Raw genomic sequence first — 115,343 nt, forward strand, 5'->3', positions numbered from 1 at the left:
TCCATTGTTTCATTTGCCTCACGCTGTTCTAGGGTTTCACCAACACAAACAATTGGAACTAAATGATGATTAAATGCAGCATGAACTTTTTTATTCACCGTTTCGTCCGTTTCATTATAATATTCTCGTCGCTCCGAATGTCCAAGTACAACATGCGTTATACCTAAATCCTCTAGCATAACTGGACTTACTTCACCGGTAAAAGCTCCACTTTCTTCATAGTGCATCGTTTGTGCAGCAACTTTAAGATTTGTATCTTTTGTTTTATCAACAAGAGATGCTAAAAATGGGAATGGCGCACAAACAATTGCCTCTACATTCTTATCTTCAGGTATTTCTGCTCCGACTTCATCAACAAATTGATTCGCTTCTGTTGAAACTTTGTTCATCTTCCAGTTTCCAGCAATTACTTTCTTGCGCATCTTCTCACCTCATTATGTTTTATTATTTATCACTTAATGCTTCGACACCAGGTAGCACTTTTCCTTCCATAAATTCAAGGGATGCACCACCACCAGTTGAAACATGATCCATTTTTTCACTAAGATCAAATTTTTCAACAGCAGCAGCAGAATCGCCACCGCCAATTACAGTATATCCTTCTGTCGTTGCTAATGCATTTGCAACTGCCTTTGTGCCATTGGCAAATGCTTCCATTTCAAACACACCCATTGGTCCATTCCAGATGATTAGTTTCGAATCAGCAACGATTTGTGCATATTTCTTACTTGTTGCCGGTCCAATATCTAACGCTTCCCAATCAGCAGGAATCTGATCAATTGCTATTTCTTTCGTATTAGCCGTTTCCGCAAAGTCATCTGCTACAATCACATCAACGGGAAGGACAAAATTAACACCTTTATCCTCTGCTTTTTTCATAAAATCCTTAGCGAGTTCGATCTTATCTTCCTCTAACAAAGAGTTACCAATTTCGTACCCTTGTGCTTTAATAAAGGTATAAGCTAAACCGCCGCCGATAATTAAATTATCTACTTTATCAAGTAAATTATCAATGACATTTATTTTATCTTTTACTTTAGCTCCACCAATTATTGCCGTAAATGGTCGTTCCGGATTATCCAATGCTTTCCCTAATACTTCAATTTCTTTTTCCATTAAGAAACCTGCAGCAGCAGGAAGCTTCTCAGCAATACCTGTTGTTGAAGCATGAGCGCGATGTGCAGCTCCAAATGCGTCATTAACATAGTAGTCAGCCATACTTGCAAATGCTTGTACAAGATTCTCATCATTCTTTTCTTCGCCAGCTTCAAAACGAACATTTTCAATTAAAACAATGTCTCCATCGCTAACTTGTGAAACAGCTTCGTTTACTTCATCTCCGTAAACAGCATCCGTCTTCACAATTTCTTTACCGATTAAATCACTTAATCGGTCTGCAACAGGATCTAAGCGTAGTTCCTCTACAACTTCACCTTTAGGACGTCCTAGATGACTGGCAAGTATTGTTATTGCTCCCTGATTAGAAAGATATTCAATAGTTGGCAATGCTGCTCTGATTCTAGTATCATCAGTTACTTTACCATCTTTCATTGGAACGTTGAAATCAACTCGGCAAAATACTCTTTTTCCTTTTAGCTCAAGATCTGTTATTGATTTTTTGTTCATGTTCTTCTGCCTCCCTATTTTAGGAATATGTAGTTCTCATTACAATTTAGGGATTCCCTTATATGGGATCATTAGTCATGCAAATAAAAACATGGAAAACGGAGGAGGATTTGGTCCCTCCCCCGCTTATTTATCTTATAGTCCTTGTTTTTTCAAGAATGCAGCTAAGTCCACACAACGAGAAGAATAACCCATTTCATTATCATACCATGAAATTACTTTAACCATGTTATCTTCTAGTACCATTGTTGATAAACCATCTACAATAGAAGAATGAGTGTTACCAACAATATCCGATGATACAAGCGGTTCTTCGCTATATTCTAGAATTCCTTTTAACTCGCCTTCAGCAGCTTCTTTTAGTGCAGCATTTATGTCTTCTGCTGTAACATTTTGGTCAAGTTCAGCAACTAGATCAACCAATGAACCATCTGGAGTTGGTACTCGTACTGCACCACCATTTAGTTTACCATTCAGTTCAGGAAGTACTTTTCCAACTGCCTTAGCTGCACCAGTAGTAGTAGGAATAATGTTTTGAGCAGCCGCTCTTGCACGACGATAATCTTTATGCGGTAAATCAAGAATTTGTTGATCATTTGTGTAAGAATGGATTGTTGTCATTAGTCCACGCTTAATTCCAAATTTGTCGTGTAATACTTTTGCATATGGTGCTAAGCAGTTTGTTGTACAAGACGCATTAGAAATAATATTATGTTTAGCTGGGTCATACTGATCGTCATTTACACCCATTACCATTGTTAAATCTTCATTTTTACCAGGTGCAGAAATAATTACTTTTTTCGCTCCTGCATCGATATGTTTCTGAGCATCCTCACCATTTGTGAAGCGACCAGTAGATTCAATAACAACTTCTACACCAAGATCTCCCCAGCCTAAATCAGCAGGGTCGCGTTCTGATAATACTTTAATTTCTTTTCCACCTACTACAATGTTAGAACCATTAACAGAAACTTCTTCATCAAGATGTCCATGAATGGAATCATACTTTAAAAGATGTGCAAGCATGTTTGCATCTGTTAAGTCATTTACTGCAACCACTTCAACCTCATCATTCTTAAGAGATTGACGAAATACGTTACGTCCAATTCTACCAAAACCGTTAATTCCTACTTTTACTGTCATGTATATTCCTCCTAAAAAATTATTTACAATATTATATTTAAAGGGAAGTAGTTCCCCTTAAAATCTCTTCTGCCGCCGCTTCATCGGTTATTAGCAAGTCACTTTTTCCTTGTTTAAAAAAGGATGCTATTGCCTGGGCCTTTGACTCTCCACCAGCGATGGTTATGACATAAGGGATTTTTTTTAGATCTTCTAATTGAATCCCCACTGTCCGCACTTTATGAACCACATCGCCCTCGCTATCAAAATAATAGCCAAAAGCTTCACTCATCGCTTGATTTTCCTTCAGTTTTTTCACAACAGTTTCAGAAGTTTTTCTGCGGTGCGCCATCGTCAGTGCGTCTCCTACACCGTGTAATGCAATCGTAGCACTCTTTATTTGTTCCAATGTCTCATTTATCGATGGCTCCTGGATAATAGACTGGTAAGCTGATTCACTCAGTGGATCTGGGACATATAGTAGTCGGTAATCACCGTTGGCTTTTCGGGCCATCTCAGCAGCAATTGTGTTTGCTTGATTTTCAACTTTTTCACCAATTCCTCCACGAGCAGGGACAAATAAGGTACCTTCTTTATTTAGTGGTGTCATCATACTCGCTACTGCTGCCATCGTTGTTCCACCTGTTACAGCTATGGTACTATCCTCACCAACGATCGTTTTCAAAAAGGCAATACAGGCTTTTCCTAATTCTTGTTTTACCCATCCATAAGCATCACTATTACCCGGGACAACAATAACATTACTTATAGATAATGTATCCTGTAATTGCTCTTCTAAAACGCGTAACCCCATGATTTCACCCATAAATGAAGCTAAGCTCTCCAGTACTACTTTTCCCTCTTCCGAGATATACATTCCTTTTGCAGTAACTTGAATTAAATCTTGATGCTGCAGTAAGTCAATTTCTCCTCGAACACTTCTCTCTGTCATGTTGGTGTTGTCAGCAAGCCCCCTTCTACCAATTGGCTGTAATAAGTCAATACTTCGCAGAATTGCATAGCGTTGCTGCATAATTTCTAGAACATCTGGTAATAATTTTTTCTGTAAGTCAATCAGCTCTCTCATCAAAGGACTCCTTTATATATGGACATAAAAAGTCCCGGATGGTTATATCGCGTCCCGGAAGCACCAAAAAAATAAATCCTTCCTACAATTTTTATTATAGCAAAGATGTAAAATTACACAACTAAAAAGTATATTTATCTAAAAAAGCTTTTACTACTTTCTGTATGACCGTTTTTTTGCTACTTCGTAAACCGCTTACCTATCTTATAATAGTTACTAGGTTTAACGATTCGATAGTGGCATGATAAACGATGTCATACCTTAGCTTCTAGAGCCTCACTTAATACTGCAAAATTAAGCTGAGCAGCATCAATAGAAATGTCATCTATAACCACACACGGAATAAGCAGTTGATATGTCTCCAACCACTTATCATTCGTGTAAATATCTCGCTCTTCCAGTTTAAATGGATAGTCCCTCTGTAAAACTTCCAGCATGAACTTAGCATCATCACATAGTGGACAAGAATCTTTCGTATACAAAATGATGTTCAGCATGCTATCTCTCCTTCCGTTTGAGTGATGCCGGAATATTTAATTGTTCTCGATATTTCATCACTGTTCTTCTTGCGATTTGCAAATTATAATCAAGTGCTAACTTATTTTTTATCTTCTCATCCGATAAAGGATTTGTCTTATCTTCATTGCTAATTAGTTCAGCTATCATCTGCTTTACTGCTAAGGCAGATGCTTTTGAACCGTTTGCTTGTTTAATACCTGATTGCAAAAAGAAGTTTAGTGGCAGTACCCCATTCGTTGTTTGAACATATTTATTAGCTACCGTTCGACTTATTGTGGAAACATGCAGATCTAAATCACTTGCAATCTCTCTCAGAGTCAGAGGCCTAAGCATAGATGCTCCTTTTTCAAAATACATATGTTGCTTTTCAACAATCACCTGGATTACCCGCTCCAGCGTATCACTTCTATAGACAATAGCCTTTTTTAACGATTCTAGCTGATTTAATTTTTCTTTCACATAGTTAGCAGTTTGTTTTTCCTTAAAGGTACTATTTTGGTAATCCGTATTTATCGTAATTTTTGGAACGCTCCACGAATAAAATGATATCTTCCAGTTACCAGCCTCTTTAAAAATAGTAGCTTCTGGAATAATATAGTCAGCTTTTTTCGTTGTAAGAAGCTGACCTGGCTTAGGGTGGCAATTTTTAATATGATCAATGACTTCTTCAACGTACGAATGAGACACTCCATAGTGTTCTGATATTCGCTGAATATTATCATCTGCCAGCCATTCTATGTGTTCTTGTATGAGATCCTGCAAAAAGGCTGGTACGAACGACTGTGCTGCTAGTTGTAACTCAATACATTCAGATAATGATCTAGCACCTATACCAGCTGGTTCTAAGGATTGTATATGCTTTAAAGCTTCTTCTACTATTTCAATGGTAGTATTACACTTAGCTGCCCATATGTCCAATGATACATCTAAGTAACCGCTTTCATTTAATGAATCAATTCCAAACAAGACAACAGGTCTTATTTCCTCGGAAATAGAAAGCGTAAACAATTGCTGTTTTAATTGATCATATAAGGTCAACTCCGATGAATTGATTTCTCCAATAGAAACAGAGGTATCAGAAGAACGATACTGAACATGCTCATCATTATACCTAATTTCTTCAATGACTGGATTTTCTTTTTCTATTTCCCTTATATATTCCATCAGTTCCATACTAGACATTTGTAATACCTGAATGGATTGCATTAGGGACTGATTCATTTTCCATTGCAACACTTGCTCATTTACAAGTTGTAATTTCATGTCTATCCCCCCAATACTTCCCCTATCATTTATTTTGCCATAAATTTTTTATTACAGCTAGTTTATTAGCTAAAAAATAACGATAGGTTTTCTCCCTACTATCTACGCATGCTATAATAATGCTGAAGCTTCAATAATGCGATTCGTTTATCCATCGCTGTTAGTTAGTCCTACTACTGTCACTAAGATCTCGGCATATGCTCCGATTAGTTGACAGTAAAAACACAGTTGAAATGTATTTCACAAGTAAGGGAGTAATCAAGAATGATCGAAGTGTACACAGATGGTGCTGCAAATGGAGATCCTGGTCCAAGTGGTGCGGGGATATTTATAAAAAAAGGGAAAAATAATTATCATTATGCGTATCCATTAGGTATACTATCAAATCACGAAGCAGAGTTCTGTGCTGTAATTCAGGCACTTGAATTATGCAGAAAAGAATTCCCAGAGGAGATTCTTTCCTTTCGATCTGATTCTAAGCTAGTCGTCGATGTAATTGAGAAAGGATTCACTAAAAACCAAAAATTTTTGCCATTACTACAGAAAATACAAGAGGAAGCAGCACACTTTTCTTTCTTTTTTATCAAATGGATTCCCGAGAAACAAAACTTCCATGCTGATAAACTATCTAAAAAAGCCATTCATTTAAATAAAAGCTGACTCCGATGGAGAGCCAGCCATATTTACATTTCTATTCCCTATACCCGGTATTTGCTTTTACTTGAACTTCTGCATAATGGTTTAAATCTACTTCTTTAGAAAGCATAGTTCCAATATACCCGCCTAAAAAGCCTAATGGTACTGAAATCAATGCAGGATTGGTTAATGGGAAAATAGGTTCACCAACAAATATTGCTGCTCCTTCAATAGGTGAAAATACATTTGGACTAATCGAAACTAGAACAAGCGCTGATACGAGACCGAATAACATTGCCGTAATTGCTCCTGCTGTATTAAATCGTTTCCAATAAATTGTATAAAGGATCACAGGTAAATTGGCACTTGCCGCAACACAAAATGCTAACGATACAAGGAATGCAACATTCATTGTTTGTGCAAATAGGGCAAATATGATGGAGAATACGGAAACGCCTAAGGAAGCATAACGTGCTGCAAGCATCTGCTGCTTATCCGTTGCTTTTCCTTTTTTTATAATTTGTCCATAAATATCATGAGCAAAAGCGGAAGCTCCAGACAAAACAAGGCCAGCGACAACAGCAAGTATGGTTGCAAACGCTACCGCTGAAACGAATGACATTAGAAAATTTCCACCAAGTGCTTCTGCTAATAATGGAGCAGCCATATTACCAGCAGGATTTGCCGCAGTAATTAGCTCTTCCCCAACAAATGCTGCTGCTCCAAATCCTAGAAAGATAGTTAATACATAAAATATACCAACGACCCATGTTGCTGTTACGACAGAACTTCTTGCTGTTTTGGCATTTCTTACTGTAAAGAACCGCATTAAAATATGTGGCAGCCCTGCAGTACCGAGAACTAAAGCTAACATTAATGATATTGTATCTAGTGGTACGTTATACTTCAATCCTGGGTTTAAGTAATCTGCTCCATGACTAGTTACCGTTTTCATCTCGCTAAACATGCCTAGAATATTAAAATTAAACTTCGCCAATACCATAAATGCAATAATCACTGTACCAATCATTAATAATACTGCCTTAATAATTTGCACCCAGCTCGTTGCCGTCATGCCTCCAAATAAGACATATATTGTCATCATTACTCCAACTATTAGCACTGCAATCCAATAATCTATATCAAATAATAGCTGAATTAAAGCTCCTGCACCAACAAGCTGGGCAATCATATAAAATATGACAATAGTAATCGTGCTAAGCGCGGCAATTCCTCTTACTTTTTTAGCATCAAATCTTGCATTAATCATGTCTGCCAATGTATATTTCCCTAAGTTCCTAAGAGGCTCTGCTACTAAGAACATTACAACTAAATATGCTATTAAAAATCCAATACTATAAAAGAAGCCATCAAATCCGTAAAGCGCGATTGCTCCCGCTATGCCTAAAAAAGAAGCGGCTGATAGGTAATCACCTGCGATAGCAAGACCATTTTGCCACCCCTTTAATCCACCACCGGCAGTATAAAAATCTCCGGTTGTTTGCGTTTTTTTAGCTGCATAATAGGTAATTACCAAGGTAGCTATGACAATAATTAAGAAGAGTGTTACTACGGTAGCATTCATTCATGTCTACCCCCTAGCTGATTTTCAACGATTTCATCTGATTGGCGGTCAAAGCTTGCTGATTTTTTAACATAAACGGTACAAAAAACCCAAGTCATAATAAATTGGCAAAACGCAAAAATCCATGCCCAAGAGATATCGCCAATTACCGGCGTGTTTAAAATTGTAGAATACGAAGTTAAAATGGGTAACATAAAATAGAAAACTAAAAAGAAAACAGTAAGCGGTAGGATAAACTTTTTCCGTTTAGCAATTAAATTTTTAAATGCTTTACTTTCAGATACTGCAATGAAATCTGGCTTACCTTTCGAAAATTCTTCTTTTTTGAAATCGCTTTCAACACTCATGCTCATTCCTCCCTCAATTTTTCATTATTTATAAAGTGAAACTTCCATCCGTGGGGGAGTTTGTTTATCTCCCGCGGATGGTTAGGTGAACCAATCGGACATTTACTGGCAGTCGACCACACACTTATCCATATTCATTTCACTTTATCGCTTGAAGTGGGGGGCTTACTGCCAGTTATATGCGGGATAAAGTGAAACTTCCATCCGTGGGGAGTTTTGTTTATCCCCACGGATGGTTAGGTGAACCAATCGGACATTTACTGGCAGTTGATCCCCTCTTACCTATATTGGGTTCACTTTATCGCTTGAAGTGGGGGCTTACTGCCAGTTATATGCGGGATAAAGTGAAACTTCCATCCGTGGGGGAGTGTGTTTATCTCCCACGGATGGTTAGGTGAACCAATCGGACATTTACTGGCAGTCGACCACACACTTATCCATATTCATTTCACTTTATCGCTTGAAGTGGGGGGCTTACTGCCAGTTATATGCGGGATAAAGCGAAACTTCCATCCGTGGGGGAGTGTGTTTATCTCCCGCGGATGGTTAGGTGAACCAATCGGACATTTACTGGCAGTCGACCACACACTTATCCATATTCATTTCACTTTATCGCTTGAAGTGGGGGCTTACTGCCAGTTATATGCGGGATAAAACATAACCCTATTTTTCAATACTCAAATAGTATACTAACTTTAATAAATATTCAATCTATTTTAAAAATTTATTATAAATTAGGCTAAAAGTAATAGGTTAATTTTGATTAAATATCTGGATATTTAGGTAATTTCACACCACTTTCCTTCACACGGATTATAAAAAGAGAATATAAACAACGAATTTGATGCAAAAATAATAATAAGTTAATTTAGAATATTCGATATTTTTATAGAAATGAGCGCTTTTGAAATAGAAACATTTACATTGTTTTATTCTATTTGTATTCGAGTCAGTAGTAGTAAAAACAAAAAAGCCCCAATCGTCTGAAGTAGATAGATACAGACGAACTTGGACTTTCTCCAATAATTGCTATAACTTATTCCCTTATCTTATTTTCCATCTGGCCAATAGCTTCAATTTCTACTTTTACTACATCACCATCATGTAAAAATTGTGCTGGTTCCCTAGCAAACCCAACGCCATCCGGTGTACCTGTCATAATAATATCTCCTGGGTATAAGGTTATTAATCTCGAAATAAATTGTATTAAAAATGGAACATCAAAAATTAGCTGATTAGTGTTTGCAGATTGGCGTTCTTCCCCATTTACAAATGAACGAATTGATAGATTAGATGGATCTTTTAATTCTTCCGTTGTTACGATCCATGGTCCGATTGGTGTGCTACGATCTAATGTCTTACCTTGTAACCATTGGGGTGTTCGCTTCTGAAGATCTCGAGCTGTTGTATCATTAGCTATCGCATAACCCGCAACATAATTCAGTGCGTCATCCTTGAGAACTTTAGAAGCCTTTTTCCCAATTACAACTGCAAGTTCAACCTCATAATCAAGCTCGCTTGTAAAGGCAGGTTTTTCGATTACATCCTCTGGTCCAATTAAAGCATTATTATACTTTGCAAATATTACTGGATACTCGGGCATTTCACCTTTCATTTCCTCTACATGATTCGCGTAGTTTTTGCCTACACAGATGATCTTACTGGGTTTTTCAATAGGTGTTTTTAATCTGACATCATCTAGAGGGATTCTGTTTTCTCCTTCTTCTTTTTCAAGATTGTATTGAACTGCTTCATATGCTCGCTCAATTGCTGATGAACCGATTGCGAAAAAATGAGATGCATCACTAGGAAGATATTTTTCTAAATTCGCTATTATACCTTTCTTTTCATGTGAACTTAGCAATTGCCGATATGCATTCTGTACATCCAATACGTAGTTATCTAATACACAGCCAATTCGCGATTCTTCTTTTCCCTTTATGCAGTAATTGACTAATTTCATACCTACACCTCTTTCATTTAGTCAGTAGCAATAATTTTATCAATATTTATAATAAAAGCACAAGTACTCCTCCCATATCAACTCGCGCTTAGAGAACAGACAGAAAACTGAATGAGTCTTAAAAGCAGAAATAATCGTTCTTTTTCTTTATAATTATAATAAGAATAGATATAGGGAGGAGCGGTACATGTGCAATCTGTTATTGAGTTAGTCGATAGTGTAGAAATTATATCTGCCAAACCACAGTTTATAATTGCTAAGAAAGATCCTTCATTAGAAATCATCGGAATTGGAAGAAGTGCTGTGGTTTTTAAGATTAAATCCACCTCAATGGCCCTCAAAATATTTCCTCCTGTGTTTGAACATATTGCGTTAGAAGAGGCCAAAATATATGCTTTATTGGAAGGGAACAATTTTTTCCCTTCTTTATATGAAGCTGGTAATAACTATCTATTAATCGATTATATTAGCGGATACACATTATATGACTGTTTACTGAAAGGAATTCCACTTACGGAATTGAATATTAAAAAGGTGGACGAAGCCTTACATTCCGTTAAACGATTAGGTTTAAATCCTTCTGATATTCACTTACGGAATATTATGCTAACGTCAGAGGGAACGATTAAATTAATTGACGTAGCCCGTTTTCGACAAACTACATATGACTCTCAATGGGATGACATTAAATTAGCCCTCTCCACCATGTATTTTAAAAAGTACACTCCTAAGAAGATACCTGCATGTATTTTAAATGGCATTGCTTTTTTATATAAAAAGAGAGTAGTACAAGCACCTCTAATTAAATTAAAGAAAGTAGAAAATAAGTAGAGCAAGTACAGTATTTCGAATAACCGTACTCGCTCCATTTCTAGATTAATCCAATTGAAGCTAGGATAATAGCTATGATAACAGATATAACTGGTATAAGAACTGCCACTACGAAAATATCTTTATAGCTATCTTTATGAGACATTCCAGTTATAGTTAACAATGTTAATACTGCACCATTATGCGGTAATGCATCGAGGCCACCTGATGAAAGTGACGCAATACGATGAAATGCCTCTGGTGATATTCCTGTATTCATGGCTATATCATAGTATTTTGAGCCTAATGCCTCTAAGGCAATTCCCATTCCACCTGAAGCGGAACCTGTGGCTCCTGCTAATATATTTACTGCAACTGCTTCAGATATTAGTGGATTTCCTTTAATACCCATTAGTATTTCAGTAAGCTTTTCAAAACCAGGAACCACCTTAACCACCGTTCCAAAGCCTACTGCTGCGCTTGTATTAATAATAGCTGTAACCGATCCGACCGCTCCACTATTGATGGCTTTTATGAAATACTTCGTTTTATGAACATTAAGCAATAGTATTAAGATAATGCCGGATATCAACGCGATGACGATATCCCATTTCAATAAATTCAAGGTAAGCAATACCGTTAATAATGGAAGTAACGATAACAGGAAATTTGGTGTCGATTCCTCTCTATCTTCAACATTTTGTTCTGTCGGTTCTGAAAACGTTTCACCGTTAGCAGTTAATTTCTTTTCTCGCCAGCTCAGATAAAAATAACCACCACCGCCCATAACAATAGCTGCAATAATTCCCATTATTGGTGCAGCGACTGCACTTGTATGAAAGTATTCCATCGGAATTAAATTCTGTATCTGAGGCGTACCCGGCAGTGCAGTCATGGTAAAAGTAAAAGCTCCTAAAGCAACCGTCGCTGGGATTAACCTTCTACTAATATTCGCTTCCCGAAATAGCGTTAATGCTAATGGATATACAGCAAATACAACAACAAATAAGCTTACTCCACCATATGTTAGAACTGCCGACGATACTAATACCCCCAATATTGCTCGCTTCGTACCAATAATCTTTGTTAAAGCTACTGCAACAGATTTAGCCATTCCTGTATCTTCCATTAACTTCCCAAAGATAGCTCCTAACATAAATACCGGAAACCACTGCTTAGCAAAAGATACGAATCCCCCCATATATGTATCTTTATAGGCATCTAGCAAGTCGAGTCCTCCAGTTAGTGCCACAACCCCAGCAGCTATTGGAGCTACCCAAATAATAGACCAGCCTAAATAGGCAAGCACCATTAATACAATCAGCCCCAGTATGATTCCAATCATGAAAAATCCCCCCATATCATTTTGATATTAGATTACTTCAACGATCATGGCTATCCCTTGGCCACCACCAATACATAATGAAGCCATGCCATATGTTTGCCCTCTACGCTTCAACTCTTTAATAAGTGTATATAAAACCCTCGTACCACTCGCGCCAATTGGATGTCCTAAAGCAATTGCACCGCCGTTAACATTTACTTTAGCACGATCCAATCCCATTTCCTTCTCTACAGCAAGATACTGTGATGCAAAAGCTTCATTCACTTCAATTAAATCGATATCTTGTAGACTCATGTTTGCATTATCTAAAGCCTTTTTCATCGCAGGTACTGGACCAATTCCCATGATAGATGGATCAACTCCAGCCACCCCCCATGACATAATCCTAGCAATTGGTTTAAGTTGCTGTTCGTTAATGAACTGCTCTCCAGCTAAAATGACTGCAGCAGCACCATCATTTATACCACTTGCATTCCCACCGGTAACAGTACCCTCATTTTTAAATGAAGTCTTTAACGTTGACAAACGTTCGATTGTTGTATCTTCTCGGATATGTTCATCTGATTCGATCCATAGGGAACCCTTCTTAGACTTCACTTCTACCCCTACAATTTCTTCACTAAATTTACCATCACGTCTAGCTTTACTCGCCCGTTGATGACTTTGATAGGCGTACTCATCTTGTTCACTTCGAGAAATGTGATATTTCTCCGCCAAATTTTCAGCCGTCACGCCCATACCAGCTCCAATGTACTCATCGGTCAATGCGGACCACAACATGTCATCCATCTTCGGCGTTCCTAATTTTGTACCAAACCTACTTCCTCTTAGTGCATGAGGGGCTAAGCTCATATTTTCCACGCCACCAGCTAATGCCACCTGTCCTTCTTTTAATTGAATAGACTGCGCCGCATTAATGACAGCCTGGAGACCAGATCCACATAGTCGATTCACCGTTAATGAAGGACTTTCAATAGGTACTCCCGTATCTAATGCAATATGCCTTGATAAGTAAGGGGCATTCTTTGCAGAATGAATCACATTTCCCATAACTGTAAAATCAATCTGTTTCGCATCAATCTGACTTCGCTGAATAGCTTCTTTACTTACAATTACGCCAAGTTCTGTAGGATCTACATCCTTCAACCCTCCCCCAAATGTACCAAATGGGGTCCGTGCTCCTTCTAAAATATATACATTCTCCATCTATTTTTCACTCCTTACCCATTATTGAGCTGTATAGCCGCCATCTATAATGATTGCCTGACCTGTTACACCTTTTGCTTTATCGCTAGCAAGAAAAACGGTATAGTCAGCAATTTCCTGGACAGATAATAATCGTTTCTGAGGAACCAATGGATAAATAACCTCCTCTAGTACTTTTTCTAGAGAAACATTACGATTTTTTGCTAAACCTTCCATTTGATTACGAACTAATGGTGTATCCACATAACCAGGACAAACTGCATTTACGGTGATTCCATCCGCTGCACCCTCTAAGGCAGCTACCTTTGTTAAACCAATCAACCCATGTTTAGAGCTATTATACGCAGCCTTTCCAGCAAAACCGATTACTCCGTTTATCGAAGACATGTTAATAATACGTCCACTACCCTGCTTTTTCATGATTGGGAAAGCATACTTTGTTGCAGTAAACGGAGCGACTAACATGACCTTTGTCATAAACTCGAATTTCTCCGTTGGGAATTCCTCAATGGAAGCCACATGCTGTAATCCAGCATTATTAATAAGTACATCTAGTTTTCCATAGTGATCTACTGTTTGATCGATAGCCTCTTTTAGTTGCTCCTCATTTGTAACATCACATTGAATTCCTAAACAGTTATAGCCTTTTTCTTGCCAATGATTTACTGATTGTTGAACTTTTTCTTCATTTATATCCGTAAAAACTACGAAAGCTTTATTTTTCAAAAATTCAACACCAATTTCATAGCCAATGCCACTTGCTGCACCAGTTATAAAAACAACCTTATTTTCGACCATCAATAGTTCCTCCTGTTCATTTTTGTTAAAATGCTGCTTCTACTAATTGGTTACTTACGCTAAGTTCAGCTCCAGTAGACGCAATTACTTTTTCAACTGTCCATCCCCTAGCAATTTCTTGAAGAATCAGACCACTGCTCGTTACATCAATTACTGCTCGATCCGTAATGATTCGATCAACGACCTGTTTTCCAGTTAACGGTAATTGACACGCTTTTACTATTTTGGGGTGTCCGTCCTTCGTTACATGGTCCATAATGATAACTATTTTTTTGGCACCATGTACAATATCCATTGCTCCCCCCATTCCTTTAATCATTTTTCCTGGGATCATCCAATTTGCTAAATCGCCCGATTCAGAAACCTCCATCCCACCTAAAATTGCTAGATCCAGATGTTCACCACGTATCATAGCGAACGACTCCGCACTACTGAAATATGAAGCTCCTGTTATGGCGGTCACAGTCTCTTTTCCGGCATTAATTAAATCTGGATCAACCTCATTTGCATAAGGAGATCTGCCAATGCCAAGCAGACCATTTTCCGATTGGAGAACAACCTTTTTGTCGGCTTGAATATAATTGGCAACCATTGTTGGCATACCAATTCCTAGATTAACATAGGAACCGCTTACAATTTCACGCTCAGCTCTTATTGCCATATTTTCTCTTACGTTTACTTTACTTACTTGCTTTAACACCATTATTTCCTCCCTTTTACTACGCTTCTTGTTTTATTGTTAACCGCTCTATTCGCTTTTCCTGTTTCCCTTGAATTAATCGATTCACATAAATACCAGGTGTATGAACAGAAGCCGGGCTTATCATTCCTGTTTCCACTATCTGTTCTACTTCCGCAATGGTAATACTTCCAGCAGCAGCCATCATTGGATTGAAATTTTGTGCCGTTTTCGCATATTGCAAATTACCATCTTTATCCCCTATTGCTGCTCGAATGAGACTATAATCAGCTTTTAGTGAGGTCTCAAGTAAATAATCCTTGCCAGCAAATTGACGTACTTCCTTCCCCTTAGCTATTGCTGTACCCACACCAGCTGGCGTATAGAAAGCTGGTATCCCGGCTCCACCTGCTCGAATTCTTTCAGCTAACGTCCCTTGAGGAACTAGTTCTACTTCTAATTCTCCTGTTAATACCTGACGTTCGAATTCCTTATTTTCACCTACATAGGATCCAATCATCTTATCAATTTGCTTATTTTTTAGTAATAAGCCTAAGCCCCAATCATCAATACCACAATTATTAGAAATTACGGTTAAATGTTTTACATTTGTTTCAACTAAAGCCAAAATAAGATTTTCTGGTATTCCTACTAAACCGAACCCCCCTACCATAATAGTTGCTCCATCTTCCATACTATTTATCGCTTCTAAAAATGATTGATATATTTTTTTCATTCTCTGCACTCCTTTCACAATTATTATGCAAATAACATGCCAACCCTTACGAATTTTTCGATAAGTTTCTCCTTAACCCGCCAATCCTTTGTATAAATAGCATTCCATATTATCTTTTATTAGTAGAAACGGCATAAATAAATACCCCGATTCCATGTTTATGGAAAACGGGGTATTTATTATTAGTATTCATTTGCAAACCCTTACTTCTATTTACCATCTACACATGATTCCAAGTTTATGGAACACATTCCGAAATGCCGGAAGCTAGGAAAGCCCATACTTTCTAAGTTTTTCATAAAAACTTGATTTTTTAATTCCTAGGATCTGCATTGCCCTTTCTTTGTCTCCTTTGCTTTCTTTCATTGCATGTTGAATTGTTTTCTTTTCGGTTAGTTCTAGAATTTCTTTTAAATTCCCTGTCCGCTTCTCTATATTTGCGGGTGGATGCATACGATCTGGTAAATCAGCAACAGTTATTTTTTCATCGTTGGTTAGATGCACTGCAGATTCAATGACATTTTCTAATTCACGAATATTTCCGGGCCAACTATAATAGGTCAGCTGCGTCATTGCTGCTGGATCAATATCCATTACTCGTTTTCCTGTCCTTGCTCTTACTTTATGCAAAATAAACTTTGTAATTATTCGAATATCATCAGGCCTTTCACGTAGGGGTGGTATAAAAACTTGTACAACATTAATTCGGTAGAACAAATCCTCTCGAAACAATTGCTTTTTTATTAGCTGTTCCAATGGTTGATTTGTCGCAGCAATGATTCTTACGTCAACCTTTTTAGGAGCTTCTGATCCTATTGATTCTATTTCGCCTTCTTGAAGCACTCTTAAAATTTTTACTTGTGCGGATAATGGCATATCCCCTATTTCATCTAAAAATAACGTCCCCCCATCTGCTAATTGGAACTTTCCTAGTTTCCCCCCTCTTTTTGCTCCAGTAAAAGCTCCTTCTTTATAACCAAATAACTCTGATTCAATTAAATGTTCTGGAATCGCTGCACAATTTACTTTAACAAATGGTTTTGTATTCCTCTCACTTAGATGATGAATACTATGAGCAAATAGTTCCTTCCCTGTACCACTTTCGCCTCGAAGTAAAACAGATACATCACCAGGTGAAACCTTTTTTATTTTTTCCTTTAACTCACTCATCTGCTTGGAACTACCAGCTATATCATGAAGTGAATAGGTAATGCCATGCTGCTCCTTTAATTGATTCCGATAATGTTCAATTTCAAGTAATAAATCTTTAATATGACTGTTCATCAGCATCCATTCTTTCGTATCACGATACAGAACGGTTCCAACTGCACCGACTATCCTGCCTTCAGAACGAACCGGAATTCGATTAGCAATCATGTGATTACCACGAATATACTGTAAATCTGCTATTTCTTCCTTACCAGTTTGTACAACAATATGCATCCTTGTATTTTCTATAACATCCGCTACATGTTTACCGATAACTTCCTGCTTATCCAGCTCTAGAAAACGACAATAGCTATTATTCATATAAGTAACCAAGCCTTGATCATCCACTACTACAAAGCAATGATAGGCATTTTCGAAAACGGTTTCAAAAATTTCATCTTTATACTCAGACGTTAATGTTGCCATAACACATTCCTCATTTCCCTTTGACTATTGGTTTACGATTATTAGAAAGAAAAACGTAATTATTACCTCTTTATTGCAGTGATAGGCTTTATTCCGTATATAACTGACAGTAAATGTCCGGGTTAAGAGCCTTTAGGTCATACCGTGGTACGAACTATCATTGGAGATAAACTAACCCCCTATGATTGAATTTTCACTTTATTTAATCATTAGAACATGCAACGTAGAATTTTTGTAAAACTTTATATCTCGTGCGGGTGTTTTTTCGTTGTGGGTATTTCTTTCAGCCTAAAATTCCAACTGCTAAAAAATGTGTTCAGCAGTTGGAATGATAGTGTAATCTCTCCATTAAATATTTCAACTCTTCAGCAGCGATTTGTCCTGGTGCAGAGGCATGCTTTCCTGAGCCAAAGGTTGCTGCAGAACCTACGAATTCGCCTGCTATTCTACTCAATATTCCTTTTTTTCCCATCGCAATAGTTATATATGGCTGCTTTGCAGTAGTTTTTATAGTTTCCGCAACAGTTAACAACCGGAGAACATCCGATATGCTATTAGGCATAACAGCAATCTTAACGATGTCTGCTCCAGCGTTTTCCATCGAAATCAAGCGATTAGTCATCTCTTCATTCGTCGGCGTACCTTCAAAATCATGATTAGACATAATTACTATAACTTGGTTCCTCTTTGCCTTTTCCACCAAACGTTTAATCTCAATGGTGCCTGTAAACAATTCAAGATCAATTAAATCAAGATATCCCGATTCGATTGCTGTGCTTAACAAATTTATATATACGGATGTATTCAAATTTTTCATTCCACCCTCTTTATAGGAACGAAATGTAAAGAGTAGTGGTATGCCATCCATTTCTTTATGTAATTCTGAGAGTACGTAAATGACCGCTTCGATACTTTCCGCCTCTTTTAAAGCATCAACACGCCATTCAATAATATCCGGGTTTTCTTTCTTTACCTCATTGAGTTCAGACTTTAACTCATGTAAATTAACACCCATTAAAGGGATAATCACCTTCGGAATACCTTTACCAATAAGGATATCCTTTACGGATACGATATTCATCATTTATCCTCTCCCTAGCAACTTATCTACTCATTATAATCGTTACAGCAATCATTGCCAATATGAGATTATTTCAATTAACGTGCATGTGTATACTATTTCGCTTATAATTAGGGAAACATTCCTGTGAAGAAAGAGGTTACTTATGAGCACGAACGAAACACCATTACGACAAAAAAGTATAGCATTAATTGGATTCATGGGTGTTGGAAAAACATCTATTGGTAAAGAAGTGGCAAAAATGCTTTACCGAGATTTTATTGATGCAGATAAAGAAATTGAATCAGCGTTTCATATGCCTGCTTCTGAGATATTCCAGACTTATGGTGAAAAAGTCTTTAGACATAAAGAGAAAGAAATCTTACAAAAACTTTGCAAGCAAAAACTAAAAATTATTTCTCTAGGCGGTGGTGCCTTTCTTCAGGAGGAAATAAGAAATGTCTGTCTGGAAGAATGTATCGTATTTTATTTAGATTTATCGTGGGAGTCGTGGCAAGAAAGAATTAGCTTACTCATAGACAGTAGACCTGTTTTGCAAGACAAAAGCTTAAAGGAAATTAAAGCACTATTTGAAGAACGGAAATCAATTTATCAAGATCACCATTCGGCTGTTGCAACTGATCAATTAATGATTGAGGATGCAGCGGCTTACATTGTTAAATCACTTAAAACAGCTTGGGACATTTATGAACCACAAAATAACTAACTGAAGGTTTGCATATTTGTGCTAATCGGGTATAATAAAAATAGATAATATGAATAAAATAAAAAAGCATTTGATCTAGACTTAGAAAAAACTTTAATAAAGACCGCTGGTGCTGGTACACCAACGGCCATGTACAATAGCCCTTCAAGGGGGCGGCTCACACAGTTTATAGAAAATAACTACCCACTATGCTTGCCAGGCTTATGGGTGGTTATTTTTTTTGTGACAGTAAAGCAACAACCAATGAACCAAACGAGATCATTAGCACAAGTGCTTCGAACACTGTCATAGGCATCACCCCCTCTCCTGTTCATCAGTCAGGGAGTGAAACCGCCACCCATGAAAGCCTTATTGTACAATACCATTGTAACAAAAAATAATATCTAATCCTATTTTTGCTTGAAAATAGGGCAATATATTTATGTATAGAAAAAAACTTACTCTATGGCTTCATTTCATTCACTCCAGTTCGTTAAAACTTACGTGGTGCGAAAGGTTCATTCTACCTGTTAATCTTCGTCGTCTTTTTTAGCATTCTCTTCTGCTTTAGCATCAGCTTCTAAATCTAGCCAGGACAGCATTTCACGAACAACTGCATTTATTTTTTCATCTATTGCCTCGTTACCATATTTCTGTTTTGCTAATTCTATATTTTTAATGACGTCTTGACCAAATTGTATGATCGGTGTGTCCGCTTCCAGATTATTAAACAAATCAATAAATTCATCAAGTGCTTTATCAAAGCGTTTGCTTTCCATATCATTTGCTTTCATGTTTATCACCCTTTTATAGGATACCCAAAACCTGCTTCTCCTATTTTAACTAAAACAAAAATGGGGTTAATAAAAAAACGAACGATTATTAGTTTAAATTAATGATCGTTCGTTTTTTAATGGTATAGGGAATGACAAAGATAAATATGGGTCGTGTTAAGAGCGACCAGAAACGAAACTACTTCGCGTATCGCCCTAAGCTAAGTAATCATCGGCTCACAAGCTCACCTTTGTTTCCTTTATCTCTGACTCGTTCCAGACGCTACGTTTCTAATCGGACGCTTGTGCTTTTGTTCTTAGAATAATTAATTTAGCACCTGAAATATGCGAGACTCCTTGAAAAAGAAGAATGCATTTTCTACGTGCGATGTATTGCTTCCGAAGCCTTGCTTATCCAGCGGGAACAGCACGAGTTCGAAGATCCACTTGGTAACATGTTTTCCTTTACCAAGTGAGCTGAGTGGCCATGCCCGCGGAAAGCACGTATAGTTTCATGGTGCAGCGATGGTACTCCTATTGATAACATGATTATTCATATTTTGAGTAAAGAAGTTGTGTTTTTTCCCTGCCACTTATAACTTAATTAATTAAGTTATTCGCCTGCAATACTTCTTTTTGCTTCTTTCCTTTTACTGTTACATAATTATTTTTAAACCATGCCCACACACTGGCACACACCGTAAAAATCATCGAAATAATTTCACCCCAAAGTTCGTGCGTACCAGGTATTGGGTTCAAATCTGCTGCAATGAGAAATTGGTTAATTAAAGCTAATACTAAGACAATCGTGCGAATAAGCGTACCTCTATCCATGTCTCTCACCCCCTGTACAATAAGATTAAAGAATCCACAAAACAAAAATAATGGAGCTCGTACTTATATATATGCGAAGAAGGTGTAAACATTAGCTAAAACCATTACTATTTTCATTCGTAAATTAAATTTACAGAAGTAAATCACTTATTCTATATATTACGACACTGATTAACAAATTCCTGCTCTTATTCGTAATTTAACAAGTAATGTAGATGTTTAAGCATTAATTTCCGACAAAGCGAATTTTTTCAATCAGTTGGGGGGTGGTTTATCACCTACGGATTGTTAGTACCAGAGGGATATGATCTAAAGTTCTTTGAACCAATCGGACAATTTACCGGCAGTCGCCCCCCTTATCCATATTGGGTTCACTTTATTACTGGTATTGGAGACTAACTGCCAATTATATGCGGGATAAACAAGAAGAGTATTAGAGAGATATATGTATGGAAAATAATTTGATGTGAAGGATGAATTGACAGATAATGTAACAACTATATTTTTAAATAAGAATTATAAATCCGAACGAAAGTTTTATGGTGAGTTACTCAAATTATCGTTTAACTATTACTACGTTGAGTAGCAAGTATAATTTTTATTGACGTACACTTTAGCAGTATTTATAATATAAATGAATTCTAGTGTAAACTAAACGAAGGAGGGTTGTTAAAAAATTATGGGTGGAATTATTATTATCCGTACTTTGAACTGGTAATTTAATACGTTCGAAGGCTCTGTTTTGCTACAGAGTAAGCGGGATAAATCTGCTCATTTTTAACAATCTTCATTACTATATTTTATTAATAAAATGAGAGGAAGGACTGATTATACAATCTTTCCTTTTTATTTATATGAGAAATTGCTTTAGCTCTTTAAATAAGAAGGCTCATTTTGTGCTGATTAGTTTTTTTACAATATCTCATTCTGCATAATGATGCATTCCGTTTACTGGAAGCTACAGACGCCTATGTCTGTGGCTTTTTTGCATTCAGAGCCGAATGCAAATATTTTAAGAAAGGACTGTTAAATCATGGCAAGAAGCAGGAAGAGATATCAGCATAAAAAATCGTCTACTGGAACTCCATCAAATTTCAGTGGGAAGCATTTCATTCACAATAAGCGTTTAATAAATGATATTGTAAATATTGCTCGTATTTCAAAAAGCGACCTTGTATTAGATTTAGGAGCTGGAAAAGGAGCAATTACTAGTATTTTAAGCTCCCGAGCAAGAAAGGTTCTCGCTATAGAATACGATTCAAACTTCATAAAGAAATTAAAACAACTTGAAATGAAAAACACTATAATCATAAAGCAAGACATATTACGTATTTCATTACCTCAAGAGCCATTTGTAGTTGTTTCGAATATTCCATATGCTATTACAACGCCGATTATGAAAATGTTTCTTAATAAACCTTCAAGCGGTTTTCAAAGTGGGGTTATTGTAATGGAAAATGGTGTAGCTAAAAGATTTACATCAAATTTTGTGAAGGAATCATATGTGATCGCTTGGAAAATGTGGTTTGATATTCAGTATGTTAAAGGAATTTCTAGGAGAAATTTTTCCCCGCCACCAAAAGTTGATTCCGCTGTGATTAAAATAAATAGAAAGGCGAAACCGATTGTACCTATTAGCGATTATTTAATCTTCTGGGGACTAGCTGATTATGCACTTAAACATCCACAATATCCTATCGAGATTGCATTAAAAGGTATATTTACACCACCGCAAATGAAGCATTTAAAAAGAAATCTTCAAATAAATAATGAAACTCCAGTTGCATCTTTAACGGAACTGCAATGGGGTTCCCTATTTGAAACAATGATAAAGTATGTTCCAAAATCCAGATGGCCAAAGATAAAAAAAGCGAAATTAAACCATTTTTAAAATCTACTTACAAAAGGTTGTGGAATGAGGATTCCTTTTTACTTCTCATTCCACCCATTAATCCGCATATTTCATATCTCAATAGGAGACAATTAACCATTAATTGACTGTTCGCCCTCTATACATAGCCTCTCACTATAACCGCAATTAGAATAGAAAATGGATTTATTCTCTCTTGCTAATGTTTTTTATCACCATTTTACTACGGGGAATACTTGGCATGCTAACCATACTAAAACTTAAATCTTGATCAGGAACATCATAGTTTATTCGATTTACTAGATAATCAAGGCTTACTTTCATTATCTCTATGGTCACCCACTCACCAGCACACCGATGCCCCATAAAATAATCTCCCCCACCTTGTGGAATAAAGTCAAATAAGCCACCATCCCATGTAGTAAACCGATCAGGGTTGAACACATCAGGGTTCTCCCAAATGTTTGGATCGTGATTGGTACCATAAAGATCTAGTAAGGTTAACGTACCTTCTTCAAATTTATACCCTTTCCAAATGAAATCGTTTTTTACCAGTCCGGCGACAAAAGGAAAAAATGGATAGAATCGCCGAACTTCTTGTATGAACTTCAGAGAATATTTCTCATCACTCCTTTCAAGCTTCTTCGTTTCGTTTGGATAATGATAAACTGTTAAAGCAATAAAATTGATGAATATAGCAATCGCTACAAGTGGCCGTAAGATATTAATCACTTCTACAGCAACTGTATCTGTATCAAGAGAATTCCCATATGGATCGTGATACCTAATAAATTTGTACAAAATACTATTTTCAGATACATTCACTTTTCCATCACGAATCTCTTCAACGAGTTTCCCTACCCACTTTTCTATACGATTTCTAGCATTCCTTCCTAGCCAATGGGTGGGGCCAATAGCTGCTACTGACTCGAACATTGCCCCTAAATCTTTCGTTACCCCTTTTACTTTATTTGCTGACACGGGTATACTTATCCATTCGCAGGCTGTTCTGCACATAATTTCCTTAACTTCTTCATAAAAAATAACCTTATCCATTTGCACCCATTTATCTACCGCTAACTTCCATTGTTTTCTTATAATTCCAGTCAATCTGTCCAGTTCATTGGAAGACATGATCGACATAAACATTTCCTTACGTTGTCTATGGGCTTGTCCATCTAAAGCCTGAACTCCATTCTTACCGAATAATGTTTGTACTGCCCGATTAGGAGCTGCATCTTTTCTTTTAAATTTCTCGTTGTCATAAAATATTTCTGCTGCTTCTTTACCTCCCATGCAAATCGCTTTTTTTCCAACTAGCCTTGTCTCGAAAATATCACAACTAAAAATTTGACGTCTATTTAAGATATACCTATATCCTTCTCTTATAAGACTTAAAGTATGATCTATTCCTTCTTCTCGAGGTATTTGACTTCTATACGACATATGATCCAACTCCATTTTCGAGTAATGATCTTAATTTTTGTAGATTATCCCCGGTTTATTCGCAAAAATACAAGGACAATCGTTCGTGAAGGTATGACACAGCTTCTACTTATTAAGATTAAAGGTAACTACGCTTGCTTGAATACATGTGCAACTAAGACACACGCAGGAATTAAAAAGACAAGGCTTCCGCGGACTGCACTCGTCCGGCTGTAGTGAAAATCAACTGTATTCCACTATTAACATATAAATTATTCTATATTTAATAGGCTGGATGGTTAATGAAATTGACTTCATTTAAATCTTAATCTGTTTCTAACTGAAAAAATTGCAAAAAATATTGCAAACAAAAAACACGTATAAATCTTGATACTTCAAGATTTATACGTGTTTTATTACTTATTTTATTATCTTCTTCTACGATCATAATTACGCGCCCGGAGGGATTCGAACCCCCGACTCACGGTACCGGAAACCGTTGCTCTATCCCCTGAGCTACGGGCGCATGTACTATTCACTAATTAAGACACATAGAATATTATAACGTCATATTAGTAGGTACACAAGTATTTTTAGTTATCATAGGTTTATTTTTGACAATTATGGGAATGATGGAAGTGTATTTTCATTGGTTACGAGTTAAACTTTTTGTTTGACCTTTTTTGACCTATTAGTTATGATAAATATATCCGATCTAATGGATATTCGAATAGATAAGGGAGGATTTTACATGAATTTAATACCTACAGTTATTGAACAAACAAATCGTGGAGAGCGTGCCTACGATATTTACTCACGCTTACTAAAAGATCGTATCATTATGCTAGGGAGTGCCATCGATGATAATGTGGCAAATTCCATTGTAGCACAATTACTATTCCTTGAAGCAGAGGATCCAGGAAAAGATATCTCGTTATACATTAATTCACCAGGTGGATCTATCACTGCTGGTATGGCTATATATGATACCATGCAATTTATTAAATCTGACGTCTCCACAATCTGCACAGGGATGGCAGCATCTATGGGTGCATTCTTACTTGCAGCAGGTGAAAAAGGGAAACGCTTTGCATTACCAAACAGTGAAGTTATGATTCACCAACCGCTTGGAGGGACACAAGGCCAAGCTACAGACATTGAAATTCACGCACGTAGAATCATCCAAATGCGTGAAAAAATTAATGAAATTCTTTCAGAGCGTACTGGTCAACCAATAGATGTTATCGAGCGAGATACAGATCGCGATAATTTTATGTCAGCTCATAAATCTGTTGAGTATGGTCTGATTGATAAAATAATGGAACGTAAACCAGAATAGTTTTATTCAAAAAATCCCTTTCACAAAAAGAAAGGGATTTTTTATTACTTTTTGGCAACAAAGGAAGTAAGTTGTGACAATGCTGCTTCTTCATCTGCTCCTTCTGCGATCAACGTAATCTGTTCTCCAGTAGTTATCGCTAAGCTCATCAAGCCCATGATACTCTTTGCATTCACTTTTTTACCATTTTTCTCAAGAAATATATGAGATGTATATCGGTTAGCCTCCTGTACAAATTCTGCTGCAGGTCTCGCTTGTAAGCCAGTTGTCAGTTCCACCTTAATTGACCTCTCAACCAAATACCTCATCCTCCCCTTAAATGAAAACGCTATCAAATATTACATAAATAGAACGAAATATGGTGATTCAGTGGAATTTCCCACTGAATCACGAAGGGCTACATTAAACTACAAGATTTTAAATTATCCGTATTATATCATGAATGGTAATCAAATTAAACAATTACTGTAAAACTTCACCTTTTTTAATTTTTTCAGCAAAAGCATCGATTTTTTTCAAGCGATGGTTTACACCTGATTTTGATATTTTACCACTTGTAACTAATTCACCAAGCTCCTTTAGGGAGACATCCTGATGTTTTACACGTAAAACTGCGATTTCCCTGAGTTTTTCCGGTAACTGATCTAAACCAACTGTACGTTCAATTAGGTTAATGTTTTCTATTTGACGAAATGCTGCACCAATCGTTTTATTTAAATTAGCCGTTTCACAATTAACAAGTCGATTAACAGAGTTTCTCATATCACGCACAATTCGTACATCCTCAAACTTAAATAAAGCATTATGTGCACCGATAATGCTAAGAAATTCCGTAATCTTTTCTGCTTCTTTCATATATACGATATATCCATTTTTCCTTTCCAGCTTACGAGCATGTAAATCAAACGCATTAAGTAAATCACAAAGTGCATCATTATGCTCCTGATAAAAGTTAAATACTTCCAAATGATAGGAAGATGTCTCCGGATTATTAATGGAGCCACCTGCAAGAAACGCTCCACGTAAATAGGCACGCTTGCAACAAGATTTTTTTACGTATCTCTCGGATATATTCCTTGTAAAGGTATAGGGCTCTTGCAATATAGTTAAATCCTTTAATAAAGAACGCACATCTTCCTTTAGCCGAACAATATAAACATTATTTTTCTTTAATTTCATTTTTTTGCGTACTAATAACTCTACAGGTAGAGCATATGTTGACTTAATTAATGTATAAATTCTTCTCGCAATAGCTGCGTTCTCCGTCTGTACGTCTAAGGTGTATTCTTGCTTGGATAGGGATATCGCTCCATTCATACGGATGAGTGCAGCCAATTCTGCATGCATACAGCAATCATCTATATCGATGGCTGTTAATTCCTTTTTTATCTCAGAAGCAAAAGACAATCATATCCCCCCTTTACTTGTATTCTTAGCTATCCATTATTTTTTAAAATAGAATATAATAATGATGCAACTTTATGATTATCATGTCGTAATGTAGATTGAGTTGGATCAATTATATCCCCTTCAATAATTCTTAAGCCCATTTCTAATAAACGATCTGTATCATAAATAACCGGGGCTGCATTTTCCTCCGCATACATATCACGAACCGTCTGCTCTATCGGTTCATTATGCACCACAATTGCATCAACACTCTTTTCACCAATATGATCTCGTATTGCCTGAACATGGTCTGCTGCTGTATAACCTGTTGTTTCTCCAGCCTGTGTCATAACGTTACAAACATAAACTACCTGACCTGTTGTATGACGGATAGCTTCATCAATTTGTGGCATAATGATTGTCGGCATTATACTTGTGTATAAGCTACCAGGAGCAATAACAATTAGATCTGCCTTTTTTAAGGCACGGACTGCATTTGGTAGTGGTTGAACAGGTTGTGGGCTTAAAAACACACGCTCAATTCTTTTCTTTGATAATGGAATATTTGATTCACCTGAAATAATAGTGCCATCCTCCATCTCCGCATGTAATGACATGTTATCATTGGAAATAGGGTAAATCTTCCCTTTGACATTTAAAACACGTGAGATCTCACGAATTCCCATATTAAAATTACCTGTAATTGATGTCATTGCAGCAAGTAGCAAATTTCCCATGGAATGGCCGGATAATCCATTACCAACACTAAAGCGATGCTGGAATAACTCGATGAGCATTGGTTCTGCATCTGATAGTGCAGCAATTACATTACGAATATCACCAGGAGCTGGAATTGCCATTTCATTTCGTAATCTACCTGTACTGCCGCCATCATCAGCTACCGTCACAAGTGCCGTTAATTGAATAGGCAGATCTTTTAAGCCACGTAGTAAAACTGGCATTCCTGTTCCGCCCCCAACAACTACAACACGCGGCAGGGTTTCTTCACTCATAATTAATATCCCTTTCTTTTATCGATGTCACGATGGCTGACATGAGTAATATATTGAGAAGATAGCTCTTTGGCAAAGTACTCTGAAAGTGCAACAGAGCGATGCTGTCCCCCCGTACATCCAATTGCAACTACTAATTGTGATTTACCTTCTTTTTTATATTGAGGGAGCATAAATTGTAAAAGATCTAATACTTTAGCATTAAATTTCTGTGTATCTGTCCATTTAAATACATAGGAAGCAACATCTGCATTAAGCCCCGTTAAGGGCTGTAAATTTGCGACATAGTGAGGATTAGGTAAAAAGCGGACGTCAAACACCAGATCTGCATCAATTGGCAGACCATATTTGAAGCCGAACGAGACCATATGAACAGAAAATACTTCTTGCCTTTCCTCTGAATATTTTTGAACAATCTTTTCTCGTAGATCCTTAGGCTTTAAGTTTGTCGTATCGATTATTCGCTGAGCTCTTCCTCTTAATTCATCAAGAATTTCTCTTTCCTGCCTAATACCATTTAGCGGAAGACCACCAACATCTAAGGGATGAGAACGCCTCGTTTCTTTATACCTACTTACTAATTTTTCGTCCTTTGCATCCAAAAATAAGATATGTTCTTCAAGCCAATCTTCTTTAGCCAATACGTCTAGTGCCTCAAATAACGTATCAAAAAACTCCCTAGCTCGTAAGTCCATAACAAGAGCTACTTTTTGTATGTTGTTCGTAGAATCCTTCATTAGCTCAATAAATTTCGGTAGTAATGTAGGAGGTAAGTTATCTACGCAATAGTATCCTAAGTCTTCAAAGCTTTGAACAGCTACTGTTTTCCCAGCTCCAGACATCCCTGTAATGATAACCAACTTTGTTTCTTGTTCTCCATTTCTCATTTTGTATCTCCCCTTTACCTAAATCCTACTGCTCTATAGGATCAATCCGAAAATTAATTAGTTCGTCTTTAGCTGTATATGAAAAGGCACCCGACACGACTTGCTCATTAGCAAGCAGATATTTATAAATCATTTGATCCCCTTCTGCCATCGGTAAATCTAAAACTTGATTTACGGGGACCCATTCTAATTCACCTTCTCGACAATATGCCGTAAGTTCACCACTGTACTTGCGGCATATAAACGTATACATCATCCATTCCTTTATAAGTGTTTGTCCTTCCATAATAGAAAATGTGAAAACACCTGCTAATTTTGGATTTTTGAGCACTAATGCTGTTTCTTCTCTATATTCTCGAATAACAGATTCCTGGATCGTTTCTCCTTGTTCCTTTTTTCCTCCAGGAATAGCATACCAGCCATGCCTTGGCTTTTTTAGTACTAATATATGGTTATTATCTATTACTATGCAATTCGTTACCTGTTGCATTACAAATCACCCCGTATGAAGAGGAACAACTAAATTCCATTTCTTTTATTATACTAGTTTACGAATTAAACTTCCATACGACTGATTTATGAGACTATATGTATACAATATAATGGGGATTTCGACAAAAAAAGAGCACAGGTTTTCACACCTGTGCCAAAAACTAATCTATCTATTAAAAGGGGGTCAATTAGTTACTTCTAATTATAACCCATGATTATTTCGAACATATTACAACAGGATTAAGAACCAATTACTATTGGTAAATTTTTCTTTATAAAGTAAAGCTTTATCCATGGTGAAATTTCGTCGTCCCCACCGATGTTTCGTCTCATACAATTGTTACTATGATCTATGCATACACTCCATCCATCGATATGATGAACACGATCAGTTCAAATTTTCCATTGAAAGAGAGCACAAAGGTGGTTCTATTGTAATTCTCCAGTTAGACTTTTACCGGTGTGATCTCTCATTTATTCTCTATAGTACCCTCTTAATAGCTAGGAATTTGTGGTTTTTAGTTCTTCTTGTAGATCTTCCACATACTTAATCGCTGCTTCTGCTGCAATACTTCCATCTCCAGTAGCAGTCACAATTTGACGTAATGTCTTATCACGAATATCTCCTGCAGCAAAGATACCAGGAATCGTCGTTTCCATATTTTCGTTTGTTGGTATATAGCCTTCATCATTTGTAATTCCTAACGATTTAAATGGTTCACTTAAAGGGACCATTCCAATATATACAAACACTCCATCAATAGAATACTCGTATGTTTCTCCCGTTTTATTGTTTTTCAAAGTTGCACTTCCAACTTTTCCGCCATCTTCATTAATTTTTTCCACAACAGTGTCCCAAATGAAGTCAATCTTTTCATTATCAAAAGCGCGATCTTGTAGAATACGTTGGGCACGTAAAGCGTCACGACGATGCACAACTGTCACCTTATCAGCGAATCGTGTTAAATATATTCCTTCTTCTACAGCCGAATCGCCTCCTCCAATAACAATTAAATTTTTCTCTTTAAAGAATGCACCATCACAAACCGCGCAATAGGAAACACCACGACCACTCAATTCTTCTTCACCTGGAATTCCCAGCTTTTTGTATTGTGCTCCAGTAGTAATGATTAGTGCTCTCGTGTTGTATTCTTTATTTCCTGCTACGATTGTTTTATAGTCTCCATGATCGATAACTTCTTTAATATCACCATACGCATACTCTGCACCGAATTTTTTTGCATGCTCAAACATCTTATTAGAAAGATCCGGTCCTAAAATATGATCATAACCTGGATAATTTTCAACATCCTCGGTATTTGCCATTTGACCACCGGGAATTCCTCTCTCGATCATTAATGTCTCCAAATTAGCTCGAGAAGCATAGACCGCCGCAGTCATCCCAGCTGGACCAGCCCCTGCAATAATAACATCATACATATGATTTTCGGACATCGATATCGCCCCTTTTTCACTATAATAATTCAGACATACTAAGCTTAATAAAATCAACGTGTTTCGTCTATTATTATGCTCAATTCCTACTACTTTGTTCCCAAGGCGCCTCCTCCTTGGTTAATTTGGGGTGTTTTTTTATGCCTTCTTGCCAAATAACAGTTGCTTTCTCTTGTTCACCAATATAATATGCAGACTTGGTATACCAACGGAAGTAAGAGGGATGTCCTTTTACTTTCGCTTTGACAAGTGACGAAAAACGAGGATACGCTGCTTCGTGCTCACCTGTTCTTGATAAAGTAACAGCGATTCGCAGTTTTTGTTGTTCATGAATTGGATATACATTTAGTAATGTCTGAATATGCAAATCATATTCTTCTTGTGCTCCAATTTGATAATAAAATAAAGCTAAATTTGTATGGCTATACAATGAATTAGGATCTTCCTTCAACATAGTTAATTCCATCTCAATAGCTTCTTCTGGATGTCCAGAGAAAAATAATGCCTGAGTATAATCATGTTTTGTCATTTTATGTTCCGGAAACAAAGTCATCATTTCTTCTAATACCGGAATAGCTTTATCCCATTCCATATTTTCCATATGATAGAATACGGTTTCTTGGTAAATAAGTAGTTCATCCTCATCTTCCAATTCCCAGTCATCGATATCTTCATCATCTTCAATATTGATCAGCTCTAATAACCTAAAGGCTTCTTCACTAAAATCACCCTCAGGTTCTTTTTCTAAATACAAATCAGCATATTTTTTGGCGTCGTTTAATAACCCTAAATGTGCATAATTATTTGCTAGTAAATAGTAGCAATCAACATATTCAGATGATTGTAATACGTTGGTTAACAATTGGTTTGCAGCATGATAAGAACCTATTTCAGTATATATAATTGATAGCTGACATTGGTACAATGCATCAGATGGTTTTTTCTCAACAGCCTTTTTTAACCATTTAACAGCTATATCAAATTTTCTTTTTTGAAATGCTTCTACACCTTTTGTGAAATAAAAATCACCTTCAGGAATAAAAGGGAGAACGTTGTTTTGTTTTCCATTTATATTATTTGTAACGTGTTGCATGTATATCCCCCTAGTTTGTTAACATACGAACAAAGTATACCATAATTACTAGGTGATTTATATAGCGTGATAAGAAAATAGCCCCACGACGTAAAAAAACAGAGCATAGCTTTTTTGCAATGCTCCGCTTTATATTTATTACCTTATTCTGCTACAGGGTGAACAGCATCATATAGCAGCTGCTGTAGTTCCTCTGTAAACATTTCTTTTTGATCATCTGTCCAATTTAACGTTCGTGCCATGTAGTCAATCACTTTTTCCTGATGTGATTTTACCCACTCTATTTCAAAGAAGAGCGCACCTGTACGTCTAATAAAGAAGTCAACTGGTTTATAAGCAGCTTCATATTCCATCGCATAAAGTAATTGAGCGAAAACGACTGGATCAATTTCTGCTTGTTTCGCTTCCTCCTGCTTCGTTTGATATAACTCAAAAATAACATCAAAGTTAGCACCATACTTCTTAATTAAATAAATAGCAGTTGCTTCATCTAAACCTTCTGCTACAGCTTCTACGGTTTTTCTCTCTAAATACTTTTTGAAGCCTTTAGAACCGCCAACTTCTCCTCCTGCGATTGGTAAATGTACTGTATCTGATTTCGAATACATGATACCTTCTTCTTCTTGAAGCTGTTTTGTTACTGTATTAACAGCTTGTTCTGCCATTTTTCGATATCCAGTTAATTTACCTCCAGCCATGGATATTAAACCAGAATCAGAAACAAAAATTTCATCTTTCCGTGAAATCTCACTTGGATTTTCTGTCCCCTCTTCTGCAATCAACGGACGTAAACCAGCCCAACTTGATTCGACATGATCCGCTGTAATGTTTAAGGAAGGGAACATATAATGAATCGCATCAATTAGATAGTCACGATCCTCGACTGTCATTTTGGGATTAGCGATGTCTCCTTTATAACTAGTATCCGTTGTCCCTACATAGGTGATGTTTTCTCTAGGAATAGCGAAAATCATCCGTCCATCAGGTGTATCAAAATAAATCGCTTGCTGTAAAGGAAAGACTTCTTTCGGGAACACCAAATGAATCCCTTTTGTTAAGTGTAATGCTTTGCCTTTTTTCGATCCATCTTTTTCTCTTAAATTATCGACCCACGGTCCACCTGCATTAATAATTTTTTTAGCAAAAATGCGATACTGTTCTCCACTGATCTGATCTTCTACGACAACACCTTTTACGCGGTTTTTATCATTGTAAATAAATTCAACCACTTTAGTATAGTTTGCCGCAAGTACTCCTTTTTGCACGGCTTTTTTTAATACTTCAATGGTAAGTCGCGCATCATCTGTTTTGTATTCAACATAATAACCCGCGCCTCTTAAATTTTCCTTCTTAACAAGAGGCTCCTTCTCTAGCGCTACTTCTGGGTTAAACATCTTCCGGCGTTCCCCTTTTTTAACTCCTGCTAGAAAGTCATAGACGCGTAATCCAATATTAGTAGTAAATGGACCAAATGTGCCACCTTTATGGAATGGTAGCATCATCCATTCAGGTGTGGTTACGTGTGGACCATTTTCATAAACGATGGCCCTTTCCTTTCCAACTTCTGCAACCATCTTTACTTCAAATTGTTTTAAGTAACGTAGTCCACCATGTACTAATTTCGTTGATCTACTGGAGGTTCCAGCTGCAAAGTCCTGCATTTCTACTAGCCCTGTTGTTAATCCTCTAGTTACAGCATCTAAAGCAATACCTGATCCTGTAATTCCACCACCAATAACTAGTAAATCTAACTCTGTATTTTCCATCTTTGTTAATCGCTGATTGCGTTCGTGACTAGAAAAATTACTCACTATTATTCACTCCCCGTTTCTAGTAATGTCTATACATATCAATACCCATATTTCTGGATAGTCATGTATACGCAGACGGAAAAAATTCCTAATACATAAAAAATAAAGCCGCAAAACAAACTAATGCAATTCTTACATTAGTTGCTTGCGGCTTCTCCAATTCTCCGTCCACACTATTAACTTACTTATAGTATAGCATAATTCATTTATTTCGTATAGTACTTTACTTAAAAGCTTGTGCTGCTTTTATTGCTTGTTTCCATCCCGTATATAATTTGGTTCTTTCTTCTTTTATGATTGTAGGATTAAAGGTTCGATTTACTTTCCATTGCTGAGCAATCTCTTCCTTGTTTTCCCAAAAGCCAACAGCAAGACCCGCTAAATAAGCAGCTCCCAATGCCGTCGTCTCATTAACCACTGGACGTTCTACAGCAACATCAAGCATATCGCTTTGAAATTGCATTAAAAAATTGTTTTGGACAACTCCACCATCAACTCGGAATTTTTTCACTTTCATACCAGCTTCCTGTTCCATAACATCGACAACATCTTTTGTTTGATACGCTAATGCTTCTAAAGTAGCTCGTACAAAGTGTTCTTTTGTAGCTCCTCTCGTTAAGCCAAATATAGAACCTTTGACATCACTATCCCAATATGGCGTTCCCAATCCAACAAATGCAGGGACTACGTATACACCTTCTGTAGAAGAAACAGCGTGAGCAAGTGATTCAGTATCTGACAAGTTTTCGATTAATTCTAAGCCATCTCGCAGCCATTGGATTGCTGATCCCGCAACAAAGATACTTCCTTCTAATGCATACTCTACCTTACCGTCGACTCCCCAAGCAAGTGTAGTAAGGAGACCATGTTTTGATTGCATTCCTTGTTCTCCTGTATTCATTAGCATAAAACATCCTGTACCATATGTGTTCTTTGCCATTCCTTTTTCAAAACAAGCCTGTCCGAACAAGGCCGCCTGCTGATCTCCTGCAATTCCAGCAATTGGAACCTCATGTCCAAAAAAGTGATAATCCACCGTAGTACCATACACCTCTGAAGACTGCCTTACCTCTGGCAGCATGGATTTCGGTACTCCTAAAATTTCTAATAATTCTTCATCCCATTTCAGATCATAAATATTATACATGAGGGTTCGAGATGCATTAGAATAGTCCGTAATATGGCGTTTCCCACCAGTTAATTTATAGACTAGCCATGTATCAATCGTACCAAATAAAAGATCTCCATTATTTGCTTTTTCTCTTGCACCATCGACATGATCTAATATCCATTTCACTTTTGTCCCTGCGAAATAAGGATCAATTAATAAACCTGTTTTTGCCCGAAAGACATCATTATAACCTTCATTTTTAAGCTGATCGCAAATATCCTTAGTTTGTCTAGATTGCCAAACAATCGCCTTATAAATAGGTTTGCCAGTGTTTTTATCCCATACAACTGTTGTTTCTCTTTGATTTGTTATACCTATACCAGCTAAATCAAATGGCTCTAAATCTGCCTTACGAAGTGCATCAGAGATACAAGCAAGTATAGAAGTCCATATTTCATTGGCATCATGCTCTACCCAGCCTGGTTTTGAAAAATATTGTTCAAATTCCTTTTGTCCCGTTGCAACAATCTCACCAGCATGATTAAAAATAATTGCACGTGAACTGGTTGTCCCCTGATCAAGTGCTAATATATATCTTTCCAATTTCTATTCCTCCCCAAAAAACCGTCATACGTTTATTTAGTAATTATTAAGCCTTTTTTAGTTCATTACCTAATGCAGTAATAAACAATAGTAAAACACCAGCAGTAAAAACCCAAAATACTATTGTAGCATGAGATTTAAAAATTGCCTCATAAAAAAGTCCACCATAAATACCACCAATTGCCGGGCCAGCTACCGGAATCCAAGCATAGCTCCAATTAGAGTATCCTTTCCCAGGAATTGGCAAAATCCAATGAGCCACTCTTGGGCCTAGATCTCTAGCTGGATTAATCGCATATCCTGTCGTTCCACCAAGAGACATACCAATAGCAATAATGAGCAACCCTACAATTAGTGGATTCAATCCTTCTGTAAATGTATTCGCACCAATAAACAATAAACCCATTACTAGTATAAACGTACCTATAATTTCACTAATTAAATTTGCTAGCGTATTAGGAATAGCAGGTCCGGTAGAAAACACACCTAGCTTTGTAGCTTGATCTTTCGTTTCTTTCCAATGTGGTAAATAATGAAAAAAAACGATAATCGCACCAATAAAGCCACCTAGCATTTGTGCTGAAATATATAACGGAACCTGCGCCCAAGGAAATTCACCAATTGCAGCAAAACCTAGTGTAACAGCTGGGTTAATATGGGCTCCAGTAATATTACCTACTGCGTAAACACCCATGGTAACGCCAAGACCCCAAGCTATGGAGACTAGAACCCAACCTGATCCTTCAGATAATGTGTGCTTCAGATTGACCCCAGCTACTACTCCCCCGCCGAAAATAATTAGAATCATGGTACCAATTAACTCTCCAAAAAATGCAGACATACTAAAATACCTCCATTAAAAAAGTTGATATTTTGGTATTCCACAATTCCAGAAAGTTATTAATAGATTCTTTAAGCGTACATTTTCACAAAGATAAAAAACTAGGCACTCGTCAATCTACATTAACGATTACCTAGCCAATTTTAAACTATATCTATTATATCAGCGAACAACCATGAAATAAATTACATCATCTTCCAAAGATCTGTATTTGATGTTGAAACAGCAACAGCACCAGCTTGTAAAGCAGCTTTAACTTCTTCCTCGTTGGTAATTAATCCTCCAGCGATTACTGGCAATTCCGTTTTGGCATGGATCTGATGCACCATTGATGGAATAAGTCCAGGCAATACCTCGATACAATCTGGTTGTACTCGATTAATTACTTTTATATTTTGCTCTAGGGCTAAGCTATCTAATAAAAACACACGTTGGATTGCTAACAATTGATGCTTTTTCGCCATACTAATAACATTTGCTCGAGTTGATAAGATACCGTCTGGCTTAATTTCTCTTAACAAAAACTCCATACCATAATCATCCGACTTTAATCCTTGAATAAGATCGAAGTGTACCAATATATTTTTTTTTGCGCGCTTAGAATAGTCCACTAAACTTTTTATCTGCGCCAATCTAGTTTCTAGAATAACTATGGATTCATGAGGGGTATCCAAAGCCTTATCAAAATCTTTCATTTTTCGGATCGCAGGTAAAATACCAGTTGGTATGTTCAATTCAATCACCTACTCTAGCTTCAATTTTTCTTCCCTTTCTTTAACTTGATCTTTTGTATACTTCACTTGCATCGGGTTTCCACCAACAAAAGATCCAGCTGGTACATCCTTATGTACCAACGTGCCAGCAGAGACAATCGCATGATCACCAATCGTTACACCTGGTAATATCGTTGAATTCGCTCCAATCATTACTTCATCACCAATCGTTACCGTTCCAATACGATATTCCTTTATTAAATATTCATGTGCCAAAATGGTTGTATTATAGCCAATAACACTATTTTTTCCCACTTTAATTTTTTCTGGAAACATAATATCCGGCATTACCATCAAAGCGAATGCTGTATACTCTCCAACTTCCATCCGTAAAAGCTTGCGATACAACCAATTTTTCATTGGCAAAATAGGTGTATACCTTGCTATCTGAATCACAATAAAATTTTTCATTACCTTCCAAAAAGGTACTGTATTATAAATTTGCCATAATGCATTCATATTCTGCACAGGGTAACGCTTTGTTTTTCGCATTGGCTACACTCCAGTAATTTGCAGTAAATCACGTATATCATCTAGCATATATGTCGGTTTATATTCCAGTAAACGTTGTTTACCTTTAAAGGTCCAAGCAACACCTGCTGTTTGTACCCCAGCATTTTTCCCCGCTTCAATGTCATGATAATTATCACCAACCATCAATGTCCTCTTGGGATCGGCTTGCAATGCTTCCATTGCTTTTAACACAGGTTCTGCATGCGGTTTTGGATGCATCACATCATCTATAGTAATAACTGTTTCAAAATAGTTATCCAGCCCTGTTAATGAAAGCCCCTTATTTACCCCTTTTCTCATCTTTGTTGTCACAATCGCCATTTCAATCCCATTCTCCTGTAGCTTTTTTACAGTATCAACTACATGCGGAAACGGTTTTACATAATTATCATGTTCTTTTAAATTATGCTCACGATAGGTTTCAACCATACTATCTGCTCGTCTTGCATCAATCTTGGTAAATGTATCAACCAACGGAGGTCCATTAAATTCTATAATTTCCTCACGCGAATATTCTAAATGATAAGCATTAAATGTATGAATAAATGACGCAATAATTAATTCATTTGTATCGATTAGTGTCCCATCTAAATCAAAAAGTATTGTACGAATGCTCATTAGTGGTTTCCTTCCTTCTTTTGTTCTTATCTATGCTGTTCCAAATGAATGAAATTGCCATTGTTAATAAAATTGCTGTAATGAGTCGAATAACTAGTAGTGGCCATACTGGGATTCCCAATGGGATAAATACGACCGTATCCTCAACTACTGCGTGACAGGAAACAAGAAAGATGAGTGCTAGAATCATATCTTTTTTTTCAACGCCATCCTCTTTCACAGCCTGAATCATCACACCAGCACCATATGCTAAACCTATTGTCAGCCCAGCTACCATGGTCATTGAGGTATTCTCTTTCATTCCAAGAACCCTTGTAAACGGAGCAAATTTAGTAGACAGATAATTCAACCATCCTTTTTCACGTAAAAATTGCATAACTATCATGAGTGGTATCACAATCATAGCTAGCTGAGCAATGGCCACAATAGCTGTTTGCAGACCATGTAGAATAATCTCTCCCCAACCTGTTAATTCAGGATTTGCCGAAGAAATGAATCCATATGCTGCTTGTTCCGCCCCGCCATTCCACAGGAAGTTAATGATAATCGCAGCGAAAAGCGCCAACCCTATTCTAATTCCTGAGATCAACCACCAATTAACACCTACCCTAGAGGCAACGGCAGATTCAATAAATAAATTATGGGAAAATGATAACATAATCGCCATAATAAATACTTCTTTAACCGTAAAATCAAATGAAACAATCGCTGCTATACCCGCATAAAGATTCAGCGCATTTCCTAAAACAAGTGGTACAGCAGCTTCCCCAGACAACCCTAACCATCCCATTAGAGGAGTAAGTTGCTTTATAATCCATGGTAAAACGGGCGTGAATTGTAAAATCGTAACGATTAACGTAACAGGAAAAATAACTTTTCCTAATGTCCATGATGTATTTAATCCCTGCTGCATTCCTCGAAGTAAAATCCCCTTCATTCCATATTCCCTCTTTCATATGAAACTTTAATTCCTTAAAATAGTATACATTTAGCTACGATTCTAACGCCTCTTTATAACTAGATGTTATTTTATTTCTTCTTCTTATTTTTTTTCTTTTGATACGTGTTTTTTACCACTTTCCCCTTATGTTCCACCTCATTATACCGGGTATTAATCGTTTTTCGGCGATAAATGATTAATAGTAACGCTACAACAATAATGACAATTGAGATAACCTGTGCCTGACGTAGTGATCCCAAGACATAAAGACTATCTGTCCGCATTCCTTCTATGAAATAGCGTCCAATCGAGTACGTAATGGCATAGCTTAAGAATAATTCTCCACGAATAGGGTTAAATTTACGCAATATAAGTAGAAATACAAACACAAGAATATTCCAGAACGACTCATATAAGAACGTCGGATGGTACATAACCCCATCTATACACATCTGGTTCATAATAAAATCAGGCAAGTATTGATGAAAGCTATTATATGTTGATTCTGCTATCTCTCCGCCATGTGCTTCCTGATTCATAAAGTTTCCCCAGCGGCCGATTGCTTGCCCTAGAATTATACTTGGTGCGGCAATATCTGCTAATTGCCAAAATGATACTTGTTTAACACGTGCATAGATAATCGCTGTTATAATAGAACCTATTAGAGCACCATGGATTGCGATACCACCTTCCCAAATAGCAAAGACATCACTCCATGGACCACCTGCATAACGATCCCATTCAAAAATAACGTAATATATTCGTGCAGAAATAATAGCAATAGGGATGGCAAATACCACTAAATCAACCATGATATCCTTTTTCATACCTAAGCGGTCAGCCTCTCGAGTAGCTAAAAATAAGCCTAGAAAGGCTCCCGCTGCTATAATCACGCCATACCAATATATCGGTAATGATCCTATATGTAAAAATACACGGTCAAGTGCTGGTGCATTACAACTCATCTTATTTTCCTCCTAGCTATTTTCTTGATCAATCATATTTGTTAACCGCTCCGAAAACTCTTCTGCCGCATTAACACCCATACGTTTTAAACGGAAGTTCATAGCCGCTACCTCAATAATGACAGCCAAATTTCTTCCAGGACGTACTGGTATGGTTGCCTTTGGTAATTCAACTTCCATTATCTTCATTTTATCTTCATCAAGACCTAAACGATCGTATTGTTTCTTTTGATCCCAAATTTCTAAATTAATGATTAATGAAATCTTTTTATAGCTTCTAACAGATCCCGCTCCAAATAATGTCATTACATTAATTATTCCAAGGCCTCTAATCTCTAGTAAGTGCTCTATTAAAGGTGGAGCGTTACCGATAAGACTGTCATAATCCTCTTGACGTATTTCGACACTATCATCGGCTACTAAGCGATGCCCTCTTTTCACTAGTTCTAGTGCTGTTTCACTTTTACCTACTCCACTTTGACCAGTAATCAGCACACCAACTCCATAAATATCTACCAACACCCCATGAATTGCAGTAAACGGGGCAAATTTCGCTTCTAAATAATTTGTTAGCCTACTAATCACTCGTGTCGTTTTTCGCGGTGAATGCAAGATAGGCACACCTGATTCATTAGCAGCATCGATCATCACTTGTGGTATGTCCATATTTCTTGTTACCACTATTCCTGGAGTAACATCTGTACAGAGTTGGCCAACTCTTTCGACTTTTTCTTGATCTGTTAAATCTAAGAAATACGCCATTTCCGTCCTGCCGATTAACTGTAGTCTTTCTTTTGGATAGTATTTAAAGTACCCTGTCATTTCTATTCCAGGTCGTGAGATATCACTTGTAGTAATCTCTCTATGTAGTCCGTCCTCACCTGCGACAAGGGTCAGATTGAAATTCTCTAATAAATCCTTCGTCCGAACGGTTGACATGTATTTATCCTCCTTATTGTTGCCATTCAAAACATAGACTCCATGTTATTTAGTTGGATACTTTCCTGCTAAAGAATATCTCAATAAACAATATGGACACGTATTCAACAAGATATCGGCTTTCCACGCGCCATAAAATCCTGTGAGACACCGTTCTCCTTATCTGCCTCTGTCTATCGCACTTAAAATTTATTCTAACAAGAAGATCAAAATTTTCAGCTGGCAAATCACTCGTAATTCGTTTTACGTGAGATAAGAATATTTATCTAAACGGCTTGGACATATATATTAAATTAAGTTTCGTTGAGAAATGCTCCTTACCTAATACATGAAATAATGTCGGATAACCTTTAGGCAAAAGTTTTCTTCATTGTAGCATATTCTTTATAAGATTTGCTATCGCCTAACTCCTATGGCAATCAGATTGAACACTACGAACAATTTTACACATGAAAAATCGCAGGCTATCTATCACCTGCGATCCTGTTATCTAATTGAGTCTTTTACTACACTATTCAAAAGTAAATTAATGATAGATAGTATGATAGCAGCTAAAACCGCTGTACCAAATCCGTCGATAACAAAAGAAGCATCCATTAATGCCTGTGTAATCATTAATGTTACAGCATTAATGATAAATAGAAATAATCCTAAGGAGAGAATGGTTATCGGCAAAGTAAATAATATGAGTATCGGCTTAACAATTACGTTTAAAACAGCTAAGATCAAACTTGCAAGCAATGCCGTACCAAATCCGTCCAAGTGAAAGGAATCAAATAATTGTGCAACAGCAATCAGGGCAACTGCATTTAAAATGATAGACACAATCCAGCGTAGCATAATTAATAGTTCTCCCTTTCAGTAGGAATAATTAAGGCAGCCGCTAAATATACGAACGCAAAACTAAATAGACTAAAAATCAAACATACAACAAATACAAGTCTTAGAATCGTTGCATCTATATTAAAATAATCAGATAGTCCACCAAAAACACCAGCTACCATACGTTTCGTATTGGAACGATATAGCTTTTTCATGGGATTACCTCCTTTTGATTATCATCGTATTCCATTCGCTATCCAATCATTCATCATACTGAAAACTGCCAAGTAAAAAATTCCTCTGTACCAAACCGTTCCTTCGCTTCTTGTAGTACTTCCTCACCAAGTTCCTTATAATTTTTCAGCGGACCAATAATGCCTCCAGCTTGAGAGTCATGACAAAGAATGGCATCCATTTTTTTCTCAAAATAGGCGGAAACATCATTAATAACATCTGGTTCTCCGAGTTCCTTTTTAAATCCACGTGCAAATGCCTGCGCCCATACAGTTGGTCGCTCATCCATCAGTTCAACAGCTTTAATTGCCGCTGCCCCAAGTGCGTTATGGTCTGGGTGAACAGCATAATTAGGATAATGTGTAATAACTAAACTTGGCTTTATCTCTTCTAATATGCCTTTTAAATGCTGTGCAATTTCCATTTGATCTTCAAATTCAATGGTCTTATCACGATAACCTAGCATTTTTAGGTCCATATCAAGAACCTTACATGCGTTTTTAAGCTCTTGCTTTCGAATTAATGGTAATGTCTCTCTATTTGCGAAAGTGGGTGATCCCATATTTCTGCCCATCTGCCCTAAGGTCCCACATAAATATGTTACAGGTATTCCTTGACTTCGAAAATGTGAAATTGATCCTGCAGCACCAAATGATTCATCATCTGGATGCGGTAATATAACAACAACATGTTTTTCCAAGTTGATCACCTATCCCCTTCTTTTGTCTTTTTAATTATTAAACGGTGTTTCACTAATCTGAAGCGCAACCATTAATCTACCTTCCCGATCATGACCAGCTAGTAATAATTTTGATCCTTCATGAATTACCCAGTCTGTTAATCCTTCTGCATAAATCCAGCCGAACTCGGTCTTTAAGCCGACTCGATACGCATTGCCATCACCAACGATCTTCGCTTGATTAAATGTAACCTGCGCATTCCGCACATAAGCCCCAACATTATATGCTTTATCATCAAAATGGCTAGCGTACGCTCCATTTGTAGTTTCCACATGTATGTAGACCTGTTTATTTGTAAAATCGTCTAAGCATTGTTGTACACTCTCTACTTCAATTGGTTTCATATCAGTTTCCTCCCAATCAACTTCTTCTTTTAGCTTATCGAAACAACCGCATGGCGTCAAAAAATTAAACCGACTCTAATGCTTCATTTCATATAAAAGCCCGAATTTTATCTCAAATCTTTCAGATAACATTCGGGTTACTTTTTTAAAGATAGGTAGTTCCTTCATCGCTCTCAAAATGCTTCGCTTTCCATGGGCACCGCCCATAGCCTCTCAGAAAGCACAAAGAGCTTTCTAAGAGGTCTTCGGACCGTGCTGTTCCCGCAAGGACAAGGATGACTTCGCCAACGATACATCGCATGCAGAAAAGCTCTCTTCCATTTACGCATATTGACCATGCTAAAGTCTGCTTCATTTTATTATTATAATGAATCGTTCATTCGTTAATATGCAATTAAGTTCTGCCACAGCCTCTTCCAATTATTTTGTAGCTACTTTTTCCTTTACTTCTATTGCATTGTCCATCCGCTTCATGTCACGTTCTAATACTGGCTTTAAGTATTTTCCAGTATAGGATGCTTCTGCTTCTGCGATTTGTTCTGGGGTACCTGTTGCAATGATCTGTCCACCGCGATCTCCACCCTCAGGTCCAAGATCAATGATATGATCAGCAGATTTAATAACGTCAAGGTTGTGTTCAATGATTAAAACACTATCACCATTATCGACAAGTCGTTGCAAAACACTTAATAAGCGATTAATATCATCAACATGCAAACCAGTTGTTGGTTCATCTAAAATATAAAACGATTTACCATTTGATCTACGATGCAATTCACTTGCTAACTTCACACGTTGAGCTTCCCCACCTGATAAGGTCGTTGCCGGTTGCCCAAGTCTTACATAGCCAAGCCCAACATCATAAATGGTTTGTAGCTTGCGTTTTATTTTAGGGATATTTGCAAAAAATTCTAAGGCCTCCTCGATTGTTAAACCAAGCACCTCTGAGATATTTTTTCCTTTATATTTTACTTCCAATGTTTCTCTGTTATAGCGACTACCTTTACATACTTCACATGGAACGTAAACATCCGGAAGAAAATGCATCTCAATCTTTATAATCCCATCTCCACGGCAAGCTTCACAGCGCCCACCCTTTACATTAAAACTAAACCTTCCTTTTTTATAGCCACGTACCTTTGCTTCATTCGTTTGAGCATATACATCACGGATATCATCAAACACACCTGTATACGTAGCAGGGTTGGATCGTGGTGTACGACCGATAGGTGATTGATCGATATCAATTACTTTATCTATATATTCCATTCCTTTTACTTTCTTATGCTTACCTGGTTTATGCTTTCCACTATACAGTTCTTTTGCTAGCGACTTATAGATAATTTCATTTACTAACGTACTTTTCCCAGATCCGGAAACTCCGGTCACAACCGTCATTAACCCGATTGGAATTTTCGTAGAAACTTTCTTCAAATTATTTTCCTCTGCCCCTACTACTTCGATAACACGCTTATCTTTCTTCCTTCTTTTTACTGGTAGCGGGATAAACTTATGACCCGCTAGATATTGACCTGTTAGTGATTGCTTATTTTTCATGACATTTTCCGGCCTATCGCTAGCAACAATTTGCCCTCCATGTTCACCTGCTCCTGGGCCAATATCAATAAGCCAATCCGCTGCTAGCATAGTATCTTCATCATGTTCAACAACGATGAGTGTATTATCTAAGTCACGCATCCGCTTTAAAGTATCAATTAAGCGGTCATTATCACGTTGGTGTAGACCTATCGAAGGTTCATCTAATACGTAGAGCACACCTGTTAGAGCTGAACCAATTTGTGTAGCTAGTCTAATACGCTGTGCTTCTCCTCCTGAAAGTGTTCCGGCAGAACGAGATAGTGTTAAATAATCAAGTCCAACATTATTTAAAAATTCTAATCGATTATCTATTTCTTTTAAAATCATGCTAGCAATCTGTTTTTCTTTTTCCGATAGATCTAATGTATCGAAAAATTTCTTTGCCTCCATAATAGAGAATTCTGTAACTTTACTGATATGCAACCCATTAACCAACACAGCTAATGCGCTTTCCTTTAACCGATAACCTTTACACTTCGGACATTTCTTCTGCGCCATATATTTTTCTAAAGTTTCACGTATATAGTCAGAGGATGTTTCTCGATAGCGCCTACTAACATTGTTTAATACGCCCTCGAAGACAATATGACTATCGCGCACACTGCCAAAATCATTTACATAGTGGAAATGAATCTTTTCCTTCCCGCTACCATAAAGAATTTTATCCATTTTATCTTTGGGGATATCGTTCACAGGCTTATCCATATCAATCTCAAAGTGTTCACAGACACTCTTTAAAAGCTGTGGATAATATTGTGAACTGATTGGCTCCCACGGCGCAATTGCGTGTTCGTTTAATGACTTTTCCCAGTCAGGAATAACTAAATCCATATCTACTTCCAATTTTGTCCCTAAGCCATCACAGGTAGAACAGGCTCCAAAAGGGCTATTGAAAGAAAATAATCTCGGCTCTAATTCATCGATGGAAAAACCACAAATAGGACATGCATGGTTTTCACTGAAGGTCAATTCTTTATCACCAATGATATCAACAATAAGCTTACCTTCCCCTAAAGAGAGGGCCGTTTCTATTGAATCACTTAAACGTCCTTCTATACCAGCTTTTACCACAACTCGATCAACAACTACTTCGATCGAATGCTTCTTGTTTTTTTCTAATTTAATCTCTTCCGTAACTTCACGCATTTCTTTGTCAACACGAATGCGAACATATCCTTCCTGCTTCAACCTTTCAAATACCTTAACGTGTTCACCCTTCCTTCCAGATACGACAGGTGCAAGTAGTTGCATTTTCGTCCGTTCTGGATATTCCATAATTCGATCTACCATTTGTTGGACCGTTTGTGAAGATATTTCAACGCCATGCTTAGGACAAGTAGGATGACCAATACGTGCATATAATAACCGTAAATAGTCATATATTTCTGTTACTGTACCAACTGTAGACCTCGGATTTTTACTTGTAGTTTTTTGATCAATGGATATAGCGGGTGACAATCCGTCAATTGCATCAACATCAGGCTTATCCATTTGTCCAAGAAATTGTCTTGCGTAGGCAGAAAGAGATTCTACATATCGTCGTTGACCTTCTGCATAGATCGTATCAAAAGCTAAAGAGGACTTACCAGAACCAGATAATCCTGTCAAAACAACCAATTTATTTTTGGGAATTTCTACATCCACATTTTTCAAATTATGTGCTCTGGCACCCTGAATTTTAATTGATTTACTTGGCATTAATTTCACCTTCCTGCTTTAAGTTCAAGTATAATATCACGAAGTTCAGCTGCTTTTTCGAAATCCAGTGCTTTCGCAGCGTCCTTCATTTCTTTTTCCATCTGCTCAATGACTTGCTCTTTATCCTCTGATGCTAACTTGCTAATACTTTTCGCTTTTCCATCATATTTAGGTTGGTGGTCCTCTGCAACAACCGTGGCACGAATTACTTCTCGGACATCCTTCTTAATGGTCTTAGGTATAATATTATGCTCTTTATTATATGCCATCTGTTTTTCACGTCTGCGATTTGTTTCATCTATGGCAATTTGCATCGATTTCGTTATTTTATCGGCATACATAATAACCATGCCATTTTCATTACGTGCAGCCCGTCCCATCGTTTGAATTAATGATCGTTCCGAACGTAAGAACCCTTCCTTATCTGCATCTAAAATAGTGACTAAGGATACTTCCGGTATATCAAGACCCTCACGTAATAAGTTTATACCGACAAGAACATCATATTTCCCAACTCTTAAATCTCTAATTACTTCAATTCGTTCCAACGTTTTGATTTCCGAATGTAGATAAGCAACCTTGATTCCCAGTTCCTTCAAATAATCTGTAAGATCCTCCGACATTTTTTTCGTCAACGTTGTTACGAGGACACGCTCATTTTTACTTGTTCGTTTATTGATTTCTCCAATTAAATCATCAATCTGACCATCTATCGGTCGAACATCTACTTTTGGATCTAATAATCCAGTCGGCCTAATGATCTGTTCTGTCATATCAGGTGAATGTTCCTCTTCATAAGGTCCTGGGGTAGCAGATACATAGACCAACTGATTAGTAGCTTTCTCAAATTCTGTAAACTTTAATGGGCGGTTATCCAACGCTGAAGGTAAACGAAATCCATGATCAACCAGTACTTGTTTTCTGGCTTGGTCTCCGTTGTACATTCCTCTAATCTGCGGCAATGTAACATGTGATTCATCAACTACTACTAGAAAGTCATCGGGAAAGAAATCAAGCAACGTATACGGAGTTGCTCCGCTTTCTCGAAGCGTTAGATGTCTAGAATAATTCTCAATTCCAGAGCAAAATCCCATTTCATTCATCATTTCCAAATCATATCGAGTACGTTGCTCTAATCGCTGTGCTTCTAAGAGCTTATCCTGCTCTCGTAATTCCTCTAAACGTTCTGCTAACTCCTGTTCGATATTTTTGATCGCAAGCTTCATTTTTTCTTCTCTTGTTACGAAGTGAGAAGCCGGAAATATAGCAATATGCTCTCGATCACCGATAATTTCTCCAGTCAATGCATCAACTTCCCGAATCCGGTCAATTTCATCTCCAAAGAATTCAACACGAATACAGTGCTCTTCCTTCGATGCAGGTATGACCTCGACAGAATCGCCGCGCACTCGAAATGTACCACGCTGAAAATTTATATCATTCCTTGCATATTGAATGTCAACAAGTTCACGTAGCAGCTGATCACGATCTTTTTCCATTCCTACTCGAATGGAAAGCACCTGACTCTCATATTCTTCTGGAGAACCTAAACCATAAATACATGAAACACTAGCAACGATTAAAACATCATTTCGTTCAAAAAGAGCAGATGTCGCTGAGTGTCGAAGCTTATCAATTTCATCATTAATACTTGCATCTTTTTCAATAAATGTATCTGTAGAAGGAACATAAGCTTCTGGTTGATAATAATCATAATAGCTAACAAAATATTCAACTGCATTATTTGGAAAGAACTCTTTAAATTCACTATATAGTTGTCCAGCTAACGTTTTATTATGTGCAATTACTAATGTGGGACGATTAATTTCTTGTACTACATTTGACACGGTAAATGTTTTCCCCGTACCTGTCGCCCCCAATAATGTTTGATGACGTTGGCCAGCCTTCACTCTCTCAACAATCTCCTTAATTGCTTTAGGCTGATCACCACGTGGTTCGTACTTTGATACAAGATCAAACGTATTTTTCACTAGAACTTCCTCCGATCATCTATGACTACAATTATTTTATCACATTTGCTAGACATTTTAACACAAAAACGAACAAATATTCGACTTTTTTGTTTTTCCATTTGTTTCTAGCATACCCTTATTTGCCAATTTAGAACCAAGTTGGATAAGATTAAATCAATTGCCATCTTGCTGCTATGTTTTCGTAATAGAGATACTTCTTCCTCCTCATGGTAAAATTTTATAAATTCCAAGACTATTAAAAAAACTGAGCAAAATTCGCTCAGTCCTTATCACTACATGCTCAGATTTACGCTTCCTCTAGTAGCTATTATGGAATAATAGCTACTACTTGACCACCACTCCGGCTGCCCACTTCCCTTTCCGTGGGGTTTGTCCTTCAGCTAACTTTTTTAGCAAAACCCGCTCAAAAAAGTGGATCTTTAGGTCAAACATTTCCCACAGGAGTTGAAGTGGCCGGCCTTCGCTATTATCAGGCTCTACAACGCTAGCATGAAGTAACACAGCTGCTTTTATACTCACGGATAGCGATTTTCACTTTACCCATTGTAAAAAAAGTCAACCTATTACTTATGACAAGAATTGTTGCACCTTCTCATAGCAGAGACTAATTACGTAGACTCCTGCGGGAATTGCGCGAGCCGAAAATCCACTTTGCAACGTGTTCTTCTTTGCAAAGTTAGTTGAGGCCGTGCCCACGGAAAGCGAAGTAATTAGTCGGAGCATTGCCAATATACATCAAACATTTCAAAATAACTACTTCGCTTAACGCAGTCATTGCACTGATTTTATACTTTCTTAACTTATAAAAAAGTCAACAGCCTTTATTTGGCTATTGACTTTGATTCATCACTTGTTGAATAAGTGCTCCAATTGATTGCGTCGATAAATTTTGATGATATCGATTTACATTTTCTGTATACCGATTTTTCTTTTGCGTATCCAGAAAAAATTGATTTATTTGTTCCTCCAATGGTTCTTTATTTAAGTCGATAGGATTTACCAATCCAAGCTGTATGAGCTCCTGCAAATTGATTTGTTCCTGACCTGGTAAAGCATGATAAACAAAAATTGGCTTCCGTTTCATCAAGCATTCACTAATTGTTACACCGCCTGGCTTTGTTAAAACAGCGTCAACCTCATTATACAATTTGTTCATCTGCGCTTTAGATTCGATATAAGGGATAGGTGTAATATTTGAATTATTTTGCTTGCTTAACGTTTGATACAATTGTTCGTTCGTTCCACAAAGTACATAGAGATGCATCTTTTTCGGCAAATGCTTATCTGATAATAGTTCATCCATACCACAACTCCCTAAACTTCCGCCTGTAATGAGTAATGCTTGTTTTTTCTCCTTTAAAGAAAATTCCTCTCGAAATACAGGATGAACGGGTATCCCAGTGATAAATATACGCTCTGCTTTCACACCTAATTTAAGTAAGAATTTCTTTACAGAGGCGGTAGGTACGAAATGATAATCAATACCTTTTATCCCCCATAATCGATTCACAAAAAAATCTGTATACGCATTAACCGTAACTGCTTGTAGCTTATTTTCTTGTTTTAGGACACTTACGATACTCGAAGGCAGGGCATGGGTTAAAAAGACAATTTCTGGATTTTCCTCTTTCACAAGTTTGTTTAAAAAAGGGCGGAATAGTAATTCATAATGGCGGTGCCTTTTCCTTTTCGACATATTTCTACAGGCAAGTAATGTATATAGTCGATCATATACGCCTGGAAATCGTTTTATCCAGCTAATATACGTTGAGGTTACTATCTTTTCTAAACTCCCATAACTATAAGATAATAATTCAACTTTGTTCGTTCGCTTGTTATTATTATAATGTAATAAATCCGTTATGAGCGTATCTGCAACATGATGATGGCCACTTGGCATTTGCAGAAAAGGTAGAAATAACGCATCTGATTGTTTAGGTTTATCCATGTTTTTAGCCCCGTCCTTAATTTCAAAAAAACAATATTGTGTTAACCCTCAAGATAGTATTTATCCATTATCTTGTTTTTTGACATGAATAGATAAACAGGCTCAGCATCTTTTTTTGTTGTCAACATATTAATTGGCATTAAAGTTATCCTTTTAAAGTAACGATAAAATCTATTTTTTAATGCGCTTTTTTCAAACCCCAATCGTTCTGCTCCTCGATACAAACTTGTGATTCCTATAACTGCCTTTATATCCGCTGCTTTTGGGTGTGCATGAACATACATTGCTAAGTTTGGCATGGCTTGTTTAATACTGTGATAAATAAATACTGCACGTTTAATATCATTAGGAAATGCATTTAATTCCTTTATTAGTTTTACATTGTGAAGGTGAATCTTTAGTAATAAGTCATTTTTTCGTAGAACTGTTCCATCTTCGAGCACGACTTTTCCACCTTTATATCTAGTGAGCCGAACCCGAAGCATCGTTCTACGCTGATTATTATCTGATATATAGGATAATCGGGAACAAGCAAAATAAATTGGATCAATACTGTCCCAGACACCTAATAGATAGCTTCTCATTGTCATATTCTTTCCACTCCATAAAATTTCTCCTACTTATTTTGTAGCTATAAAGAAATATTATAAACGGAATTTTTTGGTGAAATCTACAGAACGAATTGGTATTTTATTCATTTAATTGTTCTTGAATAACCCTAAATATAAATTCCTTTAGATCTATTATCCGCGGTGTAATGGGCTGTTCATTCGTCCCAGCTATTATTAAGGGGACAATTGACTCCTGCTTATGTAAGGATCCATGAGCAGCTCCGCTTAAGTGAAAAGGAGTAGACTGAGCTTTAAATTCACATCCTGGTTTTGCATTTACAACAAGGAATTGTCCAGGATGAGAATATAAAGCCCCATGCAATCGAGCTAATGCATCTGGAAAATCATTATAAACGATATGATTTTCTATCCATTTCAAATCCAATAATTCATGATTTCCTACTATCCACCATGATTGATTAAACTCATCTACATATTTCCCATTAGGTCTAAAGTATAATGTCCCTTCTTTCATCCCAGATTCCACACGAATACAATCATTTTCCTTCCATGCAATGATATCAATTCGCTTATCGTGTTTAAGTTTTTCAACAATTGTCCCGATGTTTACATGATCCAACATATATACATAAGCCATTCGCTGGTTAACACAAATCGCTAGTTCATCTTTTTTATGAACTGCACGTTGAATTCGAACTATTCGATAGTTATTTAAAAGCTTACGCAAATCAATAATATAGTCACGGTACTTCGTTCCTGTTGCGGAATGACCATTATCTCCAATAATCATCCAAATATTGCTATTTACTGCTTCTTCCCAACTATCAAACATATTCAACATTTTTTGAATTTGACGATCAATTTTAATAATACCTTTTATATCCATAGGTCCTTTAAAATGAATACGCGCATCCATATCTTGAAATATACAAAAAGTAAATGCTGGAAGTTTCTGTTTATGAATAAGGTACCGAAGCTCTCGTGCCATATATTTATAATTTCCAGCTGCTAGTTGTGCTGTGAACCCCACAGGGCGAAGTTTCGAAAAGAGTCCTAATGAAAAGATTGAAGGTACTTTCATGGTCCATTTTCCATCCTCAAAATAAGTGAATGTACGAAGAAATTTTGGGATTTTTAATTGCTGTAATTTATTTCCTCGATACACAAAAGAATTGATAGACGCTGAAGATAAACCGATTCGAGCTAATTCTTCATAAATAGTTGAGACCTTTTCACTCAAATGTACATTATTTAAATTATAAAGCATATGATGAATGGACTTTTTCATTCCCATACGAAACGTTTCTCTAAACCCTGTACCATAGTTGACAAATTGATTCTGTTCCGCATCAAACCAATTCAAACCTGGAATATGATGCTTATCTGCATATGTTCCGGTTAAAAGGCTGCTATCAATGGTTACTGACATGGTCGGAAACGATGTTACCATATTAGCAATATAACGACCTTGCTCCATTAAAAATTTTAAAGCTGGTGCACGTCCAGTCTGCATGGCAATTTCTAATGGCTGAGGCATTAATGAATCAATATTTAATAATATGACAGGTTTAGGTATTGATACAACATGATTATCGATTTCCACCACATCCCAAAATTCGTATTAATAACCGAAGCTAATTTTAATGTAAACAACTACAAGATTAATATACATCCCCAATAAAAAGGCAGCCATATGAAAATGGAGCTGCCCCGAAAGACAGCTCTCTTTGTATAAAAGTATACTTCCTTCTCATGTTCAACGATTCAGCTTTAGGAACAAAAGAAGCGCTCGATTAGAAACGTAGCGACTGGAGCGAGTCAACGGAGATAAAGGAATCACAGTGAGCTTGCGAGTCGTCATGACTTAGATTAGGGCGATTGTGAAGTTACCTCGTTTCTGGGCACTGGAGCTAGACATGGCTCAACACGCCCCTATTTAACCACATGGGCAAATGTTATAATTTCCTAGACAACAAAAAAGCAATGTATTTAAGCGTAGCATACGTCTTATTACACTATACTTGATTTAACTTTACCTAGCTTTACGGTTAAATAAACGGGGAAGCTGATTCCAAAAAAGAAAGAAAGTCCTGGGAGGAAACGAATTGTTACTATCATCCCTATAAAAATCATCATATAAATTACATTTTCTCTTGGATGTAAAAACAGAAGAGAAAACGACCGTTTTATTTGTAGAATCGCTTGTCGTTCCAGATCTGCATATTGAAAGAAATGAATAATACTTAAAGTGATTAATCCTAACATTCCAAGCACTGCCAGCTTTACAAGACTATATTCCCTATCCACAATCAAAAGGTTAGAACTTATTATTACCAACATGGCTTGCCAAATCAGTCCCGCTTTATTTAAAAGAATAAATGAAGAAAAATACTCGTTACGAAATGATCGAAACACTTCCCCAGTTGAAACATTGTTTTGCATCTTCCATACAGAGAATAATGCATAGGTAGCAGGAAATATTCCAAAAATGATTAACCCACAAGTAGTAAATAAAAGCCATAATAGCTGTAAATACGCAAACCAGTATAATTTTTGTATAAATAAAGCATACCTTTCTATCATGATATTCACATCTAACACCACCATTCTATATCTAACCTTTTACTGATCCAGCAACCATTCCTTTCATAATTTGCTCTTGGAAAATGAGATACATGACAATTGTAGGGATGACTGAAATTGTCATTGCGGCCATTGTCAATGCATAATCCGTACTGAATCCATCTGAAAAAATGGATAAGCTTAATGGCAATGTTTTTAATGTACTATCATTAATAAATACTAGAGCAAAAACAAATTCATTCCAATATCTTAAAAACGATAGAATAGCTACGGTTGAAAGTGCAGGAACACTCAAAGGAAGCATAATTCGAAAGAAAACCCCCCAATAACCGTTTCCATCGATAACAGCTGCCTCCTCTAATTCCTTTGGTATTGAACTCATGTATGCAACTGTTAAAAAGATGGCAATAGGTAATTCAAAGGCAGTATACGGCAAAATTAATGCCCAATACGTATCCAGTAATCCTATTTGATCCATCATAGTAAACAACGGGACTAGCGTACTATGAATAGGTATTAACATTCCCAGTAAAAAGAAAACCATTAAAAATGCTTTTAATTTGAACGTGAATCTGGATAAAACATAGGCAGTTAGTGCGCCAAGAAAAACAGTTAATGCCGTTGCAGTAATTGTAACAATAGTTGAATTCATCATTGCTGTTCCTAAATCAGCAACTTCCCAAGCTCTCGTAAAGTTTTCAAAGGAGAAATTGGTAGGAAAAGAGTGAGGTCGGGCAAAAAATTCTTTGTTTGTCTTGAAAGCACTAGTGATTAGCCAATATAAAGGGTAAATCATCATTAAGGAAAAAACTGCTAAAAATAAAATTCTTATTCCTTTAAAAAGATGGAATTTCATCGAATAGTCATCCCCTCATTCTTTCTCTTCATTAACACCTGACTTATACCAATTAAGATAAGGCTTAATAGAATTATCATCGTACTTACTGCAGAACCGTATCCGTAGCGGTACACAAGGAATGTATTATTATACATATACGTTGCTAATATTTCTGTGGATTCTGCTGGTCCACCACCTGTCATGACAAATACTTGATCGAATGCCTTTAAACTACCTGAAATACACAAGACGACAGCTACTTTAATTGTTGTCCACATATTGGGTAAGATAATGTAGATCAGTTTTTTCCATCCAGATGCTCCGTCAATCATAGCAGCCTCCTCCATCTCAGAAGGTATATTCTGAATAGCTGCAATAAAAATAATTAAATAGGGTCCAATATAATTCCAAATGATAGGAACAGCAACTGCATACATATTTACAGAAGGATCTGCTAGCCAAGCTTTTGTCCACGACTCTAAACCAACGGCACGTAATACGGTATTAATAACACCTATTTCTGGATCATAAATATATCCCCAAATCAGACCTACTACTACTGTGGAGATAACCATTGGTAAAAAAACAGCTGACCGTACAAATATTTGAAACCAGTTACTTTTACGAAGCATTAACGCTAAAGCTAATGCAATCGGTACTTGGCCAAAAACAGATGCGGCAACAATTATCAGATTATTCTTGAGAGAACGCCAAAATACAGGGCTTTGCATCACATCAATATAGTTTTGCAAGCCAATATACGTGGCATCCCCTAATCCAGACCATTCAAAAAACCCGTAGTAGGATGACCAAAATATTGGAATAATAACAAAAAAAGAATAAAGTAAAAGGGCTGGAAGTAAAGTAATTACCAACAAACCCTTTAACTTTAAATTAGATTGCATAACTGTCCCCCCTTTGCTCGATTCATTAATTAGAAGACTGTGCTTTTTGTATTGATTCAGCTACCTTCTCTGGATCTCCTCCTAACATAATTTCTTGTAATCCATTATTAACGGCTTCTCCAGCCTCTGAAGTTAGGTACAGATCATATACAGGGGCAAATTCAACTTCACGAATTAAATTAAATGCTTCAAAAAATAACGGGTTAACATTCTCTTTATCAATGTCTACATCATACATAACCATTGAATTACTTTCAGCTATTTCTTTCTGGGCATCTGCATTACTCAATTTATAAATAAGCTTTAATGCAGCTTGCTTATCTTCTCCTTTTGTCTCACTGCTAAGTAAGAAACCACCACCAGGTCCACCAGTAATTGTATTTCCTGATCCTTTACCACCCTCAATGCCTGGGACAACGGATACACCAATATTAGTTAAAACTTGTTCAGATTGAGAAGCACCTAGACTACTTAATGTCCAAGCGCCATTAATCATCATAGCTGCTTTTCCTTGCGCAAAATACTGTTCAGCCTGCGTATTATCCATACTATTTGCTCCATCTGAATAAGCTCCATTATCAACTAGCTCCTTAAAACGATGTAACGCATCGATGAATATCGGATCTGTAAATGAGGCATCTTCCTGCTCCACCGCATCTAAAAACCAATTTGTTCCTGTAACACGATCAGCTATAGCACCAAAGGTAGTTGATTGAGCTACCCAAGGAGCCTTATTCCCCATAGCAATTGGTGTGATACCTTTATCGTTAAACACTTTTATTACTTGAACAAATTCTGCCCATGTTTCTGGAACCTCTAAATTATTCGCTGTGAACAAATCTTTGTTATAATACAAAAAGGATGTAGCAGACATTGCAATTGGCGCAGAATATAATTCTCCATCATACTTGTAAGGTTCTAACGCGCCTTCTAAAAATGAATTTTTCCATTCCGGATTTTCCTCAAATAAGGATGTAATAGGCTGAATAAGCTCACCATTATAAAATTCATCGGTAAAACTACCTGCATATGTCAAGAATATATCTGGAAGTTCATTCGCAGCAGCAACTGTGCTTATTCGTTGGCGATACCCATCTACTGGGATTGCTTGCTCATCAACTTCAATCGTGGGATTCTCTTCTTCAAAATTAGCAATCATATTTCGCACTTTTCGGGCTCGTAAATCATCTCCAGCAAAGTTATGCCATATGGAAATAGAAATCTTTCCATCAGCTGCAGAACGTTTTGTCGCTTTACTATCTCCATTCCCTATACAAGCTGTTAAAATGAACATCATGATGATTCCTAGAAAGGCAATCTTTATTTTTCTCATCTTATCCCCCCTTTTGATTATTATGTATAGTTTAAAATAGCGCTTTCATATAGATAAGGGGGATGAATACCAGATTAGGGGTGAAAAATCAAAGTGTTTTAAATTTACTCTAATAATTAACCGATCTTCCTTAATCATTTCGATATGGATTGGTCAAAGAAACTACTATCTAGAGATAATAAGCTTATCTATCATGTTTGCGCCGATACTGGGTAGGGGTGTAGCCATACTTCTTTTTAAATTGTTTTGTAAAATATTTTCGATCATTATATCCCACACGTTTTGCTATATGATTAATAGCTATGGAAGAATGTTGTAAAAATTCCGTAGCCTTTTTCATACGAAGCTCCGTTAAAAGTCCAATATAGGATCTTCCAGTTCTTTTTCTAATTAACTCACTTAAGTAATTTGGGTGAATTTGAATGTGATTTGCGACATCATTCAGGGAAATAGCTTGACCTAAGTGTTTATCTATATAATAAATGGTTTCCTCTACATAGTTTGCATGTTTTTGGTAATGGGTTTGAAAGTCCGTTAGTAATATTTGGAACAATGCAAATAAAATCGGAATAGGTTGTTTGAACCATTCTGATGCTGAAGGTATCGCTCGATAATTTTCCATACGTCCAGCCATCTGATCTACATACTTTATAACTTCCATATAGAGATTTTGTACATAAAACTGAATGGAATCCGGTGTTGCTTGCGGATGTGAAAATAACCCATGTACTATTTCTCTAATCCATTCTTCTAATTTACTCTTGTCTCCCATCTTTATAAGTGAAATAACATGTTGCAAATTCTCCTCCATCGTATCATCACATACGATTCCTTTTCTTTGACGAATGTGTTCCACTTGAATAAGCTTACAGTCCACTAGAATCCATTGGAACAGTTGTAGAGATGTTATCTCACTATATAGTTCTCGTATGCTTGATAAGGTTGTTACTACCTCACTTGCCAATATCGGTTTATGGAACAATGCATTCACTTTCTTTATTGCCATCTGTAATAAATAATCATCTGCCAAATAGGGATCTCGCTTTACCACTATCAGTAATGCATTTTCATGTGTGAACCACTTTCCAAATAAATAACTATTCCACAAGGCCTCATATTTCCTTAACGTTTCTAGTTCTAGCTCTATATCCATATATAAAAGCTGAAAAGGTGGATGAGCCAGCTCAGGAATAACATCAACTACATCCATTAACTCGTGATAGTCCAATCCCTCGGCTATTAATTTTTCAAGTTTCATACGATTTAATTGCTCTTGTTCTGACTCTTTCCATTGACTATATTCTTTATCCTTCTCCAATCTTTTCTTTGCTCGTTTAACTGCTGTTATGATCTCTTCTGGACTACTGGTTTTTAATAAATAATCACAAACATCTTGACGAATCGCTTCCTGAATGAAATGAAAATCATCGTATCCAGTGAGTAAAATACTCTCTATTTGATATTCATTTTCACCTAAATAAGCTACAAGCTCCAAACCATTCATGTCATTCATCTGAATATCTGTAATTAGAATATCTGGTTTTTCATCGTCCAAGCGTTCAATTACCTCTTCAGCTGATGCGGCTGGTCTTAATAGGGTTAAACCATAGTCATTCCATGGGATGACATTTGCCATTCCTTCTCTTATAATAATCTCATCATCTGCGATTAGTACTCTCATAGCATTCCCCCCTCCTTTATCGGAATAACAAACTCAACGATTGTTCCTTGCATTTCTTTACTATCTATTCGTAAGCCACTTTCTTTTCCATAATGTAACAGGAGTCGCAAATTCACATTACGAATTCCATAATTAGTGCCAATAAGAGCTTCTGTCTCTTGATCATGTAAAAACTGATGTTTAATTTCTTGCAGTTTTGCACTTGTCATTCCAGCACCATTGTCAATAATTGAAAAGTGGATAAAATTCCCTTGTATTTGTACATGAACAGATATTTTACCAAAGTGATTAGGAAGTGGAAAAAATCCATGTTTAATACTATTTTCAATTAATGGCTGCAGAACAAGTTTTAGCATTTTATGCTGTTTCAAGTCGTTGGAAATTTCTAAGTCTATGGAAAACCTATTTGGAAAACGGATCTTTTTAATTTCTATGTAATGGAGCAAGTGACCGATTTCTTGTTCAACGGTACAATACTCATTTCCCTTATTTAAACTAAACCGTAACAATGTACTTAATGAAGAAACCATCTTTGAGATATCATGCGCCTTGGAACTTAACGCAATCCAATGAATTGCAGCTAATGTATTGTATAGAAAATGAGGATTAACCTGAGATTGCAAAGCCTTCATATCCAATTCCCGCTTTAGTGCTTCGCTTTTCTGAACCTGATTCATTAACTTGGCAATCCGCTGATTTAATTGATTATAACTACCTATTAATTCACCAATCTCATTATTTGCGTCATTATTAATTGTTTTAATTGTTTCACCCGGGTTCACTGTTTGAATGGAATTAGTTAGTGTAGTTAACGGTTTAAATACTTTTGATACAAAAAATATAACGAGACCTGCTACAAGAAGGATGGCAATCACAACGGAATAGATGGTTAACCATAAAAAATACCGATTCTGAGAACTGTATTCTCTTGATGGGACGAGGCTAATTATGTGCCATCCCACCTTCCCAATCTCTTCCGTAAATACAGTTACCTCTTCCTCTTCTGCAAGGAAAGAAAAGCGTTCTTTATTATTTTGATCCAATAATAAAGTAAGTTTATCTAGATTAATTTTTTCTTTTATATTTGTTTGACTTTGCGCTAATACATTTCCATCATTTAGAATAAAGACCGATGTACTCCACTCTGAATCTCCTGAGCTTAAATATTCCTCAACTACCCGTTGATTGAGACTAATCGATAAATAACCAATCCGTTCGAAATCTCCTGTACTACGAATAGGGCGAGTCAACGTTATCATGTCCTTATTGCCGTCTACCGTTTTGTTAACCTTACGATAGGACCACCATTTACCATTAGGAATTTGTTTAATATCAATACCTGCATTCGTATCCATCACCAGATTTGTGGATATTGGTGAATTACCATTTATCGGGTAAATGATAATATCATTAATATATCTTTTCGAAAAAGCCAAATTCGATAAGAACCCATAAATATCACGTTGTGGATATATTGGATCTCCTTCCACTTGTAAATACGCTTGCACTGCTTGATTACCAATTAAAAATACTGACATATTTTCAACATCATTTACAATAAATTCAATAGAATCCTGAATCTGCTCCAAGGAACTTTCACCTGAAATGGCTGCTCGTTCCTTTGATACCTTTACTGTCGTATAATACGAAACTAATCCTAAAACACATATTGGTACTAATACTACGATTAAAATAAAAAGTATAAGTTGATTCTTAATTGAACGGCGAAACCAGTTTTTCATTCCTAGCATTCCTTACCCGATTTGCAGATTACTCAGACAACGTGAATTATTATAGTTTTCTGAATTAATCGTATATTTAATATAACACCTTATTTCGTTTAGTACAAACCCGTACGACGAACTTTTTATAGATTTTAGCTTAAGCACAAAGACAGAAACACTCGGTAAGCGACTAAGTACTGAACCACTTCGCATGAGATGAGCGGGTTGGTGTTAACTTTCGCGACGAAAACAGGGAAGTCTATTAGTAGCTGAGCACTGTAACAGAAAGTTAACACGGCTTTTCTTTTTTACTTGAATACATAAGAAAAACTGAGCAAAATTCGCTCAGTCCTTATCACTAAATGCTCAGATTTACGCTTCCTCTAGTAGCTATTATGGAATAATAGCTACTGCTTGCTTGACCACCACTCCGGCTGCCCACTTCCCTTTCCGTGGGGTTTGTCCTTCAGCTAACTTTTTTAGCAAAACCCGCTCAAAAAAGTGGATCTTCAGGTCAAACATTTCCCACAGGAGTTGAAGTGGCCGGCCTTCGCTATTATCAGGCTCTACAACGCTAGCATGAAGTAACACAGCTGCTTTTATACTCACGGATAACGATTTTCACTTTACCCATTGTAAAAAAGTCAACCTATTACTTATGACAAGAATTGTTGCACCTTCTCATAGCGGAGACTAATTACGTAGACTCCTGCGGGATTAGCGCGAGCCGAAAATCCACTTTGCAACGTGTTCTTCTTTGCAAAGTTAGTTGAGGCCGTGCCCCATAGCCGTCAAGTTAAGCAGGATATTTTAAAAACCAAAAAGTTATTCGTTATCCTGACATTATAAATGGAATAATTTGGAGGGATTACGTATGGCTAAGCAATATCATTTTGACTCGTTTGTAAAGAGTGTGCACGATATTTTATCTATTTCTGAACTTCGCAATGTTGCTCGAGAATCAGGTTTTGTACAACGATTGAAGAAGATAATGCCGGAAGATTTCTTAAGTATATGTGCCTTCTTACATGAAAAAGTTGGTACGGAGGGGCTAGGACAGCTCTGTGCTTCCCTTTCTCGTGAATCAGAAATATCCATATCTAAACAAGCCTTACATCAACGATTAGACGAGAAAGGAGTGGCTTTTTTAAAACAAGTTTTTATGCAGTTAGCGGAAAAACAACAGATATTATCGTTACCATCTCCATCTGATTATCCTTTTTCTCGGATCCGTATCTTGGATGGCACATCCTTTCAAGTAAAAAAGAACAACGCGAGTTATTGGGATGGAGTGAAAATACAATTAGAATATGAGCTGTATCAAGGGAATTTTTTGCATACGTTGTTCTATGGACCAAGAGACAGTGATCACGATGCAGCTGAAGAATTGGCAGATACAATAGGAGAAGAGGACCTTATCTTGCGTGACCTCGGCTATTTCTCAGGAGATCACTTTAAAAAAATAGATCGAGCAGGAGCCTATTATATTACTCGTGTTCCTGCCAATATGACCTATTGGACATTGGATGACAAGCAACGAAGAATCCAAATAAAGCCTGAAGAAGATGCCATGCATCTAGCTCCAGGAGAGATACAGGATTATGGGTTCATTCAATTAGGTGTTAAGGGAAAAAATACATTTCATGCCCGTGTAGTCGTACAACGATTAACCGAAGAGCAACAAAAACAGAGAGATACCTATTTAAAAGAAAGAAGACGGAAAGGGGGGCATACCCAATCCGCCAACAAGAAGAATCATATCCAAATTCTTGCTACCAATATAACACAAGAAGAAATGGATGAGCAAACCTTGTATCCTATCTATTCCTTGCGTTGGCAAGTGGAGATTCTCTTTAAAACATGGAAATCGTTATTTGAAATTGATGATGTGCAGGCAATGAATACCGACCGCTTTTACTGTCATTTGTATGGGACTTTAATTCATATTCTTCTTTCTTCGATGATTGCTTTTCAGTGCCGTTACTGCCTTTACGAAAGGTATCAACTAGAAGGGAGTGAGTACAAATGTATCAACCATGCGAGAAACGCAATAGTAGAGACGAAGGGGTATTCACTCTATCACCTTTCTTCTTTGAAAGCTCTCATCGATAATATTTACCAGAACATATACCGGCATGGAAGGAAAGATCATCGTTGTCAGCATAAAAGTCCTTTTGATGTCTTAAACATTGCGTATAAAGTACATTTCCGTGCCGCGTAAGTAAAAGTGTAAAAAAGAAAAACAAGTACCCATAAAAGAATACGGATTAAACTGGAAAAATATGTTTATATTTTCATTGCACCGTACTTCTTTTTTATTAGCTTGACGGCTATGGGCCGTGCCCGCGGAAAGCGAAGTAATTAGTCGGAGCATTGCCAATATACATCAAACATTTCAAAATAACTACTTGGCTTAACGCAGTCATTGCACTGATTTTATACTTTCTTAACTTATTAAAAAAACTGCCTTGGGATGGGATAGCCATCTTCAAGCAGTTTGTCCTTCTAACTTCCATATCCTATTTTGTTTTGTTTAATTCTACGATGCGGGCTGGAAGTAAAGATAATCCCTAATTCATGATGATCCCCTTCATATAAAGCGCCTTGCAGAAAACGCTTCTCACCGGCTCGATCAATTATTTCTAATTTAAAGAAAGCACCGCTTTTCTGTAGCGCCTCATAGAACTCCGTAATACTGACAACTTTATTTCCATTTACTCTCGCAATTGATTCTCCAGCTAATATATCTAAACGATCTGCTGGAGAATTAGGAATAACAGACAAAACTTTTAGCCCCTTATCAGTAGGTTGAAAAAAGCCTGATCGTTCATGATCTTTCGTACGATGTCGATAATTTAGATACTCTCTTCCAGCTATTCCTACAATTACTCCTGCCAAGGAAAGCCATGAATAATAGCTACTTCCCCATGCAGTTAGAAGCACAAGGAAACTGAGAATCATCATGGATTTCGCCAATTTACCAGCCGAAACCATGGGATCGTTACCTCGAACAATATGATCAAATCCAATGATAAAAGGAATCAATATTAAGCTAAAGGACTGCTCCCCTATTGTAAAATAGGGCCAATATGGAGCAAAAGAGGTTATTAAGCCTGTTGGTATAAGTATGAAAAAAGGAATCACAGCCAGCTTTTTTATATGATGCTGTCCCATCCACCCCCCTCGGCTACCTTGAACAAGTTCTGGATAGGTTTTGCCTTTGCGTGCCTTTAATAAGAGAATGCTTTCAGCAACAAGGAATATACCTATTAAGATAACTAATCCTTGGTAATTAATAGTAGAAAATAATTCGGCTGAGACTATCTTTTGCTTCTCCATTACAGTTGGAAGGAATAGGAGTACGAAATAGGAAATTCCCAGTGTATAGCTTGCAGAAAGTAATGTGAATCTCCCAGTAATACTGACAAGAATTGTTATGATACAAAATAGCAGGATCGTTGTATATGAAAAAACAACCCCTAGCCCAATAGTTATAGCTGACACAATTAGTCCTAATAGAATAGAATAAAGCCATGTGCCCTTCCACTCAGAGAACATATCAAATATCTTTATCCCAAAATCCATTCTCTCTCTTCTAATTCTCTTTTTCCCTGCAAGAAAAACTAATAATATGGCCCAATATAATAATGGATTTAGAAGGACCCTTCCAATCCCCTTAACGATTTCAATGAACCAAGCTTCCAACAATATACTCACCTTCTCTATGCAACGATGTACTATTTCATTTATTCGACATCAAGGGAATGACTTCCTGCTCGATTGGAAAATCCGCGAGTAATACCCGCGGATTACTATTATTCGTATATTTCTGCTAAAGCTTTTTCTAACTGCTTATCGTCTTCACCATTTCTTATTTTATCAACAACCGCTGTTTCGATTAATCCTGCCGTTTTTTCATCTACCTTACCAGTTGAACTCACATCATTGGCAGATTGAAAATCTTTAACAGCTTCTTCCGTTTTTTCACTAAAATAGCCATCTATTCTTCCAGGATCATAACCTAATCCTTTTAACATAATCTGCACATTCTTAATATTATCTCCTGTATGATCAAGAGTCAGTGGCTCTTCAATCTGTACGGGATTTGTATAATAATAATCTGCTTGCTTTGCTTCAATGGTAGGTTTTACCCCTTTTTCATGAATCCAATTGCCTTCAGGGGAGAGCCATTTAAAAAATGTTAATTTGATGGTACTTCCATCGCCCAATGGAACTGCTTGCTGAACGGTACCTTTACCAAAACTTGTTTGACCAACTACATCATAGCCCATTTCTTTCATAGCAACTGCCAAAATTTCAGATGCTGATGCACTTCCCTCATCAATTAATACACTAATTGGATACTCTTTTCTCTCCTCAAGTTCAGAATATGAAGGAGATTTTTCTCCATTTTGATCTTCTACTTGAACGTAAGGCATATCATTTGGGACGAATTGTTTTAATATATCCTCCACGACATCTAATAAACCGCCTGGATTTCCTCGGACATCAATAACCAGCCCTTTAATTCCATCCTTTTCCATCTTATCTAGCTGTTCTGTAAATTCATCAGCTGTACGCTCAGAAAAATTGGTTATTTCGATAATACCCGTTTTCTTTCCATCTACTGTTTCCGTTTTGCTATAAACGGTTTCAACTGGAATAGTGTCTCGTGTAATTGTCACATTAAATGGTTCAGAAACTCCAGCACGCTGTATTTCTAGCTCAACTTTAGACCCTTTTTCACCGCGAATCTTAGCCACCGCTTCATTAAGATTTAACCCATCTAAACTTTCCCCATCTACTTGAAGCACTTGGTCGTTAGGTCGTAGGCCAGCTTTTTCCGCTGGTGAATCTTTAATTGGGGCCACAATGGTTACTGTATCATTCACCATACTTACTTCCGCACCAATACCTTCGAACGAAGACTCAATTTGCTCATTAAATTGCTTCATTGTCTCCACGTCCATATACGAACTATACGGATCCTCTAATGATGTCAGCATCCCTTGAATTGCTCCTTCAATTAATTGCTGATCATCTACATCCTCTAAATAATTTTCTTTTATAAGATTAAACGCTTGACCTACTTTGTTCATTTCCTTTGGGGTATTTGTCTCTTTAGCCCCCTCTATATTTTCAGTTATCGCTTTATTATCTTGTGCGTCATTATTATTAGACTGAGCAAGCTTTACACCAGCATAGCCGCCTCCAAGTCCTAAAAGTAATGCACAAACGAGAAGTAGTACTATATGTATCTTTCTTAAATTCATTATTTCACCCCAACTATTTTAATCAAAATAACATGTAATATTAAAAAGCATACCACTATCTTTCTCTTATGACTATGGTTTTACTACGCTTTTTATGTAATTATACAACGAAAGAGCAGAAAAAGACATCATACCATAAAGGATGATGCCTTTTTCTAATACTTACAATTGCTCATTTCAATCCAATGCTATTATTTTCGTATACACTAACAATCTTTAGAAAACAGCCTTTGCAATTAATTTAAGTAATTTAATGGGTTTACAGAATTACTTTTTGCAGCATTCCAGCCACCAACATGTACCTCAAAATGTAAATGTGGTCCAGTCGATGCACCAGAGTTCCCTGTTGCCCCAATTTGCTGACCTTGGCTAACAACCTGTCCAGCTGAAACGGATATACTGCTTAAATGTGCATATAATGTTGTATAGGTTGTACCGTCAATGTTATGGGTAAGCATAATGGTATTACCATATCCACTCATAACACCCGCTCTAATAACGACACCTGAAGCAGCAGCTTTTAATGGTGTGCCTATAGATGCTCCAATATCCATACCAGCATGTAACTTTTTCTTACCTGTTATAGGGTGGACTCTATATCCATAATCAGAGGTTTTATAACCAGCTGCTGGCCAAATAAAGATACCGCTTCCTCCACCTGATCCACCAGAGCCTGAGCTAACAGAAGACTGAGAATTACCAGAAGAAGAATTAGTGGTTGCCTTTTTTTGTTTTTCCTTCTCCTTAGCTAATTGTGCTAACTTACTCTTTTCGTTCTCCGCTACCTGCTTCGCTTTTTCCACAGCTGACGCTTGTGCAGCAAGTATCTCTTTTTCTTCTTGCACACTCACTTTATATTCTTCTAAATCTTCATGCTCTTTTTCTAGTGAAGCCATCATCGTTTCTTTCTCAGACATTTGCTTGTTAAGTTGCGATTTCAAAGCAACTAGCTCTGATTTCTGAGCCTCTAATGCTAACTTACGATCTTCTACTTCACTTTTCTTATTCTCAACGTCCGCCTTGTTTTTTTCTAAGGCCAATTTATCAGCAGTTTGTGCTTCCATTATTGTTTTGTCTTGATCCATAATTGTGTTTACCGCTGAAGAGCGACTAATAAAATCACCGAAGCTTTGCGAACCAAGAATAACCTCTATGTATTTCATGTTACCGCCATTCTTTTGTATATTACGTAGGCGGTCTTTCAGTAACTGTTCACGTTTTTTTATGCGTTCTTTCAATAGTACAATTTCTTCTTTTAACTTTTCAATTTGGCTCTTTAAATCCTCAATCTTTTTATTTGTCGTAGAAATCTCATTTTCTTTATTTTCAATTTTATTCCTAGTATTGGAAAGCTTTTGGTCAATTGAATTTATATCAGCTTCTACCGAATCCTGCTTGTTTAAATTTTTATCAATTTTTTCTTCCGTTTCTTTTTTATCACGATTTAATTCGCTTTGCTCTTTTTCGAGTTCCTTTTGTTCCTTTTCCAAGTCACTTATCTTTTTATCGAGCTCGTCTGTTGACTCAGCTGACACCGGGCTAGTATAGAAGGATAGTGATGTGCTTACTAAAATGACCGTCAGCAAAGATGGTATTACTTTCTTCATTCAAATATTCCCCTTTCCCTCTGTATAAATTTCAAACAATGCTCCAAAATGGCTCCTCACAAATGACAAACGCACAAACTAAACCTTTAAGAATTTACGTACACTCATAACACTTCCCCATACACCAATGACTGCACCAATGGCTAAAATAATCAACGATAGCTGTATCGCGAATGGATTATATGGCAAAATTTCAACGAAGCTGTAGTGAATACGCTGGCTCACTGTATTAGCTAAGTAATAATAGCCTGAAAGCACAATGGCAATTGGTATAATTGATCCTAATATTCCGAGCAACATCCCTTCGATAAAAAACGGCCATCTGATAAAGCCGTTGGTTGCACCAACTAGTTTCATAATGCCAATTTCCTTACTACGTGCCATAATTGTAATTTTAATCGTGTTGGAAATAAGAAAAATAGCTGTAAATAACAAGCCTACAATTAAGACCAATCCGATTGATCGTGCGTATTTATTAAATTCAAAAAGCTTTTCTACAACACCTTGACCATAATTAACCTCTTGAACGCCTTTAAGCTCTGAAATCTTCTTTGCGACCGGAGCAGTATCCTGAGGATCTGCTGTTCGTACAATGTAAACATGGTTTAAAGGATTATCCTGTTCAAACATTTGCCACGTTTGACCATTTTCACCCATGCTGTCAATTAATTTATTTAACTCATCATCCTTAGATGAGAAAACAACCGAATCTACACCATCAATCTGCTTAATCTCGTTACCTAGTTGCTGTATCTCTTGTTGGTTTATAGTCAAATCTATCAGGGCATTAATCTCAACATCGTCCTCGATATTGTCAGCCATCTGATTTAAGTTCATCATTAGCGCTAAAAAAGCACCAACTAAAATCAACGTAGTTGTTACAGCACCAACTGATGCGATCGTCATCCAACCGTTTCGTCCAATATTTTTAAACCCTTCACGTATATGACGCATTAATGTTCTAATTTTCATAGCCGTAATCACCTCGGTGTTCATCTCTTGCGATTAATCCATCTTCAATGGCAATTACACGGTTTTTGAAAGTATTAACAATTTCCTTACTATGTGTAGCCATAATTACCGTTGTTCCACGATCATTGATTTCTTCTAAAATTTTCATGATGCCCCAGGACGTATCTGGATCTAAATTCCCTGTTGGTTCGTCAGCAATCACAATTTTGGGATGGTTTACAATAGCTCTAGCTATAGAAACGCGCTGCTGTTCACCACCTGAAAGTTCATCAGGAATGAACCGAGCCTTATTTTTAAGACCAACAAGCTCTAGAACATCCATCACTCGTTTTCGAATCAAACTTGGGGGCTGCTCTATTACTTCTAATGCAAAAGCAATATTTTCATAGACTGTTAGTTTTGGGAGTAATTTAAAGTCTTGGAATACAACTCCAATATCCCTACGTAACAGGGGAACTCTTTTTTCTTTTATTTCATTTACGTTAACATCGTTTATGTAGATGGAACCTTTAGTTGGCCTGACTTCCCGGTACATTAATCTTATAAATGTTGATTTCCCAGCACCGCTTGGTCCTACAATATAGACGAATTCGCCTTGCTTAATATCGACATTTATACCATTAAGTGCTGTTACACCATTGGCATATGTTTTATATACGTCTTTCATTAATATCATAATGCAATCACCTTTATCTTTTAGTTGTCATTCTTAGATGTGTGCCTCTTTTTTTTAGAATTCATAACAATACACGCTTCCATTTTTAATTAATCATATGTAAGTGATACTCCATCATTATAACATCTTTCGCCAGGATTTTTAGACATAAAATTATTACATTTATATTTCAAAAGTCGTAGTTTATTGAAATATTTTGTCATATTTTAAATAAATAAGTGGGTTTTCAGGCGAAAATCAAGTGGAAATATGAGTAAAAATACCTATTTTCATAAATTAAACTGAATTTCAACTCACTTCAGACCTAGTATCATTTAACGGTTGCGCTATCTATATATATACGTTAATTGTGTTGAGAAGCAGGGGGTGGTTTCGAGAAGGATTCTGTTTTTAAAGCTTTTTTTGTCGAAGGATAGTTATTGAAGTCAAAATAAAAAGCTTGTCTACTGAATATCTTCAATCAGACAAGCCTTTTAATCATACATTATTTTTTTTGAGCTAACCAATCTGCAAGTAATTGTACGTCATCTCCAGATGCCATGCCAGGAGGCATAGATCCTTTACCATTTTTAATTATGTCGGCAATTTCATCTGAGGAAAGCTTCGAACCAACCTGTGTTAGATCAGGGCCATTCCCACCTGATAAATCAGCGCCGTGGCAGGAAGCACAATTACTTTTGAATACATCTTCAGCAGCAGCGGTATCTACAGCTCCACCTTCTGAATCTGATGGCTCTTCTGTGCCAGTATCCCCGTTATCAGCTGGCTCTTCAGAAGCATTATCGTCCCCACCGCCACATGCACCGAGCACAAGTGCAGTACCGAAAAGCATTGTTAATAACCACTTTTTCATAGCCTAAATCCCCCTATCAAAAATATTGTAATGGCTTAACAGTTTTATTATAACCCATTATGTGGGTTTTAAAACCCTTTATACCAACATTAAATAACACGAAAAGGGCTAGAAAGCAATTGCCATACGGACTAAGACCATTTGTGTCCATTTCATGAAATTATTGCTAATAACAGCTATTTGCAGCATTTTTCTAAGCTCTAATTATCTACAGGTGATTTCTTACTTATTTTATTTCATCTGATATCTTAAATAAGCATCAATAAATGGATCAATCTCTCCGTCCATTACACCTTGTGTATTTCCTACTTCTACATTTGTACGGTGATCCTTTACCATAGAATACGGATGAAAAACATAGGAGCGAATTTGACTTCCCCAGCCAATTTCCATTTGCTCGCCACGAATTTCGGCTAATTCCTGCTGTTGTTTTTCAATTTCCAATTGATATAATTTCGATTTTAACATTTTCATCGCAGCTTCTCTGTTTTTTATCTGTGAGCGCTCATTTTGACACGTCACGATTACATTTGTAGGTAAATGGGTAATACGCACAGCTGAATCAGTAGTATTAACATGCTGCCCTCCTGCACCACTCGCTCGATACGTATCTACCTTAATATCTTCTGATTTCATTTCAATATCTACATCCTCGGTCATTTCTGGCGTTACATCACAGGACACAAAGGATGTGTGGCGGCGCCCTGAAGAATCAAATGGTGATATTCGTACCAATCGGTGTACACCTTTTTCAGCCTTTAAATAACCGTAAGCATTGTGACCTTTAATTAATAACGTAACGCTTTTCAATCCCGCTTCCTCACCGGCTAAGTAATCTAACATTTCTACTTTGAAGTTTTTTGTTTCTGCCCAGCGTTGATACATTCTTAATAGCATGCTCGCCCAATCCTGAGACTCTGTTCCACCAGCGCCTGGGTGTAGCTCCAGAATCGCATTATTAGCATCATACGGCTCACTTAAAAGAAGCTGTAGCTCAAAATTGTTCATTTGTATGCGCAGTTCATGGAGATCCTTTGTAAGATCCTCAAATAACTCTGCATCATTTTCTTCCTTTACTAACTCATAGGATACCTCTAAATTGTCAAGAAACTCTTCTAATTCCTCAAATTTATTCACATATTCCTTTAAACCATTAACCTCACTAATGACTTTTTGTGCTGTTTCTTGGTCATCCCAGAATGATGGAGCAGCCATTTTTAATTCTAACTCTTTAATACGTTGAGTTTTTTCGTCTAAGTCAAAGAGACCCCCTAAAATCATTAATTCGCTTACTCATTTGGTCTAATTCATTTCTTATTTCAACTAATTCCATCCTAATCACCTCAATTTGTATTTGGCAATAAAACACTCCACTGGTTTCAGCGGAGTGCTTTATCCATTTCACTATTTCCCATGGCAATTTTTATATTTTTTACCACTGCCGCACGGACAAGGGTCATTACGACCAATATCCTGTTGTTTTACAAATGGCTTACGTGTTTTCTTTTTCTCTTCCTGACTGCCGGAAACTGCCTGTGTATTTTTCACAACTTCCTGCCGTTGCAGATTATCTCTAATTTCAGCTTTCATAATGTACTTGGCAACTTCTTCGTTAATATTTTCGATCATTGCTTCAAACATTGAGAAGCCTTCAAGTTGATATTCACGTAACGGATCATTCTGTCCATATGCACGTAAATGAATTCCTTGACGTAATTGATCCATTTGATCAATATGATCCATCCATTTCGTATCAACCGTTCTTAAGAGAATTACTTTTTCAAACTCGCGCATTTGTTCTTCTGTTAGTTCTTGTTCTTTTTGATCATAGCGAGCTCTCACTCTCTCCATAATCCATTCATTGATTTCCTCTGGATCTTTTCCTTTTAAATCATCTACAGCAATTTGATCTTGATCTAGGAGGCTACCTTGTACATATTCAACAATCGCCTTATAATCCCAATTATCCTCATCATCATCCTGCGTATGTGTTGCTACAACACGTTCAAGTGTTGAAATAATCATGTTCTCAATAATCTCTCGTAATTCTGTTTCAGATTCAATAACATCAAAGCGTTGCTTATAAATAATTTCTCTTTGTTCTCGTAAAACATCGTCATAAGATAGGACTGTTTTACGTGCATCAAAGTTATTCCCTTCCACTCGTTTCTGAGCTGATTCAACAGCACGAGATACCATTTTACTTTCAATTGGCTGTGAATCTTCCATTCCGAGTCGCTCCATCATCGATTTCAAATTATCAGAGCCAAATCGACGCATTAACTCATCTTCCATGGATAGGTAGAATTGAGACATCCCTGGATCACCTTGTCGTCCAGAACGTCCACGTAACTGATTATCGATACGACGTGATTCATGACGTTCCGTACCAATAACAGCGAGTCCTCCAAGATCAACAACACCTTCACCTAACTTAATATCGGTTCCGCGTCCAGCCATATTAGTAGCAATGGTTACGGCTCCCTTTTGTCCAGCATTCTCTATTATCTCTGCTTCGCGAAAGTGATTTTTAGCATTTAATACATCATGTTTCACGCCAGCCTTCTTCAATAATTTGGATATTAACTCAGAAGTTTCAACAGCAACAGTACCAACTAATACTGGCTGTCCTGTTAAGTGACGTTCTTTTATTTCCTCTACAACTGCTTGAAACTTACCTTGCATGGATTTATAAATCAAATCAGCTCGATCGTCTCGGATAATCGGTTTATTTGTCGGAATAGCAATAACATCCATATTATAGATGTTTCTGAACTCTTCCTCCTCCGTTTTCGCCGTACCAGTCATACCAGCCAATTTATTATACATTCGGAAGAAGTTTTGAAAGGTAATAGACGCAAGCGTCATACTCTCGTTTTGAATTTGTAATCCTTCTTTCGCTTCTATTGCTTGATGTAAGCCATCACTATAACGACGACCTTTCATTAATCGACCAGTGAATTGGTCTACAATAACTACTTCGCCTTCTTCTACCACATAGTCATCATCACGATGCATCGAAACATGAGCCTTCAGAGCCTGATTAATATGATGCGTTAATGATACATTGTTTAAATCAAACAAGTTCTCAATCGAAAAATAGCTTTCCGCTTTATTTATCCCTTCCTCTGTAAGTTGTACCCCCTTTGTTTTTTCATCGTAGGTATAATCACCTTCCTTGGAAAGTGTACTTACAAAGCTATTCGCTTGCTGATAAAGTGACGCAGACTTCTTAGCTGAACCGGAAATAATTAAAGGTGTTCGTGCTTCATCTATTAATATCGAGTCAACCTCATCAATAATTGCAAAATTCAAAGGACGTTGTACCATTTGCTCCTTGTAAAGGACCATATTATCTCTCAAGTAATCAAAACCATATTCATTGTTCGTACCATAGGTAATATCCTGATTATACGCTTCCCTTTTTTGTTCTTTTGATAACCCATTTCCATTAAGCCCAACTGTTAGTCCTAAAAATTGATAGAGCTCTCCCATCTCCTGCGCGTCACGACTTGCCAAATAATCATTGACTGTAATTATATGAACACCTTTACCAGAAAGTGCATTTAAGTATGCAGGCATGGTAGAAGCTAATGTTTTTCCTTCCCCGGTTTTCATCTCAGCAATGTTACCTTCATGCAAAGCAATAGCACCCATTAACTGCGTTTGGAAAGGTCGCATTCCTAGTACACGTTTAGATCCTTCACGAACCACTGCATATGCTTCTACAAGCATATCGTCTAAAGTTTCTCCATTTTGATACCTTTCTTTAAACGCTTCTGTTTTTTCTTGTAGCTCCTGATCAGTTAACTTTTCCATTTCTGGTTCTAAAGCCTCTATTTTATCCACTGTTTTTTGCAGCCGATTCAATTGTCTTTGCGTTCCATCACCAAAAATTTTCTTTAATATTCCAGTCATTATACATGCACCTCAATATCTATCTTAAATAAGATTTTCTATCTGATTTTATACTATAATTATCGTACGTAAAGAATTAGCGTCTTTTATCAATAATAACACTTTCTAAAGAAAGATGACAACTACTGACATTGCACAGTTCTTAGATGAAAATTCTTGTATCTCTTCTGTTTTTCAAATGAATTATCAAGGGAATATGTTCCACTTCAAGTATGTATCAGTACAAATCAATGTAAAAAGAGTGGTTTGAGGATAAACCACTCTTCTAAGGAAAGGGATTATAGAGGATTCTGTGAGAAAAGACAGTCGCTTTTCTAGCGAAGTATGCTTAGGAATGTTTATAAAAGACTGTCGGAGAGACAAAGCGATATAAACATTCCTTTTTTAGACTGACATTGCTGTAAAATGTACGTGTTAGATCATTCACCTCCTAAATCATTTGCCTTATTTATATCACAACACTGGGTATCATGACTAATCACCATTTTTAAATTTTAGAGTTAAATTCGACAAATAATTCAAACGAAATAAGCTGTTCGGATAAGATTTTAATGACATTTTCCAAGAATGCCTTAGATAATCTAATCCATTTTAAGATTTCAGCAATTTTAATTACAATTTTCGACATTGATCCATTTGTACTATCAATTAAAAGAACCTCTTACTGCCGATTGGTAGTATAGAGGTCCTTTTATTATTGGCTATTTATTTACTAATTCCGGATAAGATAGTCAAATGCACCTAAAGATGCGTTCGCTCCTGATCCCATAGAAATAATGATCTGGTTATACGGTCCATCCGTACAGTCTCCTGCCGCAAACAATCCCGGAACATTCGTAGCTCCGTGCTTATCAACAATGACCTCACCGATGTGATTACACTCAACCTTACCATCTAACCACTCCGTATTTGGTACTAAACCTATTTGTACGAACACACCTTGTAAATCGATATGTTTTTCCATACCTGTGTGACGTTCTTTATACGTAATCCCATTTACATTGTCGGTTCCTGTAATTTCAGTTGTTTGAGCATTTGTCAAGACTGTGACATTAGCTAGACTATTAAGGCGCTTTTGCAAAACATCATCTGCTTTTAATTCTTGATTATACTCAAGAACAGTTACATGTCTTACTACGCCAGCAAGATCTATTGCAGCTTCAATTCCCGAGTTGCCACCACCGATAACCGCTACATCTTTTCCTTCAAACAAAGGACCGTCACAATGTGGACAATAGGCAACGCCTTTATTTTTGAATTCCTGTTCACCAGGAACGCCGACATTACGCCAACGAGCACCTGTTGCAAGGATGATCGTTTTGCTGTTAAGGACTGCTCCATTTTCAAGCGTAAGCTCAAAGAGGTCTTTCTTTTTTAAGCTACTAGATCGCTGTAAATTCATTACATCTATGTCATATTCTTTCACATGCTCTTCAAGACTTGCTACAAGCTTCGGACCTTCTGTATGTTTTACACTAATAAAGTTCTCGATGCTCAGTGTATCAAGAACTTGACCGCCAAAACGCTCCGTAACAATACCTGTTCGGATTCCTTTACGCGCTGCGTAAATTGCTGCACTTGCACCAGCTGGCCCACCGCCAATAACAAGCACATCATAGGGATCTTTGTTAGCAAGCTCAGAGGCATCCAATCCACTGCCTAACTTAGCAAGAATTTCTTCCATTGTCATACGGCCACTGCCAAAAGATTCCCCATTTAAATAAACCGTCGGCACTGCCATGACATTTTTATCTTCTACTTCTTCTTTATATGCTGCGCCATCAATCATCGTATGCGTAATATTAGGGTTAAGCACGGTCATTATATTTAGTGCTTGAACAACATCCGGGCAATTATGACAAGTAAGACTAATGTAAGATTCAAAATGATATTCTCCATTAATAGTTTGAATCTTATCTATAACGCTTTGGTCTACCTTCGGTGGCCTACCACTAACCTGCAGCAATGCTAACACTAATGATGTGAACTCATGACCTAAAGGAACACCTGCAAATACAACTCCTGTATCCTCTCCAACTCGATTCACACTAAAGCTAGGGGTTCTTTCTAAAGGAGCTTTTTCAACAGTTATTTTAGTAGACATAGTAGCTAGTTCTTCAAGTAGAGCCAGCATTTCATTAGAAATAGCATCCGAACCCACACTTACTTTAATAACAATATCGTTTTCTAATAGCTGCATATATTGATTTAATTGTGCTTTGATATCTGCTTCAAGTACCATTTCGTGCACTCCTTAGATTTTACCTACAAGATCAAGGCTTGGTTTAAGCGTTTCAGAGCCTTCTTCCCAATTAGCTGGGCAAACTTCGCCTGGGTTGTTACGAACATATTGAGCAGCTTTAATTTTGTTTACTAGCGTGCTTGCATCACGTCCTATACCATCTGCATTAATTTCCACTGTTTGGATAATACCATCTGGATCAATAATGAATGTACCACGATCTGCAAGACCTGATTGTTCATTTAGCACTTGGAAATTACGAGAAATAGTTTGCGAAGGATCACCAATCATCGCATATGTAATTTTTCCAATTTTTTCAGAGCTATCATGCCAGCCTTTGTGTACAAAATGTGTATCTGTAGAAACAGAATATACTTCAGCTCCAAGCTCCTTTAACGTGGCGTATTGATTTTGTAAATCTTCAAGTTCCGTTGGGCATACAAAACTAAAATCGGCAGGATAAAAGCAGATAACACTCCACTTGCCTTTAAAGTTTTCTTCCGTTACCTCAATAAACTCACCATTTTTATAAGCATTTGCTGTGAATGGTTGTACTTCAGTACCAATAAGTGACATAAATAATCTTCCTCCTAAAATGTGTTCTGAAAAGAAATGAAGCTTATGCTTTCATTTCCTAAAATAATTCTAATCACGTACTTATTATTAAGTGGATGTCGTTTTTTGTCAAGAAAAACACTGTATATGTTCGAATTATGTCACATTAAAGAGCCTTTAAAGGTTTTATATCAACATTCTATGTATATGTAAGAATATTTATTGATTATTATTCTCAACTAAACTTACAAACTAGAAGGAAGTATAGTAGCTGTTGTTTAGAGGAATAAAAACGCAAGCGCCCGATTAGAAATGTTGCTACTGGAGCGATTCAACGGAGATAAAGGAATTATGGTGTGCTTGCGAGCCGATGATGACTATCGTAGAGCGATGCGTAAAGTGCCTAGTTCCGGGTACTGAAGCAGGACGAGGCTCAACACACCCAGATTTATCTTTATAATTCCCAAGACTACGAAAAAGCCCACGAAGAAAATTTATATCCCTCCGTGGGCTTTTCGGTTAACTGTATTTTTCGATAACATCTTTTATATTTTCGATTCGGTTTTATGCATTCGGTTCAATTAATCCATATTTCCCATCATTACGACGGTAAACAACATTTGTATCTCCATTTGTTGCATTTTCAAAAACATAGAATGCATGTCCTAACATGTCCATTTGCAGAACAGCTTCTTCAGAATCCATTGGTTTCAAGTCAAATCGTTTCGTTCTTACAATTTCAATTTCATCAGATTCTTCTTCTAAAGCAACACTTGCTGCTTCTTTTTCTAATTCAGCAAACACATGTTTCGCTGCACCGTTTTGTTTAAATTTACGATTTACTTTCGTTTTATGCTTTCGGATTTGTCTTTCAAGCTTATCGACAACTAAATCGATGGCAGCGTAAAGATCTACGTGTTGAACCTCTCCGCGTAGTAACAGATTGGTCATTGGGATAGTAACCTCTATTCTCTGCTCATCATTATAGACACTTAAATTAACATGTACCTCAGATGTTGGTGGTGTATCAAAATATCTTTCTAGTTTACTTATTTTCTTCTCCACATAATCTCTTATTGATCCTGTCACCTCAAGATTTTCACCACGAATGTTAAATTTCATTAAAGTGTCCTCCTTTCAGCTTATATATATATTATACAACGTTTCCCAAGGAAATTCCTTTCTAAACTATTCAAACAGCAAATAAAACAGGGGGAATATTGGTCTATGCCTTGCTATTGCTAGAATTGACGGTTTACAATTTCCTTAAAAAATTTACAACTACTTCATACTTATTTCTCAACATAGTTAGAAATGTAAATAAATCTTAAAAAGAGAAAATAACTACAGTTGTAGAAATTTTCTCTTTTTCCTATTCACTATTCTATAAAGTGAAGCTTCCATCCGCTTTTTACTGAAAGAAATACGTACAAAGGCTTCATTCGCCACGTCCTGTGGCAACGCCTTTGTGACCTACTTCCATGTAGGCCCGAACCAATCGGACATTTACTGGCAGTTGATCCCTCACTTCACCATATTGGTTTTTCTTCATTGCTTGAGGTAGGGGCTTACTGCCAGTTATATGCGGGGAAAATATACTTAATTTTTACTATCCAAAAACATACCATCTTTGGACTGAACATTTTTATACGGATCACTATACTTTCTATTGGATTGTTTTTGTTTCTTTATTTGCTTCATTTCTAGCTTTAATTCATGAAATAGTTGCTGCATCTTATGTTGAATCCCATCATTTAAATCCACTAATGCTCGTCCCGTTTCCTTCTCCATATCTGAATAGGGTGGAGTCAATGCTTTCATCTGTTCTCCCCTTTTTTCAATCAGGGAATTTATTTGTGATATGACAGATTCACGATCCTTTGCATCGATTTTTTGCTCTAATACTTCTTTTAGTTTTATTGTAGTTTCATATAAAGGAGTTAATCGATTCATTAGACATGAGCACCTTGTGCATATTGTTTTTTGCGCGTCTCTAATATAACTTGTTTCCATGTATCTCGGAATTCGATAGTATAACCAAGTACTTCTTCTAATAAGGATGTATCATTTTTTATATTCGCTTCCTTTAACTGAAATAACATATACTCATAAAGTGGCAAGAATTGATTAGATATTTCAATTTTTGGATCCAAAGTGATCATTAATTCTTGAATTATTTTTTGTGCCTTTTGTATATTCGTATTTTTGGCTTCATAGTTTTTACTATCCAAATCCTTCATTGCTTGTTTTATAAATTTAATACATCCATTGTATAACATTAAAGTTAGTTCCGCACCAGAGGCTGTATTGACAGCATTATTTTTATATGCTTGATGTTGCTTATTCGGTGACATTTGGTTCACTCCTTAACTTACATTTTACATTTAAGCGCCAAACTGCGACATTAGCTGTGCTGACTGCTGATTCATCCGTGAAATTGCCTTTTCCATAGCTGTGAATTGATTCCAGTAACGTGTTTCTACTTTAACCAAACGATCCTCAAAAGCTGATATTCTTTTATCCAGATCTTTCATTCTTTTTCCTAATGTATAGTTTTCTAATGTATCTGTACCGCCACCAGCTTTTTCACCAATCTTAGACATTGTTGAACTTAATGCATCTTCTAAACGATTTACCAATCCACGTGATGCACCTTCATCGTTGTTAGTAAATAGCTTTTTCACATCTGCTGGATTATCTTGAAGTGCTTTCCTCAATTCTTTTGGGTCTACGACTAGCTTACCACCATCTAAGTAATTCTTGGATGTTTCAATTCCTATTTGTGTCAAAGAAGTATATTCTCCGCCTGTTTCAACCTTGGAGTACCAGCTCTGCCTTAAATTAAATAATCCTCCTGAAATAGTAGATTCTCCACGAAGCAATCCACTTTTTGCTCGTTCTTCCCACAGTTCGATTTCTTTATCAGACATTTCTTTCTTTTGTTCATCTGTTAACGGTTGGTAATCTCTGAATTTTTCCTCTTGTTGAGAAGAATTTAGCGCCTCGACCACTTCATTGTATTTATCTACAAACTTCATAATAGCTTCATAGGAAGCTTCTACGTCATTGGTGACAGTTAATTTAGCGTTTTTACCATCCGTAGTATTTTTAAATTCAAAGTCAATTCCGTTCAAAGAATAAGAATTGGTTTTAGATTCCATTACTAATCCACTGTTATTATACTCAAACTTAGCATTTTCTCCGCCTTTTTCATTCGCTACATCCATTTTTAGTACAGATTGTAAAAATGATCCATTAGCAAATTGAATCTCAGCACCATCAGGGGCTGTTCCTTGATTGTAATCACCTGTTCTAGTTGTCTCCATAATCACTTTATTCGATTGATTGTCATAAAACATTCGAACATTATTATCATCATTCGATACACGCTTCAGTACATCATTCAGTGTATCTCCTTCCTTTATCGTATAGGAGTACTTCTGTTCATCACCATTTTCATCAAATGTCGAAAATTCAACCTTGGTTCCATGATAGGAAGCGTCTAATTCCTCTGTTGGATCAATCGCAAGTTCTCCTGAACTTACATTAATTGCAGAGCTAGCCAACTGACTTACTTTGACTTGATAAGTTCCATTAGATGTACTCGGTGTAGCTGTTGCTGTAACGGCATCGTCTATCGATGAGCTTACTGATTTCGAATTATACGTATAACTCATTTTCATATCGTACATGAGGTTTTCCAGCTCGGTTAATTTCTTATTAATTTCTCGAAATGCATCTCTTTTCCATTCAAGCGTCGTTCTTTCTTGTTCCATTTTATCTAATGGTATTCGTTCAGCACTCATTAGTTTGTTTACGAGTGAATCAATATCCATTCCACTAGCCAATCCGCCAATACGCATCATTATCTCTCCTTTTAAAATATGTCCTATATTTTCTCATCGATTAATATTCCCATGAATTCAGCCATTTCAGCATACATATCTAGCATCTTCTTAGGAGGTATCTCTTTTATAATTTCATCTGTTAATGGATTCACAACAGTGACATAGTACTCATTTAATTTTTCATGGTACTTAAATCGTAAATCTGTTCGCAATGGCTCAATGAAGTTATTCAGCTTAGAAATAGCTGTCTCTAATTGCTTACCTATTACTTCCTCTGTTTGATTTTGTTGTGAGCTGTACCCTTTGTTACCTTCGGATCTTTCCGACATTCTTACTTGGTTGTTACTCTGATCATGAAGCCGTGGATGTGATCCGGTCACTATTTGATCTAACCGCATACCCATATTACTTCCAACCCTTTTCTTTTCTTTTTATATCGGTACATTAGCAAAATTTATTAAATAGAGTGAAACACTACTTATTTTTTAATAATTGTACTAACTCATTAGAGATGTTAGCAGCCTGATTATTTTCTTCTTTTATGTCTAAATAAAGCTCTTTGCGATAAATATCGATTGATTTTGGAGCACCAATTCCAATTTTTATTTGATCTCCATCAACAGCGAGTACTTTAACTTCAATATCTTCCCCTATTTGGATGGACTCATTTACTTTGCGAGTTAATACAAGCATCTTTTATTCCCCTTTCACTTTCGAAGAGTGCTTTGGTGAAATCGGTGCTCTTGTCGGATATTCATCTGTATTTATAATTAATTGCTTTCCTTTATTCTTAACAGAATTTATAATGATTGGTGCTTTTAAATTAATGGTACTAGAAGTAAAAGGTGCTTTTAATGTAACAATCGAAAGGACAACTACTTCCTCTTCACTAGATAATTGAAGTATCTCTATTATACTTTCATCCAAATTCAACGTATATTCTTCATAAAGATGATAAGGGTTTACTACAATAAAAGCAGTTTCTTTACTAGTAGTAGACTGAAGAATTTGAAATAATGGATTATCGGGAAAATCAAGCAAAACAAATTGTGTTTCATGATTAAATCCTGGTATTCCTGATGGAAAGTCAAGAACACTTGTTGATTCTATAGCTACCTCTCCAAAGTACTTCGTTTCAATGCGCATATTACTTCCCCTCTCCTAAGCATAAAGATTAACAACTTCAATGGTTAAATCCTGGTACTGCTTCATACTTACCGCTACTTCTCCCTGTTTATAGTGGTGCTCCACTTTATTCTGTTTTGCTTCAATGATCGGTTTATTGGTTTTTACATCAATATGTACCTTTGATGGTTGATAATTGACTTTTACAGAAAAAAGGGAAGGAATAAAGGCTATCCCTAAAGATTTTTGTGGTGATTGTGAATTTTGTACAGCTTGATTAACTATGGAATCCCCGTCACGTTCTATCTTCATTAATTCCGTTCCCTGCTGAGCACGTCGTCCCATTCCTTCCAGAACTGCGCTTTTTCCTTTTTCGGCGAATTGCTCATTCCTTTTTATAATAGACATACGGTTCATATCAGCAAAAGCTTTAGTTTGGTCAATTTCCAGCTTGGAAGGAGTCTTTGTAATGGTAACTTCTGCTCTTGGCTGTTGTATTGACAAATCTGCTTTCGGCTGTCGAATAGTTTGATCGCCAGGAATCTGTTCGATTTGAATTTTAGCCATTTGTGAATGCATGCGTAGCTGAGGAAATTTCATTACTAACTACTTCCTTTCATTATGTACAAAAGCCCTGTCACCCAAAAGGGGCAGGGCTTATAAAATGTTAACGAAGAAAATCAATAAGTGAAGGCTGAATAATTCTTGAACCTGCAGACAATGCTGCACGATGTAAGCTTTCCTGTGTAATTAAATTGGTTATTGCCTCTTCATAATCTACACTTTCATTTTCAGCCATTGTTTTCTTTGCAATGATCTCTTGTTCACTTAGTCGATTTTCAACAAGCTCCAAGCGATTCATCCTTGCACCTAAATCTGCACGGGCGTTAACTATTTGATTAATACCAGTATCAAGATCTTCAATACTTGCTCCAATACCAGCTTGGTTATCGTTCCCAAGATTTTCTATGAAGGTATCTATTTTATCAAAAAGTTCGTTACCAAATACTTCTTCTCCATTTACGTTTGCTTGAAGTTCAGTACCAGCTGCAACCGGTATTTTTATTGGATCCGTATTAGCATTAAATCCATTTGTTGCGTCGTATGGGGGCTCTGTTGTATTCGTACCGTTAAATATATACTTCCCATTTACTTGCGTATTGGCTATATTAATTAAATGTTCCTTTAACTGTTCAGCCTCTTTTTTTATATTTTCTCGTTCTTCTTCATCGTAAGTACCAGTGCTAGCCTGAACAGCTAATTCTCTTAACTTTTGCATTGTTTGTGTTGCTTTATCTAAAGCAGCATCAGAATTGTCCATCCAGTTATGAACTTCACCTGTATTTCGCATATATTGCTCAGCTTCATTTACTTGGCTGCGAAAATTTATCCCTTTCATCGCTATTACTGGATTATCAGAAGGGCGATTTATTTTTTTCCCTGTACTTACCTGATCCATATATTGATCAAGCTTCGCATAGCTATTTGATAAATTACGGAGCATATTATTTGAAAGCATACTTTGCGTAATTCGCATTATTTTCCCCTACCTTCCAACAAGTCCCATACTATTTATGATTTTGTCTAACATCTCGTCCATTGTAGTCATGCTTCTTGCTGCAGCATTATAAGCGTGCTGAAACCTAATCATATTTGACATTTCTTCATCTAACGAAACACTACTCACCGCCATACGTTGATCTTCCACTTGGGAACGAAGAATGGCTGTGTTGTTCGTCATTCGATTTGCCTCTTGAGCTTTAACACCCATTTCGCCAATTAATGACTGATAGAAACTGTTGATCGAAGTACTCTCTCCCAATGGGTTTCCATTCAAATTCTTATTATTAAATACTTCAGCTAAATTCAGTGCATTTGCACCTTCTCCATCCGTATCATTTGTACTTGCAGCAATTAAATCTGGGTCATCCAAAATGTCTTTATTGACCGTAATTCCTGCCGCTCCATCTTTTCCATCTTTAAACACAAAGAAGTCAATTCCATCAGACCCATCAAGCGCTTTTCCGTTATGGTGAACCTTATTAAATTCTTCTTTTAACGTATTAGCTAGTTTATCAAGATCAGCTAGCATGTCGGTATATGTACCAGTTACATCCCCATCACCATCAAAATCATGACCATATGAATCTATGAATCCTTTTAGTGAGCCATTCGTATTCATTACATCTAATTGCTGACCATTGACTGAAATTCCACTCACGGCAGCATAAGAATCATTACCATATGTTACCTCTATTTCATTTACTTGCTCTTGACCAGTTTGACCATTGACTAACACAACACTTGGGTTAAATGGTTCCCCTTTTTCATTTACAACTTCTATCGTTGCCATACCATCAGCAATTTCTGGAGAGCCTTCGCCACTTTTGGAGTAAGTAACTTTAATATTCATTTTATTAGAAAGCTCATCAATTAAACGATCTCTTTCATCGTATAAGTCATTTGGTAAGTAACCATGTGGCTCAAGCTCTTTAATTTGTTCGTTAATATTATGAATTTGCCTTAATAATGCGTTTGTTTCTTTTACAGATGTATCAATCTGGTTCTTCAAATCGGAGCGAATCGATGATAATGATTCGGATAGATAATTGAATGTCTCAGCTACTGCAAGACCACGGTTAGCTACTACTGATCTAGCTCCTGAGTTATCTGGATTGACAGCTAAATCTTGTAAGCCATTCCAGAACTGATCAATCGTATGAGAGAGTCCACTATCTGAAGGCTCATTTAAAACTCCTTCCATACGACTTAGTGCATCTGCTCTTGCTGCCCAATAGCCAGATTTACTACTCTCAGCACGGTATTGATAATCTAAAAATTGATCACGAACACGCTGAACAGATCCTGCCTGTACGCCAGTCCCCATTTGCCCTGGTATTTGAGGTCTATTTCTAGAACCTGAAGGATACGGGTTCATGGTCTCAAAATTAACCCGTTGTCTTGTATATCCCTCTGTATTTGCATTTGATATATTGTGGCCTGTTGTATAAAGTGCAGATTGTTGAGCAAAAAGTGCCTGTTTTGCCATTTCTAATCCGTGAAATGTACTCATGTGCTACCTCCTAACGAATTCGTTTACGCTTTCGAGTCAAATACGGAACGTTTTGCTGTATCCGTGTTTTTTTCATTCTTATTTCCGTAATTAATATTGCGTATGGTTGGACTCATAACATCCAGTGATAGTTGTACAAATTGCATAGACTGATTTATTAAAGCGTGATTAAGCTGCTCTAGCTGTTTTAATTTCGTAATCGCCTGTGTTAATACTGTTGTCACTGTCGCTAACTCGTTTTTCTCATGACCATCTTTAGCAATTTCAAGTATGGTGGATATTGTTTTATCTTCACTGGCTACATCCATAGCTTGAAACCATGAATTTACAGCCTGAATTCGGTCCGCTTCTGCTTGTTCCGTTTTCCGAATAAGCTTCCTTTCTTTAACTAACAATCCCTGTAGTTCCTCTAAAGATCCTTTTTTTAATAGATCAGTTTTTAGTTCTGAAAGCTCAATCAGCTTATGGTGAAGGTCAACCAATACATCCATGGCTTCTTTTATTTTTTGCAAAGTCAATGACAATCCTCCCTATTCAGAACTTCATTTATTTTTTGACAGATTAGTAGGCAGTGAATTCTCTTCGTAACAGATAAATGCTCGATTCAATCATCATTCTCCCTGCCCATACCTTTTTACTACATTTGGTAGTGCTTTATTTTCCTGACCAAAAATCAATCATTTTTTCAGCTGTTTTGTCATAATTCACTTTATATTCTCCCGCTTCAACCGCTTCTTTTAATTTCTCAACACGTGCTGAACGAGCAGGATTCGGTTTTTCGTCTTCTTGTAATTGCTTTGCCTGATTAGAAATTTCAATTTGATCTTTTTTCATATCGTGTTTTACTTCCACTTGTTTGTTTATTTGTTGTTTATACGGATTATAATTAGGTTGATTCAATCCATTAATTTTCACTTCCACTCACCTCTTTTGAAAGCTATAACCGGTATCCATTTTATCATTATTAATATCGGTTGTTATACCGGAAAGTTTAAGAAAAAATATTATTTATCAAACATATAGTATGTTTTAACCTTGTCTTTTTTTTGTTCTTGTTTCATCCGCTGCTCATGTTCCTCATATCGCTGTAGCTCTTGTTTTAACTTCTCTGAACAACGTTGACATAGTTTTCCTGATGTAATGACTTCCCCACATTTTTCACACGGATATCCCACGTTCGGAAATTCGGTGGGTCGAAGCCTTTTTTCCTTCACAAACTTGATGATTAGCTCTTCATCAACTCCTGTTTGTTGAACAATTTCACTTAATGTCGCCTCTCGATTCTTGCGCTGTCGTAAAAATTGATAAACCTTTTGAAATGCCTCTTCCTCCCGTTTGTAGCAATTTTGACAAATATCACGAACTCCTTTTACAAATAAGTTGTCACAACGAGAACAATTTGCCAATTCAGCCATTGAAAATTCCCTCTTTTCATTTACATATATATTTTTTCGTACTTTAACCCCTAATTAAGGTAAAACCAAAAACCTCCGGACAACCATTCTCCTTTAGCACTTTTCCTGCATGTCTTAGCGTCGTTCCGGTTGTATATATATCATCGACAAGTATGACTGGTTTGTTAATACTTTTAGTAATGGTAAATGGATTTATCGACTGAATTCTTTCTTTTCTCGATTTTTTCGATTGCTTTTCACCTTCCATACGATGCAATACGAGTTCAGATTTAATTGGTAGAAAATCTGCTAAAATTTTTGCTTGATTAAAACCACGCTCTTTTTCCCTATCTTTGCTTAATGGAATAGGTACGGCTATCGCATGTTTTTTCATGGCAGCAAATGTAGGAGTAAACCCCTTTCTCACTGCGTCGCGGAATATATTGCCCAGTTCAACGTCTCCACGATATTTCCATTTCGCAATAAGTTCTTGCATAAATATATTATATTGAAAAATAGAATAATTAAAAACGAGTGTATCACGTTCCTTCTCCTTTTCCCACCTTTGGCAATCGAAGCATATTGCTTGATCACATTGTCGACTACATTTGTGGCAACGATCCCCATCAATTTTTTCTAACAGTGAGTCACAATACACACATAGTTTTTTTATATCTGGAAAAAAGAAATTTTGCCAGGTCAGCTGCTGTATGATTGGTTCGGAGCACCATAAACAATACAATTTTTTAAAACCCTCCCTGTTTATTCATTTCTTTTATCATTTCAACTGCTTTGATCATAGCTATTGTTTTACCGTCATGAAAGAAAATAATTTCACCGGTAGGATCATCAAAACTTCTTCCAGCCCGCCCTGCGATTTGGACAAGGGCCGCTTCATCGAATACTTCATGTCCTGCATCAAGCACAGCAACATCAACAGCTGGAAACGTAACACCACGTTCTAAAATAGTAGTTGTCAATAATACTTGGATTTCTTTTTCACGAAATTGTTTGATCTTCCAATTCCTATCTTCATCTTGAGCATGTACGCAACTTAATGCCGAGGGCATTATAATAATCCCATGCTTTAGAAAAAACGTCGTAAGCGATTTTTCAAATTTTCTCGTGATTTCTACCGTTGGTAAAAAAATGAGTAGCTGTCTACCTTTATTTTCCCTCTGTTGTATCCAGTGAAGTAGTGCTGGTGGTGGAGTTGAATATTGAAGGTTTTTTCTTAATGATCTACATAGTTTTAATTTTGGAATTGGTAGTGGATATCCATGAAATCTTATTGGGACAAAAGTATACGACAATTGCTTTGTTGCCATTTGTAATCGGAATTTCAATCTGGGTGTAGCGGTTAAATAGATGGTAGTGCTGTTTAGCTTCTTTGCTCGCTTAGCGGCAAAAGCAAGGGATGGATCCTTATGATAAGGGAATGCATCAATTTCATCGATAATTATTAAGTCAAAGGCATGTTGAAAACGTAAGAGCTGATGAGTAGTACAGATAACCACTTGAGCAGTTGCTAATTTAACTTTACTCCCCCCATATAATGCATCTATAGGTACAGTTGAAAATGCTTTTTTAATACGAGGTTTTAATTCTAGAACAACATCTGTTCGGGGGGTTGCTATACAAATTCTCATTCCATACCGGAGAGCTTCCTCCATTCCTGGAAAAAGCATCTCAGTTTTTCCAGCTCCACAAACAGCCCAAATGAGCAAGGTGCTTTCCCGTTTCTGTATAGTCTGTACAATGCGTTCTGCTGCTTTAGCCTGCGCAAGTGTTAATTCTCCGTTCCAAGAACAAGCAGCTTCATATTTTTTCCAAGTTGGTATGGCTCCACTCCATATATAAAGGCATTCAGATTTAATAACTTTTCCCATCTCAATACATTTTCTACAATAGATAGAAGCTTTATCAAGGCTAGAAAATAAAAATCTATGTCGATTACCACAACGCTGGCATTTCCAAGTAAAACGCTCACGTACTATTGATGGTACTGGAGTAATAAGGCGATGATTTAGGAGTGTGTGAAATTGTCTATCATCTAGAGGTATCTCTTTTCTTAATAGTAACTTTCCGGAGAGTAATAAGGCGATGGTATCTAAATGGAGAGCCTTCATTTGCTGCAAATAAAATCACTTCCTTTCTCTAAAAAGTATGGTTATCTAATTATAGATAAAGTGAAGCTTCAATCCGTGGGGGGGTTTTGGATTGTTAGGTGAACCAATCGGACATTTACTGGCAGTTGATCCCACTCTTATCCATAGTGGTTCACTTTATTGCTTAAGGTGGGGGCTTACTGCCAGTTATATGCGAGGATAAAGAAGTGGTAGAGGGTAATTCAGTAAAAAATGAATGATAGTTTTTATGGAGAAATTGAGGCTTTACGATAGAGCTATCCTTCCAATGAGTAGACAGGAGCTGCATATTAGGCAGCTCCATAAGTTGAAGCTTATTTCTTATACCAGCCTACACCGAGTGCACCTTCACCGAGGTGTGTTCCAATAACAGGACCAAAGTAGCTAATCGAAGTATCCATCTCTGGATACTTCTCCAAAAAGCTTTTTTGCAACGCAATGGCATCTGATTCAGCGTTTGCATGGATAAAAACAACTTTTAATTGCTTGCCTTCACCTGCATCCTCATCCAATAATCCTAGGATCCGATTAATTGCTTTTTTCTTTGTACGGATTTTTTCAAAAGGAACAATTATTTTATTAACAAAATGTAAGATTGGCTTAACCTGTAATAAGCTCCCTACGATTGCTTGGGCACCATTTAACCTTCCACCACGTTGTAAATTACTTAGGTCATCTACCATGAAATAGGCCCGTAGTGATGACTTTATTTCATCAAGGCGTTCCATAATTTTCGTTGGTTGTTTACCTTCTTGTATCATTTCAACTGCCTCTAATACATAAAACCCCTGTGCCATACAGCTTATTTCAGAGTCATAGGGATACACTTCTATACCTTCAACCATTTCTCCTGCACTTGCAACTGCTTGATACGTACCACTAATACCACTAGAAAGATGAATAGATATGACCGCATCATAATCCTTGGCTAATTCTTCTAATTTGGACGTGATTAACCCTATAGATGGCTGTGATGTTTTTGGAAGTTCCTTTACCTCTCTTAATTTCTCGTAAAATTGATCGGTTGTAATATCTATTTCTTCTTGAAAGGATGCTTCTTCAAACTGAACGCTTAAAGGAACCATATGTATCTGTTTTTCTTCACGAACATCTTTGGTTATGTAAGCTGTACTATCTGTCATTACAGCGATTTTCATGACACCTTCTCCTCTTTACTAATGTTTTACGGTCATCAAATTAGTACTATTTGAATAATTTTCATGTGTTTGTAGTAACTGTTATATAAAGTGAACCTTCCATCCGTGGGGGTTTTGTTTTTCCCCACGGATGGTTAGTACCACAAGGGTATGACCTAAAGGCCCTTAAACCAATCGGACATTTACTGGCAGTTGATCCACACTTATCCATATTGGTTTCACTTGATTGCTTAAAGTGCGGATCTTACTGCCAGTTATATGCGGGATAAATCCGACATTGGTATTAATTCTATTTTATATATTTCGTAGCTAAAAAATAGCGTTTCAATAGTTTCTGTCATCTGCCCTGTTTCCATACTCTATTCACAAAAAAACGTCGCTACTAACTGCTGCACGTTAACTAGCACTAATGTTATATTACACTCATTTATTTTACATGAACCTATTAAAAAATGCATCAGTAAAGTGAAAAAAGCACGTGCATACTTCAAGTTAAAACTAAGGTAATTGGAGCATTTCTATGGTTCCTTTAAAGCTGATACAGATACTATGCTGGAAACTATCACCAAATGGATTCATATTCATAGAGCGAATGAATTATAATATACAGGACTTCGTATTAGCAAGCAAAAATATACGATAAAAAAATAACTCTGATACCTTCTTACGTAGTATCAGAGTAAACATCTATCATATATTAAAAAGGAAATGTAGCAGAACATCATGTGAATGGCTAGACTACTTCAACCCAACCTTTTCGTATCGCTGAAACAACAGCTTGTGTACGGTCATTTACATTCATTTTCTGTAAAATGTTACTAACATGGTTCTTAACCGTTTTTTCACTAATATACAGCGTTTCTGCTACTGCACGGTTGCTTTTTCCATCTGCTAACAGCTGTAATACTTGACATTCTCTTTTTGTTAATAAATGTAATGGCTTGCGATATTCAATACCATTTTCTGAAATATTAGAGGCATTTTCTTTAGCAAGTCTCCGATATTCCATAACTAAATTATGTGTAACTTTTGGATGAAGGTAGGAACCACCGTCACTAACAACCTTTATCGCATCAATTAATGCATCTGAATCCATTTCTTTTAGTAAGTATCCTTGCGCCCCTGTTTTTAAAGCATGGGTCACATAGCTTTCGTCATCATGTATCGATAGAATAATAACGTTTGTATTTGGAAAATAACGAACTAAATCAGATGTTGCCTGTACCCCATTCATATTTGGCATATTTATATCCATTAATACGACATCAGGATTATTTTCCTTAACCAGCTTAGCTGCGATTGATCCATCGTCGCCCTCTGCTACAACTTCAAAAGAAGGCTCAAAGTCTAATATTCTCTTTACTCCTTCACGAAATAGCTTATGATCATCAATTAATACAATACGTATTTTTCTTTCTGTGTTCATCGTTATGTTCCTCCTACATCTTATTCTATTCATTTACCCTAGTAGTTTACTATGATAGAACTATGTTCTCTCTTTATTTTAAGTAAGGTGAGATAAAACTCTATTTAACCTATTATACCGCTATGAGGGTACATAGGGAACCTTAATGGAGATAGTTGTACCTTTTCCTATCATGGATTTAATATCCATTTTTCCTTCTAGCATCTCTACGCGTTCACGCATTCCAATTAATCCAAACGACTTATCTCGCTTCATGGATGGGTCAAATCCCTTTCCATTATCTTTAATAATCATCGTTAAATTATTTTTTGCTATTTCAAGCTTAACCTGAATTAACGATGCTTCAGCGTGTTTTACCGCATTTTGTAGCGCTTCCTGTACGAGCCGAAAAAAAGCAATCTCATATTTCTGATTTAATCGCTTTTCTTCTCCCATAGATGTAAACTCAATTTTCAAATCGTTATAGTCAGAAATAGTAGCGACATATTTTTTTATCGTAGGTATTAGTCCTAAATCATCAAGCGCCATTGGTCTAAGGTCATATATAATTCTACGTACTTCATATAAAGAAGAGCGGATCATCTTCCTAACACTCTTAATCTCAATAAGTCCTTGATCGATATCCTGCTTACGGAAATTTCTTTCTACCAATTCAGAACGCAAGAGGATATTCGCAAGCATTTGTGCTGGGCCGTCATGTATTTCTCTAGAAATCTTTCTTCGTTCTTCTTCCTGTGCTTCAATAATTTTCAGACCAAATTCTTGTTTTTCCTTTGCTTCTTCAATCATTTCGTTCACTTGTCGAAAATCATCATGTAAATAATTTAGTACGACAGAGATTTTCCCAGCCAATCCTTCTGCTCGCTCTATCGTCTGATTTAAAGAAATCAACCTTCGCTCCAGATCGTCTCGCTTTTCACGTAAAACACTTTCTTCCTGACGCAGAACAGCTAGCTTTGTTTGCATGGCATGTGTCATTTCGTACACTTCTCGTATCTCATTTTCAGAATAACGATCAAAATATTTGCTAACTTCAGCTAACCGTTGTCGAGAAAATCGGACTTTTTGCTCGAGCTGATCCCCGTCTTCGATATGTTGCATTACCTTGACCTTTGTTTCCTTCAATTCCTTAACGAGATGTTCATGTTCATTTCTAGCTTCTTCACTAATGTTAAAAATTTCATCTTTGCTGTTCTCAACCACTTCAATCATTTCATTGATAATATAATCTAATGCTCTATCACTGATTTTCTGCGCCATCATTATCCACCAACCTATGTTATAATTATACGCACATATTAATATTTTTTATAGGGTCTTTTTGCATACTTAGTGATTATTTATTGTGAAACTTTTTTCTTATGGTATGTTAATTTTTATATCCCTTATTCTATCATGCTTGAATAGGAGGAGTGAACACAGGTGCTAGATAGTTATTTAACAGTAAAACTTGAAGGTCGAGATGAGCTAACCATCCAAAAATCTCGTTTTATCGGCTACGTTAAGCGTGTAGAGACAGAAGAAGCTGCACAGTCATTTATCCAAGAAATAAAAAAGAAGCATCATGATGCCACACACAATTGCTCAGCCTATCTAGTAGGTGAACATGATCAAATTCAAAAGGCAAACGACGATGGTGAACCAAGCGGGACTGCTGGTGTTCCAATACTAGAAGTATTAAAAAAACAACACCTAAAGGATACGGTTGTGGTTGTTACCCGTTATTTTGGTGGTATAAAATTAGGTGCTGGTGGTTTAATCCGCGCCTACGGAAGTACTACTTCACAAGCGATTAAGACTACTGGTGTAGTAAAACGTCAACGGATGCAAGGTTTTTCGGTTACGGTTGATTATACGCAATCAGGGAAGCTAGAACATGAAATTCGTCGTTCCAAATATCGATTAGAGAGGATAAACTATTCAGACAAAGTAGAGTTTGTAGTCTTCGTTGAAATTGGTCAAGAAGAGGAATTTAAAGAAACGATCGTAGATTTAACAAGTGATCAGGCTGTAATGACTCCAACGAATACGATTTATATGGAAATAGATATGAATTGATATTAAGGAAGCTGAGACAAAACACAACTTCTTTACTCAAAATACGAATAATCATGTTATCAATAGGATTATCATCGCCGCACTGTGAAACTATACGCTCTTTCCGTGGGCACGGCCTCAGCTAACCTGGTAAAGAAAAACACGTTATCAAGCGGATCTTCGGACGCGTGCTGTTCCCGCTGGAGTCTCGCCTATTTCAGGTGCTAAATTATAATTTTCATCAAAAACGAACGATAATTAATTTTAACTAATTATCGTTTGTTTTTGATTGTTTCTTCATTCTTTTGTCTCAGCCTCGTATTATAGCTTCGAGCAAGCAGCCTGATCCGCAATAATCATAACATTGCTATGGGTTTGTAAGATAGAAGCTGGAAATGCTTCTGTTACTTCTCCGTCAATCAATTGAGAAAGAGCATTCGCTTTTTTTTCACCAGAAACGAGTAATACAATCATCTTACTTTGCATAATCGTATCTATTCCCATTGTTATAGCTTGTTTTGGAACATCTTCAATTGTTGGGAAGAATCGCGCGTTTGCATTTCTGGTTGACTCATCTAATTGTACAATATGTGTACGACTACTAAATTGCGTACCCGGTTCATTAAATCCAATATGTCCATTTAGACCAAGACCTAAAATTTGAACATCAATATTACCTGCTTCCTGAATTAGTGATTCATACTGCAAAGCTTCCTGACTCAGGTCAGCAGCATCTCCACTTGGTAAGTGGGTCTGCTCTCTCGGAATACCTATATGTTTAAATAATTTCTCATTCATATAGTAATCATAACTATTCGGATCGTCCTTTTTCAGGCCAACATACTCATCCAAATTAAAGGTTTGAACGTGATCAAAAGTAACTTCCTGCTTTTGATATTTTTCTATTAAATTTTGGTATAAGCCTTCTGGAGTTGAACCTGTCGCCAAGCCTAGTACAGGCTTCTCCATATTATTTACTTTTTCTAAAATGAATGAACAAGCCCGCTTGCTCATTTCATTGTAGTCTTTTACCTTAATTAGTTCCATTTCCGTCATCTCCTTCAAAAGCAACTACACCTCGACAAATCGTGTATTTAATAGAAAGCTGGTCATCCACGATTAGGATATCTGCATCCTTACCGTCTAAGATACTACCTTTTGTCTTAAACATTCCTACCTGCTTTGCTGGATTCATCGCTGTCATTTCCACTATATTTTTAATAGAAACATCTTTCATGCTTAGCATTTGTTGTGCTCCCTCATGCATTTTCAAGATACTTCCAGCAAGTGTACCATTCTCCAACAAGGCACGGTCTTCAGAAACCTTAACAGGCTGCCCTCCAAGTTCATAATTACCTGGCGGGAGACACTTTGCTCGCATTGCGTCAGTTATGAGCAATAGCCTACTACTTCCCATATTTTGATAAATTAATTGCAGCATCTCAGGTACAACGTGTATGCCGTCTGCAATGAGCTCTGCCCGTAATTCTTCCAACTCAAAAGCAGCACCTACAACACCAATGTCACGATGGTGGATACCGGACATTGCATTACATAAATGTGTCAGTTGTCTTACACCGTATGCTGCCGCTTGCTTAATTCCAGCATAATCTGTATCTGTATGCCCAGCTGAGACATTAATTCCAGCTTTCGTTAGTCTTTTTATAAAGCTTCCATTTTGATCATGCTCAGGTGCCATTGTAATGGTTTTAATCTTATTTCCAGAAAGCTTTTGCCATTTATTGAATAGTTTCTCATCTGGCTTAACAATATATTCAAGCGGCTGTGCTCCGGCTTTTCCCTTTTCAATAAATGGTCCTTCCAAATGAACACCGATAATGTCTGACTGACCGGGTTTATTTTTATAGGATGCCACATTCATAAGTGCCTGCTCAATTTGTTCTGGAGATTGTGTGATCGTGGTCGCTAAGAAGCTGGTGGTTCCCTCTTTTGGAAGAGTTGAAGCCATTGTATCTAAGGCTTCTTCTGTAGCGTCCATAACATCTGCACCTGCAGCCCCATGTATATGCCCATCAATAAACCCAGGTATTATATTTAAACCTTCCCCATTAATTACTTGTACCTCTTTTGGTAATTGTTTTGGTTCCTGTTTAGAATAAATTCCTGCTATTTTCCCATGTGAAAGTAGCAGACCACCATTTTCAATGACTTCCTGCTCAGCATATATTGTAGCATTCTTAATATAAATAGGATTGTCTTGATCCATTTCGCATTCATCCTTTCTCCGTTCACTATGGTTGCGCAGTATTTCTATTTTATATAAGTAAAAACTGATAGTATCAATTATCGAATATGTTATCTTAAAAACTCAAATTTCATCATACCATACTTTGGTAGGATTTTGCTGAAGATAAGGTAATCTTTCACATAAAACACAAAAAAGCAGAACCATTTCTTATATGTTGAAATAGCCCCACTTTCTGCTTTATGAGAAATATACGCAATATTTGTTAATTGTTACTATGTTGATTACTCTGCAAAAGACTGTGATTTTCCACCAGCTGCACTAGGCATACTGCTATTTCCCAACTCATTTACTAGCGCTCTTACCATCTCTTCGGATGATTTTATCTTATGATCTTCTGTTTCCTTTATAACTTTTTTTAGCAAGTTCTTGTATTTCTCTTGCTCACCCATTTTGTTCCCGCCCTTATTTTTTTACATAAATTGCTAGATACATAGAACTATAACATAAAATAAAACGAGGATTTGTCGAACAATGTCGTTTCTTTAAAGAAAATAGCGTCATTACTACAGCATTCGCTTTCATTCATTATTTTCTGACCATTAAATGTCGGTTGATTCCGTCAAGTTGATAAATGTTTCTACACTACCCTCTTCATTATATGCAGAACTTCGGAAAAATGGAAATAATAAAGGTAAAGCAATTATAATCTGTCTCCAACCGTTCATGTTATTTGATTGAGATGTATTCACCCTAATCTATAGATTTAGCTTTAAAAACATCATAGAAATACAGAATTTAAATTTCACTTCGATTCCCAAAATAAAAACCGCTAGCTTAAGCTCACGGTTAACGTCTATTACTTCTCCATTTATTGAATTCTAGATACTCTTTAAATTGTTCTTTCGTAACACCTGATTCCATAGCTTCTTGTACGATTTTTAGCCATTCTTCATCCAATTCTTCAGGTTCATTCTTTTTTTCATCTCGAATCAATTCATTGACTGAAACTCCTAATACCTTGCTAATCTTTTCGATAAACTGGATCGATGGATTAATCTGTATATTACGTTCAATCGAACTTAAATAAGATTTAGCAACACCGGCTTTTTCAGCTAATTCTGAGATAGACATTTTCTTATCAGTACGTAAACTCTTAATTTTTTCACCGATCAAGTTCTCACCTTCTTTCAATGGGAATTATACCATAAGTAAGGTGAGTTATTCTATTTATAGTTTGCTGTAATTCATACTTTATTTTTATTCTCTGATTGATGTAAAAAATCACGAATTTCTTCTAAGGGTATGCCTAATGTTTTTGCCTGTCTGATTAAATCAACCCATTCTGAATCCAATGAAATTTGCTTAATCATCAACTTATTCAACCCCCATTAATTTCCAAAGCAGCTAAGTCATTGCAACAATGCTTATCGTTTAATTCGCGACTTTGCTCCTGTGAATTTATACGTGGTTTTCTATGTAGTATAAATTTATCTCTGTATGACTATCATACTATAAATTCACACTTATTTCCGTAGCTTGTTTTGTCATATTACAACTAGTTTTGTAAAAGCGAGTATATTAATTTTGGACTACTATGTCGATAGATTATTTTTTAACCCACCTGGGATTAATGACACCCTCCTCTTAAGGATATGAGCAAAGACGGCAAAAGCATTAAAGTTATTGCATAGCAACGTAATGAAGAAGTATGATTTTGTGACGATGATATATCTAATTACAACTTTACCTGAAGAACATCGTCTGTATTTTATAACGAACGACATAATTAGTATAAAACAATTAAAAAATGTTTTAAACTGCTAAATATAGTAATTTATTAAATTTATTTTAATTTTACTTTTATTTTATTATTATTTCTACGTATTACTTAATTTAACTAAATATTTGTTCATTATAAAGAACAGCTTCGTACGATATATTATTCCAATTTATAAATGAATAAAATAGCTACTCTGCCGTTTATACCTTGATCAAATCAGCTATCTCTATGAATATGCGCCTTAATTTTGATATAATGACGGATAGATTACATAAGAACATAGACGAAATTCACTATTTTCGTTATAATTTACTAATGAATTGTTATTATTTTCAAACTTTGCTGTATCAAACAATTAGTATTGAGGAGAATTTAAAGTGAACTCACGTGTGGAAAAAAAGAAACATAAAAAACGAAAGTGGTTGTTCTGGGTAGGAGGGATTATCCTCGCACTGATCCTGGTAGTCGGTGTCTTCTCTATCTATGTTTGGAATAAACTAGGAGATACAGTGGAAACTATGCATAATCCACTAAATCGAGATAATGACCCAGATCGCAAAAAGGAATTAGAGTCTATCTTCAAAGATACAAAATCAGTGAATATTTTATTACTTGGAGTAGACGAACGAGATGGTGATAAAGGACGCTCGGATACAATGATCTTATTATCATTAAATCCGAAAACCAATTCCATGAAAATGCTAAGTATTCCTAGGGATACGTATGTGACAATACCTGGTAAAGGAAAAGATAAAATAAACCATGCCTATGCATTTGGTGATGTTGAGCTATCTGTTCAAACAGTAGAAGAAAACTTTGACCTCCCAGTCCACTATTATGCAAGAGTGAATATGGAAGGTTTTGAACAGGGTGTCGATGCAATAGGTGGTGTTACCATTACAAACGATACAGCATTTTCCCAAGGCGGAATACAATTTCCAGCAGGCGAGATTCAATTAAATGGTAAAGAAGCTTTATCTTATATCCGAATGCGAAAAAATGACCCAAGAGGAGATCTAGGTAGAAATGAACGACAACGAGCAGTTATTATGGCTGCTATAAATAAGGGAGCAAGTTTTTCAAGTATTACTAAAGTCGGCGAAATCCTTAACATACTTGGAGACAACGTAAAAACAAACCTGAATATGGATGCAATGCAAACACTATTCTCTGATTATCGCGGCACGAGAAAAAATATTTCTTCAATGGAGATTAGCGGAAACGGCCAACGTATTAATAACACGTGGTACTATGTTGTTCCAGACTCCGAATTCAATCGAATTACAACAGAAATTAAAGCACATATGAACGAAAAGTAGATGAAGTTGGAAACTTCTATACCTAACGAAACGTAACAACATGGGTGGTTAAATCATCCATGTTGCTTCTCGTTCATAAGATAGAGTAGATAATAATTAGGGGGGAAATGATGAGAAAAGCAATAGTTATCGCTTTTGTTACGCTTATTGCACTGCTTACAGCATGTTCAGCGGACAAAGCTACACCAAATGATCGTTTTAATTCATACGTAGAAAAATGGAATAAACAAGAATTTGCAGATATGTATAAGATGTTAAGCTCCGATACTACTGATACATATCCAACAGATCAATTTGTTGATCGCTATAAAAAGATTTATGAGGACTTAAATGTCTCAAAATTGCAGGTGGAATTTGATAAGTTAGATAAAGATTCACTTGAGAAAGCAATGGATCAAGGAAAAGCAACCATTCCCTTTAACGTAAGCATGGAAACGATTGCTGGTCCGGTTTCTTTTGACTATAAAGCAGAACTTGTGCAACAGGGTGAAGATAAAGAAGAAAACTGGTATATTTCATGGGATCCTGGTTTTATTTTTCCTGAAATAAAGGATGGCGGAGAAATTAGTATTACATCTACAGCACCAGTCCGCGGGGAAATTCGTGATCGAAACGACATGCCATTAGCTATGAACGACACCATATATACTATTGGGATTGTCCCAGAAAAACTAGGAGCATCAGCAGAACAAAACAAGAAAAAAATTGCAAATTTACTAGGTGTCTCCGTCGAATCAATAAACGAATCTCTCAACGCAAGTTGGGTGGAGCCAAACTTATTTGTTCCAATAGCCAAAATTGCAAAAACAGATCAAGAACTTTGGAATAAATTAGTAGCAATTGATGGTATTACAAGACAAGAATCTACTGGCCGTGTGTATCCTGGAGGTGAAGCAACTGGCTCTTTAGTTGGGTATATTGGACAAATTACAGCAGAAGAACTGAAAGAAAAAGATCCTGGTACGTACGATGCTAATTCTGTAATAGGCAAACGCGGACTTGAAGAGTTATATGAAAAACAGTTAAGAGGGGAAAAAGGAATAAAAATTATAGTTACAAACGACAATGAAGAAGAAAAAGTACTTGCAGAAACAGCTGTAAAGAATGGAGAAAATATAAAACTGACCATCGATATTAATATTCAAGAAAAAGTATATGAATCCTTTAATGGAGATATGGGAACTGCAGCAATCATACATCCGAAAACAGGTGAAACGCTTGGATTAATTAGTAGCCCTTCTTTTGATCCAAACGAAATTCTTTACGGAACAGAACCTAATCTCTGGGAGAAACTTGAAAATGACGAAAGAAATCCACTATTAAATCGTTTCTATTCAACATTCGCTCCTGGTTCGGTTTTAAAACCGATAACAGCAGCAATTGGCTTAAAGAATGGCTCAATCGATCCAGATGAAGGTTTAGAAATCAAAGGAAAAACTTGGGGTAATGGTGAAGGATGGGGTGATTATAAAGTTACAAGAGCGTCCACATCAAACGGTCCAGTTGATTTACACGATGCGTTAGTTAGGTCGGATAATATCTATTTTGCGATGCAAGCTGTTGAAATGGGAGCCAAAGCCTATGAAAAAGGGCTAAAATCATTTGGATTTGGAGAAGAACTGCCGTACGAATACCCTATTACTCCATCGTCTATTTCATCTTCCGGTAAACTAGATGATGAAGTTCTATTGGCAAATTCCAGTTATGGGCAAGGTGAGTTAGAAATGAGTTCAATTCACTTAGCAGCAGCATATACTGTGTTTTTAAACGAAGGGAATATGATAAAGCCTACACTTTTAACTAGTGAAGATACATCACAATATTGGAAAGAAGATTTACTATCACCGGAACAAGTCAATCGTATTAAAAATGACTTGCGAGATGTAGTTCAAAATGGAACAGCAAAGAAATACGGAAAAAATAGCGCAATCCCTATTTCTGGAAAAACAGGAACAGCAGAGTTAAAGCTAACTAGTGAAGGTTCAGGTGAGGAAAATGGTTGGTTTGTTGGTTACCCCACCGAATCTGAGGATATACTCATTGCTATGATGATTGAAGAGACAAAGGAACGAGGCGGAAGTGGTTACACTACTAAAAAAGTAGTGGACCTCTTAAATAAAATGAAATAAAGGTTTTGTTTCCCTACTGATTGTTCGTACCACAAGGGTATGACCTAAATGCCTTTGAATCAATCGACATTTACTGGCAGTCGATCCCCCACTAATCCATATTGGTTTCTCTTTTTTGCTTGAAGTGAGGGATTACTGCCAGTTATATATGGGATAAAAGTGAAAGAGATTGGACAGAAAATATTTAGCAGAATCATACTGTTATTCTTTCATTGTACTAATAAATATGGGAGGTACTTTCCGGAGAAATTGCCACAGTTAACGCTGATTAAGTGAACTTCGTCTTTGCCCTTTAATCTTCGGACTAATGCCATATCTGTATGTGTCCTCCATACTTCCGCTGCTATGATTACCTTACCATTATATCTATTTCTTTCTGTAGAAATAAGCACCACTTCCAAACATGGAGCAAAAAACCCCAAACACTATCCGGATATAGCTATGTATACGGACAATAGTTCGATACTTCTTTATATTAAACGCTTATGTCTCCCCCTATTCTTTTATTACTTCATACTATAAAAGCCTTAGCAGTTCCCTAAAAGCTTTTTCATCTCTATGATCAAGCGCCTGGTCTATTAATCGTTTAATATTTAGCTGTTCTAGCTCATCTATGACAAGATCAATTGAATAGTTAGATTGCTTGTGCCTGGTTAATGTCTGATTTCGTGGTGGTTCTGTAGATCGTAAAACAGCATTAACTTTCTCTCTAAACCTTGGCAACTTCAGCAGATCTTCCATCTTTATGTAGATAACACTTGAGTTATGTTGAAAGGCAAATAGCATTCTCCTATTTTCAACTTGAAACGTACTTCGGTTAATTTTTATTTCCTTTTCTGCTATCGGAATAAATTGATATGGAGCACCTTGAATCGAAATTATGAACCTTGCATTACGTAAATTCACTAGAATATACTTCATACAAATTTTAATACTAGTGGGCCTAAAGTTCTTAACATGTACCATTCCAATGCCTCCTTATTGAATCCGATTACCTACGTTCTTATAAAAGAACATCACAATAAGTATAATCGAGAATACAAGGAAATTAAACCGGTAAATGTACGATTCATCAACTTTATTAAGAACATTTTCTTGATTATTCATTATTTTTCTAAGTATTCCTTAAAATCGCAACTTTATGACTATTAAATAATTAATACTAGTATTTTATTCTCAACAAATTATCCTCCCAATTCTATTTCCTTTGTTTTAATTAACATAAAAGAATGGTTACGTACCAAAATCACTGTACGTAACCATTCTTACTTAACTTAATTCTGTTCTCTCTTCCTCAGAGAATACTCTGGACCGTGTCAAAAAACGTTTTCCTTCAGGTCCCTCCAGCGAAAACATTCCTCCTCTACCGTCAACAGCATCAATAATAAGTTGTGTATGTTTCCAATATTCATATTGATCTTTGGAGATATAAAATGGAGCTGCTCCTATATATCCAAGCAATATATCTGCTTCCCCTATTCGAAACTCATCCTTAGGATAGCACATTGGAGAGCTCCCATCACAGCATCCACCAGATTGGTGAAACATTAAATCCCCATGAATATCATGTAATTTTGTAATTAATTCAAGGGCATCTTCCGTTGCTATAACGCGTTCTACCACTTCATCACCCCATTATTTATCAACGTGCATTATCCATTAGAATAATCCAGCAGCTCCTTCACTATAGCTGACTAGCAAATTTTTTGTCTGCTGGTAATGATCAAGCATCATTAAATGATTCTCTCTACCAATTCCAGACTTTTTATACCCACCAAATGCGGCATGAGCCGGATACTGATGATAACAATTCGTCCAAACTCTACCAGCTTCAATTCCACGCCCAAAGCGATATGCAGTGTTTATATTACGTGTCCATATACCCGCACCCAAGCCGTATAGTGTATCATTTGCTATAGACATTGCTTCTGCTTTGTCTTTGAACGTAGTGACTGATAATACTGGTCCGAATATTTCTTCTTGGAAAACACGCATATTATTTTGCCCTTTAAAGATAGTAGGTTCTACATAATAGCCGTTTTTTAATTCTTCATTTTCTAATTTATTTAGATTTCCACCAATTAATACTTCAGCACCTTCTTGCTTACCAATATCTAAATAGGATTGGATTTTTTCCAACTGTTCTTGAGAAGCCTGTGCCCCCATCATCGTCTCTGTATCCAATGGATGACCAATCTTTATTTGTTTCACTCGATGAATTGCACGCTCAATAAATCTTTCGTATATTGCTTCATGTACTAGCGCTCTGGAAGGACATGTACAGACTTCCCCTTGGTTAAGGGCAAACATAACAAACCCCTCGATCGCTTTATCTAAAAATCCATCATCTGCATCCATCACATCTTCAAAGAAAATGTTCGGAGACTTACCTCCAAGTTCTAATGTTACTGGAATAATATTTTCCGAGGCATATTGCATAATTAGCCTTCCCGTCGTCGTTTCTCCAGTAAATGCTATTTTAGCAATTCTACTATTCGATGCTAAAGGTTTGCCTGCCTCTACTCCAAAACCATTTACTACATTAACTACTCCTGGCGGAAGTAAATCTTTTACTAACTCTAACCAAACATGTATAGAAGCTGGTGTTTGTTCAGCAGGTTTAATAACCACGCAATTTCCTGCCGCCAAAGCCGGGGCTAACTTCCATGTAGCCATTAATAAAGGAAAATTCCAAGGAATAATTTGCCCAACAACACCTAGAGGTTCATGAAAATGATAAGCAATTGTATCATGATCAATTTGGCTAACGCCGCCCTCTTGTCCTCTAATTACACCAGCAAAGTATCGAAAATGATCAATGGCTAGCGGTATATCAGCTGCTAATGCCTCTCTAACCGCCTTCCCATTATCCCAGGTTTCCGCAACTGCTAGCATTTCTAAGTTTTCTTCCATTCGATCAGCAATCCTATTTAATAGTAACGCACGCTCTGCTACAGAAGTTTTCCCCCAGGTGTCCTTCGCATTATGAGCTGCATCAAGAGCCGATTCTACATCTTCCTTTGTAGATCTAGCAACCTCACAGAATACTTCACCTGTGACTGGACTTACATTTTCAAAATACTTCCCTTTTACAGGTGAACGATATTCCCCACCTATAAAATTATCGTACTTACTCTGAAAGTTGACCAAAGCACCAGCTGAATTAGGGTTTGCATATCTCATATTATTCCTCCTTTATAGAAAACGCTTACAATTTATGTAGATCTAAGTTGTACTTATATAAAAAGTATAACAATTAATTCTAAATTATACCAATAATTGAATAACTATTTAATAAGAACAACAGCGCAAGCGGCAGATTTATCCACATGGGCTAATTTTATAATTTCCTAAACTAAGAAAAAAGCCTTGATTAATCAATAATCAAGGCTTAATACCGAACTCATATATCCGGAGATACTAAAGCATGCTTATTTTACTTCAGGAAGAATTCTTATTTCCTGCTTCATGGATGACTGACATAACGGACATTTCGGTTCATCCTCAAAGCTGTATGATTCCCTCATCCACCCCTGGCAATCATCGCTTATGCATGACCAGACATTTGTCTCCACTTCTTGAACCGGTTCTTTCGGTCCTCGTGAGAATGACATGAAAGCATCTCCTTTCTTGTAACACTTCTATTATACGCTTTTCTAACAAATAAAGAAAGACCCCTGACTGTCTATGAGGCTTGGACTATACCTTAACAGCTATAACCCGATTCATTTGCTCTATACTATATTCTATGTTAGATGTTGGAAAGTTATTCATAATTATCCAACATCGCTAGAACCACGGTTTTTTTAATACGACGTAAAAGAATAACGATCCAAAATATGGATCGTTATTCTACTTTTTATAGCACAAAGCGATGAATTGCTTTTGCTACACCATCATTATTATTCGTATCCGTTACATAATTAGCTGCTTGCTTTATTGCATCCTGTGCATTCCCCATAGCAACACCGATGCCAGCTTCCTGGATCATTTTCATGTCATTTAAGCTATCTCCTACAGCCATAATTTCTTTCATTGAGATACCAATTTTTTCACAAACTGTTTCCAATGCACTAGCCTTACTAACACCTTTTGGATTAACCTCCATATTAGTCGGTAATGAATTCGTCAATTCCAACCCTTCTATGTAAGATAGCTGCTTCATCATTTCACTAAGCCTTGACTCATTATAAGATTCACATCCGAATTTCAACCATTTATGATCATAAAAGTTATCTGGTGCTGAATCACGATAAACTCCTTCTGTGGAAATCATCCATATCGATAAACCAATTTCTTTTGCTAAAGTATACATTTTTTCTATTTTCTCCGGTTTCAGTAGATGCTGTTCTACTAATTCCTTATTAACTGTCCATATTTCTCCACCATTTGCTGTAACTAAATAAGAAGTTAACTTTAGCGATTCTGCGTATGGATGACAGGATTGCAGCCAGCGTCCTGTACTTAACACCACATGCACATCTTTCGCTAAGGCTTCAGCAATTGCTTCACGAGTTGCTTCTGACACCTCATGCTCACTATTTAAAAGTGTCCCATCCATATCCAATGCAATTAATTTAATTTCTGTTTTTATTTCTGACATGTAGCATCCTCCATTATTAACTTTGTCTTTTCATACGGATATTTCGATCATACACAAAAGTTGTCATATAAGGAATTAAAAGCAAGAACAACAATACAAAAAATAAGATCTCGATATTAAATATGTCTACAACGAAACCGCCGAACACAGGCCCAACCATCCTACCCGTAGCTCCTATACTATTAACGATTCCTTGGTAGAAACCAGTCCTTCCTTTGGGAGCTAATTCATTAGCTAATGATGGTATAGCTGGCCAAACAAGCATTTCTCCAATAGTTAATATAATCATTGCCAAAGCAAACATACTAAAGGTATCTGAAACCATTGCGATGATAAATGAAATTAGTAAGATGGTGTTTCCTATATAAATATGCATTTTCTCCGATGTTACTTTGCTTGTAATCCATTTTAACAGAGGTTGACCAAGAACGATAAGAAATCCATTTATAGCCCATAAAGAACTATAAAGTTCTAACGGAATATCAAGGTCCTGGGTATAGGAAGCAATCGTCGATTGCCATTGACTATAAGCAATCCACGTAATTAAAAAACCACTACATAAAATAAATAGCGCAATAAATGCTGCTTTATTCTTAATCTTACCTCGCTGTTCAATAATTGTTGTATGCATCTGTCTATCTCTTTCTTTATCCATATGCTTAAACGTTAGCAGGACAATAAGGAAAAAACTGATAAAGAGAAAGGCATTAGCAAAAAATATATAGTTGAAAGAAATACTTGCAACATATCCACCAATTGTTGCTCCCAATGCCACCCCTAAATTTTGTGCTACATAAATTGCGTTAAACGCACGTCTCCCTCCTTCTTGCCAAAGTGATCCAGCCATTGCAAACATAACTGGCCATGTAATACCTGTTCCAAAACCAATCATGATGAGAAAAATAGAGTAAAATAAAATATTGTGATGTAAGAAGGTCATAGCGATTGAGGCAGCCACTGCTAGACCAGTACCGTATAGAATTGTCTTGTAGGCACTAAATTTATCAAACAAAGCTCCACCAATTAGATTACCCGCGATGGATGCTCCTTGGTTAAACATTAAAATAAACCCTGCAAAAGCAAGACTTTTACCGAGCTCATTATGCATATATATTGTATTCAACGGCCATAAGAATGAGGCTCCCGTTACATTAACTGTTGTCGCTATCACCAATAGCCATATTTGCTTTGGCATATGCATCATCTCACTGTCTCTTGTATTATCTAAGCTATTTTAATACATTTCGAGAGACGAAGCAATTAACATTTTAAAAATTATTGTAAAGTTTATTTTAATCGCCTCATTCGTACAACAGACAACAACATTGTAATTAGAAAAACTCCAATAATTACAGAAGTAAACCTACTACCTATGTCATTTTGGTTTATCGCAGATATCCTATAATAATCGTTAGTACCAATATGGTTACCACCAATTCCAAATGTAAGTTCCTCATGACTAGCTGGGCCTCGCGGCATGGTCTATACACATTATACAGCCTTATTATATATTCAGTTACCAGAAACTATTCCGATGCATAACTGGCAGTATTACCCCTACTTCAAGCAATAAAGTGAAATCACTATTGGTAAGTGGGAGATAAACAAAACTTTCACTGATTGAAGTTTTACTTTATTATTCTATTATAGCGTTTAACGTATTCACACTCGTTATTAGAATTTCTATTCTATTAACTTTTTACAACGCCAGTAAGTTTCATTACATAAATTGACGAAAGGTTTGCAATTGATATAACTCTCTTTCTTTTCTTTTGATTCGCTTTTGTGCTTCTTCAACAGAAACCGGATAAAAACCTATTTTCCCCTTGGGAACAAGCTGGGCGATCTTAGGAATATCATTACTGATTACCGTTCCAATACGTGGATATCCACCTGTTGTTTGCCTATCTGCCATTAGAATAATTGGCTGACCATTCGGAGGAACCTGTATACCACCAAATGGAACAGCATCTGTCCAACTATTTACCTCTTTACTTGTAGGAATCATTTGCGAATGTAAACGATAGCCCATTCGATTTGAATTTGGTTCTACGATATGTAATTGTTTAAAAAATATCGCTCTTGATTCCTCAGTAAAATGATTCATATGTGGTCCTTCAATAACTGCAACACTAACCACACTAGAGTATGTTGGTATTAGTGAATTTGCCAATTTAATTTTCCGTTTCACATATAAGGGAATTCCTTTGATTACGCTCATATGCTCTAATGTTTGTCCAAAGCCGTTTTGTACATCAACCGACTTACTACCAAAATAGGATGGACAATCGAATTCACCAGCCATAGCAATATAAGCGCGAACACCGTTCCTAGATGCTCCAAATGACAGAATATCTCCTTTATGCATAGGAACAGCACAATACAGAGGTGCTTCTTCACCGTTAATTTTTGCTTGTAAATCTGCACCTGTTATAGCAATGGTTAATTCTGTACAGGCTTCCAATGTTGGACCTATTAAAGTCACTTCTAAGCAAGCTTTATTCCTTAAATTTCCGACAAGAATATTGGCTAATTGACAGGCGTATTGATCCATTGCTCCAGATACAGGAACACCGAATTGCTGATATCCAATTCTTCCTAGATCCTGAAAAGATGTAAAAATGCCAGGCTTATGCACCTTAAATACTATTTCACTACAAATCAACAGAAACACTCCCAAAATATTCTTTTCGTCATAAATGTGCTATGGATACCCCAATATTCTTCAACATCTGATGAAGAGCTTTAGCAAAAGTGAGGGCATAGCTCCCGTCACCATGGATACAAACAGTATCTGCATCAATCTTAATTAAAGATCCATCTGTTGCCTCTACGTTATTCTCTAAAACTATTCTCTTAACCTGCTGAATGGCCTCATCCACATTCTCAATAATCGCATTAGTTTCTGTTCTAGGTGTTAAGCTTCCATCTGATTGGTATGTTCGATCAGCAAACACTTCAGACGCAACCCTTAACCCAACCTCTTTTCCCGCTTTAATTAGTTCACTATTTGCCAAACCAATAAGCACAAGGTTTGGGTCAAACTGATACACAGCTTGTGCTATTGTAGAAGCAATTAATCTGTCACGTGCTGCCAAGTTATATAATGCACCATGCGGTTTTACATGGTTTAGCTTCACTTCATGAATCTTGCAAAATGCGCTAAGGCTACCAAGTTGATAGATAACTATCTGATAAATCTCCTTGCTGGAAAATTCCATCATTCGACGTCCAAACCCAGCAAGATCTGGAAAACCAGGGTGTGCCCCAATAGCAATATCAAATTGTTTAGCTAATCTAACCGTTTTATTCATGACAAATGGATCACCTGCATGCATTCCACAAGCTATATTTGCTGAACTAATAAATGTTATTATTTCCTTATCAACACCAACTGTATATGCTCCAAAGCTTTCACCCATATCACAATTTACATCAATAGTGAGCATTATCTACGTACCTCCTTACTGAAAACCTCATAGCTACCTTGCTTCATCTTCTCCACAATGTCATCATATTCTTGATGCGATATAGAAAAAAATTTAATTCTATCTCCTGCCTCAAATAGAAAAGCATTTTGTTGGAAATCAGGATGAAACAGCTTAACCGGTGTTTTCCCTATAATGTTCCATCCCCCAGGGGACTGCACCGGATAAATCCCTGTTTGTCTTGATGCAATACCAACAGATCCAGCCTCAACATATGGTCTTGGTATATCCAATCGTGGCGTGACAAGTTGATCATGTAAACCACCTAAATAAGGAAATCCTGGTAAGAACCCAAGCATATAAATTAAATATTCAGGTTGTTGGTGATAGAACTTTACTTTTTCTATAGATAGGTGATTAAAATTAGCGACTCTTTGCAAATCCGGACCATATTTGTCTCCATATACAACAGGCACATGAAATATACGAACTGTTACATCATCATGTTCGATCGGCTCATTAATCAACTGGTTTACTTTTTGCTTTAATCGTTGAAATGAAATACATATGGGCTGATAATAAATTGTAATTGAATTATAAGCAGGAACCCATTCCACTACCCCTAATATAGAGGCAACTGATAGCTTCTTACATATAGATCGAATAGTTTTATTCATTCGCTCTGAAACCTCTCCACCTAGTAATAACTTTAAAGCGTTATCACCAACTGCCTTGAAACTATATTCCATTAACCATTCCTCCGAAAATTCAGTTATTTAAATGATAGCATATTTTAAAGTGGTTCATTACCTTGGTTTTTAATGAAAGCGTAATCATTATTACTTGAATCCAATTAATTCCATCCATATAATAAGAATATCAAGCTTCCATTTATCTGTTAATATATATAATCTAATTCTATCTCTTAGTGAATTATGTCCCTTACCAACAACCTAAAACGAGAAATCTAATACTCTGTTTTACTAGCAATTATATATAAGGAGGTTATTAAATGATTTCAACTACATGGGACTGGATGTGGAAAAAACATGATGAATTAAAGGAAGCCTTCTTTCTCTTTGTAAAGCCTCACCCATCTAAGTTAACTAGCGAAAAGACAACTAATTCAACTGATTATTCTAGTAGTAATAATAATGGGAAACATCGATACAATAGACCAGCACAAAAAGCTGGTTTAATACTTGGCCCTTTATTATTTATAGTAATGTTGCTATTTTTTTCTCCTAAAGGATTGGCTTGGGAAGGAATAGCAATACTTGCAAGTACCGTTTGGATTGCTGTCTGGTGGATGACAGAGGCAATACCTATCCCTGTAACGTCACTACTCCCAATTATACTATTCCCGATGACAGGCGGGTTAGATATCGGGACTACTACATCTTCATATGGCAGCGATACTATTTTTCTATTTATGGGAGGTTTTATGATAGCATTGGCTATGGAAAAATGGAATCTGCATAGACGAATTGCATTAACAATCATTTCCTTGATTGGTACGAATACAAACCGAATCGTATTAGGGTTTATGGTATCCACCGGATTCCTCTCTATGTGGATATCTAATACTGCTACAGCAATGATGATGGTTCCAATTGGATTGGCTATTATCTATCAAGTGTCAGATGCTTTAAAAGAAGATCCGTCTATCGATACATCAAAAGACAATTTTGCATTTGGAAAAGCATTGATGCTTAGCATCGCTTATTCTGCCTCCATTGGCGGGGTTGCAACGTTAATTGGTACGCCACCGAATGCTGCACTTGCAGGAGTTATTAATGAGATGTATGACATTCAACTATCCTTTTCTACTTGGATGCTATTTGGTGTTCCAATCGCTTGGGGATTTATCTTTATCATTTGGTTTTATCTAGTCAGAATTGCATTTCCACTTAAGCTGAAGGAACTTCCAGGAGGTAAATCTGTTATTACAAAAGAAAAGCAAAAGCTTGGAAACGCCTCATCAGAAGAAAAAGCTGTATTTACTATATTTGTTCTTACTGCCCTTGCGTGGATCACACGTAGCTTTGTGTTAGCAGAATTAAACCAAAATATAAATGATGCCATTATTGCAGTGGCTGCAGCAATCATTCTATTCATCATTCCTTCTAAAAATAAACAAGGTGATTTCTTATTGGATTGGAATACAGCTGTCAAATTACCTTGGGGAATTTTGCTATTGTTTGGAGGAGGCTTGGCTATTGCAGCAGGCTTTACACAATCAGGGCTTACGGAATGGATTGGTACACAGTTAATCACATTACAAGGAATTCATATTTTTATTGTCCTACTTGTTATTACTGCATTAGTCATTTTTTTAACAGAAATCACTTCGAATACAGCAACTGCCAATATGATGTATCCAATTATGGCTGCACTTGCAATTGCACTTGGCGTCCATCCTTATGTTGTCATGATCGCTGCAGGAGTAGCGTCATCTTGTGCCTTTATGCTTCCTGTTGCAACACCACCTAATGCTGTTGTATTTGGAGCAGGCTATTTACGTATTCCAGATATGGCCAAAGCAGGAATCGTATTAAACCTTATTGGTATCGTTCTAGTTACAATAAGTGTTTACTTTTTACTCCCTTTAGTTTGGGGAATTCATCTTACCGAACTACCAGATTTCATGAAATAAAATGAAACTTCAATCCGTGGAAGTTTTGTTATCACCCACGGATTGTTAGTACCACAAGGATATGACCTAAAGGCCTTGGAAGCAATCGGACATTACTAGCAGTCGATCCCTCGCTTATCGCTATGGCCTAAGATGGGAATTACTGCCAATTATATGTGAGATAAAAAGAGAAAAGCACAGATATAATCGATTCACTTGTCCTCAATTTTTTTATCTCTTTTCCTAAGACCTTTCGGAAAGTTAAAAACGATAAGCATAATCCCTATAAATAAAATGCTATAGGCGATTATATTTGAAGTATCTTCATATATAAAATAGGCACCTACTGCAGTGAATACCCATCCGACTGCTTCCATAAGTAGATATCTAATCACAGCAAATCTCCTCTCTTTTATCTATTTCTAATAATAAAGTGAAACCTTCATCAGTGGGGGTTTTATTGCCAGTTATATGTGAGATAAAGTACTGAAGGTCTTTACAGTGAATACATATATAACTCGTAATATACCTATAAAAGTAATTAAAGCCATCCATATTCTCCCATATGGAGCAAGCACAGTGGTACTGCCTAGTGATCCTTCGATATAATAAGATACTAAAAATATAAGCTTGACACACTCCCTTTATGATGAGTAGTTTCCTCACTAACTGCTGTTGCCGTTAAAGAATGTGCTGTAAACAACCATAACAAGTAATACAGAGTCCTATTATCATAAGATGAGGTAGTTACTTAATGTCATTATCATACAAGTGCAAAGAATAATAATGCGTAAACTACGAACTCACTTTTAACCAAAGAGACAAGCAAGCCAACAAGTAATTAGTGAGCCTATTACTCTAATGATCGCATATCAGAAAAGGAATAATGGACCTAATTAAACAGAGCATACGAAAGATGGGGTCAGATAAAATCCAATAACGAATAATCCGATAATTGATCCAATAATTACAAACGACAAGGACAAACTTGCAACTGATACACGGACATCAAACGCGGTAACAAATATCAGTAGTATAAATTTGACGGCGTACATACTAGCAAAATAAAAAGAAGTGAACGCTAAGCGTATCGTTACCTTCCAGAAATAAAAATCGCAAATGCTATAAGCCTTCAGCACGGATGTCACAACCTACATTATTCATCAAACACATATTTATCCCGACCTGCTCCCATGCCAAATAATACTACAATGAGTGCTACACTAATCAACGTTACTAGCGGAATATTCCATGAATGGGTAACATCATACAAATAGCCAATAACAATTGGACCAAAAGCTGCTAAAACATACCCACACGATTGTGCCATACCTGATAACTCCGCTGCCTGTTTTCCGGTTCGTGCTCGCATACTAAGTAGAGTTAATGCTAACGCAAATGTTCCACTAAGAGCAAAACCAATTAAGATTGTACTAATAACCATGACGACAATAGATTCACCTAGTAATAAGCCTGTATACCCGCTTACTGAACAAAATCCCATTGCCAAGACTAAGCCACGTTGTGATTTAAATTTACCAGCTAATACAGGAACGAGAAAACTAGCCGGTAACCCTATAAACTGTAAAAAAGATAACATCCATCCTGCAGCAGCTATACTAATGCCATAATCATGAAGTATTTCGGGCATCCATGAAATCGTCACATAGAACAAAAAAGATTGAAATCCCATAAATGCTGCTACTTGCCACGCTAAAGAAGACTTCCAGATACGGTTATCTGCAGCAGATTCAAAATGATATACCTGCTGTTTTGTAGGATTCCTGCGAACAAGATAAACCCATACACCAATTCCTATTAAAGCTGGAGTTGCCCAAACGAACAAGGCCACTTGCCAGCCTAATCCAAGTCCTTGAGCAATTGGTACACTTAGCCCTGAAGCTGTAGCAGCAAATATTCCCATTGCAGTGGAATAGATACTTGTCATAACAGCGACCTTTGCAGGATACTTTTCCTTAATGACACCAGGAAGAAGAACATTACATATCGCTATTCCTATACCAATGAGCAATGTTCCGCTGAAAAGCAAAAAAACTGTTGATAAGGAACGAATACTGATACCTATAAAAAGTAGAATTAAACCAAGTAACATGACTCGTTCATTCGTTAAACGATTTCCTAACTTTGGAACAATTGGAGACATAACAGCAAAAGCAATTAACGGCAAACTGGTTAATAGTCCTGCACTCCCATTTGAAAGTCCCAAGCTATCCCTTATTGTGCCAATAATTGGACCAACAGATGTAATAGACGGCCGTAAATTAAATGCTACAATAATAATTCCAAATACGAGAAGAAAACGATATACATTCGTTGTTTGTTCTTTCGATTGATGCATTTCCAACTAGAGGTGCTCCCTTCATAAATATATCCTTTCCTTAATATAGCATATCTCTACAAACACTATAAGCAGGAGATATTCATTCTCAAAATTAAAAACCTACAGGTCGGTACAATTATCGTTTGTTCTATGTTAAAAGGGAATGGATATAAATAAAGAGAACTTCAATCAGTGGGGCTTTTACTGCCAGATAGTATATGAGATAATTCACGTTGAAATAATGCCGAATACTAATATGATGCTTCATCAAAATCTGAAATATGACAGAGACTTTCCACCAAACGGCATCTACTAACATCCAACCAAAATTTGCTTAGACAAGTGGATCATCAGACTCGTGCTATCCTCGTATAACCCAGCCATTTCTAATGTCCAATAAAAAACCGGACTACGCTCCGGATATTTGTATCCTTAGATTATAGTTCGGCTATACCTTTATTTCCTTTGTCTTCATGAATCAATTAGTTAAAACATATGTACTTATCCATTCAAGCTGACATACAACCATTTTAGACTGAACTCTCTCCATATATTTACAGCAACACAAGTAATTGAATTCATTTGATGAAAATATTAATTGTTTTTTATGATAGGGAGAAAAACAACTTGCTATATGATTTTTTGGAAGTAAATTTTTCTCTGCTTGATGTTCAGAAAGCATATATCTAGACTTGTTCATATAATCCTCCTTATTCATTCCCCCTTTTTTGTAAGAACAGGTTGTACATAGTAGAGGTATTACAATTTATTTAATTCTAAAATAAACCTCCTATCCATTAATAATTCTAAATATCTAAGACTATATACTCATTATCTCATAGTAGTCAAGCATTTTAAATTTTGACATTAATGTCGAATTGAAGGGTATATTACTAGTGACAAGCGTTTTATTTCGTCGAATTCAATCAATTGTTGTCATAAAATCAATGAAAATCATGATTTCATCTAAGCATTTTGACGAAGTCTGCAAATTTTGTTTATTTGTGACAAAATTATGAACTTTTTTCATAAACATGTTATAAGTTATACAACTATCATAATCACTAGGTGTTCATCCATTCTTGCTCCTGTTTAAATTCTGTGTATATGCTTGTTTTATGGTATACTATAGGTAGAATTATGCATATACTAAAAAGACCACAGCTGCAACTGTGGTCAAAGATAAGCAGTTCCCCTAGGGATCGGCTTTCCGCAAATAGGCCTCTCCATGCATGTAAGGCTAAAGGGAGGTCTATTTTTTATTGATGATCCGTATGATCAGAGTCAAGAAAGCTACCAAAAAGGTGCCAAACGAAAACATCACCATAAACACTTCATAAATGTTCAATTGGCTCACCCCCTCAGAAAAAAATAGGGCTAGCCGATTGTCCTAAAAGAACGTTATCTGTTAATTAGTATATCATACATTATAAAATAAATACCTCGAAACAGAACATTTGTTTGCATTTAATTTAGGTTTCCTTGCTATATGATATACACCAAGCATCTAATGCTTGTATAATTTATTGTATGTAACTTTTAACAGACGATGTAATGCATTTGGTAGGATTCTATGTTAAAATGGTTATTTGTTAATTTTTCAGATAATTATCAGGTCAAATTAAGTTCTTTCATAGCTACTGTAAAAAATGAGCATATACACCATATAGTTGTCCTACTCTTGATTTAGAAAATTATAACCTAAACAAAAAACTGGGAGGCTTAGTATAGTCTCCCAGTTTTTTCTTTATTCTTCTACCTTTGCATTTTCATCATCTGGTCCACCGTAGAAATACTCATTTTCATCTACAGGTTGCCAATCTTCATTTGGTGTATAGAAACGTAATAGGTCACCATACAACACTTCATCGGAAAGCTCTAGCTCCTTCATAACTGTCTCATGCATTTCTTTCATTTCTGGAGTAGGCTCTTCAATAACCTCTTTTGTTGCATTATCGTAGTATTTCCCATCAACATAACTATATTTTTCTGTCATAAAGTTACCATTACGAAATGGGACGAAATCTTTATGATCCTCTGAAAACATGTCTGTACCAAATTGAATGTAATCTCTGGCATCAATTCCTAAAATATGCAGTAGCGTTGGCATAACATCGATTTGGCCACTATATTCATGATTAATACCTTGCCCTTCTACTCCTGGCACCTTAATCATGAAGGGCACACGCTGTAAATCAGCATTTTTCAATGGAGTAATTTCTTCTCCAGTAATCTCGGCCATTGCCCTGTTATGGTTATCAGATATTCCATAGTGGTCTCCATAGATCATAATAATTGAGTCATCATATAAACCTGCTTCTTTCAAATCATTAAAGAATTGTTCTAACGATTCATCCAAATAGCGAGCTGTTTGGAAGTATCTGTCAACAGAACCATCTCCTGTTTCAGCTGGCTCAATACTTGCCTCTTCTTCATCAATGAGATACGGATGATGGTGAGTTAGAGTCATCATATGGGCATAAAATGGTTGATCCATTTCTTCAAGGTATTGCATTGATTCTTCGAAGAATGGTTTATCCTTTAAGCCATAATTAATAACATTTTCTTTACTCATATCAAAATACGCTTCATGATAAAACTCATCAATACCTAAGTGTTTATATACTTCATCACGATTCCAAAATGATTTACCATCTCCATGAAATACAGAACTTGTATAACCTTGTTGTTGTCCTAGTATAGCTGGTAGCCCTTGAAAAGTGTTACTACCTTTAGTAACAAAGGCTGCTCCTTGTGGTAACCCATATAATGAA

The 115,343-nt window shown here is 36.6% G+C and carries 111 protein-coding genes and 1 tRNA gene (2 of these 112 only partly in view); 10 read left to right on the forward strand and 102 right to left on the reverse strand.

Translation table 11 applies throughout. The features are described from left to right. The 6 genes from tpiA to rpoN all read right to left on the reverse strand — a co-directional run. Positions 1 to 422, reverse strand: partial view of a triose-phosphate isomerase gene (gene tpiA / locus D9782_RS20930; protein ID WP_121605643.1) — the 5' portion only. The gene continues 337 nt to the left of window position 1, outside the view; the window shows 422 of its 759 coding nt (coding positions 1–422); it begins with the start codon at positions 420 to 422; its stop codon lies beyond the left edge, outside the window. Between the two features lie 22 nt (positions 423 to 444). Next, entirely contained in the window at positions 445 to 1,626 is a 1,182-nt protein-coding gene (pgk, locus tag D9782_RS20935) for a phosphoglycerate kinase (RefSeq protein ID WP_121605644.1), read from the reverse strand. Positions 1,627 to 1,761: 135 nt separating this feature from the next. Next, complete coding sequence (gene gap, locus D9782_RS20940) at positions 1,762 to 2,769, reverse strand: type I glyceraldehyde-3-phosphate dehydrogenase (RefSeq protein WP_121605645.1); 1,008 nt, start codon at positions 2,767 to 2,769, stop codon at positions 1,762 to 1,764. Positions 2,770 to 2,806: 37 nt separating this feature from the next. Then, the gene (locus D9782_RS20945) at positions 2,807 to 3,835 is read right to left on the reverse strand and encodes a sugar-binding transcriptional regulator (RefSeq protein WP_121605646.1); all 1,029 of its coding nucleotides are present in this window, start codon (positions 3,833 to 3,835) and stop codon (positions 2,807 to 2,809) included. A 254-nt stretch (positions 3,836 to 4,089) separates the two neighbouring features. Further along, complete coding sequence (locus D9782_RS20950) at positions 4,090 to 4,332, reverse strand: glutaredoxin family protein (RefSeq protein WP_080668693.1); 243 nt, start codon at positions 4,330 to 4,332, stop codon at positions 4,090 to 4,092. A 1-nt stretch (position 4,333) separates the two neighbouring features. Beyond that, a complete protein-coding gene (rpoN, locus tag D9782_RS20955; protein ID WP_121605647.1) occupies positions 4,334 to 5,617 on the reverse strand; it encodes an RNA polymerase factor sigma-54 in 1,284 nt (427 codons plus the stop codon). Positions 5,618 to 5,881: 264 nt separating this feature from the next. Between rpoN and D9782_RS20960 the strand changes: the two genes are divergently transcribed. Beyond that, a complete protein-coding gene (locus D9782_RS20960; RefSeq protein ID WP_121605648.1) occupies positions 5,882 to 6,277 on the forward strand; it encodes a ribonuclease HI family protein in 396 nt (131 codons plus the stop codon). Between the two features lie 31 nt (positions 6,278 to 6,308). Here D9782_RS20960 and D9782_RS20965 read toward each other — a convergent pair whose 3' ends face one another. The 3 genes from D9782_RS20965 to D9782_RS20980 all read right to left on the reverse strand — a co-directional run bounded on the left by D9782_RS20965 (position 6,309) and on the right by D9782_RS20980 (position 10,148). Next, on the reverse strand, positions 6,309 to 7,838 hold the full coding sequence (locus D9782_RS20965) for a solute symporter family protein (protein WP_026681639.1): 1,530 nt from the start codon (positions 7,836 to 7,838) through the stop codon (positions 6,309 to 6,311). Continuing rightward, on the reverse strand, positions 7,835 to 8,191 hold the full coding sequence (locus D9782_RS20970; protein ID WP_026681640.1) for a DUF485 domain-containing protein: 357 nt from the start codon (positions 8,189 to 8,191) through the stop codon (positions 7,835 to 7,837). The genes D9782_RS20965 and D9782_RS20970 overlap by 4 nt, the downstream gene beginning before the upstream one ends. Positions 8,192 to 9,221: 1,030 nt before the next feature. Continuing rightward, positions 9,222 to 10,148: a fumarylacetoacetate hydrolase family protein gene (locus D9782_RS20980; protein ID WP_121605650.1), complete on the reverse strand. Its 927-nt coding sequence runs from the start codon at positions 10,146 to 10,148 to the stop codon at positions 9,222 to 9,224. A 189-nt stretch (positions 10,149 to 10,337) separates the two neighbouring features. Between D9782_RS20980 and D9782_RS20985 the strand changes: the two genes are divergently transcribed. Then, on the forward strand, positions 10,338 to 10,979 hold the full coding sequence (locus D9782_RS20985) for a protein kinase family protein (RefSeq protein ID WP_121605651.1): 642 nt from the start codon (positions 10,338 to 10,340) through the stop codon (positions 10,977 to 10,979). A 40-nt stretch (positions 10,980 to 11,019) separates the two neighbouring features. Here the strand turns inward: D9782_RS20985 and D9782_RS20990 are convergent, their stop codons facing one another. From D9782_RS20990 to aroD, 7 genes are all read right to left on the reverse strand, one after another. Further along, entirely contained in the window at positions 11,020 to 12,303 is a 1,284-nt protein-coding gene (locus D9782_RS20990; RefSeq protein WP_121605652.1) for a GntP family permease, read from the reverse strand. A gap of 27 nt (positions 12,304 to 12,330) precedes the next feature. Continuing rightward, complete coding sequence (locus D9782_RS20995; RefSeq protein WP_026681645.1) at positions 12,331 to 13,509, reverse strand: thiolase family protein; 1,179 nt, start codon at positions 13,507 to 13,509, stop codon at positions 12,331 to 12,333. A 21-nt stretch (positions 13,510 to 13,530) separates the two neighbouring features. Beyond that, positions 13,531 to 14,307 carry a 3-hydroxybutyrate dehydrogenase gene (locus D9782_RS21000; RefSeq protein ID WP_121605653.1) on the reverse strand — a complete coding sequence of 259 codons (777 nt, stop codon included), beginning with the start codon at positions 14,305 to 14,307 and terminating at the stop codon, positions 13,531 to 13,533. A 25-nt stretch (positions 14,308 to 14,332) separates the two neighbouring features. Then, positions 14,333 to 15,010, reverse strand: a complete 678-nt coding sequence (locus tag D9782_RS21005; RefSeq protein WP_034679183.1) for a 3-oxoacid CoA-transferase subunit B — start codon at positions 15,008 to 15,010, stop codon at positions 14,333 to 14,335. Between the two features lie 16 nt (positions 15,011 to 15,026). Further along, positions 15,027 to 15,722 (reverse strand): CoA transferase subunit A, encoded by a 696-nt coding sequence (locus D9782_RS21010; protein ID WP_026681648.1) that lies wholly within the window; start codon positions 15,720 to 15,722, stop codon positions 15,027 to 15,029. Between the two features lie 267 nt (positions 15,723 to 15,989). Beyond that, the gene (locus D9782_RS21015) at positions 15,990 to 17,357 is read right to left on the reverse strand and encodes a sigma-54 interaction domain-containing protein (RefSeq protein ID WP_121605654.1); all 1,368 of its coding nucleotides are present in this window, start codon (positions 17,355 to 17,357) and stop codon (positions 15,990 to 15,992) included. Between the two features lie 316 nt (positions 17,358 to 17,673). Then, on the reverse strand, positions 17,674 to 18,441 hold the full coding sequence (gene aroD, locus D9782_RS21020; RefSeq protein WP_240455766.1) for a type I 3-dehydroquinate dehydratase: 768 nt from the start codon (positions 18,439 to 18,441) through the stop codon (positions 17,674 to 17,676). Positions 18,442 to 18,583: 142 nt separating this feature from the next. Here aroD and D9782_RS21025 point away from each other — a divergent pair, with 142 nt between their 5' ends. Beyond that, positions 18,584 to 19,144, forward strand: coding sequence for a shikimate kinase (locus D9782_RS21025; RefSeq protein WP_121605655.1), 561 nt, complete (start codon positions 18,584 to 18,586; stop codon positions 19,142 to 19,144). Between the two features lie 211 nt (positions 19,145 to 19,355). On the opposite strand, the gene D9782_RS24000 is transcribed toward D9782_RS21025, so the two are convergent. From D9782_RS24000 to D9782_RS21035, 3 genes are all read right to left on the reverse strand, one after another. Further along, complete coding sequence (locus tag D9782_RS24000) at positions 19,356 to 19,439, reverse strand: putative holin-like toxin (protein ID WP_220096165.1); 84 nt, start codon at positions 19,437 to 19,439, stop codon at positions 19,356 to 19,358. A gap of 214 nt (positions 19,440 to 19,653) precedes the next feature. After that, positions 19,654 to 19,917, reverse strand: coding sequence for an atypical membrane-integrating protein (Mistic protein) (locus tag D9782_RS21030; RefSeq protein WP_121605656.1), 264 nt, complete (start codon positions 19,915 to 19,917; stop codon positions 19,654 to 19,656). 579 nt (positions 19,918 to 20,496) lie between these two features. After that, on the reverse strand, positions 20,497 to 20,730 hold the full coding sequence (locus D9782_RS21035) for a phage holin (protein WP_026681652.1): 234 nt from the start codon (positions 20,728 to 20,730) through the stop codon (positions 20,497 to 20,499). Between the two features lie 1,033 nt (positions 20,731 to 21,763). On the opposite strand from D9782_RS21035, the gene erm reads away from it, so the two are divergent. Next, on the forward strand, positions 21,764 to 22,621 hold the full coding sequence (gene erm, locus D9782_RS21040) for a 23S ribosomal RNA methyltransferase Erm (RefSeq protein WP_026681653.1): 858 nt from the start codon (positions 21,764 to 21,766) through the stop codon (positions 22,619 to 22,621). A gap of 165 nt (positions 22,622 to 22,786) precedes the next feature. Here the strand turns inward: erm and D9782_RS21045 are convergent, their stop codons facing one another. Continuing rightward, a complete protein-coding gene (locus tag D9782_RS21045) occupies positions 22,787 to 24,046 on the reverse strand; it encodes a CYP152 family fatty-acid peroxygenase CypC (protein ID WP_121605657.1) in 1,260 nt (419 codons plus the stop codon). A gap of 432 nt (positions 24,047 to 24,478) precedes the next feature. Continuing rightward, positions 24,479 to 24,551: transfer RNA gene (locus D9782_RS21050), tRNA-Arg, on the reverse strand. A 225-nt stretch (positions 24,552 to 24,776) separates the two neighbouring features. On the opposite strand from D9782_RS21050, the gene clpP reads away from it, so the two are divergent. Next, positions 24,777 to 25,364 carry an ATP-dependent Clp endopeptidase proteolytic subunit ClpP gene (gene clpP, locus D9782_RS21055; RefSeq protein WP_026681655.1) on the forward strand — a complete coding sequence of 196 codons (588 nt, stop codon included), beginning with the start codon at positions 24,777 to 24,779 and terminating at the stop codon, positions 25,362 to 25,364. 44 nt (positions 25,365 to 25,408) lie between these two features. On the opposite strand, the gene D9782_RS21060 is transcribed toward clpP, so the two are convergent. From D9782_RS21060 to D9782_RS21220, 33 genes are all read right to left on the reverse strand, one after another. After that, positions 25,409 to 25,663: an HPr family phosphocarrier protein gene (locus D9782_RS21060; protein WP_026681656.1), complete on the reverse strand. Its 255-nt coding sequence runs from the start codon at positions 25,661 to 25,663 to the stop codon at positions 25,409 to 25,411. Positions 25,664 to 25,826: 163 nt separating this feature from the next. After that, on the reverse strand, positions 25,827 to 26,771 hold the full coding sequence (gene whiA, locus D9782_RS21065) for a DNA-binding protein WhiA (protein WP_121605658.1): 945 nt from the start codon (positions 26,769 to 26,771) through the stop codon (positions 25,827 to 25,829). A 29-nt stretch (positions 26,772 to 26,800) separates the two neighbouring features. After that, positions 26,801 to 27,766: a gluconeogenesis factor YvcK family protein gene (gene yvcK, locus D9782_RS21070; RefSeq protein WP_026681658.1), complete on the reverse strand. Its 966-nt coding sequence runs from the start codon at positions 27,764 to 27,766 to the stop codon at positions 26,801 to 26,803. Between the two features lie 2 nt (positions 27,767 to 27,768). Next, on the reverse strand, positions 27,769 to 28,653 hold the full coding sequence (rapZ, locus tag D9782_RS21075; RefSeq protein ID WP_026681659.1) for an RNase adapter RapZ: 885 nt from the start codon (positions 28,651 to 28,653) through the stop codon (positions 27,769 to 27,771). 25 nt (positions 28,654 to 28,678) lie between these two features. After that, entirely contained in the window at positions 28,679 to 29,143 is a 465-nt protein-coding gene (locus D9782_RS21080; protein WP_026681660.1) for an NUDIX domain-containing protein, read from the reverse strand. 503 nt (positions 29,144 to 29,646) lie between these two features. After that, positions 29,647 to 30,600 carry a thioredoxin-disulfide reductase gene (trxB, locus tag D9782_RS21085; protein ID WP_121605659.1) on the reverse strand — a complete coding sequence of 318 codons (954 nt, stop codon included), beginning with the start codon at positions 30,598 to 30,600 and terminating at the stop codon, positions 29,647 to 29,649. 79 nt (positions 30,601 to 30,679) lie between these two features. Next, positions 30,680 to 31,693 carry a tetratricopeptide repeat protein gene (locus tag D9782_RS21090; RefSeq protein ID WP_026681662.1) on the reverse strand — a complete coding sequence of 338 codons (1,014 nt, stop codon included), beginning with the start codon at positions 31,691 to 31,693 and terminating at the stop codon, positions 30,680 to 30,682. A gap of 143 nt (positions 31,694 to 31,836) precedes the next feature. Then, the gene (locus D9782_RS21095; RefSeq protein WP_121605660.1) at positions 31,837 to 33,504 is read right to left on the reverse strand and encodes a glycerol-3-phosphate dehydrogenase/oxidase; all 1,668 of its coding nucleotides are present in this window, start codon (positions 33,502 to 33,504) and stop codon (positions 31,837 to 31,839) included. 223 nt (positions 33,505 to 33,727) lie between these two features. After that, a complete protein-coding gene (gene glpK, locus D9782_RS21100) occupies positions 33,728 to 35,218 on the reverse strand; it encodes a glycerol kinase GlpK (RefSeq protein WP_121605661.1) in 1,491 nt (496 codons plus the stop codon). Positions 35,219 to 35,264: 46 nt separating this feature from the next. After that, positions 35,265 to 36,059: an MIP/aquaporin family protein gene (locus tag D9782_RS21105; RefSeq protein WP_121605662.1), complete on the reverse strand. Its 795-nt coding sequence runs from the start codon at positions 36,057 to 36,059 to the stop codon at positions 35,265 to 35,267. A gap of 185 nt (positions 36,060 to 36,244) precedes the next feature. Beyond that, positions 36,245 to 36,754, reverse strand: coding sequence for a glycerol-3-phosphate responsive antiterminator (locus tag D9782_RS21110; RefSeq protein ID WP_240455868.1), 510 nt, complete (start codon positions 36,752 to 36,754; stop codon positions 36,245 to 36,247). Between the two features lie 48 nt (positions 36,755 to 36,802). Continuing rightward, positions 36,803 to 37,324 carry an acyltransferase gene (locus D9782_RS21115; RefSeq protein WP_026681667.1) on the reverse strand — a complete coding sequence of 174 codons (522 nt, stop codon included), beginning with the start codon at positions 37,322 to 37,324 and terminating at the stop codon, positions 36,803 to 36,805. A gap of 3 nt (positions 37,325 to 37,327) precedes the next feature. Continuing rightward, the gene (gene ppaX / locus D9782_RS21120) at positions 37,328 to 37,963 is read right to left on the reverse strand and encodes a pyrophosphatase PpaX (RefSeq protein WP_121605663.1); all 636 of its coding nucleotides are present in this window, start codon (positions 37,961 to 37,963) and stop codon (positions 37,328 to 37,330) included. Continuing rightward, entirely contained in the window at positions 37,938 to 38,900 is a 963-nt protein-coding gene (locus D9782_RS21125; RefSeq protein ID WP_121605664.1) for a nucleoside recognition domain-containing protein, read from the reverse strand. The genes ppaX and D9782_RS21125 overlap by 26 nt, the downstream gene beginning before the upstream one ends. A gap of 92 nt (positions 38,901 to 38,992) precedes the next feature. Then, positions 38,993 to 39,868, reverse strand: coding sequence for a prolipoprotein diacylglyceryl transferase (gene lgt, locus D9782_RS21130; protein WP_121605665.1), 876 nt, complete (start codon positions 39,866 to 39,868; stop codon positions 38,993 to 38,995). A 12-nt stretch (positions 39,869 to 39,880) separates the two neighbouring features. Then, positions 39,881 to 40,807 carry an HPr(Ser) kinase/phosphatase gene (hprK, locus tag D9782_RS21135; protein WP_026681671.1) on the reverse strand — a complete coding sequence of 309 codons (927 nt, stop codon included), beginning with the start codon at positions 40,805 to 40,807 and terminating at the stop codon, positions 39,881 to 39,883. A 486-nt stretch (positions 40,808 to 41,293) separates the two neighbouring features. Continuing rightward, a complete protein-coding gene (locus D9782_RS21140; protein ID WP_026681672.1) occupies positions 41,294 to 41,650 on the reverse strand; it encodes a phage holin family protein in 357 nt (118 codons plus the stop codon). Continuing rightward, on the reverse strand, positions 41,650 to 41,844 hold the full coding sequence (locus tag D9782_RS21145; protein WP_026681673.1) for a PspC domain-containing protein: 195 nt from the start codon (positions 41,842 to 41,844) through the stop codon (positions 41,650 to 41,652). The genes D9782_RS21140 and D9782_RS21145 overlap by 1 nt, the downstream gene beginning before the upstream one ends. Positions 41,845 to 41,897: 53 nt before the next feature. Continuing rightward, positions 41,898 to 42,563 (reverse strand): bacillithiol biosynthesis deacetylase BshB2, encoded by a 666-nt coding sequence (gene bshB2 / locus D9782_RS21150; protein WP_121605936.1) that lies wholly within the window; start codon positions 42,561 to 42,563, stop codon positions 41,898 to 41,900. A gap of 30 nt (positions 42,564 to 42,593) precedes the next feature. Further along, the gene (locus tag D9782_RS21155) at positions 42,594 to 42,947 is read right to left on the reverse strand and encodes a YojF family protein (protein WP_026681675.1); all 354 of its coding nucleotides are present in this window, start codon (positions 42,945 to 42,947) and stop codon (positions 42,594 to 42,596) included. 420 nt (positions 42,948 to 43,367) lie between these two features. Then, on the reverse strand, positions 43,368 to 46,244 hold the full coding sequence (uvrA, locus tag D9782_RS21160) for an excinuclease ABC subunit UvrA (protein WP_121605666.1): 2,877 nt from the start codon (positions 46,242 to 46,244) through the stop codon (positions 43,368 to 43,370). 5 nt (positions 46,245 to 46,249) lie between these two features. Then, a complete protein-coding gene (gene uvrB / locus D9782_RS21165; protein WP_121605667.1) occupies positions 46,250 to 48,235 on the reverse strand; it encodes an excinuclease ABC subunit UvrB in 1,986 nt (661 codons plus the stop codon). Between the two features lie 327 nt (positions 48,236 to 48,562). Continuing rightward, the gene (locus tag D9782_RS21170; RefSeq protein ID WP_121604059.1) at positions 48,563 to 48,757 is read right to left on the reverse strand and encodes a hypothetical protein; all 195 of its coding nucleotides are present in this window, start codon (positions 48,755 to 48,757) and stop codon (positions 48,563 to 48,565) included. Between the two features lie 310 nt (positions 48,758 to 49,067). Next, complete coding sequence (locus tag D9782_RS21175) at positions 49,068 to 50,186, reverse strand: MGDG synthase family glycosyltransferase (protein ID WP_121605668.1); 1,119 nt, start codon at positions 50,184 to 50,186, stop codon at positions 49,068 to 49,070. Positions 50,187 to 50,227: 41 nt separating this feature from the next. After that, positions 50,228 to 50,776: a YkoP family protein gene (locus D9782_RS21180; RefSeq protein WP_228089009.1), complete on the reverse strand. Its 549-nt coding sequence runs from the start codon at positions 50,774 to 50,776 to the stop codon at positions 50,228 to 50,230. Between the two features lie 100 nt (positions 50,777 to 50,876). Continuing rightward, a complete protein-coding gene (locus tag D9782_RS21185) occupies positions 50,877 to 52,361 on the reverse strand; it encodes an alkaline phosphatase family protein (RefSeq protein WP_240455767.1) in 1,485 nt (494 codons plus the stop codon). 407 nt (positions 52,362 to 52,768) lie between these two features. Further along, positions 52,769 to 53,365, reverse strand: a complete 597-nt coding sequence (locus D9782_RS21190) for a DUF624 domain-containing protein (RefSeq protein WP_080668601.1) — start codon at positions 53,363 to 53,365, stop codon at positions 52,769 to 52,771. Between the two features lie 7 nt (positions 53,366 to 53,372). Next, on the reverse strand, positions 53,373 to 54,197 hold the full coding sequence (locus D9782_RS21195; protein ID WP_121605669.1) for a carbohydrate ABC transporter permease: 825 nt from the start codon (positions 54,195 to 54,197) through the stop codon (positions 53,373 to 53,375). Continuing rightward, entirely contained in the window at positions 54,194 to 55,084 is an 891-nt protein-coding gene (locus D9782_RS21200) for a carbohydrate ABC transporter permease (RefSeq protein WP_121605670.1), read from the reverse strand. Before D9782_RS21200 ends, D9782_RS21195 begins: the two co-directional genes overlap by 4 nt. Before the next feature lie 25 nt (positions 55,085 to 55,109). Then, the gene (locus D9782_RS21205; protein ID WP_121605671.1) at positions 55,110 to 56,417 is read right to left on the reverse strand and encodes an extracellular solute-binding protein; all 1,308 of its coding nucleotides are present in this window, start codon (positions 56,415 to 56,417) and stop codon (positions 55,110 to 55,112) included. Between the two features lie 184 nt (positions 56,418 to 56,601). After that, positions 56,602 to 58,098 carry a response regulator gene (locus tag D9782_RS21210; protein WP_121605672.1) on the reverse strand — a complete coding sequence of 499 codons (1,497 nt, stop codon included), beginning with the start codon at positions 58,096 to 58,098 and terminating at the stop codon, positions 56,602 to 56,604. After that, positions 58,095 to 59,840, reverse strand: a complete 1,746-nt coding sequence (locus D9782_RS21215) for a cache domain-containing sensor histidine kinase (RefSeq protein ID WP_162986481.1) — start codon at positions 59,838 to 59,840, stop codon at positions 58,095 to 58,097. Before D9782_RS21215 ends, D9782_RS21210 begins: the two co-directional genes overlap by 4 nt. 375 nt (positions 59,841 to 60,215) lie before the next feature. Beyond that, positions 60,216 to 60,431 carry a hypothetical protein gene (locus D9782_RS21220; protein WP_121603973.1) on the reverse strand — a complete coding sequence of 72 codons (216 nt, stop codon included), beginning with the start codon at positions 60,429 to 60,431 and terminating at the stop codon, positions 60,216 to 60,218. 265 nt (positions 60,432 to 60,696) lie between these two features. On the opposite strand from D9782_RS21220, the gene D9782_RS21225 reads away from it, so the two are divergent. Further along, the gene (locus D9782_RS21225) at positions 60,697 to 62,043 is read left to right on the forward strand and encodes an IS4 family transposase (protein ID WP_121604372.1); all 1,347 of its coding nucleotides are present in this window, start codon (positions 60,697 to 60,699) and stop codon (positions 62,041 to 62,043) included. Positions 62,044 to 62,327: 284 nt separating this feature from the next. Here the strand turns inward: D9782_RS21225 and D9782_RS21230 are convergent, their stop codons facing one another. The 29 genes from D9782_RS21230 to D9782_RS21365 all read right to left on the reverse strand — a co-directional run bounded on the left by D9782_RS21230 (position 62,328) and on the right by D9782_RS21365 (position 91,348). Further along, on the reverse strand, positions 62,328 to 63,527 hold the full coding sequence (locus tag D9782_RS21230) for a PDZ domain-containing protein (RefSeq protein ID WP_240455768.1): 1,200 nt from the start codon (positions 63,525 to 63,527) through the stop codon (positions 62,328 to 62,330). 110 nt (positions 63,528 to 63,637) lie between these two features. Continuing rightward, positions 63,638 to 65,095, reverse strand: coding sequence for a S41 family peptidase (locus tag D9782_RS21235; RefSeq protein WP_121605675.1), 1,458 nt, complete (start codon positions 65,093 to 65,095; stop codon positions 63,638 to 63,640). Between the two features lie 236 nt (positions 65,096 to 65,331). After that, positions 65,332 to 66,702, reverse strand: coding sequence for a murein hydrolase activator EnvC family protein (locus tag D9782_RS21240; protein ID WP_121605676.1), 1,371 nt, complete (start codon positions 66,700 to 66,702; stop codon positions 65,332 to 65,334). A 78-nt stretch (positions 66,703 to 66,780) separates the two neighbouring features. Further along, positions 66,781 to 67,674, reverse strand: coding sequence for a permease-like cell division protein FtsX (gene ftsX / locus D9782_RS21245; RefSeq protein ID WP_026682009.1), 894 nt, complete (start codon positions 67,672 to 67,674; stop codon positions 66,781 to 66,783). Further along, on the reverse strand, positions 67,664 to 68,350 hold the full coding sequence (gene ftsE, locus D9782_RS21250) for a cell division ATP-binding protein FtsE (RefSeq protein WP_026682010.1): 687 nt from the start codon (positions 68,348 to 68,350) through the stop codon (positions 67,664 to 67,666). The genes ftsX and ftsE overlap by 11 nt, the downstream gene beginning before the upstream one ends. Before the next feature lie 484 nt (positions 68,351 to 68,834). Then, positions 68,835 to 69,203 (reverse strand): cytochrome c551, encoded by a 369-nt coding sequence (cccB, locus tag D9782_RS21255; RefSeq protein WP_026682011.1) that lies wholly within the window; start codon positions 69,201 to 69,203, stop codon positions 68,835 to 68,837. Positions 69,204 to 69,434: 231 nt separating this feature from the next. Further along, positions 69,435 to 70,536 (reverse strand): peptide chain release factor 2 gene (prfB, locus tag D9782_RS21260; protein WP_121605677.1). Its coding sequence is split into 2 segments (ribosomal slippage): positions 69,435 to 70,463 and positions 70,465 to 70,536, totalling 1,101 coding nucleotides; the frame shifts between segments, so codons are not numbered across the junction. A 71-nt stretch (positions 70,537 to 70,607) separates the two neighbouring features. Further along, positions 70,608 to 73,121 carry a preprotein translocase subunit SecA gene (secA, locus tag D9782_RS21265; RefSeq protein WP_121605678.1) on the reverse strand — a complete coding sequence of 838 codons (2,514 nt, stop codon included), beginning with the start codon at positions 73,119 to 73,121 and terminating at the stop codon, positions 70,608 to 70,610. A 487-nt stretch (positions 73,122 to 73,608) separates the two neighbouring features. Continuing rightward, positions 73,609 to 73,749: a hypothetical protein gene (locus D9782_RS23230; RefSeq protein WP_162986482.1), complete on the reverse strand. Its 141-nt coding sequence runs from the start codon at positions 73,747 to 73,749 to the stop codon at positions 73,609 to 73,611. 84 nt (positions 73,750 to 73,833) lie between these two features. After that, positions 73,834 to 75,363: an alkyl hydroperoxide reductase subunit F gene (gene ahpF, locus D9782_RS21270; RefSeq protein ID WP_026682014.1), complete on the reverse strand. Its 1,530-nt coding sequence runs from the start codon at positions 75,361 to 75,363 to the stop codon at positions 73,834 to 73,836. Between the two features lie 12 nt (positions 75,364 to 75,375). Next, positions 75,376 to 75,939 carry an alkyl hydroperoxide reductase subunit C gene (ahpC, locus tag D9782_RS21275; protein WP_026682015.1) on the reverse strand — a complete coding sequence of 188 codons (564 nt, stop codon included), beginning with the start codon at positions 75,937 to 75,939 and terminating at the stop codon, positions 75,376 to 75,378. Positions 75,940 to 76,482: 543 nt separating this feature from the next. Next, positions 76,483 to 77,040, reverse strand: coding sequence for a ribosome hibernation-promoting factor, HPF/YfiA family (gene hpf, locus D9782_RS21280; protein ID WP_121605679.1), 558 nt, complete (start codon positions 77,038 to 77,040; stop codon positions 76,483 to 76,485). 477 nt (positions 77,041 to 77,517) lie between these two features. Beyond that, on the reverse strand, positions 77,518 to 77,871 hold the full coding sequence (locus tag D9782_RS21285; RefSeq protein WP_026682017.1) for a flagellar protein FliT: 354 nt from the start codon (positions 77,869 to 77,871) through the stop codon (positions 77,518 to 77,520). Further along, positions 77,871 to 78,272, reverse strand: coding sequence for a flagellar export chaperone FliS (fliS, locus tag D9782_RS21290; protein WP_026682018.1), 402 nt, complete (start codon positions 78,270 to 78,272; stop codon positions 77,871 to 77,873). The genes D9782_RS21285 and fliS overlap by 1 nt, the downstream gene beginning before the upstream one ends. Before the next feature lie 30 nt (positions 78,273 to 78,302). Continuing rightward, positions 78,303 to 79,781: a flagellar hook-associated protein 2 gene (locus D9782_RS21295; RefSeq protein ID WP_121605680.1), complete on the reverse strand. Its 1,479-nt coding sequence runs from the start codon at positions 79,779 to 79,781 to the stop codon at positions 78,303 to 78,305. Positions 79,782 to 79,807: 26 nt separating this feature from the next. Beyond that, positions 79,808 to 80,170 carry a flagellar protein FlaG gene (gene flaG, locus D9782_RS21300; RefSeq protein ID WP_226983542.1) on the reverse strand — a complete coding sequence of 121 codons (363 nt, stop codon included), beginning with the start codon at positions 80,168 to 80,170 and terminating at the stop codon, positions 79,808 to 79,810. A 70-nt stretch (positions 80,171 to 80,240) separates the two neighbouring features. Beyond that, a complete protein-coding gene (csrA, locus tag D9782_RS21305) occupies positions 80,241 to 80,459 on the reverse strand; it encodes a carbon storage regulator CsrA (protein WP_026682021.1) in 219 nt (72 codons plus the stop codon). Between the two features lie 3 nt (positions 80,460 to 80,462). After that, positions 80,463 to 80,912 (reverse strand): flagellar assembly protein FliW, encoded by a 450-nt coding sequence (gene fliW / locus D9782_RS21310; protein ID WP_121605681.1) that lies wholly within the window; start codon positions 80,910 to 80,912, stop codon positions 80,463 to 80,465. Between the two features lie 15 nt (positions 80,913 to 80,927). Next, positions 80,928 to 81,491, reverse strand: coding sequence for a DUF6470 family protein (locus D9782_RS21315; protein ID WP_026682023.1), 564 nt, complete (start codon positions 81,489 to 81,491; stop codon positions 80,928 to 80,930). 67 nt (positions 81,492 to 81,558) lie between these two features. Beyond that, positions 81,559 to 82,428: a flagellar hook-associated protein FlgL gene (gene flgL, locus D9782_RS21320; RefSeq protein WP_026682024.1), complete on the reverse strand. Its 870-nt coding sequence runs from the start codon at positions 82,426 to 82,428 to the stop codon at positions 81,559 to 81,561. Positions 82,429 to 82,437: 9 nt separating this feature from the next. Then, on the reverse strand, positions 82,438 to 83,964 hold the full coding sequence (gene flgK, locus D9782_RS21325; RefSeq protein WP_026682025.1) for a flagellar hook-associated protein FlgK: 1,527 nt from the start codon (positions 83,962 to 83,964) through the stop codon (positions 82,438 to 82,440). 23 nt (positions 83,965 to 83,987) lie between these two features. Beyond that, entirely contained in the window at positions 83,988 to 84,482 is a 495-nt protein-coding gene (locus tag D9782_RS21330) for a flagellar protein FlgN (protein WP_026682026.1), read from the reverse strand. 136 nt (positions 84,483 to 84,618) lie between these two features. After that, positions 84,619 to 84,879: a flagellar biosynthesis anti-sigma factor FlgM gene (gene flgM / locus D9782_RS21335; RefSeq protein WP_026682027.1), complete on the reverse strand. Its 261-nt coding sequence runs from the start codon at positions 84,877 to 84,879 to the stop codon at positions 84,619 to 84,621. An 89-nt stretch (positions 84,880 to 84,968) separates the two neighbouring features. After that, positions 84,969 to 85,379: a TIGR03826 family flagellar region protein gene (locus D9782_RS21340; RefSeq protein WP_026682028.1), complete on the reverse strand. Its 411-nt coding sequence runs from the start codon at positions 85,377 to 85,379 to the stop codon at positions 84,969 to 84,971. A gap of 43 nt (positions 85,380 to 85,422) precedes the next feature. Further along, entirely contained in the window at positions 85,423 to 86,100 is a 678-nt protein-coding gene (locus D9782_RS21345) for a ComF family protein (RefSeq protein WP_026682029.1), read from the reverse strand. Positions 86,101 to 86,104: 4 nt separating this feature from the next. Further along, a complete protein-coding gene (locus D9782_RS21350) occupies positions 86,105 to 87,487 on the reverse strand; it encodes an ATP-dependent helicase ComFA (RefSeq protein ID WP_121605939.1) in 1,383 nt (460 codons plus the stop codon). A 332-nt stretch (positions 87,488 to 87,819) separates the two neighbouring features. Next, positions 87,820 to 88,662, reverse strand: a complete 843-nt coding sequence (locus D9782_RS21355; protein ID WP_026682031.1) for a DegV family protein — start codon at positions 88,660 to 88,662, stop codon at positions 87,820 to 87,822. A 733-nt stretch (positions 88,663 to 89,395) separates the two neighbouring features. Next, positions 89,396 to 90,088 carry a response regulator gene (locus D9782_RS21360; protein WP_026682032.1) on the reverse strand — a complete coding sequence of 231 codons (693 nt, stop codon included), beginning with the start codon at positions 90,086 to 90,088 and terminating at the stop codon, positions 89,396 to 89,398. 120 nt (positions 90,089 to 90,208) lie between these two features. Next, entirely contained in the window at positions 90,209 to 91,348 is a 1,140-nt protein-coding gene (locus D9782_RS21365) for a sensor histidine kinase (RefSeq protein ID WP_026682033.1), read from the reverse strand. Positions 91,349 to 91,510: 162 nt separating this feature from the next. Between D9782_RS21365 and D9782_RS21370 the strand changes: the two genes are divergently transcribed. Beyond that, entirely contained in the window at positions 91,511 to 92,146 is a 636-nt protein-coding gene (locus D9782_RS21370) for a YigZ family protein (protein WP_121605682.1), read from the forward strand. A 300-nt stretch (positions 92,147 to 92,446) separates the two neighbouring features. On the opposite strand, the gene nagB is transcribed toward D9782_RS21370, so the two are convergent. From nagB to D9782_RS21390, 5 genes are all read right to left on the reverse strand, one after another. Beyond that, on the reverse strand, positions 92,447 to 93,172 hold the full coding sequence (gene nagB / locus D9782_RS21375) for a glucosamine-6-phosphate deaminase (protein WP_121605683.1): 726 nt from the start codon (positions 93,170 to 93,172) through the stop codon (positions 92,447 to 92,449). Further along, positions 93,159 to 94,352: an N-acetylglucosamine-6-phosphate deacetylase gene (nagA, locus tag D9782_RS21380; RefSeq protein ID WP_121605684.1), complete on the reverse strand. Its 1,194-nt coding sequence runs from the start codon at positions 94,350 to 94,352 to the stop codon at positions 93,159 to 93,161. Before nagA ends, nagB begins: the two co-directional genes overlap by 14 nt. A 263-nt stretch (positions 94,353 to 94,615) precedes the next feature. Next, the gene (locus D9782_RS23235) at positions 94,616 to 94,783 is read right to left on the reverse strand and encodes a hypothetical protein (protein WP_162986483.1); all 168 of its coding nucleotides are present in this window, start codon (positions 94,781 to 94,783) and stop codon (positions 94,616 to 94,618) included. A 397-nt stretch (positions 94,784 to 95,180) separates the two neighbouring features. Beyond that, the gene (locus tag D9782_RS21385) at positions 95,181 to 95,507 is read right to left on the reverse strand and encodes a helix-turn-helix domain-containing protein (protein ID WP_026682038.1); all 327 of its coding nucleotides are present in this window, start codon (positions 95,505 to 95,507) and stop codon (positions 95,181 to 95,183) included. A 71-nt stretch (positions 95,508 to 95,578) separates the two neighbouring features. Next, positions 95,579 to 95,704 (reverse strand): anti-repressor SinI family protein, encoded by a 126-nt coding sequence (locus tag D9782_RS21390; RefSeq protein ID WP_121605940.1) that lies wholly within the window; start codon positions 95,702 to 95,704, stop codon positions 95,579 to 95,581. A gap of 787 nt (positions 95,705 to 96,491) precedes the next feature. On the opposite strand from D9782_RS21390, the gene D9782_RS21395 reads away from it, so the two are divergent. Both D9782_RS21395 and D9782_RS21400 read left to right on the forward strand, forming a co-directional pair. Beyond that, positions 96,492 to 97,433: an LCP family glycopolymer transferase gene (locus D9782_RS21395; protein ID WP_026682039.1), complete on the forward strand. Its 942-nt coding sequence runs from the start codon at positions 96,492 to 96,494 to the stop codon at positions 97,431 to 97,433. A 110-nt stretch (positions 97,434 to 97,543) separates the two neighbouring features. Further along, on the forward strand, positions 97,544 to 99,562 hold the full coding sequence (locus tag D9782_RS21400) for a penicillin-binding transpeptidase domain-containing protein (protein ID WP_121605685.1): 2,019 nt from the start codon (positions 97,544 to 97,546) through the stop codon (positions 99,560 to 99,562). 516 nt (positions 99,563 to 100,078) lie between these two features. Here D9782_RS21400 and D9782_RS21405 read toward each other — a convergent pair. From D9782_RS21405 to pxpB, 10 genes are all read right to left on the reverse strand, one after another. After that, positions 100,079 to 100,528, reverse strand: coding sequence for an IDEAL domain-containing protein (locus D9782_RS21405; RefSeq protein WP_121605686.1), 450 nt, complete (start codon positions 100,526 to 100,528; stop codon positions 100,079 to 100,081). A gap of 303 nt (positions 100,529 to 100,831) precedes the next feature. Beyond that, positions 100,832 to 101,185, reverse strand: a complete 354-nt coding sequence (locus D9782_RS21410) for a DUF779 domain-containing protein (protein ID WP_026682041.1) — start codon at positions 101,183 to 101,185, stop codon at positions 100,832 to 100,834. Between the two features lie 36 nt (positions 101,186 to 101,221). Further along, the gene (locus D9782_RS21415; protein ID WP_121605687.1) at positions 101,222 to 102,745 is read right to left on the reverse strand and encodes an acetaldehyde dehydrogenase ExaC; all 1,524 of its coding nucleotides are present in this window, start codon (positions 102,743 to 102,745) and stop codon (positions 101,222 to 101,224) included. Positions 102,746 to 102,993: 248 nt separating this feature from the next. Beyond that, the gene (locus tag D9782_RS21420; protein WP_026682043.1) at positions 102,994 to 103,176 is read right to left on the reverse strand and encodes a cold-shock protein; all 183 of its coding nucleotides are present in this window, start codon (positions 103,174 to 103,176) and stop codon (positions 102,994 to 102,996) included. A 245-nt stretch (positions 103,177 to 103,421) separates the two neighbouring features. Continuing rightward, on the reverse strand, positions 103,422 to 104,165 hold the full coding sequence (locus D9782_RS21425) for a Cof-type HAD-IIB family hydrolase (RefSeq protein WP_026679927.1): 744 nt from the start codon (positions 104,163 to 104,165) through the stop codon (positions 103,422 to 103,424). Between the two features lie 16 nt (positions 104,166 to 104,181). Next, the gene (locus tag D9782_RS21430; protein ID WP_308036035.1) at positions 104,182 to 105,369 is read right to left on the reverse strand and encodes an MDR family MFS transporter; all 1,188 of its coding nucleotides are present in this window, start codon (positions 105,367 to 105,369) and stop codon (positions 104,182 to 104,184) included. Positions 105,370 to 105,452: 83 nt separating this feature from the next. Continuing rightward, positions 105,453 to 105,644 carry a hypothetical protein gene (locus tag D9782_RS23240; protein ID WP_162986484.1) on the reverse strand — a complete coding sequence of 64 codons (192 nt, stop codon included), beginning with the start codon at positions 105,642 to 105,644 and terminating at the stop codon, positions 105,453 to 105,455. A 241-nt stretch (positions 105,645 to 105,885) separates the two neighbouring features. Further along, complete coding sequence (locus D9782_RS21435) at positions 105,886 to 106,830, reverse strand: 5-oxoprolinase subunit C family protein (protein ID WP_226983543.1); 945 nt, start codon at positions 106,828 to 106,830, stop codon at positions 105,886 to 105,888. A 28-nt stretch (positions 106,831 to 106,858) separates the two neighbouring features. Then, positions 106,859 to 107,614, reverse strand: a complete 756-nt coding sequence (locus D9782_RS21440; protein ID WP_026679930.1) for a LamB/YcsF family protein — start codon at positions 107,612 to 107,614, stop codon at positions 106,859 to 106,861. Beyond that, entirely contained in the window at positions 107,614 to 108,342 is a 729-nt protein-coding gene (gene pxpB / locus D9782_RS21445) for a 5-oxoprolinase subunit PxpB (RefSeq protein ID WP_026679931.1), read from the reverse strand. The genes D9782_RS21440 and pxpB overlap by 1 nt, the downstream gene beginning before the upstream one ends. A 263-nt stretch (positions 108,343 to 108,605) precedes the next feature. Between pxpB and D9782_RS21450 the strand changes: the two genes are divergently transcribed. Then, positions 108,606 to 110,249: an SLC13 family permease gene (locus tag D9782_RS21450; protein ID WP_121605688.1), complete on the forward strand. Its 1,644-nt coding sequence runs from the start codon at positions 108,606 to 108,608 to the stop codon at positions 110,247 to 110,249. A 191-nt stretch (positions 110,250 to 110,440) separates the two neighbouring features. On the opposite strand, the gene D9782_RS21455 is transcribed toward D9782_RS21450, so the two are convergent. The 4 genes from D9782_RS21455 to D9782_RS21475 form a co-directional block, all read right to left on the reverse strand. Next, on the reverse strand, positions 110,441 to 110,623 hold the full coding sequence (locus tag D9782_RS21455; protein WP_026679932.1) for a hypothetical protein: 183 nt from the start codon (positions 110,621 to 110,623) through the stop codon (positions 110,441 to 110,443). Between the two features lie 761 nt (positions 110,624 to 111,384). Beyond that, a complete protein-coding gene (locus tag D9782_RS21460; protein ID WP_121605942.1) occupies positions 111,385 to 112,587 on the reverse strand; it encodes a CynX/NimT family MFS transporter in 1,203 nt (400 codons plus the stop codon). A gap of 1,234 nt (positions 112,588 to 113,821) precedes the next feature. Further along, complete coding sequence (locus tag D9782_RS24005; RefSeq protein WP_371414017.1) at positions 113,822 to 113,896, reverse strand: putative holin-like toxin; 75 nt, start codon at positions 113,894 to 113,896, stop codon at positions 113,822 to 113,824. Positions 113,897 to 114,316: 420 nt separating this feature from the next. Further along, positions 114,317 to 115,343: the 3' portion of a lipoteichoic acid synthase gene (locus D9782_RS21475; RefSeq protein ID WP_121605690.1), read on the reverse strand. It continues 923 nt past the right edge of the window; the window shows 1,027 of its 1,950 coding nt (coding positions 924–1,950); its start codon lies off the right edge, out of view — the gene reads right to left on this strand; its stop codon occupies positions 114,317 to 114,319.

The sequence above is a fragment of the Virgibacillus sp. Bac332 genome, assembly GCF_003667785.1.
Taxonomy (GTDB): Bacteria; Bacillota; Bacilli; order Bacillales; family Amphibacillaceae; genus Virgibacillus; species Virgibacillus salarius.

Coding starts and splice junctions, on each gene's coding strand:
- ahpF (WP_026682014.1), bottom strand. CDS start 75,363: ATGGTACTTGAAGCAGATATCAAAGCACAATTAAATCAATATATGCAG.
- cccB (WP_026682011.1), bottom strand. CDS start 69,203: ATGAAAAAGTGGTTATTAACAATGCTTTTCGGTACTGCACTTGTGCTC.
- D9782_RS21000 (WP_121605653.1), bottom strand. CDS start 14,307: ATGGTCGAAAATAAGGTTGTTTTTATAACTGGTGCAGCAAGTGGCATT.
- D9782_RS20990 (WP_121605652.1), bottom strand. CDS start 12,303: ATGATTGGAATCATACTGGGGCTGATTGTATTAATGGTGCTTGCCTAT.
- nagB (WP_121605683.1), bottom strand. CDS start 93,172: ATGGAACTAATTAAGGTAAAAGACTACAATGAAATGAGCAAGCGGGCT.
- aroD (WP_240455766.1), bottom strand. CDS start 18,441: ATGATGAATATCGTATCCGTAAAGGATATCCTTATTGGTAAAGGTATT.
- D9782_RS21340 (WP_026682028.1), bottom strand. CDS start 85,379: ATGGCTGAATTGGCAAATTGTTCTCGTTGTGACAACTTATTTGTAAAA.
- flaG (WP_226983542.1), bottom strand. CDS start 80,170: ATGGGTATGCGGTTAGATCAAATAGTGACCGGATCACATCCACGGCTT.
- hpf (WP_121605679.1), bottom strand. CDS start 77,040: ATGAAATTTAACATTCGTGGTGAAAATCTTGAGGTGACAGGATCAATA.
- D9782_RS21195 (WP_121605669.1), bottom strand. CDS start 54,197: ATGAAATTCCATCTTTTTAAAGGAATAAGAATTTTATTTTTAGCAGTT.
- D9782_RS21015 (WP_121605654.1), bottom strand. CDS start 17,357: ATGGCAACATTAACGTCTGAGTATAAAGATGAAATTTTTGAAACCGTT.
- pgk (WP_121605644.1), bottom strand. CDS start 1,626: ATGAACAAAAAATCAATAACAGATCTTGAGCTAAAAGGAAAAAGAGTA.
- uvrA (WP_121605666.1), bottom strand. CDS start 46,244: ATGCCAAGTAAATCAATTAAAATTCAGGGTGCCAGAGCACATAATTTG.
- D9782_RS21425 (WP_026679927.1), bottom strand. CDS start 104,165: ATGTCAGAAATAAAAACAGAAATTAAATTAATTGCATTGGATATGGAT.
- D9782_RS21420 (WP_026682043.1), bottom strand. CDS start 103,176: ATGTCATTCTCACGAGGACCGAAAGAACCGGTTCAAGAAGTGGAGACA.
- D9782_RS20995 (WP_026681645.1), bottom strand. CDS start 13,509: ATGGAGAATGTATATATTTTAGAAGGAGCACGGACCCCATTTGGTACA.
- D9782_RS23235 (WP_162986483.1), bottom strand. CDS start 94,783: ATGGGTGAGCAAGAGAAATACAAGAACTTGCTAAAAAAAGTTATAAAG.
- D9782_RS23240 (WP_162986484.1), bottom strand. CDS start 105,644: ATGCCGCGAGGCCCAGCTAGTCATGAGGAACTTACATTTGGAATTGGT.
- D9782_RS21025 (WP_121605655.1), top strand. CDS start 18,584: ATGAGCACGAACGAAACACCATTACGACAAAAAAGTATAGCATTAATT.
- D9782_RS21010 (WP_026681648.1), bottom strand. CDS start 15,722: ATGAAAAAAATATATCAATCATTTTTAGAAGCGATAAATAGTATGGAA.
- fliS (WP_026682018.1), bottom strand. CDS start 78,272: ATGTCACCGAATAAGCAACATCAAGCATATAAAAATAATGCTGTCAAT.
- D9782_RS21080 (WP_026681660.1), bottom strand. CDS start 29,143: ATGCAACAGGTAACGAATTGCATAGTAATAGATAATAACCATATATTA.
- D9782_RS21175 (WP_121605668.1), bottom strand. CDS start 50,186: ATGGATAAACCTAAACAATCAGATGCGTTATTTCTACCTTTTCTGCAA.
- flgK (WP_026682025.1), bottom strand. CDS start 83,964: ATGAGTACATTTCACGGATTAGAAATGGCAAAACAGGCACTTTTTGCT.
- D9782_RS23230 (WP_162986482.1), bottom strand. CDS start 73,749: ATGTCGAAAATTGTAATTAAAATTGCTGAAATCTTAAAATGGATTAGA.
- fliW (WP_121605681.1), bottom strand. CDS start 80,912: ATGCGCATTGAAACGAAGTACTTTGGAGAGGTAGCTATAGAATCAACA.
- gap (WP_121605645.1), bottom strand. CDS start 2,769: ATGACAGTAAAAGTAGGAATTAACGGTTTTGGTAGAATTGGACGTAAC.
- ppaX (WP_121605663.1), bottom strand. CDS start 37,963: ATGAGCATTCGTACAATACTTTTTGATTTAGATGGGACACTAATCGAT.
- D9782_RS21360 (WP_026682032.1), bottom strand. CDS start 90,088: ATGAACACAGAAAGAAAAATACGTATTGTATTAATTGATGATCATAAG.
- D9782_RS21400 (WP_121605685.1), top strand. CDS start 97,544: ATGAGAAAAGCAATAGTTATCGCTTTTGTTACGCTTATTGCACTGCTT.
- D9782_RS21235 (WP_121605675.1), bottom strand. CDS start 65,095: ATGAATTTAAGAAAGATACATATAGTACTACTTCTCGTTTGTGCATTA.
- D9782_RS21105 (WP_121605662.1), bottom strand. CDS start 36,059: ATGTCTGCATTTTTTGGAGAGTTAATTGGTACCATGATTCTAATTATT.
- pxpB (WP_026679931.1), bottom strand. CDS start 108,342: ATGGAATATAGTTTCAAGGCAGTTGGTGATAACGCTTTAAAGTTATTA.
- D9782_RS21110 (WP_240455868.1), bottom strand. CDS start 36,754: ATGAAAGATTTTGATAAGGCTTTGGATACCCCTCATGAATCCATAGTT.
- D9782_RS21295 (WP_121605680.1), bottom strand. CDS start 79,781: ATGCGTATTGGCGGATTGGCTAGTGGAATGGATATTGATTCACTCGTA.
- nagA (WP_121605684.1), bottom strand. CDS start 94,352: ATGGATCAAGACAATCCTATTTATATTAAGAATGCTACAATATATGCT.
- D9782_RS21315 (WP_026682023.1), bottom strand. CDS start 81,491: ATGAAATTTCCTCAGCTACGCATGCATTCACAAATGGCTAAAATTCAA.
- ahpC (WP_026682015.1), bottom strand. CDS start 75,939: ATGTCACTTATTGGTACTGAAGTACAACCATTCACAGCAAATGCTTAT.
- D9782_RS21240 (WP_121605676.1), bottom strand. CDS start 66,702: ATGAAGAAAGTAATACCATCTTTGCTGACGGTCATTTTAGTAAGCACA.
- clpP (WP_026681655.1), top strand. CDS start 24,777: ATGAATTTAATACCTACAGTTATTGAACAAACAAATCGTGGAGAGCGT.
- D9782_RS21355 (WP_026682031.1), bottom strand. CDS start 88,662: ATGAAAATCGCTGTAATGACAGATAGTACAGCTTACATAACCAAAGAT.
- D9782_RS21215 (WP_162986481.1), bottom strand. CDS start 59,840: ATGAAAAACTGGTTTCGCCGTTCAATTAAGAATCAACTTATACTTTTT.
- csrA (WP_026682021.1), bottom strand. CDS start 80,459: ATGCTTGTATTAACTCGCAAAGTAAATGAGTCCATCCAAATAGGGGAA.
- D9782_RS21405 (WP_121605686.1), bottom strand. CDS start 100,528: ATGGTACATGTTAAGAACTTTAGGCCCACTAGTATTAAAATTTGTATG.
- D9782_RS21005 (WP_034679183.1), bottom strand. CDS start 15,010: ATGGTGTTAAAGCAAGTAAGTAAAGTAAACGTAAGAGAAAATATGGCA.
- D9782_RS21460 (WP_121605942.1), bottom strand. CDS start 112,587: ATGCATCAATCGAAAGAACAAACAACGAATGTATATCGTTTTCTTCTC.
- D9782_RS21190 (WP_080668601.1), bottom strand. CDS start 53,365: ATGGTGGTGTTAGATGTGAATATCATGATAGAAAGGTATGCTTTATTT.
- ftsE (WP_026682010.1), bottom strand. CDS start 68,350: ATGATATTAATGAAAGACGTATATAAAACATATGCCAATGGTGTAACA.
- D9782_RS21205 (WP_121605671.1), bottom strand. CDS start 56,417: ATGAGAAAAATAAAGATTGCCTTTCTAGGAATCATCATGATGTTCATT.
- flgL (WP_026682024.1), bottom strand. CDS start 82,428: ATGCGAATTACGCAAAGTATGCTTTCAAATAATATGCTCCGTAATTTA.
- D9782_RS24000 (WP_220096165.1), bottom strand. CDS start 19,439: ATGCCTATGACAGTGTTCGAAGCACTTGTGCTAATGATCTCGTTTGGT.
- yvcK (WP_026681658.1), bottom strand. CDS start 27,766: ATGAGTGAAGAAACCCTGCCGCGTGTTGTAGTTGTTGGGGGCGGAACA.
- D9782_RS20950 (WP_080668693.1), bottom strand. CDS start 4,332: ATGCTGAACATCATTTTGTATACGAAAGATTCTTGTCCACTATGTGAT.
- D9782_RS21440 (WP_026679930.1), bottom strand. CDS start 107,614: ATGCTCACTATTGATGTAAATTGTGATATGGGTGAAAGCTTTGGAGCA.
- D9782_RS21090 (WP_026681662.1), bottom strand. CDS start 31,693: ATGCAACACGTTACAAATAATATAAATGGAAAACAAAACAACGTTCTC.
- D9782_RS20960 (WP_121605648.1), top strand. CDS start 5,882: ATGATCGAAGTGTACACAGATGGTGCTGCAAATGGAGATCCTGGTCCA.
- D9782_RS21415 (WP_121605687.1), bottom strand. CDS start 102,745: ATGAGATATGCAAACCCTAATTCAGCTGGTGCTTTGGTCAACTTTCAG.
- secA (WP_121605678.1), bottom strand. CDS start 73,121: ATGACTGGAATATTAAAGAAAATTTTTGGTGATGGAACGCAAAGACAA.
- trxB (WP_121605659.1), bottom strand. CDS start 30,600: ATGTCCGAAAATCATATGTATGATGTTATTATTGCAGGGGCTGGTCCA.
- D9782_RS20945 (WP_121605646.1), bottom strand. CDS start 3,835: ATGAGAGAGCTGATTGACTTACAGAAAAAATTATTACCAGATGTTCTA.
- D9782_RS21030 (WP_121605656.1), bottom strand. CDS start 19,917: ATGAAAGCAAATGATATGGAAAGCAAACGCTTTGATAAAGCACTTGAT.
- D9782_RS21180 (WP_228089009.1), bottom strand. CDS start 50,776: ATGACAATGAGAAGCTATCTATTAGGTGTCTGGGACAGTATTGATCCA.
- D9782_RS21450 (WP_121605688.1), top strand. CDS start 108,606: ATGATTTCAACTACATGGGACTGGATGTGGAAAAAACATGATGAATTA.
- D9782_RS21430 (WP_308036035.1), bottom strand. CDS start 105,369: ATGATGCATATGCCAAAGCAAATATGGCTATTGGTGATAGCGACAACA.
- D9782_RS21350 (WP_121605939.1), bottom strand. CDS start 87,487: ATGAAGGCTCTCCATTTAGATACCATCGCCTTATTACTCTCCGGAAAG.
- D9782_RS21225 (WP_121604372.1), top strand. CDS start 60,697: ATGGCTAAGCAATATCATTTTGACTCGTTTGTAAAGAGTGTGCACGAT.
- erm (WP_026681653.1), top strand. CDS start 21,764: ATGGCAAGAAGCAGGAAGAGATATCAGCATAAAAAATCGTCTACTGGA.
- D9782_RS21145 (WP_026681673.1), bottom strand. CDS start 41,844: ATGAAAAAGCTATATCGTTCCAATACGAAACGTATGGTAGCTGGTGTT.
- ftsX (WP_026682009.1), bottom strand. CDS start 67,674: ATGAAAATTAGAACATTAATGCGTCATATACGTGAAGGGTTTAAAAAT.
- D9782_RS21200 (WP_121605670.1), bottom strand. CDS start 55,084: ATGCAATCTAATTTAAAGTTAAAGGGTTTGTTGGTAATTACTTTACTT.
- D9782_RS20980 (WP_121605650.1), bottom strand. CDS start 10,148: ATGAAATTAGTCAATTACTGCATAAAGGGAAAAGAAGAATCGCGAATT.
- D9782_RS21285 (WP_026682017.1), bottom strand. CDS start 77,871: ATGAATCGATTAACTCCTTTATATGAAACTACAATAAAACTAAAAGAA.
- D9782_RS21365 (WP_026682033.1), bottom strand. CDS start 91,348: ATGGCGCAGAAAATCAGTGATAGAGCATTAGATTATATTATCAATGAA.
- hprK (WP_026681671.1), bottom strand. CDS start 40,807: ATGTCAACCGTTCGGACGAAGGATTTATTAGAGAATTTCAATCTGACC.
- D9782_RS20965 (WP_026681639.1), bottom strand. CDS start 7,838: ATGAATGCTACCGTAGTAACACTCTTCTTAATTATTGTCATAGCTACC.
- D9782_RS21155 (WP_026681675.1), bottom strand. CDS start 42,947: ATGAAACCAATTGAAGTAGAGAGTGTACAACAATGCTTAGACGATTTT.
- D9782_RS21045 (WP_121605657.1), bottom strand. CDS start 24,046: ATGTCGTATAGAAGTCAAATACCTCGAGAAGAAGGAATAGATCATACT.
- D9782_RS21210 (WP_121605672.1), bottom strand. CDS start 58,098: ATGAGAGTACTAATCGCAGATGATGAGATTATTATAAGAGAAGGAATG.
- D9782_RS21390 (WP_121605940.1), bottom strand. CDS start 95,704: ATGATTAAGCAAATTTCATTGGATTCAGAATGGGTTGATTTAATCAGA.
- D9782_RS21115 (WP_026681667.1), bottom strand. CDS start 37,324: ATGCGAAAAACAAAGCGTTACCCTGTGCAGAATATGAATGCATTATGG.
- lgt (WP_121605665.1), bottom strand. CDS start 39,868: ATGAGTTGTAATGCACCAGCACTTGACCGTGTATTTTTACATATAGGA.
- rapZ (WP_026681659.1), bottom strand. CDS start 28,653: ATGAGAAATGGAGAACAAGAAACAAAGTTGGTTATCATTACAGGGATG.
- D9782_RS21125 (WP_121605664.1), bottom strand. CDS start 38,900: ATGAAGGGGATTTTACTTCGAGGAATGCAGCAGGGATTAAATACATCA.
- rpoN (WP_121605647.1), bottom strand. CDS start 5,617: ATGAAATTACAACTTGTAAATGAGCAAGTGTTGCAATGGAAAATGAAT.
- D9782_RS20970 (WP_026681640.1), bottom strand. CDS start 8,191: ATGAGCATGAGTGTTGAAAGCGATTTCAAAAAAGAAGAATTTTCGAAA.
- D9782_RS21035 (WP_026681652.1), bottom strand. CDS start 20,730: ATGGATAGAGGTACGCTTATTCGCACGATTGTCTTAGTATTAGCTTTA.